The sequence below is a fragment of the Aporhodopirellula rubra genome, assembly GCF_014192335.1.
Taxonomy (GTDB): Bacteria; Planctomycetota; Planctomycetia; order Pirellulales; family Pirellulaceae; genus Rhodopirellula; species Rhodopirellula rubra.
This window is the reverse complement of the sequence record NZ_JACHXU010000017.1, coordinates 1-115,343: the sequence shown is the minus strand read 5'-3', so window position 1 is coordinate 115,343 and position 115,343 is coordinate 1. Positions and strand designations below refer to the sequence as shown.

The 115,343-nt window shown below is 56.1% G+C and carries 83 protein-coding genes (1 of these 83 running past the window's edge); 43 read left to right on the top strand and 40 right to left on the bottom strand.

From position 1 onward, the window contains the following. The 3 genes from FHS27_RS21205 to FHS27_RS21195 form a co-directional block, all read left to right on the top strand. A protein-coding gene (locus FHS27_RS21205; protein WP_221225274.1) for a sulfatase family protein crosses the window boundary here: on the top strand, positions 1–1,394 show its 3' portion. The gene continues 166 nt to the left of window position 1, outside the view; the window shows 1,394 of its 1,560 coding nt (coding positions 167–1,560); the start codon falls outside the window, past its left edge; its stop codon occupies positions 1,392–1,394. A 346-nt stretch (positions 1,395–1,740) separates the two neighbouring features. Next, positions 1,741–3,150: a sulfatase family protein gene (locus FHS27_RS21200; protein ID WP_184306833.1), complete on the top strand. Its 1,410-nt coding sequence runs from the start codon at positions 1,741–1,743 to the stop codon at positions 3,148–3,150. Positions 3,151–3,334: 184 nt separating this feature from the next. Next, complete coding sequence (locus FHS27_RS21195) at positions 3,335–5,713, top strand: glycoside hydrolase family 95 protein (RefSeq protein WP_184306832.1); 2,379 nt, start codon at positions 3,335–3,337, stop codon at positions 5,711–5,713. Positions 5,714–5,814: 101 nt separating this feature from the next. Here FHS27_RS21195 and FHS27_RS21190 read toward each other — a convergent pair whose 3' ends face one another. Both FHS27_RS21190 and FHS27_RS21185 read right to left on the bottom strand, forming a co-directional pair. Beyond that, positions 5,815–6,768, bottom strand: a complete 954-nt coding sequence (locus FHS27_RS21190) for an alpha/beta hydrolase (protein ID WP_184306831.1) — start codon at positions 6,766–6,768, stop codon at positions 5,815–5,817. Positions 6,769–6,853: 85 nt separating this feature from the next. Continuing rightward, entirely contained in the window at positions 6,854–7,705 is an 852-nt protein-coding gene (locus FHS27_RS21185; RefSeq protein WP_184306830.1) for a 3-keto-disaccharide hydrolase, read from the bottom strand. Between the two features lie 330 nt (positions 7,706–8,035). On the opposite strand from FHS27_RS21185, the gene FHS27_RS21180 reads away from it, so the two are divergent. Next, positions 8,036–9,433: an MFS transporter gene (locus FHS27_RS21180; RefSeq protein WP_246420469.1), complete on the top strand. Its 1,398-nt coding sequence runs from the start codon at positions 8,036–8,038 to the stop codon at positions 9,431–9,433. A 158-nt stretch (positions 9,434–9,591) separates the two neighbouring features. Here the strand turns inward: FHS27_RS21180 and FHS27_RS21175 are convergent, their stop codons facing one another. The 3 genes from FHS27_RS21175 to FHS27_RS21165 all read right to left on the bottom strand — a co-directional run bounded on the left by FHS27_RS21175 (position 9,592) and on the right by FHS27_RS21165 (position 12,173). Beyond that, positions 9,592–10,665 (bottom strand): Gfo/Idh/MocA family protein, encoded by a 1,074-nt coding sequence (locus tag FHS27_RS21175; protein WP_184306829.1) that lies wholly within the window; start codon positions 10,663–10,665, stop codon positions 9,592–9,594. Between the two features lie 75 nt (positions 10,666–10,740). Continuing rightward, on the bottom strand, positions 10,741–11,601 hold the full coding sequence (locus FHS27_RS21170) for a GNAT family N-acetyltransferase (protein ID WP_184306828.1): 861 nt from the start codon (positions 11,599–11,601) through the stop codon (positions 10,741–10,743). Continuing rightward, positions 11,598–12,173 (bottom strand): TetR/AcrR family transcriptional regulator, encoded by a 576-nt coding sequence (locus FHS27_RS21165; protein ID WP_246420468.1) that lies wholly within the window; start codon positions 12,171–12,173, stop codon positions 11,598–11,600. Before FHS27_RS21165 ends, FHS27_RS21170 begins: the two co-directional genes overlap by 4 nt. Before the next feature lie 249 nt (positions 12,174–12,422). On the opposite strand from FHS27_RS21165, the gene FHS27_RS21160 reads away from it, so the two are divergent. Continuing rightward, positions 12,423–14,429 carry a sulfatase-like hydrolase/transferase gene (locus tag FHS27_RS21160; RefSeq protein ID WP_184306827.1) on the top strand — a complete coding sequence of 669 codons (2,007 nt, stop codon included), beginning with the start codon at positions 12,423–12,425 and terminating at the stop codon, positions 14,427–14,429. Positions 14,430–14,599: 170 nt separating this feature from the next. On the opposite strand, the gene FHS27_RS21155 is transcribed toward FHS27_RS21160, so the two are convergent. The 6 genes from FHS27_RS21155 to FHS27_RS21130 form a co-directional block, all read right to left on the bottom strand. Beyond that, on the bottom strand, positions 14,600–18,841 hold the full coding sequence (locus FHS27_RS21155) for a dienelactone hydrolase family protein (RefSeq protein ID WP_246420466.1): 4,242 nt from the start codon (positions 18,839–18,841) through the stop codon (positions 14,600–14,602). 60 nt (positions 18,842–18,901) lie between these two features. Continuing rightward, positions 18,902–20,389 (bottom strand): alkaline phosphatase D family protein, encoded by a 1,488-nt coding sequence (locus FHS27_RS21150; RefSeq protein ID WP_184306826.1) that lies wholly within the window; start codon positions 20,387–20,389, stop codon positions 18,902–18,904. A gap of 159 nt (positions 20,390–20,548) precedes the next feature. Beyond that, the gene (locus FHS27_RS21145; protein ID WP_184306825.1) at positions 20,549–21,901 is read right to left on the bottom strand and encodes an alpha-L-fucosidase; all 1,353 of its coding nucleotides are present in this window, start codon (positions 21,899–21,901) and stop codon (positions 20,549–20,551) included. A gap of 401 nt (positions 21,902–22,302) precedes the next feature. Further along, entirely contained in the window at positions 22,303–24,606 is a 2,304-nt protein-coding gene (locus FHS27_RS21140; RefSeq protein WP_246420443.1) for a glycosyl hydrolase 115 family protein, read from the bottom strand. A 72-nt stretch (positions 24,607–24,678) separates the two neighbouring features. After that, complete coding sequence (locus tag FHS27_RS21135) at positions 24,679–24,849, bottom strand: hypothetical protein (RefSeq protein ID WP_184306824.1); 171 nt, start codon at positions 24,847–24,849, stop codon at positions 24,679–24,681. A 90-nt stretch (positions 24,850–24,939) separates the two neighbouring features. After that, entirely contained in the window at positions 24,940–26,178 is a 1,239-nt protein-coding gene (locus FHS27_RS21130) for a DUF1559 domain-containing protein (RefSeq protein WP_184306823.1), read from the bottom strand. A gap of 224 nt (positions 26,179–26,402) precedes the next feature. Here FHS27_RS21130 and FHS27_RS21125 point away from each other — a divergent pair, with 224 nt between their 5' ends. Together FHS27_RS21125 and FHS27_RS21120 are read left to right on the top strand one after the other, a co-directional pair. Then, positions 26,403–28,352 carry a sensor histidine kinase gene (locus FHS27_RS21125; RefSeq protein ID WP_246420440.1) on the top strand — a complete coding sequence of 650 codons (1,950 nt, stop codon included), beginning with the start codon at positions 26,403–26,405 and terminating at the stop codon, positions 28,350–28,352. Next, positions 28,349–29,029: a response regulator gene (locus FHS27_RS21120; protein WP_246420436.1), complete on the top strand. Its 681-nt coding sequence runs from the start codon at positions 28,349–28,351 to the stop codon at positions 29,027–29,029. The genes FHS27_RS21125 and FHS27_RS21120 overlap by 4 nt, the downstream gene beginning before the upstream one ends. A 57-nt stretch (positions 29,030–29,086) precedes the next feature. On the opposite strand, the gene FHS27_RS21115 is transcribed toward FHS27_RS21120, so the two are convergent. From FHS27_RS21115 to FHS27_RS21105, 3 genes are read right to left on the bottom strand one after another with little or no spacing between them, the layout of a single operon-like run. After that, a complete protein-coding gene (locus FHS27_RS21115) occupies positions 29,087–29,431 on the bottom strand; it encodes an SPW repeat domain-containing protein (protein WP_184306875.1) in 345 nt (114 codons plus the stop codon). Further along, complete coding sequence (locus FHS27_RS21110; RefSeq protein WP_184306820.1) at positions 29,431–30,063, bottom strand: vitamin K epoxide reductase family protein; 633 nt, start codon at positions 30,061–30,063, stop codon at positions 29,431–29,433. Before FHS27_RS21110 ends, FHS27_RS21115 begins: the two co-directional genes overlap by 1 nt. 3 nt (positions 30,064–30,066) lie before the next feature. Then, complete coding sequence (locus FHS27_RS21105; protein WP_184306819.1) at positions 30,067–31,122, bottom strand: NAD-dependent epimerase/dehydratase family protein; 1,056 nt, start codon at positions 31,120–31,122, stop codon at positions 30,067–30,069. 291 nt (positions 31,123–31,413) lie between these two features. Here FHS27_RS21105 and FHS27_RS21100 point away from each other — a divergent pair, with 291 nt between their 5' ends. Further along, complete coding sequence (locus FHS27_RS21100; protein WP_184306818.1) at positions 31,414–32,025, top strand: DedA family protein; 612 nt, start codon at positions 31,414–31,416, stop codon at positions 32,023–32,025. Here the strand turns inward: FHS27_RS21100 and FHS27_RS21095 are convergent. Continuing rightward, the gene (locus FHS27_RS21095; RefSeq protein ID WP_184306817.1) at positions 32,018–32,527 is read right to left on the bottom strand and encodes an MgtC/SapB family protein; all 510 of its coding nucleotides are present in this window, start codon (positions 32,525–32,527) and stop codon (positions 32,018–32,020) included. The two genes, FHS27_RS21100 and FHS27_RS21095, sit on opposite strands and share 8 nt — an antisense overlap. Before the next feature lie 302 nt (positions 32,528–32,829). Here FHS27_RS21095 and FHS27_RS21090 point away from each other — a divergent pair, with 302 nt between their 5' ends. Together FHS27_RS21090 and FHS27_RS21085 are read left to right on the top strand one after the other, a co-directional pair. After that, a complete protein-coding gene (locus FHS27_RS21090) occupies positions 32,830–33,285 on the top strand; it encodes a TIGR03067 domain-containing protein (RefSeq protein ID WP_184306816.1) in 456 nt (151 codons plus the stop codon). Positions 33,286–33,332: 47 nt separating this feature from the next. After that, complete coding sequence (locus tag FHS27_RS21085; RefSeq protein WP_246420432.1) at positions 33,333–33,824, top strand: DUF1269 domain-containing protein; 492 nt, start codon at positions 33,333–33,335, stop codon at positions 33,822–33,824. A gap of 3 nt (positions 33,825–33,827) precedes the next feature. Here FHS27_RS21085 and FHS27_RS21080 read toward each other — a convergent pair whose 3' ends face one another. Then, positions 33,828–34,325 (bottom strand): response regulator, encoded by a 498-nt coding sequence (locus FHS27_RS21080; protein WP_184306815.1) that lies wholly within the window; start codon positions 34,323–34,325, stop codon positions 33,828–33,830. A gap of 206 nt (positions 34,326–34,531) precedes the next feature. Between FHS27_RS21080 and FHS27_RS21075 the strand changes: the two genes are divergently transcribed. Next, a complete protein-coding gene (locus FHS27_RS21075; protein WP_184306814.1) occupies positions 34,532–34,783 on the top strand; it encodes a hypothetical protein in 252 nt (83 codons plus the stop codon). Positions 34,784–34,808: 25 nt separating this feature from the next. Here the strand turns inward: FHS27_RS21075 and FHS27_RS21070 are convergent, their stop codons facing one another. Both FHS27_RS21070 and FHS27_RS21065 read right to left on the bottom strand, forming a co-directional pair. Continuing rightward, positions 34,809–35,792 carry an ABC transporter permease subunit gene (locus tag FHS27_RS21070; RefSeq protein ID WP_184306873.1) on the bottom strand — a complete coding sequence of 328 codons (984 nt, stop codon included), beginning with the start codon at positions 35,790–35,792 and terminating at the stop codon, positions 34,809–34,811. Beyond that, positions 35,792–36,838, bottom strand: a complete 1,047-nt coding sequence (locus FHS27_RS21065; RefSeq protein ID WP_246420430.1) for an ABC transporter ATP-binding protein — start codon at positions 36,836–36,838, stop codon at positions 35,792–35,794. Before FHS27_RS21065 ends, FHS27_RS21070 begins: the two co-directional genes overlap by 1 nt. 166 nt (positions 36,839–37,004) lie before the next feature. Here FHS27_RS21065 and FHS27_RS21060 point away from each other — a divergent pair, with 166 nt between their 5' ends. Then, positions 37,005–39,341 (top strand): DUF1592 domain-containing protein, encoded by a 2,337-nt coding sequence (locus tag FHS27_RS21060; RefSeq protein ID WP_390854150.1) that lies wholly within the window; start codon positions 37,005–37,007, stop codon positions 39,339–39,341. A gap of 95 nt (positions 39,342–39,436) precedes the next feature. On the opposite strand, the gene FHS27_RS21055 is transcribed toward FHS27_RS21060, so the two are convergent. Next, a complete protein-coding gene (locus tag FHS27_RS21055) occupies positions 39,437–40,660 on the bottom strand; it encodes a M20 family metallopeptidase (RefSeq protein WP_184306813.1) in 1,224 nt (407 codons plus the stop codon). Between the two features lie 295 nt (positions 40,661–40,955). Then, positions 40,956–42,275 (bottom strand): DEAD/DEAH box helicase, encoded by a 1,320-nt coding sequence (locus tag FHS27_RS21050; protein WP_184306812.1) that lies wholly within the window; start codon positions 42,273–42,275, stop codon positions 40,956–40,958. A 1,034-nt stretch (positions 42,276–43,309) separates the two neighbouring features. Between FHS27_RS21050 and rny the strand changes: the two genes are divergently transcribed. From rny to FHS27_RS21025, 5 genes are all read left to right on the top strand, one after another. After that, the gene (rny, locus tag FHS27_RS21045) at positions 43,310–44,878 is read left to right on the top strand and encodes a ribonuclease Y (protein ID WP_184306811.1); all 1,569 of its coding nucleotides are present in this window, start codon (positions 43,310–43,312) and stop codon (positions 44,876–44,878) included. A 153-nt stretch (positions 44,879–45,031) separates the two neighbouring features. Then, positions 45,032–46,360, top strand: coding sequence for a leucine-rich repeat domain-containing protein (locus FHS27_RS21040; protein WP_184306810.1), 1,329 nt, complete (start codon positions 45,032–45,034; stop codon positions 46,358–46,360). 20 nt (positions 46,361–46,380) lie between these two features. Further along, a complete protein-coding gene (locus FHS27_RS21035; RefSeq protein WP_184306809.1) occupies positions 46,381–46,926 on the top strand; it encodes a DinB family protein in 546 nt (181 codons plus the stop codon). A 188-nt stretch (positions 46,927–47,114) separates the two neighbouring features. Then, positions 47,115–48,101, top strand: coding sequence for an ion transporter (locus FHS27_RS21030; RefSeq protein WP_009093681.1), 987 nt, complete (start codon positions 47,115–47,117; stop codon positions 48,099–48,101). 103 nt (positions 48,102–48,204) lie between these two features. Further along, on the top strand, positions 48,205–49,068 hold the full coding sequence (locus tag FHS27_RS21025; protein ID WP_184306808.1) for a hypothetical protein: 864 nt from the start codon (positions 48,205–48,207) through the stop codon (positions 49,066–49,068). 32 nt (positions 49,069–49,100) lie between these two features. On the opposite strand, the gene FHS27_RS21020 is transcribed toward FHS27_RS21025, so the two are convergent. Next, entirely contained in the window at positions 49,101–49,664 is a 564-nt protein-coding gene (locus FHS27_RS21020) for a hypothetical protein (RefSeq protein WP_184306807.1), read from the bottom strand. A 278-nt stretch (positions 49,665–49,942) separates the two neighbouring features. Between FHS27_RS21020 and FHS27_RS21015 the strand changes: the two genes are divergently transcribed. From FHS27_RS21015 to FHS27_RS20975, 9 genes are all read left to right on the top strand, one after another. Further along, on the top strand, positions 49,943–50,506 hold the full coding sequence (locus tag FHS27_RS21015) for a sigma-70 family RNA polymerase sigma factor (protein ID WP_184306806.1): 564 nt from the start codon (positions 49,943–49,945) through the stop codon (positions 50,504–50,506). A gap of 8 nt (positions 50,507–50,514) precedes the next feature. Next, positions 50,515–53,094 carry a protein kinase domain-containing protein gene (locus FHS27_RS21010; RefSeq protein WP_184306805.1) on the top strand — a complete coding sequence of 860 codons (2,580 nt, stop codon included), beginning with the start codon at positions 50,515–50,517 and terminating at the stop codon, positions 53,092–53,094. Between the two features lie 125 nt (positions 53,095–53,219). Further along, the gene (nusG, locus tag FHS27_RS21005) at positions 53,220–53,774 is read left to right on the top strand and encodes a transcription termination/antitermination protein NusG (RefSeq protein ID WP_184306804.1); all 555 of its coding nucleotides are present in this window, start codon (positions 53,220–53,222) and stop codon (positions 53,772–53,774) included. A gap of 359 nt (positions 53,775–54,133) precedes the next feature. Then, positions 54,134–54,796, top strand: coding sequence for an FKBP-type peptidyl-prolyl cis-trans isomerase (locus FHS27_RS21000; RefSeq protein ID WP_184306803.1), 663 nt, complete (start codon positions 54,134–54,136; stop codon positions 54,794–54,796). A 34-nt stretch (positions 54,797–54,830) separates the two neighbouring features. After that, complete coding sequence (locus tag FHS27_RS20995; protein WP_044250458.1) at positions 54,831–55,295, top strand: superoxide dismutase [Ni]; 465 nt, start codon at positions 54,831–54,833, stop codon at positions 55,293–55,295. A gap of 12 nt (positions 55,296–55,307) precedes the next feature. Continuing rightward, entirely contained in the window at positions 55,308–56,633 is a 1,326-nt protein-coding gene (locus FHS27_RS20990) for a hypothetical protein (RefSeq protein ID WP_184306802.1), read from the top strand. 323 nt (positions 56,634–56,956) lie between these two features. Continuing rightward, on the top strand, positions 56,957–58,291 hold the full coding sequence (locus FHS27_RS20985) for an HD-GYP domain-containing protein (RefSeq protein WP_184306801.1): 1,335 nt from the start codon (positions 56,957–56,959) through the stop codon (positions 58,289–58,291). A gap of 313 nt (positions 58,292–58,604) precedes the next feature. Further along, complete coding sequence (locus tag FHS27_RS20980; RefSeq protein WP_184306800.1) at positions 58,605–60,083, top strand: succinate CoA transferase; 1,479 nt, start codon at positions 58,605–58,607, stop codon at positions 60,081–60,083. A 38-nt stretch (positions 60,084–60,121) separates the two neighbouring features. Next, a complete protein-coding gene (locus FHS27_RS20975) occupies positions 60,122–61,156 on the top strand; it encodes a peptidase M42 (RefSeq protein WP_009093668.1) in 1,035 nt (344 codons plus the stop codon). Between the two features lie 111 nt (positions 61,157–61,267). Here the strand turns inward: FHS27_RS20975 and FHS27_RS20970 are convergent, their stop codons facing one another. Together FHS27_RS20970 and FHS27_RS20965 are read right to left on the bottom strand one after the other, a co-directional pair. Then, a complete protein-coding gene (locus FHS27_RS20970) occupies positions 61,268–62,278 on the bottom strand; it encodes an RluA family pseudouridine synthase (RefSeq protein ID WP_184306799.1) in 1,011 nt (336 codons plus the stop codon). 231 nt (positions 62,279–62,509) lie between these two features. Continuing rightward, a complete protein-coding gene (locus FHS27_RS20965; protein WP_184306798.1) occupies positions 62,510–64,963 on the bottom strand; it encodes a sodium-translocating pyrophosphatase in 2,454 nt (817 codons plus the stop codon). 406 nt (positions 64,964–65,369) lie between these two features. On the opposite strand from FHS27_RS20965, the gene FHS27_RS20960 reads away from it, so the two are divergent. Together FHS27_RS20960 and FHS27_RS20955 are read left to right on the top strand one after the other, a co-directional pair. Then, positions 65,370–67,598 (top strand): c-type cytochrome domain-containing protein, encoded by a 2,229-nt coding sequence (locus FHS27_RS20960; protein WP_184306797.1) that lies wholly within the window; start codon positions 65,370–65,372, stop codon positions 67,596–67,598. 64 nt (positions 67,599–67,662) lie between these two features. Continuing rightward, entirely contained in the window at positions 67,663–69,066 is a 1,404-nt protein-coding gene (locus FHS27_RS20955; RefSeq protein ID WP_246420428.1) for a hypothetical protein, read from the top strand. 134 nt (positions 69,067–69,200) lie between these two features. Here FHS27_RS20955 and FHS27_RS20950 read toward each other — a convergent pair whose 3' ends face one another. From FHS27_RS20950 to FHS27_RS20935, 4 genes are all read right to left on the bottom strand, one after another. After that, positions 69,201–72,140: a serine/threonine-protein kinase gene (locus tag FHS27_RS20950; RefSeq protein WP_184306795.1), complete on the bottom strand. Its 2,940-nt coding sequence runs from the start codon at positions 72,138–72,140 to the stop codon at positions 69,201–69,203. Further along, positions 72,127–72,771: an ECF-type sigma factor gene (locus tag FHS27_RS20945; RefSeq protein ID WP_009093659.1), complete on the bottom strand. Its 645-nt coding sequence runs from the start codon at positions 72,769–72,771 to the stop codon at positions 72,127–72,129. Before FHS27_RS20945 ends, FHS27_RS20950 begins: the two co-directional genes overlap by 14 nt. Positions 72,772–72,776: 5 nt before the next feature. Then, positions 72,777–73,799 (bottom strand): CAF17-like 4Fe-4S cluster assembly/insertion protein YgfZ, encoded by a 1,023-nt coding sequence (gene ygfZ, locus FHS27_RS20940; RefSeq protein ID WP_184306794.1) that lies wholly within the window; start codon positions 73,797–73,799, stop codon positions 72,777–72,779. 145 nt (positions 73,800–73,944) lie between these two features. Continuing rightward, the gene (locus FHS27_RS20935) at positions 73,945–75,009 is read right to left on the bottom strand and encodes an LOG family protein (protein WP_184306870.1); all 1,065 of its coding nucleotides are present in this window, start codon (positions 75,007–75,009) and stop codon (positions 73,945–73,947) included. Positions 75,010–75,520: 511 nt separating this feature from the next. Here FHS27_RS20935 and FHS27_RS20930 point away from each other — a divergent pair. Both FHS27_RS20930 and FHS27_RS20925 read left to right on the top strand, forming a co-directional pair. After that, a complete protein-coding gene (locus FHS27_RS20930) occupies positions 75,521–76,093 on the top strand; it encodes a hypothetical protein (RefSeq protein WP_184306793.1) in 573 nt (190 codons plus the stop codon). Beyond that, positions 76,094–78,178, top strand: coding sequence for a DEAD/DEAH box helicase (locus tag FHS27_RS20925; protein WP_184306792.1), 2,085 nt, complete (start codon positions 76,094–76,096; stop codon positions 78,176–78,178). Positions 78,179–78,283: 105 nt separating this feature from the next. Here FHS27_RS20925 and FHS27_RS20920 read toward each other — a convergent pair whose 3' ends face one another. From FHS27_RS20920 to FHS27_RS20900, 5 genes are all read right to left on the bottom strand, one after another. After that, positions 78,284–79,945, bottom strand: coding sequence for a DUF1598 domain-containing protein (locus FHS27_RS20920; protein ID WP_184306791.1), 1,662 nt, complete (start codon positions 79,943–79,945; stop codon positions 78,284–78,286). Positions 79,946–80,245: 300 nt separating this feature from the next. Further along, the gene (locus FHS27_RS20915) at positions 80,246–80,644 is read right to left on the bottom strand and encodes a Dabb family protein (RefSeq protein WP_390854137.1); all 399 of its coding nucleotides are present in this window, start codon (positions 80,642–80,644) and stop codon (positions 80,246–80,248) included. A gap of 256 nt (positions 80,645–80,900) precedes the next feature. Next, a complete protein-coding gene (rho, locus tag FHS27_RS20910; protein WP_184306790.1) occupies positions 80,901–82,253 on the bottom strand; it encodes a transcription termination factor Rho in 1,353 nt (450 codons plus the stop codon). Positions 82,254–82,882: 629 nt separating this feature from the next. Further along, positions 82,883–84,910, bottom strand: coding sequence for a sodium/solute symporter (locus FHS27_RS20905; protein ID WP_184306789.1), 2,028 nt, complete (start codon positions 84,908–84,910; stop codon positions 82,883–82,885). Beyond that, positions 84,907–85,215 (bottom strand): DUF485 domain-containing protein, encoded by a 309-nt coding sequence (locus FHS27_RS20900; RefSeq protein WP_184306788.1) that lies wholly within the window; start codon positions 85,213–85,215, stop codon positions 84,907–84,909. Before FHS27_RS20900 ends, FHS27_RS20905 begins: the two co-directional genes overlap by 4 nt. 277 nt (positions 85,216–85,492) lie before the next feature. Here FHS27_RS20900 and FHS27_RS20895 point away from each other — a divergent pair, with 277 nt between their 5' ends. The 8 genes from FHS27_RS20895 to FHS27_RS20860 all read left to right on the top strand — a co-directional run bounded on the left by FHS27_RS20895 (position 85,493) and on the right by FHS27_RS20860 (position 98,612). Then, complete coding sequence (locus tag FHS27_RS20895; RefSeq protein ID WP_315854644.1) at positions 85,493–87,079, top strand: anthranilate synthase component I family protein; 1,587 nt, start codon at positions 85,493–85,495, stop codon at positions 87,077–87,079. 126 nt (positions 87,080–87,205) lie between these two features. Next, complete coding sequence (locus FHS27_RS20890) at positions 87,206–87,811, top strand: DUF3467 domain-containing protein (protein ID WP_184306787.1); 606 nt, start codon at positions 87,206–87,208, stop codon at positions 87,809–87,811. 199 nt (positions 87,812–88,010) lie between these two features. Then, positions 88,011–91,547 carry a hypothetical protein gene (locus FHS27_RS20885; protein ID WP_184306786.1) on the top strand — a complete coding sequence of 1,179 codons (3,537 nt, stop codon included), beginning with the start codon at positions 88,011–88,013 and terminating at the stop codon, positions 91,545–91,547. A gap of 383 nt (positions 91,548–91,930) precedes the next feature. After that, complete coding sequence (gene purD, locus FHS27_RS20880) at positions 91,931–93,250, top strand: phosphoribosylamine--glycine ligase (RefSeq protein ID WP_184306785.1); 1,320 nt, start codon at positions 91,931–91,933, stop codon at positions 93,248–93,250. A 103-nt stretch (positions 93,251–93,353) separates the two neighbouring features. After that, positions 93,354–94,757: a UTP--glucose-1-phosphate uridylyltransferase gene (locus tag FHS27_RS20875; RefSeq protein WP_184306784.1), complete on the top strand. Its 1,404-nt coding sequence runs from the start codon at positions 93,354–93,356 to the stop codon at positions 94,755–94,757. Between the two features lie 140 nt (positions 94,758–94,897). Continuing rightward, the gene (locus tag FHS27_RS20870) at positions 94,898–96,514 is read left to right on the top strand and encodes an efflux RND transporter periplasmic adaptor subunit (RefSeq protein ID WP_184306783.1); all 1,617 of its coding nucleotides are present in this window, start codon (positions 94,898–94,900) and stop codon (positions 96,512–96,514) included. Beyond that, the gene (locus FHS27_RS20865; RefSeq protein ID WP_184306782.1) at positions 96,511–97,284 is read left to right on the top strand and encodes an ABC transporter ATP-binding protein; all 774 of its coding nucleotides are present in this window, start codon (positions 96,511–96,513) and stop codon (positions 97,282–97,284) included. The genes FHS27_RS20870 and FHS27_RS20865 overlap by 4 nt, the downstream gene beginning before the upstream one ends. After that, complete coding sequence (locus FHS27_RS20860; RefSeq protein WP_184306781.1) at positions 97,278–98,612, top strand: ABC transporter permease; 1,335 nt, start codon at positions 97,278–97,280, stop codon at positions 98,610–98,612. Before FHS27_RS20865 ends, FHS27_RS20860 begins: the two co-directional genes overlap by 7 nt. Positions 98,613–98,777: 165 nt before the next feature. Here the strand turns inward: FHS27_RS20860 and FHS27_RS20855 are convergent, their stop codons facing one another. From FHS27_RS20855 to FHS27_RS20835, 5 genes are all read right to left on the bottom strand, one after another. Then, entirely contained in the window at positions 98,778–99,893 is a 1,116-nt protein-coding gene (locus tag FHS27_RS20855; RefSeq protein WP_184306780.1) for an EAL domain-containing protein, read from the bottom strand. A 479-nt stretch (positions 99,894–100,372) separates the two neighbouring features. Next, positions 100,373–100,858: a hypothetical protein gene (locus tag FHS27_RS20850; protein WP_246420426.1), complete on the bottom strand. Its 486-nt coding sequence runs from the start codon at positions 100,856–100,858 to the stop codon at positions 100,373–100,375. A 227-nt stretch (positions 100,859–101,085) separates the two neighbouring features. Further along, entirely contained in the window at positions 101,086–102,519 is a 1,434-nt protein-coding gene (locus FHS27_RS20845) for a hypothetical protein (RefSeq protein ID WP_184306779.1), read from the bottom strand. A gap of 51 nt (positions 102,520–102,570) precedes the next feature. After that, positions 102,571–102,987, bottom strand: a complete 417-nt coding sequence (locus FHS27_RS20840) for a DUF6384 family protein (RefSeq protein WP_009093627.1) — start codon at positions 102,985–102,987, stop codon at positions 102,571–102,573. Between the two features lie 495 nt (positions 102,988–103,482). Then, entirely contained in the window at positions 103,483–105,207 is a 1,725-nt protein-coding gene (locus tag FHS27_RS20835) for a HEAT repeat domain-containing protein (RefSeq protein ID WP_246420424.1), read from the bottom strand. A 323-nt stretch (positions 105,208–105,530) separates the two neighbouring features. On the opposite strand from FHS27_RS20835, the gene FHS27_RS20830 reads away from it, so the two are divergent. Beyond that, the gene (locus FHS27_RS20830) at positions 105,531–106,322 is read left to right on the top strand and encodes a tRNA-binding protein (protein ID WP_184306778.1); all 792 of its coding nucleotides are present in this window, start codon (positions 105,531–105,533) and stop codon (positions 106,320–106,322) included. 372 nt (positions 106,323–106,694) lie between these two features. Here FHS27_RS20830 and ltrA read toward each other — a convergent pair whose 3' ends face one another. Both ltrA and FHS27_RS20820 read right to left on the bottom strand, forming a co-directional pair. Continuing rightward, entirely contained in the window at positions 106,695–108,074 is a 1,380-nt protein-coding gene (gene ltrA, locus FHS27_RS20825; RefSeq protein ID WP_184306777.1) for a group II intron reverse transcriptase/maturase, read from the bottom strand. A gap of 1,195 nt (positions 108,075–109,269) precedes the next feature. Continuing rightward, complete coding sequence (locus tag FHS27_RS20820; RefSeq protein WP_221225271.1) at positions 109,270–110,625, bottom strand: integron integrase; 1,356 nt, start codon at positions 110,623–110,625, stop codon at positions 109,270–109,272. Positions 110,626–111,243: 618 nt separating this feature from the next. Between FHS27_RS20820 and FHS27_RS20815 the strand changes: the two genes are divergently transcribed. From FHS27_RS20815 to FHS27_RS20805, 3 genes are all read left to right on the top strand, one after another. Beyond that, complete coding sequence (locus FHS27_RS20815) at positions 111,244–111,873, top strand: DUF6985 domain-containing protein (RefSeq protein WP_184306776.1); 630 nt, start codon at positions 111,244–111,246, stop codon at positions 111,871–111,873. 111 nt (positions 111,874–111,984) lie between these two features. Further along, on the top strand, positions 111,985–112,554 hold the full coding sequence (locus FHS27_RS20810; RefSeq protein WP_184306775.1) for a hypothetical protein: 570 nt from the start codon (positions 111,985–111,987) through the stop codon (positions 112,552–112,554). 145 nt (positions 112,555–112,699) lie between these two features. After that, on the top strand, positions 112,700–113,038 hold the full coding sequence (locus FHS27_RS20805; protein WP_184306774.1) for a hypothetical protein: 339 nt from the start codon (positions 112,700–112,702) through the stop codon (positions 113,036–113,038). Here the strand turns inward: FHS27_RS20805 and FHS27_RS20800 are convergent. Beyond that, the gene (locus FHS27_RS20800; protein ID WP_184306773.1) at positions 113,035–114,189 is read right to left on the bottom strand and encodes an ISAs1 family transposase; all 1,155 of its coding nucleotides are present in this window, start codon (positions 114,187–114,189) and stop codon (positions 113,035–113,037) included. The genes FHS27_RS20805 and FHS27_RS20800 overlap by 4 nt on opposite strands. Before the next feature lie 383 nt (positions 114,190–114,572). Between FHS27_RS20800 and FHS27_RS20795 the strand changes: the two genes are divergently transcribed. Then, positions 114,573–115,235: a DUF4145 domain-containing protein gene (locus FHS27_RS20795; protein WP_184306772.1), complete on the top strand. Its 663-nt coding sequence runs from the start codon at positions 114,573–114,575 to the stop codon at positions 115,233–115,235. Positions 115,236–115,343 lie beyond the last annotated feature (108 nt).

Here is a 115,343-nt window from a genome sequence, read left to right as displayed (position 1 = left end):
ATGCGGTCGCTGAATCAACGAAACCCAACTTTGTCGTCATCCTCACCGATGACCAGGGATACGCAGACCTCGGTTGTTTCGGCGGGCAACATGTTCACACACCGCGCATCGACCAGATGGCGACCGAAGGCATGAAGTTAACCAGTTTCTACGTTGCGGGGTCGGTTTGCACGCCCTCTCGCGCGGCGCTGATGACGGGTTGCTATCCAAAACGGGTTGGGCTGGCCAACGGTGTGTTCCTTGCCGCCGACAACCGTGGTTTAAATCCTAATGAAGTCACGATCGCTGAGACGCTTAAAGCGGTAGGCTACACGACTGGCATTTTTGGCAAGTGGCACCTCGGCGATCAGCCAGAGTTTTTGCCCACTCGTCAGGGATTTAACGAGTTCTTCGGACTTCCCTACAGCCACGACATCCATCCGTTCCACACCAACAAACGACACAATTTCCCGCCTTTACCATTAATGGAAATGGAGACGGTGATTGAACTCAATCCCAATGCGGATTACCTGACGAAACGGATCACCGAGCGCGCCGTTGACTTTATCGCCCGACATAAAAACGATCCGTTTTTCCTCTATGTGCCGCATCCGATACCCCATCGTCCGATTCATATGTCACCACGATTCATGGCGACGGTCCCAGATTCGATTCGCGAAAAACTGAAAGAAGAGAGCGGCGTCGATTACTTCACACGTGACAAGATCTACAACTACGCGATCAGTGAAATCGATTGGTCAGTCGGGGAAATTCTCGATGCACTCAAGACGAATGGCCTGGACGAAAACACCTTGGTCATTTTCACTTCGGACAACGGCCCATCGATCGGCAAGGCGACGCCACTGACGGGTGCAAAGGGAAGTTCCTATGAAGGCGGAATGCGAGTTCCAGCGGTGGTTCGCTGGCCAAAACAGATTCCCGCTGATACATCCAGCAACGAACTGTTGACCGCCATGGATCTGCTGCCGACGTTTGCAAAGCTTTCCGGAGCGAAACCCGCGACCGACCGAGTCATCGACGGCAAAAACATTTGGCCGGTCCTCGCGGGACAGGACGCCAGTCCACACGAAGCGTTCTTTTATTTTAAAGGCGATCGATTGGAGGCCGTGCGGTCGGGCAAGTGGAAACTGCACATCGGCAAATCGCAAAGCAACGGTCGCGAGCGAAAAGCGAAACGTGGCATGGGTTCGAGCTCTCCCGTCACCGCCCTCTACAACGTCGATACCGACATGGGCGAAAGCGACAACCGGCTAGATGAGTTTCCCGAAGTTGCAAACCGACTTCTCTCGTACGCGAACGAATTGAACGAACAACTCAAAACTAACACTCGCCCCGCGGGACGAGTGCAAAAGGCGACCGCACTCACGTTAGCGAAAGAGGATGACACGAAGTGAAAACAGCATCCCATCCAACTCCAACTCCAACCTCCAACCTCCAACCTCAAACCAACAACCAACAACCAACAACCAACAACCAACAACCAACACGAAAATTTCGTCACGACACCTTTTCCGGTAACGCAGTACTTTAAAGGCTTTGTTCGCAACGTTTCACAAGACTCTCAACCAGCACCTCGCAAGACCTTCGGCACTTCCATTTCTATAGCCAATCTTGTCAGAAGGTAGACCACGTTCTGGCGAACGCAGCAACCTTGAAACCTACGTCTTTTACAAAAACTGCTGACAGCGACCAGACGAACAGCCTGCATCTCCCATCAATCAATCGTCCCGAATAAGTACCATGAAATCGAAAGCGTTAACGATCGTCATCGGCCTGCTGGTAACCATCGCTGCCGTGAACCGGGCAGATGCGGACAATCTCCCCGGACATCCGAACATCATTCTGATTTTTGCTGATGATGTCGGGTATGGCGATTTAGGTTGCTATGGATCGCAAGTCAAAACCACGGAAATCGACCTACTCGCGCGTGATGGATTTCGCTCAACTGATTGTCAGGTGGCGGCGAACGTCTGTGGACCTTCCCGGGCGGCGTTAATGACCGGCCGCTACCCGATGCGATGCGGGCATCCGATTTCGCGACACAACACGCCCAAGTACGAGCGGTACGGGATCGCTCCTGATGAACTGACTATCGCTGAACTACTCAAAACCGCCGGTTACTACAACAAGATGGTGGGGAAGTGGCACCTCGGCTTTCACGTCGACGGCTCTCATCCTCTTGACGCCGGGTTCGACGAATACCTTGGGTTGCACAGCAATTATACAGACCGTCTCGAGGATGCGGACACGCTCTACCGGGATCACGATGTCCAGGAAACTGAAATCGAATTTGAAAAGGTAACCTCGCTCTACACCGACGAGGTCGTGGAGTTCATTCAGAAACCACAAGACAAACCTTTCTTCATCTATTTCGCACATCACATCGCACACGCTCCGATCCTACCGAGTCCCGCATTCCGAGGCGCGTCGGGTAAAGGCCGTGCATCGGCCTATCGGGATTTCATCTTGGAACTCGACCATAGTGTCGGCCGGGTTCGGGAGGCAGTCGAGAAAGCTGGACTCGCGAACAACACACTGATCGTGTTCATGTCAGACAACGGGCCCGCCGTTAACGGCTCGGCAAAGCCCTTGAGCGGAGGCAAGTACGTCACCATGGAAGGCGGACACCGAGTCCCCGGGATTTTCCATTGGCCCGGACGCATTCCCGCTGGCCGAGTGTCCGACGCAATGATCTCCAGCATGGATCTGCTGCCACTGTTTTGCGATCTCGCAAACGTCTCACCACCGAACGATCGAACCATCGACGGAAAAAACATCATTGATCTCCTGACCGGCCAATCCGACCAAAGCCCGCACGAAACGTTCTACTACTACAACGGCTTAAACCTGCAGGCGGTGCGCAAAGGAAAATGGAAGTTGCACCTGCCGCGTTCCCTCGAGGATCAACCGTACTGGGCCAGGAAGAGCGGCGGAAATCCGAAGAAGATCAATCTCTCATTCAAAAAACCAATGCTGTTCAATTTGGATGCTGACGTCGGTGAAAAAACGAATGTTTATTCACTGCATCCTGAAATCGCATCTGAACTCATCAAACAGGCCGCTCACGCTCGCAACGAACTCGGCGACGTGGACACAACCGGATCCGATCAACGCCCCCATGGCCTAATCAACCCTAGCGAAAAGGGGTGACCAGCGATGCTTTTCGCATCCGTCAATCACGTTGCTCCAAAGCCCGACGAGAGACCGTGCCACGACGCTCCATACCATTGAATCGTTCCACTCGTGCTCCTCGCACGTTGCCTCTGACAGACTCGTCGACTCATCAATCATCTCGTATTTCAATAGCTGAAACTCCCCACATTTAGACAATCGAATGTATAAAACCATCATTACCATTCTCATTCTCGGCTGGACCGTCACCGCGCCGCTCGCGTTTGCGGCTCGGCATACGATGGACGAGTCGAACAATCCAACCGCATCGTCTCAATTCACGAACGATGCCACCCCTCCCGCCGAACCGTTAACTCTTTGGTACCGAAAACCCGCCACCAAATGGGAAACCGAAGCCCTCCCCGTCGGCAACGGTCGTCTCGCAGCGATGGTCTTCGGTGGAGTGAATCGCGAACGGATTCAATTCAATGAAGAGACGGTTTGGGACGGCGAATACATCGACCGGCATAATCCCGAAGCACTTGATGCACTTCCTGTTGTTCAAAAACTGCTTTTTGGAAACAAGAACAGCGAGGCCACAAAATTGGCCGGCAAAACAATGCTGGGCATCCCTATGAAAGTTGATTCTTATCAAACACTAGGCGACCTCCTGCTCGACATGCCCGACGTCGAAACGGTCTCTGGGTATCGACGAGACCTCGACCTGACTACTGGTGTTACCCGCACCCGATACACGGTCGGCGAAGTGACCTACACGCGAGAAGTCTTTGTCAGCTTCCCTGACCAGGCGATCGTCATTCACATGAGTGCCGACCAACCCGGACAGATCAATTTCACGGCGCAATTCGATCGCCGCGATGCCACGACGGAGTCAGGACCGAACAACCGCCTGATCATGCGGGGCAAACTCGGTGTGAACTACGAGGCCCAACTGGAACCGATGGTCAGCGGCGGCACCGTCTCGAACGAGGACGCGAAACTCGTTGTCGAAAACGCCGACGAAGTCACCATGCTGCTAGTGGGAGCCACCAGTTACATCGACGCGAAGGACCTTTCCGGTAACGCGACGCAGCGTTGCGAGACCGCATTGAAGGCAGCCTCGACCAAGACCTATGCGCAATTGCGTTCCGACCACATCGCCGATCATCAACAACTATTCAACCGGGTTCAATTGGACCTCGGCACAACGGATGCCGTCAAATTGCCGACGGACGAGCGTTTACGTGCCGTCAAGAAAGGTGGCAACGATCCCCAACTCGAAGCACTCTATTTTCAATTCGGCCGCTATCTGCTGATCGGAAGTTCCCGAGACGGTTTTCTGCCTGCAAACTTGCAAGGCAAGTGGTGCCAAAACTACAAAGCCGCATGGAACAGCGACTACCATTTCAACATCAACTTTCAGATGAACTATTGGCCTGCGCAGGTCGCCAATCTCGCAGAATGCCATCTGCCGTATTTCGACTACTTAGAAAGCCTCGTCCCGTACGGAACCGAAACGGCGCAGAAGCATTATGGCGCCGAAGGATGGGTCGTCCATCACTTGTCCGATCTCTTTGGCGCAACGACACCTGCCGATGGAGTTTGGGGCGTCTGGCCGATGGGTGCCGCATGGGCGACTCGCGACCTGATGGAATACTACCGGTTCAGCGGAGACCGTGAGTTCCTCGAAACACGCGGCTATCCCCTGATGCGTGGAGCAGCGCAATTCATCTTGGACTTTCTCGTCGAGGCCCCCGCCGGAACGCCCGCGGCAGGCAATCTGGTCACCAACCCGTCACACTCTCCTGAAAACACTTTCATCAAAGCCGACGGCACCGCGTCCCAGTTCACCTACGCCGCTACGATGGATTTGCAGATCGTCCATGATCTGTTTTCGAACGTGCTCGAAGCCAACGCCGTGCTCGGACCCGACAGAGACTTTGACACCGAATTTCGAAACGAAGTCGAAGCGGCACTGAATCAACTTCAACCGTTGCAAATCAGTCCCAAAACGGGAAGGTTACAGGAATGGGTTGAAGACTATGGTGAAAAAGATCCCAAGCACCGACACGTGTCCCACCTCTACGGCGTGCACCCGGGACAACAAATCACCCGCTACAGCACACCGGATCTTTTCGCGGCTGCACGGAAGACTCTCGAAGCCAGAGGCGACAAGAGCACGGGGTGGAGCATGGCGTGGAAAGTGAATTTCTGGGCACGCTTCCACGACGGTGACCGCGCCCATCAATTGCTCGAAACACTGCTGCGCAACGGCACGCTACCAAACCTATTCGATACGCATCCACCGTTTCAAATTGATGGTAACTTCGGTGGAACAGCGGCGATCGCAGAGATGCTGCTGCAAAGCCACGCCGGTGAACTTCACCTCCTACCCGCTCTCCCCAATGCATGGCCGACGGGATTGGTAAAAGGATTGCGAGCACGTGGGGCCTTCGAAGTCGACGTTCATTGGCAAGACGGCAAATTAGCGGAAGCGACCATTCATTCCCTCAAAGGCAACCCGCTTGTCGTTCGGCATGGTTCTGAAACTCGTGAGGTCGATCTCGCTGCGGGAGAGACCTGGACTTGGAATGAGAATTAAAATTCGACTCCACGGGTTTGGCAATGTGAAGAGGTACGTCAGGCGGATGACGGGAGGTTTCCGTTATCTGCCACTATGGCTGTATTGAACTGCCCTTGCGCCTAAATATGCTTCTTCAAAAAGTTATCGATGGCATCGACCGTTGACATGAACCAACGGTGGTTGCCCCAAAACGGATGCGGCGCGTCCGGCATCATGACAAACTCATGAGGAATGTCATGACGGTCGAGTATCTTCCAGAATTCGATGTATCGGGCTCGCGGGTTATCAAACTCGCCATCGATAAACAACATCGGAGGAACGTGTGGACCGGCATGGGTGACCGGTGACGCCTGCCGATACAAGGACTTGTTGGACGATGGAGTCTCACCCTGCAGGAAATCGATAATGGCGTGTCCCGAAGGTTCCTTCGCCGCCTTCTCGACACGATCGACGGTGTCCGAATCTAAAAGATTCATCGGTCCACACATCACGACCGATGCCTGAACCTCCGACGACACTTCGCGATGGTCGCCGTCGCCTTCGTAGTCCTGCGAACCGTTCGTCGCGGCGACAAACCCCGACAGATGCCCACCGGCCGATCCACCGAGGCATGCGATACGCTGCGGATCGATATTGAACCTCTTGGCGAATTTGCGGGTCCACCGAACCGCCGCCTTCGCATCATGCACAGCAGCGGGAAAAGGGACCTCACCCGACAGGCGGTATTCAGGCACCACACATACGTATCCTCGCTGAGCGAGTGCCTGGGCCAGCGGCGCGAATAGGCCAGGTCGACCATTCTGCCATCCACCGCCGAAATACATCACGATGGCCGGTGACGGTTCACTCGCGACTTCGGGACGATAAAGATCGAGTGTCAAACGTCGTCGGTGTTTTTCATCAACATACGTGAAGATGATCGATCCTTCACTGATCACACCTTCCGTCATGTCAGGTCGCACCTTTCCGGTCGGTTTTGCAACCGCTCGCTCTTGGCCAATGCCATCGGCGGCCAAACCTAACACGTGCGTGGCGAGCATAAGCACAACAACAAAAGCGAATCGGACGTTCATGACGTCTCCCAAGGAACAAAGTTTTAAGCAGAACGTGTCACAGAATTCGACAGCTAAATACGGCGAAAGGATTCAGGCAAAAGGGTTACGACGCAATGTCTGAATCGCGAAGTCTCATTTGGGACTTGATGTCGGCCGGGAAGTCACTAATCGATCGGATTTTGATGTCTTTATACTCACACTCTGCTGCTTCGCTCTGAATTTGGATCTGGCCTCGTGACAAAGGTTTCTCTCGGATTTTCAAATTCTCGAGAACCATCAAAACAACACCGTTGGCAACGTGCACGGAGGTGGTTCCAACGGCATGGATTTCAAGATGATTCCATTCACCGTGAGGAGCATCGGGCTCGGCACAGGAGAGGGCGTTGCCCTTTTCTAGATACACGGCGCTCTTGGGATCGTATCTCCGACCGGAAACTCGAACGTGTGCCGAAGTACCGGCGAGAGCGAACAGGTCACCCAGGTCTGTTTCTTGGACTTGGTACTCAATGGAAGACATCCAAACTTTCCAGAACGATCCATGTTCTCCCGTGCAATGATAGAGAATGCCGCTGTCCCGCAAACCTTGCAGTCGAGGTTCCCACTTCTTCTCACCCCAACGGAATTGCGTGCTGAAGTGATAGTTTTCAAACTGTTCGAGCGTCGTCAGCCCACCATAGATCTCGCCCGTGATGTGGAGAACAGGTTCGCCATCAACCTCGGTAACCGAGAAAACGTTCTTGACATCGTTATTGAGTCCCATCGGCGTGCCACCGGTCGTCTTCTTAGACTGGTACGTCCCCTCCGGTAGCCCCGTCACACTTTCATGAGGAACACCCATCCAAATTTCAAAATTGGATAGTTCCTTATCGAGCAACGGTCGCCACGTTTCCGCAATTGCCGTCGGCCCCCACATCAAGAGAGTCGCGAGAATGACCTGATAACGGCGTGGGGACATTATATTAAGTTCCATAGAAGGTTGTTCGGCGAAATGAAAAGCTGATGGAAGAGCGACTCAATGCTCGGCAAGAGCACGCCGCGAGTCGTCAGCGTTGGCTTAAGGTGTCTCGTCAAAACACACTGATCAACAACATCTCGCCGGCAGTTCAGAAGGTAGTCCTTGGACACTCAATGAGCAAGATTTCGAATCCAAATCGAACGAAGTCTTTAAGACCGGATGCGTCGCTCACGACCTCGCGAGCATTCGATCAACCGATCGAAAGAGCCCCGATCGCCTGAGACCTGAGACCGAAGATCACTGCGATGGGCATTGATTGCGAATGCAGTTATGATTCCAACACTCATGGACATCTCCAATCCATCGCCGCCCTCTCGCCTTCGCTGGCTAACGCTCGCCACGCTGGTCTTGGCGGGCGAAGCGATCTTCTTTCTGCCGTTTGTCCTCCCGCGAGTATTTCGCCCGACGTTGCTGGAGGTGTTCGGCATCACCAACCTGCAACTGGGTTGGGCTTTTTCGGCATACGGCGTGGTCGCGATGCTGTCATATTTCCCAGGCGGACCGTTGGCGGATCGCTACGGCCCTCGCCGCCTGATGACGATCGCATTAGTTTCGACCGCGGTCGGTGGCGTGCTACTAGCGACCGTGCCGCTGCCCGGAACGCTGATGTATCTCTATGGCTTTTGGGGATTCACCACTGTCTTCCTGTTTTGGGCGGGGCTCATTCGTGCGACACGGCAATGGGGTGGAGCCAATCTGCAAGGCAGTGCGTTTGGGCTGCTCGACGGCGGCCGTGGGTTGGTCGCGGCCGTTATCGGGTCCGCTTCCGTCTACGGTTACTCGGCATTGCTGCCTGATGACATCGACACAACCACGTTTGAGCAACGAAGCGCTGCGTTCACCCAAGTCATTTGGATCTTCACAGGTGTGACTTCGCTGGCCGCTGCAATGACATGGTGGACACTGCCGGAAGTCGCCGCGACCCATCGACCTATTGGCCCGTCTCAACGCACTGGCTTCCAAGACGCGGGGTGCCGAGACGCGGGGTTCAAAGACACCGGGATCCAAGATGCCAAAAGGAGAACATCTCGATGGAACGGACTGCGTGAGGTCGCACGCATGCCAACGGTGTGGCTGCAGGCGGTCATCATCCTTTGTGCCTACGTCGCCTACAAAGGTCTCGACGATGTATCGCTGTATGCAAAAGAGGCGTTGGGGTTTGACGAGGTGTCCGCCGCTTACGCGAGTACGCTGTCCATGTGGATGCGACCGGTGGCGGCAATCCTTGCGGGATTTGTCGCGGACCGGCTTCGCGTCACGAACGTTACCGCATTGAGTTTTCTCGTCCTTACCATCGGCAGCCTCGTCATCGCCTTGAATCTTTTGCATCCAGGCATGCTCGCGAGCTTTTTTGTGCTGATCACGGCTACCAGTGCGGCCGTGTTTGCACTTCGCGGCCTCTATTTCGCGATCATGCGAGAAGGCAAGATTCCCCTTCGATACACCGGCACGGCAGTCGGAATTGTTTCGGCAATCGGATACACGCCGGACATCTTCATGGGTCCACTGATGGGCGTCTTGCTGGATCGAGGTTCCCAAACATCGAGCAATCCCACCATCGGCCATCAGCTCGTGTTCGCAGTCGTTGCCGGATTTTCGTGCTGCGGCATGATCGCAACCTTGTGCTATCGATATCTGGCGAACGGTGCAAAACAACCATCAGCCTGACAATCAGGTGACGCATCAGCTCGCAATGGGAACGGAGGCACTGCGCCGCTGCACAATGCGTTTGAAGTATGAATTTCCGCTTGTTCCAGAAAGTTCAATACGAATCAGGCGGAACTCTTGGCGATCCCTGCGATGCCCAATTCGGCCGTGATGAAGCTTCACTCAATCAGCGTTAGTGTCCGCTTGGCTTCGGCACTTTGAATGGCGGTCTCGATGATCTGCTGTCCGATTCTCGCGATTTCCGGCGAGAGCGGTCCTTCGATCGGTAAATCCTGCGACAGGCGTGTGATTGCGTATTCGATCCCGTTGCGTTCGCCTTCGGGAAGGGGGGCTGCCGGATGATCGTATCCCTCCGGTCGCTCAAGCGTTTGAACGCGAACCGTGCGTTCATAGTCATAACTCGAGATCGTCCCTTGCGTACCGCGGATAACGAATCCGCATTTCGGTTGCGGCTGGTTCGTCCATGGGTCGGTGAACGTTCCCCACCGCGTCTCGAACTTTGATAGCCCGTTCTCGTAACGAGCGATCGTGATACTATGTTCGTCGACCTCAATCCCAGGTGTTCCCGACATGACGGCCGTCACTTCGATCGGTTTTTGCCCACCGTTAAACCACGTGCCGATCGTGACTCCATACCCCAGGTAATCCCGCAAAGAACCTCCCCCGGCGTCAAGTTTGTACCACCAACTGTTTTGCTTGTCTTCTGCCGTGGGTGCGTGTTCAATTTTGTCCGCACCATGATAAAGCGGACCGCGATTTCCGCCGTAATAGTGAGTTTCGATGATGTCCCCGATCACACCTTCGTCGATCAATTGCCACGCGGTGTAACAGCACGGTTCCCATCGAATGGGCCAATTGATCATCATGCGTTGCCCCGGTTGCTTCACCGCAGCAATCATCCGATCGGCATCCGACAACGACGCGGCAAACGGTTTCTCAACGAACAGATGGGCGCCGTAGGACGCCACCCGCTCCACCCACAACGCATGCTCTCCCGTCGGTGGACACAAGATGACGAGGTCGGGTTTAGCCGTCTCCATGCATTTCTGGTAATCAGTGAAAACCACCGACTCATCGATTTCGAGCGTCTCGATCGCAGGCTGCATCGCGGCGCGATTCTCGTCACAAATACCGACCAATTCCGCATCCGGATGATCGACGACATTTCGCAATAAGTCTCCCATGTGCATGTGAGAAAAATTGATCCCGGCAATTCGCCATCGCTTCGTCATCGTCTCTCCAATCAAAATCTAAGAAGTACAATCATCAGGCTCTCTGTTCAACAATGACCGAGAACGGAACCGCAATCATAGACGTTCGGACATCGGATGCGAGACGGGAGCCGAACGCGGCGACGAAAACTCAACAATACGATGCCTCGACACAAATCCAGCTCTCGAAATCGCCCTTTGTGCCGCTCGATTTCCTTTCTCCGTCGAGCAGATTGACTGTCGGTCGCGAGATTCGTTGATCTCTACCAATCGCCGCAGCACCTGTGTCGCAATGCCCTGGCCGCGTTCATTCTTAGCAACAATCACTCCGACATCCGCATAGCCCGATTCGTACGCGTCACTAAGACGGCTTTCTCCGGTCGCGATGATTTCACCATCCCTGCGCACGACGTACAATTCGCCGCGACTGATCAAATTCTCGTAGTAACCACCGAGCCAATCCTTCGGCGCACCGATCTCCGAGGCCGCGAAATCGACAACCTGCGAAAGTTGTCCCGCGACCGCCTCCTTCAGAACAATCGCACTTTCGATCTTCTCCCGTGATTTTGAGACATCGAGTTCGTACATCAACGCATTAACGTCGAACGACGCGAAGGTATCCAAACACAATGACAGGTACGCGGGCTCCGCGGTGCTGACGAACGCTCCCGTGATGTGTTCCTCGATCACATCACCTGTCACGACCGACTCAAAATGCGACAGCGGGTCGATGCATTGCCGATCGTCGACATAGAATTGCAACAGACGCCCTTGTTCATTCACACAAAAGTATCCACAGAGCGAGTCGCGATCGTAGAAGCCATAGTGTTTCGACATCGGAACGAACCCGTACAGCCACATCCCGTCCAACGGCGCCGTTGCCTGGTCAAGATATCGGCTCCTCATGTCGACAACGGTTTCGATCGATGGCAGCGGGCGAACGTCTAATGTATTCATGCATTTGATTCAGATTGATTGCAGATGTCACAAACGGCTTGCATTAGCCGCGGCTTCATCGTACGAAGTGGGTACTGCTCGTAGATGCAGAGATAGTGCAACGCGACTCCATCGAGCATCGCCAAAAACAGACGGGCGTTCCCCTTGGGATGATCGACACGGGCCTCGCGCAGCCATCCGGTGATCGTCGATAGCAATAGCGTCGCTCGTGTTTCCTGTGCCTCGTGAACGACGTCCCGCAATTCCGGCATCAACATCAGCGATAGCTGTAGCTTGAGAAATCTGCGTTCGGACTGCAGAAAACTCAGATAGTTGTCTACGAATTTGGAAAGCGAATCTTCGATCGTTTCGCTCGGCGTCAGCGATTCCGCGACAGATTCCATGCGCGTGGTCGCCGATTCAATCAGCCCGACGAGCAGTTCCTCTTTGCTGGCGTAGTAGTTGTAGACAAGGCCCTTTGAGACGCCCGCTTGCTCGGTAATCTGTTCCACCGTCGTTGAGAAATATCCCCGAGACTCGAACAGATCCGTAGCCGCGTCTAACAGTTTTTGCTTGCCTCTCTGTGGCCTCATCGTCATCGCCGCCTGGTGAAACCCGCAATTCTTTCCTGACTCGTCGGTCAGTTAAAAACTAGAGTGAGATTAGACGCCCGTCAATAGCAGCCACCTCGGGCTCCGTCATCCCGCTTCACGCAAAGTCTATACGCGACACTTCTGACACATCTGACAGCGTGATGGTTGCTGATGCGTTACGATTTGCTTTTCAGAATCGCATCGCGTCCCCGCACCGTGGGCGCCCTTGAGCAACGAGGCTTTCATACGATGAGTTCACAATCCATCCCGCACGCTCTGAACCGTTATTCGCTAATCGGTTCGCTAACGATCGCATTCTTCGTTGGAATGGGTTGTCCAATCCAAGCCGATCAAACGATGCCTAACATCGTCCTGATCATGGCAGACGATCTCGGCGTCGAAGGAATCGGTTGCTATGGCGGTCAAAGCTATCAAACGCCAAACCTCGATCGACTCGCCGCGCAAGGCATGCGATTTGAACACGCTTACTCGCAACCTCTGTGCGCCAACACACGACTGCAATTGATGACGGGTTTGCACAATCATCGCAATTGGATCAGTTTCGGAATCCTCGACCCTACCGCTAAAACGATCGGTCACTACATGCACGATGCCGGCTACCAATGTTGTATCGCGGGCAAATGGCAACTGCAGAGCTACGATCCGCCCGACTACCCAGGATCTGAAAAGCGACGGGGACTCGGGATGCATCCCAAGGACGCCGGATTTGATCGATACAGCCTTTTTCATTCCGGCGAAACGGAAGAGAAAGGATCACGTTATGCGGATCCGACGTGGATGGAAGACGGAGAATTGAAAACTGCGAGCGGCAAGTATGGTCCCGACATGTGGGTCGATTACATCGGCGAATTCATGGAACAAGAACGAGACAAACCGTTCTTCGTGTACTATCCGATGGCGTTGCCGCATTGGCCGATGACTCCCACGCCGGGTTCGCCTCGTTGGAACGATCCCGAACTGCGCTCCCATCCCGACACCGCGAACTTTCCTGATATGGTCCGCTACATGGACGAGTGCGTCGGCAAAGTCCTCGCCAAGATCGAGGCACTCGGAATCGCTGATAATACGCTAGTCCTTTTTTACAGCGACAACGGAACCGACGTCCGAATTCGATCGCAAACGGTGCACGGCGAAATCGCCGGAGGAAAGGGATCGACAACCGATGCGGGAACGCACGTCCCGATGATCGCGAGTTGGCCCGGAAAGATCCACGCAGGCGTCAACGACACACTCGTCGACTCGACGGACTTCATCCCGACACTGCTCGAGGCCGCCGGCAAGCCTCTTCCCGCAACAAATGATCTCGACGGAGTCAGTTTCTATCAACAACTCATTGGCCAACCGAACCCGGAATCACGCAAGTGGATCTATTCGTTCTACGATCCACGTCCAGGTTGGGATAAGGACCGCTTCGGGTTTCAAGTTTCCGTTCGCGACCAACGCTGGAAACTCTACGACGATGGACGCTTGTTTGATATTGAAAACGACGTTTTGGAACAATCTCCATTCCTACCCCACACCGATGACGCGCAAACTGCGGCGGTGCGAAAACGACTCCTCGCGGTTCTCGAAACAGAGTCCGCTAAACGGGTTCCCACCATTCACGATGTCGAACACTCAACCGACCCACACAATTTCCTCGTCGTTGATCCTTACACCGCCCCCAATCTCAAAGGCCGCAAAGCGGTACGCGGTGACTGGAAAATCGATAACGGGATGGCCTCGGTAACACAAGACGCTGAACTCTACAAAAAGTACAACAACCATGGTCCGTTGATGCTCTATGAAGTTCCGCATTGCGATGCGAGAGTCGTCATTGATGTTCGGCCGTCAAGTTGTCGCACCGTCGTCTTCACCATGGATGCCGAGGAAGGCGGACACGCGTTCCGAATTCGACTACGAACGCAAACAGCGAACGAGTCAACGAAACCCTCGAGCCAAATCGTGACCTACGCCGCGAGCGAAGCGGGGCAAAAAGCGGAAATGATCGTCCTCAGCGGAGGCGACGATGTTCCCAAACTCGTCGACGGACACTGGAGTCGCATCGAAGCCTCAGTCGTCGGCGACACCGCCGTCGTGACGATCAACACAAAGACGATCCGTGTTCAACATCCTCGCATTGCACAGCCGAAGAAGTCCGCGAAAATCGGCTTCTCATTTGGCTCTCTCGACATTCGAGAGTTTCGACTCACGTCGCAGCCCTTCTTCGACTCGCTCGACAATTCTCAAAAATAGCCAATCGACCGAAGCAAACTGATCGGCCAACGCACCGGCGGCGCCCCCATTGCCGGAGTAACCACGGTCGCCGTCAATGTCCACAACACGGATGCATAATCGACGCCGACGACCAACTCGCCTCCTGCCTTCTGTCTCCTATTCGTTCCGCGTCCGAGTTTGAACGCAGATTACTTCTTGGAAGGACTTTTGGAATAGTGCCGATGACCGGGAAGCCGCTCGGTGTTTTCATTGAAGCCGAACAGGTTGCGGTTCTTTTCGCTGACGAATATCGGCGTAATTTTCATATCCGCATCTTTCAATGCCACGCGACTGAACGTCACGGCATCGCCCTTTTCGATCGCAACGTCGTAGAACCCTTGTTCGGTCAATCGGCAAACGCCCTCCGGTGCAGGACCTCCGTTTACGCTGATGATCGGATTCGGAATATCGATCTTCACGAGACACGGAGACCCCGCTTCGCTTTGCAACTTCACAAATTCGGTCACTCCGCCTTTTCGTTTTGCCGTTACGAGGAACGCTCCCTGTGTCCGTAATTGGGCGAACGCGACATCCGACCATCGCTCAGGCGTTCCTGGGAAGACGCGAATTTTACCGCCGGTGCTCTGCAGCAGCATGTCGTGGATGCACGTCGCGAACGACAACGGACTTTCGATAACCGGATTGCCTTCAGCGTACATCGTCGTTGGCGAAACTCGATCGTGTTGAATAAAGAAATCGAGATATTCGTACGCCTTCTCGGCATCACCCAGCATCGCGTACATCGATGCCGCCCCGGTTGCCGTGTATCCCGTCACCGGCATCGCCCCGACTTTGATGCCGCTGTTAAAAGTCACATCGAGCCAATGATCCAGTGTGGTACGCAATAGCTGTGCACCGTCGTCCGTGTCTGTCGTCAAAACCCCTAGCGGATAAAACGGCAGCAGGTGTGAATAGTGTCGATGGGGAGTGTCGAACGGAATGTCCTTGCCCACCCGCAGCCCATTTTCATCAATTTGAAAGTCGACGAGGTTGTCCAACATTTGCTGCCACTGCGGCGCCAACGGATCGTTCAATTCGTGCTCGGCATTGATGTCTAACAATGTCTGCAACGCCCAACGCATCAGCCCGATCGTGAAGTTGATGTCTTGCCCGCGTCCGCCCGGATACTCAGGCGACCAACTGTTCTTGATGTGGATCTTGCCGTCATCCGATTGAACGGGATTATCGCTCAGGTAGTTGCGATAGCTGTTGACCGTCCCGCGAATTTTTGGAAACAGCCCGTCTCGCATTCGCTTTCGATCGCCCGCGAATTCGCAGTGCAACCAATAGTCGTGAAGAATCCAGCACAACATGTCTGGCACCGTACCGCCCTGGCTCGCGACGAGGTCTTGAGGAAACAACGTCGCCAGCCCCGCGCTGTCTTCCCAGTGCTTCGGCACATTTTTGAACAATTGCGCCTCGTGCTTATCAAACCAATTCACCAAGGAGGCACCCGCGTCCAAACGATTCGCGGTGAGGTGCGTCCAATATTGAAGTTCGACGTTCAGATCCCCCCAAACCATCGGCCAAAACGTATTGTGATACCAAGGCCCCATGAGATCCATGACAGGTCCGTTGCCGCGCGTCGCGGAAGCAAACTTGTACATCTGAATCCAGTAAAACGCTTCCTTTTCGGGATCATTGATCGTCAAGAAACTGAGCGGATAGTATTCATGCCACCAATCTCGGTGAGTCGCAAACAACGAGTTATCAGACAGACGGGCGTCGGCTCGAGCGAGGTTCGCCTCAACCGTTTCTTGACTATCGTGCTCGGGGAAACTGTGGTGAATACTCGCAATCAGAACTTGGTTGCCGTCTTTGGCACCCGACACTTTCCATCCCGTTGTCGTTTCGCCTCGGTGATCATGCAATGGCTGCAGGCAGTAGTGCGTTCCGTTTGATTCGGTCAACGTGGGCGCCGGAGGCATCGGCAAAGGAGCTTTCCGCATTCGATCCCAGGTTCCGCCTTTGGGGCCACCGCCGGCATCGAGCGTTACTCGAACGGGAGGCATCGGCTCCTCAGGATGCCACGTGATTTCTACGGACTCACCACCGACGGCGTCGGTTTCGAAATAGATCACATCGTCGAGACTGTGGGAAAGTCCGCGAACAGTGTAGGCGCCCTGGTCTGTTTGAATCGTCCCGGTTAGCTCTGCATCCCAAAGACTCAATCGCAGATCGGCCGACACGATGTTACCTTTCGACTTCAATTGAAAACGGCCCAATGGGAGACGACTGCGATAGATCCACAGGTTCTCATTTCCGTCGTGCGGCAGTCGGTGATCGTAATAATCATGCCGACCGGCATGAATCGAGATTACATTCTTCGCATCCTTGTTGGATTGATAAAACAAAAATCCGACATTGCCGTTTCCCGTATACGGCGCGACTTCCCACCGATGGGGAACGCGGTCCCAAGTCATATCCATCTGGCCGAGAAACGACGGATAGTCGATCTGATCTCGAATCGATGAGGATGCGGAATCGCTGCTCTGTTCGGTATCCGCTTCCACACTGATCCACTGCAAATTCCGCAGTTTCGGCGTCGCACCGTTCCATCGTTTGCCAACGCTTCGCCTGACCTCTTTACCCTTCAGAGTTTCTTGGTCTCCGAGACGCAACTCTCGAATCCCTCGCCACTCTTCAAGCGACTTGCCTTCGGCGTCCATGAAGTCTGATTTCGAGAGAACGATCGTTTGCCAATCGACGCCGCCACGCAGTTCGACCTCGGCTGCAAACGCGTCGATGCCCACAACCATCGAATTCGCCGAATCGGTTTGCACTTCAATTGACAACTGCGAATCCGGGGGAGCCGCCCACTGCGGGTCGTACACCTTATGAGTTCGACGTGCCCAATCCTCGAGCTTGTAGCTAAACCATTCCTTTTGCCAATCACCTTCGAACGTCTCGATCATCGTGGACGGCTGCACGGTAGGCTTTACCTGAGCGGCCTGAAGTTCCGCGGCCGAGGCGATCGACATCAACGATGAGACATTGAACTGCTCAGCGGTGTAGGTGCCGTAATAGTACCCCGCTCCACTGAGTGGTTTATCGAGCGAATAGAGAACATTGGCATAAACCCATAACGGCCGTTCGTTTCCGAACAGGGGCAAATCCGCGACCCAGACGTCATCTCTCATCTCGGCTTTCGCATGATGCCAAAACTTCGCTTTGGTATTTTCGCGATCGTCCGGCTTTCCGTCCATCTGGCCCTGACGGGTGTAGAACACATCGACTGCCAACACAGGTTTCGACTGATCGGGAATCACGGAAAACGTGGGGACGGCCTTCAAACTCAATTCAGTTGCCGGAGTCTTCGGCCATTGAAATGAACCTTTCAGGTACTGATCGAACCACAGCAGGGCGGCGACTTCAAAGTTGCTCGTATCCTGATGATTGTGATGAGGCGAACAAGTTGCCCGCCATGCCTCCGTTTTGATTTCCGTCAGTGCGATTTGCAGATCGTTGATGCGTCCGTGGAAATCGTTGGCCGGACTTTGAAACAGAATCGGGCACCGGATGTTTTTCAAATAGGCGTCATCGCCAAGGGTCGCACGAAACAACGGATCGTCGTTGTACCGATCGCTGATCCCACCACAGGAAGGCACGGCCGCTTTCACGCGGTCGTCGGAACCAGCCGTCAGCACGGTCAGCTTGCCGCCCATCGAATGCCCGTAAACGCCCACACGATCGGCGTCGACCTGCGGTTGTTCTTCGAGAAATGTAATCGCTCGGCGTGCGGCGAGGGTGCACAGAAACCAACTGTTGTTCCGTGGCGATTTGACATCATCCAGCGTCCAGGTTGCCGGATCAGGAATCTTGGGAAACACGTTCGCCGCGTTCCGCGACGACGCATGATAACCATCGACTGCGCCCCAGTCGGTCGTCAACCGGTACTTTGGATGGTCCGTTTTGTCTTCCCAAAACAGCTTCACCTCGGCGGGCGTTACCTTGTGGTCCGGTGCGTTGATTCTGCCCGCCCAAGAGATCGAAATGGTGGCATAGCCGCGTTTCGCGTTCGCCAACGGTGCCCTGTAATCCGCGTATTGACCACCGCCATGAATTTGCAGTAGCCCCGGCAAGTTGGTTGCCCCCTTAGGAAAACCAAACACTCCCGCCAACATCGCCTTCTGGCCTTTGAACGTTCCGATACGGAACCTCACCACCCTCAGGACAACCCCTTCCTGCTCCCACTCTTTCAGGATTTCCACGTCCAGAGGTTCGGATCGAGGATCAAAACCGTCCCACAACGCCTCGACCGATCTCGGCACGCCACGATTAGCGAGCGGGTTCAGTGTCTCACGCAGAGCCATTGCGTCATCGGCCGCGAGCAAGGAAGCCCATCCCCCCGCGATAATGACGAACAAACAGGCGATTATTCGATTCTTCATATTTTTATTACTGGAGCATGCTCGTCTTATTTTCAAAATCGATAGCCGAGTCAGGTACGGCTAATCCAGTTCGATCGTTTCCAACTCTTCCCCACGCTCATTCACCAAGCGGAAGGTCGCCTGCGGGACTCCAGCAACCGAGCGGAAAGAGAATTCACTAAACGCCCATGAGTTGCTCGGAAGGCCGAACAATTGTGCCGATCTGTCTTGCCCGAATGCCCCCGGCCCCGGAACACCTCCCAAGGTTGCGACCTCAAACTCATAGATCTTTTTGCGGCCAGGACGTGGAATGGCAAAACCGCGTGCGCCGTGACGGTCCCCGGACAGCAGGATGACCTGCGATCCCTGTTTGCCGTCGATCACCTGAAAGATTTCTTCGCGGCCTTCCGTGTCCCATGTGCCCCAACTGTCTTTCCCGTTGGAAATGTAGTCACTCCACATCGTTCCACTGCTGAGCAAAATGTAGGGCGACGTTGATTCATTAAGTTGTTTCTTCACCCAAGCCATCTGCTCTTCGCCTAAAAATGAATTCAACTGCCCACGCTGCTCATTCACCCGGCACGAGCGTGTATCGAGCGAAATGAACTGCACCGGCCCGATTTGCGTCTGGAAGTAGACTCCGTTGCGATCCACACTCCGATCCGGATTGTTCCATTGGGTAATCCAATTTCGGCGCAGTCCATCAACATCAATCGCCTGACCTCTGGTGCGCGTACCGCCTGCATCATCATGCCAATAGTCATGGTCATCCCATGATGTGAACACGGGGACATTTGCCGTGAGTTGCTGCCAGGGCGGTGAGAGGTTGCGAAGCATGTAGTCGGTGTTGATCAATCCATAATCACACTTCCGGTCGTCCACGGCAGAATCGCCGAGCACCAGCATCGCGCGACTGCCACGTTCCTGCACCAGTTTCATCAACTCCGGTCGATACAAACCGACTTTGTGAAAACACGTCCCGAAGGCAATTTGGAATGGATTTTCAGACAGCTCATCCGGGGCCGTTGCAAAGCCGCCGCTTCCGAGTTTTCGCCCCTTGGAATCCCTCACCACGTAGGTATAGCGTGTGTCGGGCAAAAGCCCCTCGCACCGCACTACCTGAATCCGTTCGGCTGCTCGCGAAGCAAACGCCTTCGGTGATCCGCCGGCATCGAGGCTCACGACGACATCAACGCGGTCGGGTTCCGGTAAGTGCATCCACACGGCCACACTTGTCGAAGCCAGATCGCCCAACATCGGACCGCCGAGCGTCGAACGATTAAAATTTCGACACTGCTGTGCCAGTGACTCTTCGGGATTCGGCCCCGTCAACGCCGCGCGACAGGCCGTATAAAACTCCTGCACCTCCGGCGGTTGCACGTCGTACTGATTCATGATCCGCAGGTCGATCTCGAGCGTGCCCTGATGCGCCTCCTTCAACGTGACAATCCGCGAGACCTCGCCTGCACTCGCACGCGTTGTTAGCCCAACCCCAACGCTCGAGGCAGCCAACGCAAGGAATTCTCTTCTTTGAAGATCGCTGCGGTCACGAATCGTATGATTTTTCATTGCACTTTTCATCTGAGTTATGAATCTTCTATTTTCGATACGCCGGAACATTCAGTTGATGCGGCATCGACGTGGACAGGAAAACGAGCCTATCCATTCCGTTATGGAAGGCCTCGTCGCGTCGCCCACGGCCGCCCGCCCTTCGATAGGCCGAGCTCCCTATTGGTCAATCGCAAACTTCACGTTCTCAAGCCGCAATACGACCGCATTCGGCCAACGTCGGTTGTTGTAAAGTCGCTGTGCACGCACTGCGGAAATCTTCAATCCATCTTCGGTTTGCTCATGCCGCGTACCGATGTCGTGCCGTGACGTGAACTTTTCCACGCGATCCTCTTGTCCCAAGACAGTAATTTTGGTTTTAGGGGTCGCGGTCAATTCTTTCAGCACGACTTCTTTTCGAACCGAACGCCCCCACTGGGTACCGCCTTTGGGATCATCGTCCGTCAACCCCGTGAGCAACGCGTACACGGTCTTGCCATCCTTCGACTGAGTGTAGTAAACGTCTTTGCTTCCAGCGGTGACGCACGGACGAATGTCGTGAATCGCTTCGTCATTGACAAACATCCAAAGTGCCAATTCACGAAACCGCTCCTCCTGTTCGAGCGGAACGATTCCTGATGGCATCGGGCCCATGTTGATCAACAGGTTCCCACCCTTGGCACGCGTTTCGATCAACATGTTGATCAAGCGTGTGCCAGACTTATAGTCTTCATTGGTCGGTTTGTATTGCCACTGGTTCCCGAGGGTGAAGCAAGTTTCCCACGGACCAGGAATCGGTTCGGCTGGAAGCTTCTGCTCCGGAGTCACCATTTCTCCACGGGTCACGAGACAATGCGGGGCAATCTTGTGCACGTGCTGAGCCAACTCGCCCTTGTGTCCTCCATCTAAGAAGATCACATCGATCTCTCCATAGTTGGCGAAAAGCTCATCGAGATGCGTCTTGGTATAGGCGACCAACTCATCGTGATACTTCCCACTGTCTTTTGCACCACGCGCGGGGATATCACGTTCATAGTGAAAAGCAAAATCCTCAGGAGAATAGTAATACCCAACCTTCATCCCGTGTCGTCGGCATGCATCGACGTAAGCGCCGACAATATCTTTGCCATACGGCGTGTTCATGATGTTGAAGTCCGTGGTCTTCGTGTCCCACATGCAAAACCCGTTGTGGTGCTTGGTCGTGAAAACCATGTATTTGGCACCAGCCAGCTTGGCGATCTCCATCCACTTGTCTGGATCGTACTGTGTCGGGTTAAACGTCTTAGGCAGCTCATTGACATAGCGATCGAGGTAATCGCGTGAGGCATAGTCCATCGAGTGGCTAATCACGCTGCCGAGTTGCGAATCGAATGACCAATGCACGAACATGCCTAATCCCCAATCCATGAACTCTTGTTCTCGGGCGGGATCGTTTTTCAGTTTGCCTGCTGGTTCGGGCTTGGTGAATCTCTGAGCGTGAATGGGGGCAGCGACCCATAGAGTCAGCAACAGACTCGATACGATATTCTTCATTTCACTCGCCTAGGTATTCATCGTTGACTGGTCATGCATTTGCGATCAAAAATGTTACTTCGCCTCATCGTCGTGAACACTTCGATTTTGCCCGCATCGTGTTCGATCTATCCAACATTTTGAATCGCAATTTTCACTTAAACATAGATGGTAGCGGCATCGTCCCGTGTCGCATGTTTAGAGGACACGAACAGACCCGTTTGATAATTGACCACCTATCGTTCGATTCCGCCGCACCATGTTTACGGGAAGGCGACTAGCTCGCGTGCCCGCGAAAGCCGCCCAATACGTGTCTTCCTTGAACACTCTGACAGCGTTCAACGACGACGTGGTCGCCGTGACACTTCCGTGCTTTCTGCGACAAGCCACGTTACCCGTCGCAGCATCAACACGGCGCCGTATCAACGCTGCTCATTTGCGACCACCGGAATTGAATTGCGATTCTCAAGAACCTCCAGCCCCCGTCCGGAATGCCTGTAAAAATACGGAAAGACGCCATCGCCGTGATCCATGTAAGCTTGAGCTGATCCCCAAAACGACCCGTTCATGATTCCGCGATAGCCGGACGTGCATGGCTCGCCCTGGATCATTGCAATCGATTCCTTCAGCAGCAGCCGGGTGCGCCACATGTCCATCAGCCGAACGTGCATGAACATCGTGTCCCAATTACCGTACTCAGCCCGGTGAGCCTCCTCCAGTAGCTTCTCAAGTTCCTCAAGCGCGAGTTCCATTTCATCGGCGAACGCCAGAGCATCGCGATTTTGCCCGTAATGATCGAAGGCATTGTTCACCATCGACAGCATTCGGCACGAGTACATGTGGACTGCGACTTGATAGGTGAAGTGTGCTTGGTAGTAATCTTTCCGATCCGCAGGAATTTTCGATTCGAGCTGCTTCGTTTGCTCCCAGAGTGAAGGAAAAAAACCGGCCGTTTCAGCGAGCGGTTCTTTTGCCTGCTGAAACTGAGTTTCGAAACCTCTGATCGCCCGAAGATCTTCACCGTTTTGAATCGCCTTGCCGTACTTTTTGAGCAGCTCTTGGGTGAGGTACTGGATCAGATGCTCCCCGCGTGCTCCTCGCCAACGCCCTTGGATCGGCATCTGTTCACGCATGTACGGAATGTCGTAGTAGTGTAGACGCAGGGCGGTCAACTCCGGCGCCAACACAGGTCCGAACTCCTTTGCGTACCAATCATTCAAGTATTCCTTCATCGCCTCTTGCGGTGAACTTCTCAGGCCAGGATTCGCGTCCCAGAGAAAGTCCGTAATCGCTTCAACCGACATTGCGGCGGGCCGAATGCCACTAACGTTAATGATCGCGTACTTGGTCGCCCCCTTTTCCACATATCGTTTCAGCTCACTGTAGAAACGAGCGGGCGGCACGCCTTCGGTGGTCCGGTTTTGCGTATTCATCATCATCATGACGTGATAATAGAGGCCATCACCAGGATCCAAATCAGAACCATCTCCCTTGTCACGCATGAAGCCTCTCCCATCATCGGCGAACATTTTGCAAACGCCGTCGGGCACCTTCAGCAAGCCATCGTTGTAGAACCGCCCCTGCTCGTTCCAGAGTGCGGCGATAATTGTTGCATCGGGATCGATCTTTCGAATTATATCGGTCTGCGTCTGCATCGCTTCGGCGATCACCGCAGCGCGCCCGGCATCGTCCTTGGGTGCGGAAGGATCGCTATTCCAGAACGCTCCGTCACTTTCACCACGGAACCCAATCGTCCAAGCAACCTTTTTGTCGGCGAGCACCTTCGCCGATTTGGTCCACGCGTCAACGAGAATGTCTTTGTGATCGACAAAGGAGAACGGCACCTTTTTCGGCCAATCCATCATGTTCAATCCTACCGGAAGAATATGATGAAAGGTGATAACCACGTCTCTGCGTTTGCAGAGCTCGTACACCGACGCGTCGGAAAAAGGAGCTGATTCCGGCGCGATCATGTTGCCTTTGCAGCGAAGCAAGGTTTCCAGGATTTTGTCCATCCACTCCATCGAGATCACGTTCCCGCCGAGAGGATCGCGGTGCATCCCGTCGTGCAGTTCTTCATCGTTAATGAACCAACCACGGTATTCGAACGTGGGTTTCGACGAAACGATGTCAAAGTCGGCAGCCAGCGAGATGGCGCCGCATTTCGCTGGCTGGTTGTCGGTGAAGAGATACATGGGATCCACACCCAACACTTCCTCGCAGAACGTGTAGATTGCGAAAATCGTCCCCCGAGTGTCACTACCGACCACCGTGATTGCAGGATTTTGCTTCACCTCACTGGTCGTTAAGCGAAACTGTTCTTTACCCTCGGGAACATTCGACTCAAACAGATGCTTGGTATTAGCGGCCGATCCGAACGCAATCACGGGACCGGACCAGGCGCGTCGCGTGACGTCGCGAAAAATGACCGGCGGATAGCCAAACACCTTGTACCAATCTCGCTCTGCGTTGCGGATCGCAGCCTGGATCGCCGGGTTTTCGTAGTCTGCTGTCATCACAAGCCACGGAGTATCGCCATCGACGAGGATTGGCTGCAACGCTGCGTCTTTGGGAACGTGTTTCGCGACGTTGAACCGCGATTCGCTCCACGCGCAACTCGCAAAACCAATCATCATCACCAAGGCGATACTGAGGGCCTCGATGAGTCCACCATGCAAGATCCGCCGCATGAAAAACAAACCGCTTCGCTTTTGAAAACCAAACATATCAACTGCCTTCGAATAATCAAACAGAGCAACTGCGATCCTTCTACACTCAAAAATCAAAACGGACGTGGTTCATTCGTCCTCGCCGGCTTCCATCTCTGACGTGACTGCATTCAGATAGGCGGCACGTTCCTTGGCCACATAGTCTTCATCTGCTTCCACAACGGTGGGCTCACCACCGCCGCCACAGCCCACCAAAGAAACACAGACGATCAAAAAGAGAGCATTCAAAAAAGACTTCATTCAACTACCTTCGAGTAAGAGATGGCGCCGCCGAATCGAATGACTCGACGGCACCTGCGGATGGTGTCTGCTCACAAAGAGGACACGCTTCTAAAATTCAGAATCAATCGTTTCTTTACTTGCTCGCGTCCCCAGAGCTCCCCACAGTCCATATGGACTCATCGATCCGGGGGCACGCTTGCCGGTTTGGCCGAGCTGCACGGAACCATGGTTCGGGTCGCCGGCCTCAATGGAATCGGTGACGAATCGAACCGCACCGTCGCCCATCAAGACATGGCAACCGCCCTGGTGTCGACTCGACGGTGGACAGACGCCGTCGTACTCATAGTTTGTCGTGACACAGAGCGGCTTATTCGGTCCGTGGATCGTATTGAAAGCACAGAGGACCATTTGAGAGGCAGCCCAGAGCGAGCCGCGCGCGGTATTGGACGAATCACTCAGGCTTGCGTCGAGCCAGAACTGCGGACGCTCGGGATCAATCATCCCCGCGTTGTTCAAACACAGGCCCGGATTCGCTAGCACGTTGCCCGACGTCGGTCGCGTGGTCCCCGCGTCGTTCTGAATAGTACGAGTATCGTTGTCACCCAGGTCGGTTGCGATCTCTCCCATCGCGATGGTATTGGATAGGCCATCAAGAACGTCACGAAATCGAAATTTCTGATACTTCGCGAACATACCACGATGAGCGGCTCGAGCGATTTCGGCGCTTCCACTGTCGATGACGTTAATGTCGCCCGTTGTGCGGTTCCCATATTTGTAATTGTGAGGCGAGTCACCAATACACGCGACGTAATTAGTTCGCCCGAGTGCAGGCAACCCAACGCCCGGATCACTCGGGCAACGCAACGTCGGCACTTCCGTCGACCACGGGTCGTAATCACGATAGAAGTAGTGCGTGCCTGGCCCCATCGCGTGATAGTCTCCGACGGAGTTCCGCGCCGTCGTTGCAAAGACCAGCGTTCCGTTCCCGTCAGTGTCGTACGGATTCGAAATTTGCTCCCACAACGCCTGTTGCTCAATGAACGGCGTCAGCGGAACCAAGGCGGAGGTCTTCATTCCGTTTGCACCGCCGGAAACCTGCCAATAGACCGGAAGATCGTAATTTGCCGTTCCGTCACCTTGTTGGGGCAACTGGCCATAGGCAGCGTGATAGTTGTGCATGCCCAAGCCGATCTGTTTAAAATTATTGCCACAGCTCATCCGGCGTGCCGCTTCGCGGGCGGCCTGCACTGCGGGTAACAACAACCCCACCAAAACACCAATGATCGCAATCACGACGAGCAATTCCACCAACGTGAAACCACCTCGCCTTTGAGAAGAACTTCTCATCATCAACACCTTTCACAAAATTGAAAAAACCGAAGAGTCCCACAATCCGGCTGAGGCGAATCTCCTCGCCCCCACCGGGCTTTTGTGGTTGGCTTTAACTCTATACGTTGATATGGAGGCACTAAATCGTGTAATCGTACGATGCTTAGTGCTTATTTTCGGATCACAATAGAGGGATGGAAGGCACGCTGAGAACCATAATTTCGCTCATTCTCTGCACCGGGATGCTGGCATTCACGGTCACCGAGCAGCCGACTCCGGCTGCAGGCTGGCGACGACTCTCGTTGTCTTTACTCGAGCAGCGTCTCGTCGACGTCAACGAAACACTGCTGGAACTCCCCTCGCTAAGCTTGCGAGGCGGTGCCGGTGCGATCGGATTTCGATCCGCTTCCCACGACGAGCCCGACAACCGTGTCTGGATCGAAGTCCAACTCGAATCGACCGAACTGATCGATCAAATTGTTCTCGTCCCCACGATTTGGCGAGATGCGAAGAACGGGTTCGTTGCTGACGGTTTCCCACGGCAATTCGATATCTTGGTTGGCACCAACGATGACACCTCAGGCACGGTGGTCGCCCGAGTCAAGAAGGAGGACGTGATTCTGCCACGAGTCGCTCCGCTGGTCATCGATCTACCGAATCCCGTCGCCGGATCTTGGATACGCGTCGACGCAAGTGTGTTATCTCCGCGTGTTTGGGACGATCGCTTCGATTTGCAATTGGCCGAGATCATCGTATTCAGTGGCGAAGAAAACGTAGCGTTGCACCAACAGGTGTCCGTTTCCGAAGATGCCTACACGACAGTAAGATCCTTACAGAAACAGTATCTCGTTGACGGTTTTCTGCCCTACCTAATGGACGCCTCCGAGGGGACGCAGAGCATCGCGTATCTGTGCTCAATCGAAAGTGGACACAAATGCGAAATCACGTTTGACTTAAAGAGCTCTTTCGCGATTGATCGAATTCATCTCCATGGGCCCGATACCAGCGACACCGTCCCTCAGTCGCAACCGGCTGAATACGGCATTCCACGGAATGTTAGAGCGTATGGCTCCGATTCGCGAGATTTTGATAACGCCAAATTTCTCTGCGAGTTCGACCTCGCTTCCGTTTACGACCTCGCTCCCATTATGGTCCAGCGTTTCCCGGCGTCGGAGTGTCGGTACGTCCGTGTCGTGGCATCGGACTCAGCCCGAAACGCCATCGAACAGGAAGGCCTCTCGCATATCGGCTTTGCGGAGATTGAACTGTTCGCCAATGGAACGAACGTTGCTAAAAATGCCGATTTGGAGGTGAGTGGCATCAACCGGATGTTGGGTCGCAAATTATCAGCAGTCACTGATGGGAGCAACTTTTACGGCAATATCCTGCCAACTCGCGAGTGGCTGGAGGGACTGGCGAAACGTCATGATCTTGAAACGCTCCGCCCCCAAATCATGAACGAATTGCAACAACGTTACGCACAGCAAACCGCCAACCTGCGACGCATGACTTGGCTCGCCTTGTTCCTGGTCGTCGCGATCGGATTCATCGTGTTGATGACGCGGATGATCCAAATGCGTCAATTGGCTGAGATTAAGGAACGCTTCGCCGCGGATCTGCATGACGAACTCGGTGCCAATCTTCACACGATCGGATTGCTCAGCGATCTTGCCGATGACGCCAAGGAGTCCCCTGACGATCTCTCTACCTTTCTGCAACGCATTCGCAGTGTCACCGAACGCACCGGCGTTGCGATGCGGCACTGCACCGACATGCAAGATGCGAGCGAGTTGTACGCGGGATTTCGCACGGACATGCAGCGCACGGCTGAGAGAATTGCCGTTCATCTCGATCACGACTTGGTCGTTTCCGGCGAGACTCATCTGAATCGCCTAAAACCACGAATCCGGTTCGACCTATTCCTTTTTTACAAAGAATGCCTGGTCAATATTTGCCGGCATTCGGGCGCGACTCAATTAGCCACCCACCTCGTTGCCGACGCCAGCGAAGTCAAACTAAGCATCAGCGACAACGGACGGGGCCTCTCGGGGTCTAGCGTCAATGCGGTTCCGCCTTCACTCCATCGACGCGCCAAATTGCTTGGTGCCGACATCAAAGTGGACTGCCCGCCGACGGGCGGAACCTGCGTCCAACTCACACTCCGGCCCAACCGATGGAGATTCCGCCGATGAATATCCCTACCGCTCGTTCGCACGCGATCCGCGTCATGATCATCGAAGATCATCCGGACTACCGCGAAGTCGTTGAGATTGCACTAAAGCGAGAAAATGACTTTGAATTGATCGGCACTTATGGGGCCGTCGAGGTCGCACAACGAAGTTTGCAGAACCGAGACGATCGAAACATGCCTGACGTGATTCTATTGGACTTAAACCTGCCAGGCATTAACGGACTGGAAGCCATTCCGTCTTTTGAAAAGCAGTATCCCAACGCGAAGATCATTGCATTGACTCAGTCCGAGCAGGAGGCCGACGTGATTCGCGCGATTTCTCTCGGCGCCTCAGGCTACCTCGTAAAATCGGCAACGGTGTCTGACATCAAGACAGCAATCCGTGGCGTGATGAAGGGTGAAGCAACACTGGATTCGCGAGTCGCAAAGTATGTGCTCGGCGCTCTCCGGGGATCGCAAGCGACCGAAACGATCGACGGGCACCTGACCCCGCGCGAGTTGGAAGTACTGGAATTGTTGGCCGATGGACTAACGAAGAAAGAAATCGCTCGCACGCTACGTCTCAGCACCAGCACGGTGAGCACTCATGTTGTCCACGTCTTTGAAAAGCTGAAGGTCCCCAACGCTCCCGCTGCGATCGCCAAGGCGTTTCGAAGTGGACTATTCCGTGCTCGATGAACGATGGACTCGTTCGATACGATAGAGGAGCGTTGATCGGCATGGTGGTAGCGCGTCTTACTTTGGCGGAGGCACCTGCCACACACGTGGAGGCATCGACGCGTCATTGGGAATGATTGCGATCATCATTAAAAAGAGCCCGATGACGATATGATTCTGATGTGCGGGAGGTGCTGGCGTGTTCGCAAAACGGCCCCACAGCACGAGTCCCACCGCAACGAGCAACGTGAGAAGATGGGCGTGCCGTGTCGGTCGCCAATAAGAAAGCCCCGCTAGTGCGGCAATGGACAGAGCGATTGAAAAATCGCCCCACAGGATCGTCACGTCCGACTGCACGCCAAAGATAAACGGACTCGCACCGAGCCAAACAGCGGTCATGATTTCGACGACTCTCCCCCACATCATGACACCTCACGCGACAAGAGTTGTTCGCCGGCACGGTCTAATTCTTCGCACCGGATTCCCCAGAAGGCATCCCACATCAATCGAACACTGCGATGCTGCGTCCACACGATTTTTAGGTATGCGAGCGACACACGAACTTCGTCCCACGCCCAATAAACCAGGACCAACGAAATCGCTGCGGTGACGAGACACAGGAAACACCAATCGCCCACAATGAATGCTTGGCAAAGCACTAAGACGACACTGACAATTCCCAACGGAATCACGTCGACCCCGAAAAGGATCACCAACCAAGGACGATACTGCCATCGCCGTGTCGAGCCTGCAAACCCAAGAATGGCGTCGCCGAGGTAGGCGAGCACGCCGAGCGCGGCATCGTGAATCCCCAAGAGACCGTACATCGATTTTGCCGTGTCAGACTTAAGAACTCGGTTGCTGCCTCCGGCGAACACAGGATCCCACGCGTTCTCGATGAAGCCCCATTGATAGAGCGACAAATGCGAGGAGATCAACGCGGCCACAAACGCCAATAGACAAATCGGTACCCGTTGACTCCACGCCGACGGGTTATGGTGGTACGGCGGAACGGCGCGATCGAGTTCCTGAGCAGCGATGCGGTTGCGTGACATCGATCAAGACACTCCGTTAAGACGATACCAACCTTCCGGATCACTCTTTAACGATTCGATAATCTTAGGGAGCGTTGTCGCCAATGCGTGAGTCGGATGCCAATCGAGCAATCGCTTGGCTCGCGAGATGTCGAGTGCGTAGTGATCGTCAGCCATATCAACCATGAACGACTTGATAAACGCATCACCGCCTTGAACGCAGTCCACAACGGCCGCCCCCACTTTCGCGAGCGATTTTGGAACATACATCGTCGACCACTTTGAACCGTGCAACTGCTTGCCGATCATGTTCTGCAGCGTCTCGTACGAGACGGGATCTGGTTCTCCGATCAGGATTGCAGTTTTGGGATCGATCGACGCACGTCGTTCAACTGTGCGTACAATCGCGTCGGCAACATCGTCGAGGTGCACCGCCGACTGCCCCGCCTCGGTATCGCCGGGAAAGAAATGTCCCTGGAAATCGTTTTCGTAGATCCGTTTGATTTGATGCACGAGCGTGGGTTGTCTACCGAAATCGGTATACACGCCCGCGATTCGCAAGAAGACGGAATTGACACCCGGATGCCCATCACGGATCAGACGTTCGGTTTCCACCTTGCTGGCTGGATACGGCCATTTTGCTTTGATCGGGCTGTCCTCGCAGATACGCTCCCCAACATCACATGGAGCATGCACCAACATAGTACTCGTGAATACAAACTGCTCGTATTCGAAACCTTCGAGTTCATTGAGCAGGCGATCGGTGCCATTGATCGTGACCTTTTCATAGAGGTCGCTATCGTCACCAGAGAAGTCGTAGTAGGCGGCCATGTGAACGACACTCGCGAGTTTACCACCGGTAAGCGAGCGGACTTTCTGCATCGCGGCTCGCACGGACACGGAATCTGAAAGATCACATTCAACGTCGAGTACGTTCCGATGTGATTTCGGAGGTTCCGGTAACCCCACACGGTCGAATCCGATAACTTCATAACCGGCATCAGCGAGGCGGAGGCAAACGGGATTACCGAGCAACCCTGCACTGCCGGTGACAATCACTGCGGGACGTTGGGTAGGCATGAACTTCTCTGCACCGATAGAAGATATGATTCAGCAGACGGGGAACGTATCGATCCCCGACAAACGCAACTCCGGCGGAAACGCAACTCGCATGCCAACGACGTGACGTCGCGATTACCGATCGCAAGGCGCTTTCGCCCTCGGATTAAGCGGAACGTTCTTTGCGGGCATCTTCTTCGAGAGCATTCCGGACCGCTTTGGCGATGCGTGACGTGCGCGGCGGAAGTGAACCTCGTTGGCGTGCTCACGTTTTCGGAATGTCAGTTCCACAACAATGACTAGGCAAGATCGATGACTGAGTGGATCAAAGGCTTCCTCGAACAGTTCGGCTCCGTTGGAGTTGGAGTTTTGATGTTGGTCGAAAACATTTTCCCACCGATTCCCTCAGAGGTGGTGATGCCATGGGCGGGCTATGCCGTCAGCCAGGGTGAGACCTCTTTCGTTGCCGTTGTTTTGGCGGGCAGCATCGGATCGTTCATCGGGGCGATGGCTTGGTATTACGTGGCACGATGGATCGGAAAACCGAGACTGCAGCGATGGATTGAAGGCCACGGTGCTTGGTTAACAATCACTCCTCGTGATCTCGACCGAGTCGACGAATCGTTTGAGTCCTGGGGAGCGACTGCTGTACTCATTTGCCGAATGATCCCAGGCGTCCGCACACTGATCAGCGTGCCGGCAGGTTTTGCTGACATGCCCGTTGGACGATTCTCCCTGTTCACAGCAATCGGCACGGTGCTCTGGACGGCATTGCTAGCTGGACTCGGTTGGTGGCTCGGCGATCAATACAGCAATCTCGCTAAACCACTGGGTTGGGTTAGCACCGGCGTGATCGTGCTCATGTTCGGTTGGTGGATCTGGCGACTGATCGCTCAACGTTTAACGTCGCAGCAGGCTACCTAATCTCCCAGTTGTCCTCATCAGATTTTTCACGACTTCTGCGGCGACGCCGTGCCTTGGCAACTTGGTCTTCAACCCAACCGAGCACGAACAGCACGAAGATAGCGGCGACCGTGACCATGATAGCGAGCGACACACGCTGCACGGCAGTCGCAACGCCAATACCGGCGGTGAGATAAATCGTCGCTGCAGTCGTTAGACCTTCAACGCCGCGGTGCTCCTCATGCACAATCGTCCCGGCACCGAGAAAGCTGATACCAACGACGATGGCTTGAAGAATCCGAATCGGATCCGCTTTCAATAAGCTGTCCTGCTGCTGGTTTTCGAACTGCCCTAAAATCTCTTGGCCGAGAATCATCATCAACGCGGAGCCTGCACTGACGAAAATGTGCGTACGAATCCCTGCAGGCTTTCCCGCGAACTCGCGTTCGAAACCAATCGCGGCTCCACAAGCGCCGGCGATTGCAATGATTTGAAGATTGGCGAGGTCTGCTAGATCCAACATTTGCGATGTGTTTTGTTAGGCGTTCGATTCGGATTGATCACGACTAAATTCCGTTGACCACGTGCACACTGTCCGCGTGCAAACTCGATACCTTTTTCATGCGTCGTGTGGTCGAGCGAAACGCATTGGTCGCTCGGCCCGATAAATACGAAACATGGATATCGGCGGCTTGATTACGAGCGTTCTCCTGAACTGCCAGCGAATCCAAATCGGCACAAGGTTTGCGATCTTCAGCGATTGAAAGGTGGCGCCGCGTCGTAGCGTTTCCCTAGGCACTTTGCTCTATCAATGAGGACGACTCAATGAACCGACCGCTTCTACTCGCACTTACCGTGACTACTTTTCTATTGCCACACTTGATCGTGAACGGCGACGAAAGCGTGAACCCGATCACACGGAATCTTCAAGGTGTATGGAACATTACCGACGGAGTTAACCGAGGCGAAGACGTGCCAGAAAAGGAACTCGATGGCACGAAGATGAAAATCGACAACGACGTGATGGTGACCTACGACGCCGATGAGAATGAAAAGTACCGAGCCAAGTTCACCCTCGATGCAACCACCAAACCGTTCCATATCGACATGACAACCGAGACCGAAGGAATGCCGCCCATGAAAGCGTTGGGCATCCTCAGGTTCACCGACGAGGACAAAATGCAATTGTGCTATTCGCTGCCGGGCGTCCCACGCCCAACAGAATTCCAATCAACCAAAGGCAGCAAGACGATGCTGTTTACATCTAAGAAAGAAAATTAGTTGTCACGCGTTTTACGAATCAACCTCCTTCATACTGAGATCAACCGATGTCTAAAGACTGCCTAATCGCTGAATTTGCTGGAAAGAAAGCACTCCACACCGCTCTGGAGGTCCTCGAAAAGGCGGGGTACGGCCCCGAGGAAGTGTCGGTGATTTCGACACCCGACGAGATCGAGCGGCATGTGCCGCGGGACCGCACCCAGGATATGGAAGATTCGCCACCGGCTGAAAAGACGACGGGCGCCGCAACACTCGCGGGAGGCGCGGTTGGTGCCGTCCTCGGGGCAGGCACAATGATCGGACCTTTGCTGGTGGCGGGGCCAATCGTTGGGATGGCGGTTGGTGCGGCCAGCGGAGGACTGTTCGCGGCAGTCAAATCGCTTCAGATTAGCGAGGACGTTGCGTTACGTTACGAAGAGCACGTCATCGCCGGCGGCACGCTTGTGATGGTGATCGGAGAGTCAATCAAATTGAATGACGCCGAACGCGGACTGAAAACATGCAACCCGGAAACTCTTAAACGATTTGAAATCTCATAGATGTCATCTCGTATCGCTCGCTCGTGCCCGATCAACGAGATAGCGCAGCGAGGGCGAGATGCCGCTCGCCTCTTGGTCCGATTGAAAACTGGTGTACACCGGTTCGACGGGTAGATCGCCGAGCACGCAACCGACGACTTCGTACAAGACACTTTTACTCAGCGGCTTCAACACTAACGTCGTGCCACCGAAGTCCTGCACGACGCTGGCGACCTGTTCATCCAGCAGGCTGGTGATCACGATCGCCGGCAAGTCCTGCACTCGTGAGTTCGAATCCGAACGCATGTTGCGCAGCAGTTCCAAGCCGCTCATCCCTGGCATCTCGATATCCGTGATCACCAGATCACACTCGTCCTGCTGAATACTTTCCCAGGCAGATTCTCCATCGGACTCGCAAGAAGTAATCAAACCAAATTCCTGTAGCCATCGGCCGAGGACTTCACGAGAACTACGAACGTCGTCAGCAATCACGCATCGACGTCCTTCAAGAACTGATTGCATACAGAGATCTATCTTGGCTTTGGATTGGGGAAATGGGTGCCGAAGACGTGCATCTATCGTACCGACAGCGGCTTGAGATTTTACCCGCCATTGGCATGTTTTCTAGGGAACCCAACGCGACTTTGGGATCAAATCCCATCAACGGATTTCCAAAATTTCGCGACTCGACCGGACACTTTTTCCGTTACCGCTTGGATGCAGAACAAATGGCCGATTCCGAACCAATGCGGCGCCAAACCGATCACAGAAAAAAGCAAAACGTTACTGAGAAAATCAGCAGCCCGATCACATGGAACTCGAACCCGTCACGCGTTTCTGACGTCGCGAACGATAACGTCATTGATTCGCAACGAGCACTCGACGATCAAGTTAACATCCGTCAACGTCGTTACAACGAACGCGAGATTTTTCCCGAAATTAGCTCGGGAACGGACGACGACTTGGGTGAGCGTGACTAGAACATTCGCCCGTTCACGTGGATCGCTATAGAGGTGCGGGCAGATCACGTTGCTGGAACCGAACGATTGCAATGATGTACAGCACGACGCCGAAGAACAGAAGCAATCCTGGGTAGTAGAGCGGCGGATACATCCCCTCGGTAATCGGTGTCGACAAACTCCAAGGCGACCAAAGGTCTCCGTCACGAACCAGCCCCGTCATCTTTTGAGGTCGGTAACAATTGAAGAACGACAGAGATTGCAACCAAGCCAACGACTCGGCCGCTTTACCCAGCCCAAACATCACGAGCTGGATCACGTAAACAGTCATCACGGCCCCGATCGTTCGCCACCGGTAGCGATCGAAACTGCTGAAACACGTACTGATTCCGAGTAGGAAGAAACCGAACGCGAACAGATGGAACACCGATGCGGTGTACGTCTCGGTATCGACACGCTCGCGCATTGGAAATGAGATTTCGACAGGCTCGTCGTTGGTCAGCGGGAGCTCGAATCCCAGGAAAGGAACTCGCATCGAAGGGGGCGGAACGGTTTCCGTCAACGTCGTCGTTTCGATGCCGACCGTCATCCCCGCCCACAACAACAGACACAACAGCAGCAACCCCACGCTGCTCACTAAAGCGTGCGACAACAGGAACCGCGCCCGACTGATCGGTTGGCTTAGCAACATCTCCATCGTGCCACGTCCCAACTCGCCACTGACGACGTCACTGCCTCGAGCGACACACCAAATCACCGTGCATAAGATCACCATCGGTTCGTCGAACGTCATCCCCACGCGTCCGGTGTAGGTGAACAATGCATCGAAGGAGACAGGTGCGAATTTCTCGTAATCGCGGAACTGCTCGATGATCGTTTGAAACTGCCCCATGTCGAGCAACTTCACCACCCAGACGCGAACCCATCCGAACGCGAATAACGCGATCGCCAGAAAGACAAACAAGAGCGATGATTGACCGATGTTCTTTCGAACCATCATCCGATCGATGCCGATTTCCCGCCAATGAATCATGATGAGACTCCTGGAGTTGCGGGCATTGATCCGGGTGCGTGAGCCCAATCAGGATCCTGATCACCACGGCCCAGGTGCACCGACTCGTAAACGGAATGCAAACCGAGCGGTTCGATGCGCACATGTTCCAAATTCAATGACGCGATCCAGCCGAGCGTCGGTGCGAGATCGCCTGCGGTGTCGATGCAGACGTTCCGGCCATGCGGCCCGGAAGGACCAACTTGATAACGTTCGATGCGAGAACTTAACTCCTCGGGGACTTCGTTTCGCAGGTCATCGGTATCGTTGGTGGGAGCCCCCGTGTCGGGCAACCAAGCGGTCAAACGGTGACGTTGGAAGAGATCTTCCATCACCAATTTCCGAGCCAGTTCGCCTTTGCGTAGGAACGCGACCCGGTCACACGTTTGTTCGATCTCTGACAGCACGTGCGATGAAAACATCACCGTGCGACCGGCCTCACGTTCGGCCAAGACCAACTTCAAGACTTCTCCGCGGACAGTCGGATCGAGATTGGCGGTCGGCTCATCGAGAATCAACAACGGGGTTCGCGGCCCAAAGACCACCGCGAGCGCGAGCTTTTGACGCATCCCGGTCGACATGAACGCGACCCGGCGTGAGAGATCCAATTCCAATCGCTCGGCAACTTCCAACGCACGCGACAGATTCCCTTGCGGATGCATTTGCGAGAAGAACTCGAGCACGCCCCGGCCACGCATGTGTCGCGGCAACCGGGCGTCGCCGGGCAAGTACGCCACTCGCGCGCGGACGGCAACCGAATCCTCTTCCGGATCAAACCCCGCGACGCGGCACGATCCCGACGTCACATGGAGATAGCCGAGCAGCAAACGAATCAGCGTTGTCTTTCCCGCTCCATTGGGACCGAGCAAGCCGAAAATCTCTCCTTCGCTTACGTCAAGCGTGCATTGCTTGAGCGCCTCAAAATCTCCGTAGCATTTGGTCAACTGACTCGTCGCGACGATGCTCGCCGGCAAAGGGAGATCAGCGGAGGACGCCACTGTTCGCGATTGAGATGAAAGAGGCATGAAAACGAGAGAGGAGAGGAACAAACGAAAACGAGTAGTGATTCAGTCGGATGTGACGCACGAATCCGTCTGCGAATCGTCCCACGGAGTGAAACATACCTGCAACCCCGGTTGGGCTGCTACAATACGTAGCGAATTCTGTTCGTCTCTTTATCGAAGCGTGTCAATGCCGCCAACCTTTCCCCCGCAACGATCGACTCGATTCAACGCTCGGCTTTTGGTGGTAACGCTGACGATTTGGATGCTGTGCAATTGCGTTTCGACAACGATCAACGCGGCCGATGCAGAGAATGAAACGAAATACCGCAAAGATCTCGCCCCCCTATTGAGGACATACTGTTTCGACTGCCACGGCGAGAGTGATGGCGAGGGCGGTCTGTCATTGGCGGCGGACGATTCTGCGGAAAAGCTGATTCAGGGGCGATCACACTGGATGCGATGCGTCACGCAATTGCGGCTCGGCACGATGCCTCCCGCCGATGCCGACCCGATGCCGCCTTCGACACGAACGCAAATGGCGGACTTGATCGAGCAGCTCGCCACGGCGGTCAACTGCGTCCGGAATCCGAACGCGGGCAAGGTCGCACTGCGACGACTGAACCGCGCCGAATACCGCAACACGATCCGTGACCTGACCGGCGTTGACTATTCGCCGGCGGAGGATTTTCCGGGCGACGACGTCGGGTACGGATTCGACACCATCGGCGATGTCTTGTCACTGCCGCCGCTATTGATGGAGAAGTACCTCGACGCGGCGGAGGCGATCATGGGAGAAGCGATCTACACCCCACCACCGCCGTTAATCTTTCAGGCTCAGAAAGATCCGCATTCGTTGATCGGAGCCGACAAATATGGCGGCAAAGAGAGCCTGACGATCTTTTCCAACGGAGCGGTCGGTTTTGAATTGGATGCACCGTTTGCGGGAAAGTACACCGTGAACGTCGTGGTCAGCGGCACGCAGGGTGGAGACGAACCGGTACGAATGGAACTACGCGGCGGAAAGCAATCGCAAACACTGGATGTACCTGAAACCGATCCCGTCGAAAAGGAAGCCAGCTTTGACCTCAAACGCGGCAAACAAACGATTGACCTCGCGTTCATCAACGACGCTTATGCCCGCAACCAATACGACCGCAACCTGGTACTACATCACGTCGAAGTACGCGGGACGGAAACTTCTCGATTGACGACGACATTGCCAAAGCGTCCCGCATCGCACCAAGTGTTGTTGTTCCAAACGCCCAACAACCTGCGATCCTTCGACGATGCCGCGACAGCCGTGTTAACCCGATTCGCGAGTCGTGCGTACCGACGGCCGGCCAGCGCGAGCGAGGTCGGTCGTCTCGTAGCACTCGCTGAATCCGTTCGGTCGGGCGGTGCCAGTTACGAAGAGAGTATGCAGGTTGCGATGCAGGCAGTGTTGGTATCGCCGTACTTCTTGTTTCGGATCGAACGTCCTCGCGAACCGGGCCCCGACGGCGCGATGCCGATGATCAGCGAATTTGAATTGGCGACTCGTATCTCTTACTTCCTCTGGAGCAGCATGCCAGACGACGAATTGCTGCGATTAGCCCACCGCGGCGAACTGCGTGATCGCGGACGACTGCTTGAGAAAGTTGCCCGGATGATTCGCGACGCACGTGCGAGTCGATTCGTTGAAAACTTTGCCGCCCAATGGCTGCAAATTCGCAACCTCGACAACGTCGCGCCCGACACACGGATCTATCGCGGCTTCGACGACGAAATTCGCGATGCGATGAGAACCGAAACATTGATGTTCTTTTCCGAAGTCATGAAGAACAACCTGCCGATCACCACGCTGATCGACGCCGACTTCAGCTACATGAACCAACCGCTCGCGGAGTTCTATGGCATCGACGGGGTCCGGGGCAATCAATTTCGCCGCGTCTCACTCGCAGGAACCCCACGAGGTGGATTACTCACGCATGCGAGCATCCTCACCGTCACCAGCAATCCGACTCGGACCAGTCCGGTGAAACGCGGCAAATGGATTCTCGATAATTTGCTCAACATGCCTCCCCCGCCGGCGCCGCCGAATATTCCCGAGCTCGAAAAAGGAGCGCTCGTTGGATCGCTGCGTGAGCGGATGGAACAGCACCGGTCCAACCCCGCGTGCGCGGCCTGCCACAACATGATGGATCCACTCGGGTTTGCTCTCGAGAATTTCGACGCGGTCGGACGTTACCGCACTCGCGATGGCAAGGACGAGATCAACGCGTCCGGGGAAATGCCCGATGGTACATCGTTTCGGGGCGCGGAAGGATTACGTGAACTATTGGCCGTCGAGCGTCGAGAACAATTCATCCGCTGCCTCGCCGAAAAGATGATGATCTACGCGCTCGGGCGAGGCACCGAATACTACGACAAGTGTGCCATCGACGAAATCATGGCTCGCGTCGAATCCAAGAATTACCGTTTTGCGTACCTGATCGCGGGAATCATCGAGAGTGATCCGTTTCAAAAACAAGGCTTCCGCGAATAACGCAACACTCAATCGCGTTTGATCGATCGGAGTGTCTGAGCGCGTGATTGCCTGACTCGCGTTCGCCAAAGCACGTGATTGCCGGAGTAAAACCTCTAACAGCACCAATGCCGGATCGCATCCGCGTAAAACCGCGTGCCCTGTTCGAGCTGATCGATTTCAATGAACTCATCGGCCGTATGAGCCTGCTCAATGCTCCCGGGACCGCAAACGACACGGCGGTTCAATTTGCCGAGTGCACAGGCGTCCGTTGCATAACAAACCGCTTCGGGCGTGTTCGGTCCAATATACGCCTCGGCAATGCCACACAGTTGTTTTACAAACGGAGCGTCCGCATCGGTGTGCATGGGATCGCCGCCGGAATACAGATCGAAGGCCAACCCTAACTCCTCTGCTCGACGCTGCACCAATTCGACGAACTCTCGCCCGTCAACACCGGGCATCGTTCGCATACTCGCCCACGCGACACTGTGATCGGGCACGATGTTGACCGTTTTCATGTCATCGCTGACACCGAAATTCCATGTTAACGTTGGCGGATCAAACGCATCGTTTCGCAACGTCTGGTCAGAGCAACATCGCTCATGAATATCCAAAAGCGTTTGCAACATCGGAACCATCGCCACGTTCGCGTTGACTCCCATCTCCGTGCTGCTGTGCGCGGCCTTCCCCTGCGAACGAATCCGCATACCGACAATCCCTTTGTGAGCATGAATCACATGCAGACGCGTGGGCTCGCCAATAATGCTGACCGGATCCGCGGCGGCAAGTTGGGCAAACGCACTCGAATGATCGGCCAGATGTTGGGCGCCTTCGAACCCGACTTCTTCGTCGGCCGTGCAAACAATCCAAAGGGGATGCGTTTGCGACTCCGCGGTGATTGACTGGGTCGCGTCGAGAAACGCCGACAACGATCCTTTCATGTCGCAGGAACCGCGACCGTAGACACGTCCGTTTTCAACAACGGCCTGGAACGGGTCGTTGCCGGGCCCGGTCCATCGATCCGCAGTCACGGTGTCGGTGTGACAGAAGTACGCGAGACCACCGGGCTCACCTAACCCACTCGGGGCGACCTGCGATCCGGCGGCAGATTGGTCGCCGTTGGTGGGGTGATTTCCGTTGTGGGGAAACTGCGGATCGCGACGAGCCACCAGGTTGCACTTGCGCACACCGCGAGCGTCCACGTACGTTGTGTGCTCGACGTCGAAACCCAACTCTTCTAACCAGGCAGCGACGCAGCCCGAAATCGGCTCGTTGCTATTTCGGCTGACCGAGTCGAATGAAATCAGCCGCGTTAAAAAGTCTAAGGCGATTGGCATAGTCTCTGTTTAACATTTTGACCGCGTGCCGAACAGATCGAAGCCGAACGATCGGCGATCACCGATCGACGAAAAGCCGCAATCCCGTAAGATGTCCGATCACCAAAAGGCGCCAGGAATTCAAAAGGGACTCGCTCAAAGTTCGCAAACCAGTGACGACGGGCAGCTTCCAAATCGAACGTCCCCAAAAAAACCTCGCACGTGCAAGGCACGGGCGAGGTTGAGTAGCAAATACGTGAGACCACGTATTGCGGGCAGACCGCCTGCAATGAGTCAATGATTTCCAGGTTGCTTCTTAACGCGCCGAAGCAGGTCGGCCCGGTTTCTTTTTGCGACCGAAACTATGGTTGCTGTTCGAATTGCTCGAACGCGGGTTACCCGAACGACTACGAGACTGGCCGCCTCCGGAACGACCGCCGCCTCCGCCGGAACGGCCTCGACCACCACCGCCGCCACGCTGCTTTGGCGCGCCGCTCGGTGCTTCGAAACGTTCTTCCGGATTTTCGATCTTCAGTTTTTGTCCGATCAAGCTCTCGATCGCACGGAGTTCGTCACGCTCGTCACCGGTGCAGAAGGAGATGGCGATACCGTCTTGGCCCGCACGACCGGTTCGTCCGATTCGGTGAACGTAGCTTTCCGGCTCAACCGGCATGTCATAATTGATCACGTGGCTGACGCCATCGATGTCGATCCCGCGAGCGGCAACATCGGTCGCCACGAGCACCTTGATCTGGTCATTGCGGAATGCGTGAAGCGCCTTCTGCCGCGCGTTCTGGGTTTTGTTCCCGTGGATCGCAACCGCTTGAATGCCGCTCTTGTCAAGTTTCCTCACCAATGCGTTGGCACCATGTTTGGTTCGGGTGAACACGATCGATCGGGTCACGTTCTTCGTTAACAACAGTTCCGTCAACGACGAGACTTTGTTGTCACGGCGAACGATGCGAAGCCGTTGTTCGATCAGATCAACGCTGGTCTTTTTCGGCGTCACGTTGATCGAGACCGGGTTGAACAAGAGTGTTCCGGCGAGTTCGCGAATCTTGGGCGCCAACGTTGCGGAGAAGAACATCGACTGCCGTTGTTGCGGCAACGCGGCAATGATCTTCTTCAGTGCCGGCAGGAATCCCATGTCGAGCATCCGGTCGGCTTCGTCGAGGACGAAGATCTGCACGTCGCGCAGATCAATATGCCCTTGATCCATTAGGTCGATCAAACGGCCCGGGGTCGCGATCAAAACGTCAACGCCACGGCGAAGCGAATTGACCTGGCCGGCCTGTCCGACGCCTCCGTAGACGAGCGCGGAATGGAATTTCATGTGCTGGCCGTAGCGGCGAAAGCTATCACCGATCTGAATCGCAAGTTCGCGAGTCGGGGCCAAAACCAACGTGGTCGGTCGATTCGGCGCGGCACGAGGTTTCTCGTGACCGAGGAAGTCGAGGATCGGCAAAGCGAATGCCGCGGTTTTACCGGTGCCCGTTTGGGCACATCCGAGGACATCTTGGCCCGCAACGGCGGGTGGGATTGCTTGCGCTTGGATCGGCGTCGGTGTGGTGTAGTCTTGGTCGGCGAGGGCACGTTTCAGTGGAGCGTACAGGTCGATTGATTCAAAGTTCTTCAAGTGTTTTCTTTTCAAATGATTTGGGTAAACGCTCGCAGAATCAGTGCACAGAAACAACAGACCGGTGACGCATTCCTGAATGAGAACGATCGCCTTCTGAGGCCTGTGCCAATTTCCAACTGCGAGAGTAAACGGTCGAGTCGCTCGTCGACTGAAGCCGTTTACGGGAGGGAGCTGTTTCGAAAAAACGCCGATGCGAATCTTCGAGGACGCCGGACTAACAAGAAGAGTCACGATGTCGTTTGCATTCGCAATGGCGAACACGAGTGGAGCAGCTTTCCAGAGTTGGTCGACGGGACCGTACAGGTTGGCAGCGGTGGATGACGCGGACGTGCACCCGGAGGGACGAGAGGCTGAAACCCTAGCTCAGCGACGGAATCTCGTCGGTCGATCAAACGCTCGCTTTCGCAGCCACGTTTCTTGTTGCCGATCGACCTAAAACTTCATCTCGCCAATCCGTTTGGCAAGTTTTCTTTTGAATGACTCTACACTGCAGGGGGGAAATAGCCAAGCCCAAAGGGGCAATTTTGTCGTCAACGGTTATCTCACCGGTACCCGTCATGCGGAGCGATCGGGTCATGCGGTGCGCTCGTTCCCCTGCCGGGGCGGGTGCATTACACTGACGGAACAGACGAAGAAGACGTGTTCATTTCACGTTTTTTTCTTTAACACTTTCCCAACTAACCATCCAACGCTTCTTTCGAATCCAACGACTCGATTCATCTGCCCCGGCACCGGTGCTCCCATCGACGCTTATTCGGTCAGATCGGAACAGACGTCGTATTCGAAAAATGCCCCGGTTTGTCTGCAGAAGATCTCACTGGCAATGTGGCCTATCCTCTGGACCGCTGTTTTGACGTTCAACGTGCTCGGAATTCGGCGCCGCGTCGCAACAACTGCGCGTTCCCGGCGTCACCGAACCGTTGTGCGCGTTGCCAACTTGGGCACGACTCGTTTCATTCGATCCACCCCACATGACGAGCACCACTGCGTAGATCAAACCGCGGGCTTTTGGAAGCGGATCCAAAGTCACCATGAATCCAGAAATCGCGACGACGATTCTCTATTGTATTTTCTTCTTCTTCCTTGGCGTTGCTGCCGTCCTTGGAATCGCTCAACGGCACGCGGCACGCCGAGCGGCCCGTTTGGAAAGCGAAGCCGAATCGATCCTTTCGGTTGCCCGACGTGAAGCAGAAAACCAATCCGCCCAAATTGTCCTGGACGCTCGCGAGAAAGCTCTCGCAATCAAAGCGGACAATGAACGCGAACTCGCGGAGCTAAAAGAGAAGGAACTCCAACGCGATCGAAAACTCGACGCGAGGGAAGACCAACTCACCGCGAACCAGGAAGCGTTACGTAAAGCACAACGTGGTCTCGAGAGCAGCCAAAATCGGCTCGCGGCGCAAATGCGAACGCTGACCGAGCAACGCGCCGAACTCGATCGATTGGTTCAAGAGAATCAGCGCGCGCTCGAACAGGTCAGCGGCATGACGCGTGAAGATGCATCCGCGAAACTGATCGAATCCGTGCACGGGGATCTCGAACACGAAATCGGTACCGCCGTTTTGAAACATCACCGGGAACTGTCGCGGCGTGTTGATGACCAGGCACGTGAGATGTTACTGACCGCGATGCAGCGTTACTCGTCGGCACATACCGCGGACACGACCACCAGCACCGTCGGCGTTCCGACGGACGATATGAAAGGACGCATCATCGGTCGCGAAGGCCGTAACATTCGCGCGTTCGAAAAGGCGACCGGCGTCGATCTGATCATCGATGACACACCAGGCGTGGTTGTCGTCAGCGGATTCGATCCGGTTCGCCGCGAAGTCGCCCGCATGGCACTCGAAAAACTGATCGCCGACGGACGCATTCACCCGTCGAAGATCGAAGAACTCGTCGAACAGACGAACCTGGAAATCCAACAGTTCATCGTGAAAAAGGGCGTCGAAGCCGCGAACGAAGTCAACGTCTCGGGACTTCATGACCGCGTGATCGAAATGCTCGGGCGGCTGCACTTCCGAACCTCGTATAGCCAGAACGTGCTACGGCACAGCGTCGAGGTCGCGTTCCTGGCGGGCATGATGGCCGAGATGATCGGTTTGGATGGCGACATCGCCCGTCGCGCCGGACTGCTGCACGATATCGGGAAAGCCGCCGACCACGAACTTGAAGGGGGGCACCCCAAAATCGGTGGCGATCTGTTGCAACGTCACAAAGAAGGCGAAGAGATCGTCCACGCAGCTCGAGGACACCACGATGACATCGTGACCGAGCGACCGTACACGATGCTGGTCGCAACCGCGGACGCGTGCAGCGCCAGCCGACCGGGGGCACGACGCGAATCGCTCGAACGCTACGTCAAACGCATGGAGGAACTCGAAACCATTGCCCATCGATTTGAGGGGGTCCAACAGGCGTACGCGATCTCAGCCGGTCGCGAACTCCGAGTAATCGTTGGCAGCGGACAGATCAGCGACGAACGAGCCGCGGCCATCTGCCGTGACATCGCACAATGTTTCGAAAAAGAGTTAACGTATCCCGGCGAAATCAAAGTCACCGTGGTGCGTGAGGCGAGATTCACGAGTACGGCGAAGTAAACCGCCCCACGCCCTGCTGTCCACCGCCACGCGGATGTCTATAGTTGCGTTTTTCTGTTGACTCCTTAAGTTGATGCCACCATCCGACTCGATGGAATTGGCACTCCACCCGCCCGAACGCCCCGCCTCCCACCTACACCAAGGCAACCCGCCATGACACGGCCCTGCTTAACTGTTCTTTTGATTGCTCTGTGTTTGAACCTCGGATGTCGGCGGGAAACCGCTTCAACGCCATCTGACAGCGAAACCAAGCAAACCGAGAGCAAAATACCGGCCGCACCAGCCCCCAAACCACGACCGGCCGATTCCCCCGACGCAGTTGCGGCGATCGAAGCAACGGGATTTTCGGTCACCAAAGACAGCGACGGGTTTGTCGTCGAAGTCAGTGGCGGAAACGACCAAGTCGAGGCCGTCCTGGAACAACTCAGCGGAGTCCCCAACGTTGAAGTCCTCGCGTTGATCGGACCAACCGTCAGTGACAACGGAATCGAGAACCTTGCAAAACTGACCAAACTCAAACGCCTCGATCTCACCGGATCGGCCATTACCGACGCCGCACTCGAGACCGTTGGAACACTCAGTAATCTCGAATTCCTCGGACTGCGCCGGACGGGCGTCACCGACGAAGGACTCGCTCAACTGGCAAACCTCGACCGGCTTCGGGCGATCGATTTGCGGAACACCAACATCAGCGACGCGGGGATGAAACCGATCACCGAACTCGATTCGCTCGTCGACCTGCAACTCGAGAAATCGAAAGTCACCGACAGCGGTTTGGTCCAGCTCGCGCCTTTGAAGCTGAAATCGCTGAACTTCAATTACTGCACCACCGTCAGCAACAAAACCATGGCGGTGCTCGGCAAGATGCCCACCCTCGAATCGCTGCAAGGGGATTATTCCAAAGTCAATGACGCGGGACTGGAAGAGCTAAAGTCATTAACCAACCTGAAGCGACTTCGTTTGCGTGGTTGCGATGTGACAGGAGATGGAATCGAACACATCAAAGGCAACGCCAAACTCGCCCGTGTTGAACTTCGAGACTCATCACTCGACCGCAAAGGTCTCGAGATTTTGGCCGCGATGCCGTCGATCACATTTCTCGACATGAGCGAATGTCGGCTAGCGAAACCGGAAGACATCGCGTTGCTGGGGCAATTGACGAACCTGACCTATCTCGGCCTGTGGGAAACGGCAACCAACGACGAAACCATTTCGGCATTCTCCGGCTTAACGAAACTGAAGGAACTGAACCTGAAGTCCGCATCCGTGAGCGATGACTCATTGCCCACGTTACTAGAATTGAAGAGTCTCCAACGACTCAACGTCGCGGGGACGCAGTTTACCGACGACGGATTCACGAAGCTCGGTTCGTTGCCCAATTTGCAATACCTCAACGTTGCCAACACGAGCATCGGATTCGATGTGATTGATGAACTCGTCGAGTCCCATGAAGGACTCGAAGTCGTCGATTTTGAAAACTAAGTGTTGGAACCCGAAAAAACATGCAAATGAAATCTCGACGGCCCTCGGAGACGGATCTTTCGCTGGACGCGCACTGGGATTATGTCAACCGAATCGAAGGCGAATGCGTCCTCAAACTGCTCTCCGATCAACTCTACTGGTTCTGCGAATTGGGCAGTTGCCTTTCGTCAGAATTAGTCGACCGGGTTCACGCACCTTACACGTGGACGGTCCGCCAAGCGGTCGAACACTGCGTCGATGCCGAACGAATCTTTGGCGATCGGATGCTGCGAATCGCCGCCGGTGACACCACGAACCTGCCCGCGTGGGATGAAAACGCGTATGCGAACGCTCGCTTCGGGTTGGGGAACATCGGGCACCTGATCAGTGAACTGGGATTTCTACGTCAAGCAAATTTGGTCCTACTCGGCAGGCTGATCCCGTCGGCGTGGGACAACGTTGGGCGAGTCGACTCGCATCCGATCACGACGCGGGGGATTGCTTGGTTGGCCGCCGCCCACGTGCAGCATCACTTCGAAATTATCGAACAACGATGCGAGATCGCTCCGCAACGCGCGCCGATGTAGAAGACCGCCGACACGCGGACCTGGGTCGATCGTGACTCCTCACGCCCAACCCCGTGTGGCCCCAACCCGTGTGGCCCGACCCGTGTAGGCCGGGGAGAGGTAGGGTATGCTGTGTGGCCTAATCTCGACCTCGCGCCGGCGAGCGAAAGCCGACGTTTCCGGGCCACCACTCCTGCGCCGCCACTGCGATGAACAACGAACGACGCCCCAAAACCGCCGAGGCATCCGCCGCTGTCCTTCGCCGACGACAGGTGCAACGTCCCGAACAGCCCGGGATTCGGCAGCGGATGTACGACATCATTTTCGAAGCCGATTGCGCCGCGGGGCGGGCTTTCGATGTCGGACTGTTGATTGCGATCATCGCCAGCATCGTGTTTGTGTCGCTGGAGACGCTGCCTGGATACCGGGTGATCGAGACCGTGATGGTGGAAGGAGAAATGGTCACCCAAACGGGCACCTCCATGGAGGAGTCCAACATTCCATATTGGTTGATCGCGTGCGAATGGTTCCTAACGATTCTTTTCACGATCGAGTATGTCGCGCGACTTTCGTGTGTTCGCAACCCAATGCGTTACGCGACGAGTTTCTGGGGAGTGGTCGATTTGCTCAGCATATTGCCCAGCTACCTCGTGTTTTTCTTCGCATCGGCGCGTTCCTTTGCGATCCTGCGTAGCATCCGTTTGCTCCGCGTGTTCCGGGTTTTGAAGCTATGGCGAATGATGAGCCAGGCCGACGAACTGGCGGACGCGGTTTGGCACAGCCGCGACAAAATCGTCGTCTTTCTCTCGGTCGTCCTGGTCGCCGTGACGATCAGTGGCACGTTAATGTTCCACATCGAAACAGTACTGATCGACGACGCCGCGGACAGTGACTTTACGTCCATCCCGCAGGCGATGTATTGGGCGATCGTCACGATGACGACGGTCGGGTACGGTGATATTGTGCCGCACACGACAATCGGCAAAATCATTTCGGCGATTTTGATTCTGCTCGGATACAGCCTTATCATCGTTCCGACGGGCTTTGTCAGTGCCGAACTCTCCAGCCGTAAACCCACCACCGAACACGATCACCACCCGTGCCCGAATTGCTCGCTGTCGCGTCATCGCAGCGACGCGGACTATTGTTATCGGTGTGGTGCCCATTTAGAAAACCATTCGCCGGAGACGACGTAGCAACGTTTTCGATTAGCATGTTATCGCCGACATCGATCAGTCCGCTTATCGATTCACCGATCCTCGCTCCTCCTTTCACCTCGCCCCTTTTGCTCTTCAATTTATGCCCATTGCAGTGAAATGCGGCTGTGGTAAACAGCTCAACGTCAAAGACGAGTTGGCCGGCAAGGCCATCAAATGCCCCGGTTGTGGCAACGTGATCAAAGTCGGTGCCGCGGGTGCCTCGGCCACGCGATCGGCAGCACGTCCGGCAGCGGCACCGCGTCCGGGCGCAGCCCCTCCTGGAAACCGACCCGCCACCCCCAAACCCGCAGCACCCCGCCCCGCCGTCGCCAGCCCCGTGCAGACGGCATCTTCCTCGTCGATGGATGACCTGTTTGCCGAAGAAGGCATGGACCGCGAAGTCCACGCGATCTGCCCGGCGTGCAGCAAAGAACTGGCTCCCGGCGCGGTGTTGTGCACGAAGTGCGGATTCAACATGACCACGGGCGAAGTCCTCGACGGTCACAAAGTTCTCGGCGTCGACATCGACAAGGGAACGATGGCGTTGAACAAGGCCGAACAGGACATGGCCGCGGCCAAAAAGGCGCAGCAGGATCTGCTGAACAAGGCGGGCATGCCCCCGTGGATGCTCGCTCTGGTGCTGTTCATTTTGGGCAGCGCCGTCGCGATCGCGGTGCTCGCGGTCAACGCGTCTCGACGCGAAGAAGCGATCACCTTCAAACCGATGCAGATGTTCATGAATCTCGGCGGATCGGCTTTCTTGCTGGTTTCGATCGGGGCTCTCTTCAGCTTGATCGCGCTCGCGTTTCGAACCAGCCTCAAACAGGGTTTCCTGTCGCTAACGATCCTGTATCTGTTCGTCTTCCCGTTCAAACACGGCAAAGGCAGTTGGAAGATTCTCGCCGTTGCGATCGTGTGCGGCGGCATCGCCGGTGCGTTCTTCGCCGGTGCCTCCTCGATGTGACCAACGATTCGAGGCGTGCCAGGCTCACGACGTCAGGGGCTGACGTCCAACCATACCCTTCGCACTGAATCCGACGGAAGTTCGTGTCGGGCACCGGAGGCCGCTTTGGTGGTTTCGTAGCCGATGGGACGAAACCCGCCATGGTCAATGACGCGTCCTTCGGGCGGCGCCTGACCGGGAAGCTGGACGACGCAAAAATCATCGCTCCACGCGGCGCCCAATTCTCCCGGCTCGTCGACCGCCCCGTCACCGTTGTCGTCCCAGGTCGCCCACCCCGGTTGTCCGTCTTTACCTGGCGTGATCCAAACCGGCAATTCGTCATCCCACACGTCTGTGCCAGATTGCCGCAGAGCGAAGGGCATCGCGACGCCGCCCTGAGCCGCCGCGAATGAGATCCGCCAACCGACCGATGACGGACGCGGCGACTTCTCAGGTGCGGCATCCGCCTTTGAGCTGGCCCCGACACCGAGCATCCGACGAGCCTCGGCGGCCGCGAAATCCGCCGTGGGACAGGTATTTTCCACGCCCGAGACCAACCAAACTCCTCGCCAAATCGCGAGACACAAAACGACAACGATTGTCAGCAAGCGGGACATAGCAGTAAGAGTGTTTTCATCAGCGTAATTCGGGATTCACGAGCTTTTCTCGTGACATTCAGGGACAGACCGTCGGCCGGTCGTAGTCAAACTCCAACACCCGCAGGTGTGGTTTTGACAAGATCGTGTAGAATGGGACGGCGCCACTCGAAACGAGTGTTCTATCGGCATAAGAAATTGCTTGAGACCAGACGGTTCGAGCAACTTGAAATTTCAAGTTTGATAAAGCACTCGCCTACTCTCATGACCTTTTCTACCGCGACCGCGTCTTAAATCACATGGCCTCCGTCACCGAAATTTTACAGTCTTCCCAAAAAGGTGATGTGAAGAAGACGGACCAATTGTTCACGGTACTCTACGACGACCTGCACAAAATGGCGGGTCGGTTTCTGCGGTCCGAGCCCCAACGTCAAAAGCTGAGCAGCTCCTCGCTCGTTCACCAAGCCTACGTGCGGATGGTCGATCAGAACGAGGTCGACTGGCAAGGCAAAACGCACTTTTTCGCAATCGGTGCGACGGTGATGCGGCGAATTTTGGTCGATCACGCTCGACACACCCGGGCCCAAAAACGCGGTGGCGGGTGGCTACGCCGACAACTCGACGAGGAAGTCACGTTTGTACTCGACCGGGACGAGGACGTGGTGGCACTGGATGAACTGCTGACCATGCTCGCGGAACTCAGTCCGCGTCAGGCGAAGATCGTGGAGTTTCGTTTCTTTGGCGGGTTGGCGATGAAAGAGATCGCCAATGAACTCAACCTCGGTCTGCGTACCGTCGAGAAGGACTGGGCGATGGCCCGTGCCTGGATGCGGCGGGAACTCCGAGATCCCGATCAAGAATAAGGTGCGTCGTGGACGCGAAACGCTATCAGCAAATCCAGGATCTTTTTTGGGCGGTGGAAGAATTACCCCGTCAGGATCAGGAATCATTTCTTCGCCGAACAGCCGGCGATGACCAAGAACTGATTGACGAAGTCCAATCGCTGCTGCGCGAGCACGACGCCGATGCGGCTTTGATCGAGGGACGATCCGCCAAACCGGTGCGGCTGCCGGGATCGACAAAGTTCGGGACGGCTTCGCAGGATGCTCCCGCCGAGTCGAGTTCGCCCGACTCTGCCAATCCAGACGCCGAGCAGCCCGAACGTGCCGACCTGAGAAAAACCATTCCGATGGATCGTCCCGATCAAAAAAAACCTGACGACGCGGGGAAGACACCGAAACCCGGCTCCGGTTCCCAATCAGGCAAAGCATCGACGACCAAGAAAGGTCCCAAGAAAGATCTCAAACGAACCGACGGCCAGCGAACCGTAAGCGGTGCCCAACGCACCCACGCGGCACCACGACAACCACGATCGGCCCGACACAAACGGGGGCGACGATCAGCGGGCGATGCACAATCGTCCAAGAGTCTCCCGACGTCCGTCGGTCCGACACGGCGTCGTTTCGCATGGGTGCCGCTGTGGATCACGCTCGCCTTATCCGGAATCGTCCCGATCTGGTTCACCGCATGGTCCATTGGCGGGCGACAAATTGAATCCGAACAGAAGGTAAACCAACGCTTTCTCGCCTCGGTGCTCGAGCAAACCCGTCTTCGATTCGAAACGCTACTCTCCGATGACCGCGGGCGCAGCGAACGAATCGCCCGCGAAGCCAGCCGGGATACGATCGTGATCGATGAGATCGATCCGTTCGGCGATTCATCCAACGCACAGACCGCCTTGGACGCTTTTATGGCGAAACAACCCGCGAGTGTTCGCGACGAATCGACGTTTGTCGTCTGGGATCGAAAATTTCGCGTCGTCGCCAAAGCATCCCATTGCAAGATATCCGGCGAGGCGTTGACGGCACGCTACGCAGGTCTCGTGGCACGGTGTCTGGAAGAGCATCCGGTCTTCATCGGTCCAGCGAGCCGACCGAGCTCCGAAGACGATTCACAGCGAGACTCCATCGAAGACCACGGTGATGGTTGGATGTTTCCGGTAATGGCCACTACGGATCCCGACCGTGTCGTCGGCGCTGTTTTGACAACCAAAACAACGTTATGGCCTGCCGTGAACAAGACACTCGCAGAGATCGCCAACGACACGGACGTCGACGTCTATCTGATCGACCGCCAAGGCATCATGCAAACCGACAGCCGCGTCGCGAGGGCATTCGTCGGCAAAAACGGCGGACAAACATCTCCGCCGCGACCGTTCCGCGTTGCAGAGTACGCTCCTTCCGGCAACGACGAATCCAACGGCAATCGGATCTTGCCCCTCACCGTCGCCGCGGCCTCTGTCAGCACGAACCGAGGCAACGTCGTCTACCCGTCGCTATATCCGAGTTACCACGGCGGCTACTCCTCCGGTGCATGGTCTTGGTTACCGTCCTACAGCCTCGGACTGATCGCTGAAATTCCGGTCCAGCGTTATCGTACCGCGTTGTCGCCGACATGGCCGTGGGCGTTGTTTGCCAGCCTTTTCGTTTGCGGGATCGCCTCCGCGGTGACGTGGTGGCACCAGAATAAGATCTCGTCCATCAATGACGCCCGGCAACCACTCGGTCGTTATGAGATCAGTCGTGAACTCGGGTCCGGCGGGATGGGCGTCGTCTACTTAGCCAGGCACAAAGAACTCGGCCGCGACATCGCCTTGAAAGTCCTGCGTGGCGACCGACAAGACGAAGACGACCGGCAACGTTTCGATCGCGAAGCCCGTTTGGCCGCCTCGCTGTCGTGCCCCCACAGCGTCACTGTGTTTGATTTCGGATACACCGAAGACGATGCGGCATTTTGTGTGATGGAATTGCTGCACGGACTGACACTCGCGGAGATCGTCGCTCGCGGTGGATCCCAACCACCGGGACGCGTCATTTGGATCATGCAACAGATCTGTCAATCGATGTTGGAGGCACACGGCAAAGGGTTGATGCACCGTGACCTCAAACCGCAAAACGTGATGCTGAAATTTGACAGCGTTGTCGGTGATTGGGCGACCGTTTTTGATTTCGGTTTGGCCAAACCCATCGAACCGGACCAGGACGTGTTTCAAACGTCGGAAACCATTTGGGCAGGAACGCCGATGTACATGGCTCCCGAACGCTTCCGCGACCCATCTTCCATGGATCCACGTAGCGACGTTTACTCGATCGGTTGCATCGCGTACTACTTACTCGCCGGGAATCCGCCGTTCGCCGAATGCGATCCCGAATCGATGTTTGCACTGATTATGAGTGAGCATCCGATCAGCATTTCGACGCACCGCAACGAAACGATCGATGACCGACTCAATCGTTGGGTCGAAGACTGCATGCGCAAAGACAAAAATTCGCGAGCCAGCAGCATCCCGGATCTGATCCGTTCTCTCCAGGCAATGTCCGATGATATGCCGTGGACGCGCAGCGATGCCGACGAATGGTGGATGACTCACGCCCGTGAATTGCATGACTGATCGATTGCCCAGCGGCTTGATTGCCCAGTCGCACCAGTGCTCGACGGTGAGCTCTGGTCATCGACGGGCGAGATATGCTATTCCACATTTTCCTTACTCCATTTCGATTTGTAGTTTGCTTCCCAATGCCGATCCTTCCGCCCGAACCGGATTGTTATCCCGACGACTTGCTCGACCAAGCGGAATCCGCTGACTCGCCGTGGTGGTTGCTGTACACCCGCACGCGTCAAGAAAAAAAAGTGCTGCGTCAATTGCGTGAAGCGCAGATCGGGCATTACGGACCGATGATCCCGCAAAAAACTCGATCGCCGGCTGGCCGGATGCGTGTTTCCTACATCCCACTGTTTTCCGCCTACGTCTTTCTCCGCGGCGGCGATGAAGCCCGCCACCAAGCGATATGCACGGGCAGCGTGCTGAAGGCGGTCGAAATCCTCGAAGTCGAGCAACTTCTCGAAGATTTAACCCAAATCCGCAACCTCATCGCCCTGGGTGTGCCGCTGACGATCGAAAGCCGCTTGCAACCAGGGACGCTCGTTCGCGTGCGAAACGGTGCGTTCAGGGGTTACGAGGGGACCGTCATCCGTCGCGAGAACGAATCCCGTCTGCTGGTCGCCGTTCGTTTCATGGAACAGGGCGTCAGCGTCAAACTCGAGGATTGTCAGCTTGAGACGATTGGCTAGGCAACTCGAGCCCATCAGCTAGGTAATTGAGGCGATCCTGGCAGACCGATGGTCATCACCGCCTGGACAATCCGGCGATTGAAAAGGGGGCAGGTCGTATCTGTCCGACCGTCGAATCGTGCCAGTGGACGGCGTTTCCGCGGACTTCTAACTAAGTCAGGGGAGTGCAGAGGCTGTCCGACTTGGTATTCTGGGCATGGAGCAACGAGGCAATTTTGCCGGTTTTGTCTGGCAGCGCGCGATTTGCTTCCCACCTGGGACTCATTCGATTCCCGAATTTCCCACCCACTCCATACTCGGACGACACCAAACTCATGCGATTCACGCTACTTTCACTTTCCCTACTTACAATGCTGGCTATGACTACGTCGACAAGCGGACAGGATACCGATACGAAAGTCGACGATACCGTCGGCTATTTCCTCGGCTTCTCCGTCGGACAATCCTTCTCGCAACAAGGCTTCCAAGCGGAAGACTTCACCATGGCGGGAATGCAACAAGGACTCTCCGACGCACTCGCAGGCGACGCCCCGTCACTGTCGGATGAAGAACTCGCCGAAGTTCAAGGCAAGATCCAAGCGATCATTCAAAAACGCCAGTCCGCTCGCGCCGAAGAAATGCGTAAGCAAGCCGTACTGAACCTTGAAAAGAGCAAGGTTTGGATGGACCAAAACAGCAAAGCCGATGGCGTCAAGGATCTCGCCGAAGGCATCCAATTCAAGGTCATCAGTGAAGGCGAAGGCGGATCGCCATCGCCTCAGGACACCGTCCGCGTGCACTACACCGGCAAACTGACCAACGGTGAAGTCTTCGACAGCAGCGTCGCCCGCGGTGAACCCGCCGAATTCCCCGTCAACGGAGTCATCCAAGGATGGCAACTGGCCCTTCAAAAGATGAAGGTCGGTTCGAAGTGGATGCTCTTCATCCCGCCAAACATGGCCTACGGTGAGCGTGGTTCGATGCCGAAGATCGGCCCGAACGAAGTCCTGATCTTCGAAGTAGAATTGCTCGAGATTCTCTAGTTCACTCCACCCACGACTTTAAGAGGAATTGAATATGTTGCGTTGCATTACAATGACCGCTCTCCTGCTCGGTTCGGTGATGTTTGCCTCCGTTGCTGAGGCACACTGCCAAGTCCCATGTGGAATCTACGGGGATCAACTGCGTTTCGAGATGATGCTCGAAGACGAGCACACGATTTCTAAAGCACAGCTCGAGCTGAATACGCTCAAGCCGACCGACCCACAATCGATCAATCAATTGACGCGTTGGGTCACAACGAAAGAAGATCACGCCTCGAAGATTCAAGAAACGATCGCGAGCTATTTCATGGCTCAGCGGATCAAGACGGATGATCCAGCGTACCTGAAGAAGCTCGCCGCTGCCCACGCTGTCATGGTCAACGCCATGAAGGCGAAACAGTCTGCCGACCCGGCGACTGCCAAGGCGTTGGAAAAATCGATCTTCGATTTCTATCGTGCTTACGAAGGCAAAGAACCAACGTTCGAGCACAGCCACTAATCGCGTCGTGACGTGAATTCAACACCACCGGCACCTGATCAACGTCGAACGCGTCTCTATTGGCTTTCCAAGTCACGCGGCGCGGCGAGTTTCGGTCGTGGCGTCCGGTGGTGGTTCTGTGCGATCGGCCGTGTGCAATGGTCGATCGCCATTTCGTTGCCCTTGGCCGCCATCGCGATCATCCTGATTGCCATGGCGCCAGCCATGCTCGGTGGCGACCACAATGACTCTGGCGCCTGGGCGTTGAGCCTCGCGACGGTCTGGTGCGTGGGATTGTTGATCCAAGCGATCATCACCCAGACCCTCTTCTCCGTCAGACGTCCTCTTACCGCGTTTGGCGAGAACCTACGCTCCTTCGTGACGTCGGATTCGATCTTGGGTCACAGCGTCACGCTGACGATTGGCGGCGTGTGGATCGCGATTCCTGATCTACTCGAGTCGTTCAATGACGATCCGATCATGGATCTCCATGACGATCCGTATTACGACGGCGGATCCGGCGGATTCGCTTCGCCAACGTATCGCCCCACAATCCTCGAATCGTTTGGTGGCGCGAGCCGTGTCCTGGCCCTCTGGTCGGCATTGCTGATGGCACTCGGGGTGGCTGCACTCGTGTGTTTAGTTTGCGATCGTTTTTGGTTCGGCGCAGCGACTGGTAACGACGATGTTTCAGCCGCATCGATTGCATTGATGGATCATCCGTGGATCGCCTCGGCTTGGATTCTTTGTCTCCAAGTTTTTTGGCAATTGCTGCCGGTACCTCAATCGCTCGGACGCGTCGGATGGTCGGCCGTGATTGGGCTGTTTTCGACCGTCGAAGATGAGACCGCGAGTGACCTCGCTAAGGCCAATCATGCGGTGCGGTCGGTGAGGTGGTGGATCGTGGGCGCCGCGCTCGTAACGCTGATTTGCGGCGTACTCGCGATCCGATCCAGCGGCATCAGCACGCAGGCGGGAGGGCGAGCATTTCCCGCATTCGCAGGCGTAACACTGCTCGCCCTTTGGTTGCTGGCATCGACGCGGAACGAAGACCTCTTCGCATCACAACTCACCCTGGCCGGAAACCACGAGACCGGCGTCATGAAATCCCGCTTCGGCGTCCGCGCCACGTTGAAACGCCGAAAACTAAAACGACTCGAACAGGAACGAGTTCAAAAACTGCGTGAGACCGTCGAACGAGAACGGTCCGAAGCCAGCGACGCCGCGCGAGCGGACGAGATCCTGCAGCGACTGCACGCCAACGGTCCGTCATCGCTCAGCAAAGAAGAACGCGACATCCTGAGCCGTGTCAGCGAAGCGATCCGTCGTGAACGCGAGCGAGACAACGACGGAGCCTAACAGACCGGCCGAACACCTGCCGCCAAGGTGACCGCAAACAGGCAGACGCACCGCCCACACTGGGGGCAAACGCAGCCAATAATCCTCATCCGAGGGGAGAATCGACGGTTTCCTGCTGTCCGCAAGAGCTCGTATTCACACATGGTCCAACCGTCATGACCGGCAGCCCATGCGGAAATTGCCCAAGAGGATGTTCAATTTAGCCGCTCAAACACCGCGTAGTCGATTTGACATGGCATATGGTTTTGCGGGGCACAAGCGATTCTCCCACTCCCGATCATTTTTCGCAGTAATCCAGTACACTCTTGCCTAACGCCCGATTCATGTCTTCACGTCTCAACATGACCGCGTCTCTCGGTGACGTTCCTCACCACAGCGACTCTGCCGTTCCGTGTTCCGTGCATGACGATAGCACCGGCGACATCGAGAGCGAACTGTCGCTGTTGTCCGATATCGAATCGCTCTCCGCGTCACTCGGAGAAAAGTTCGAAGAGATTCGAATGATCCACGATCTGACGGCACGGCTCGAACTGCAGGACGACCCCAGCGAAACATGCCAAGAACTGCTGGAACAATTGATCGTTTGCGTCACATGCGAAACCTTAATCATCCAACTCGATCCGGATGACGATGACGTGCTCGGCGGTGGCATCCAGGGTATTGGCAAACCGATCGAACTCTCCACTCTCGACAACATCGTGCTCGCCGCGATGGACGAAAATGGATTCGGCTCCGGCATCGGTGAACAATCCAGTGCCCTCGAAGACACCCCTGACACTAACGCCGTTTCCAAACGCCGTGTCGGGGATCGACCAGACTGGCAAAAAGAAACCGTCATTGTTAACCACTCGTCGCATCCTGACTTGGCCAACCGGCGAGTCGTGTTAATGCCGATCGCGCGGGGGTCCGTCCGACTGGGACGCCTCATCGCAATTCGCAACTCGTCGTCAAATGAATTCGGAACGATTGAAGTCGACCTGATGCGATCCGTGCTGATGGTTTTGGCACTGCACTTGATGAACAAGCGGCAGTTCAACGAGATGCAATCGATGCTCGAGGGAACCGTTCGCTCACTCGCCTCGGCTTTGGACGCGAAAGACGCCTACACACACGGTCACAGTTCTCGTGTGGCCGACCTCGCGGTGCAGTTGGCGTTGCGACTCGGGCTCGGCGATCGCTCGGCCGAATCGCTGCAACTCGCGGGCATTCTACACGACATCGGTAAGATCGGCATCGACGATTCCGTGTTGAAGAAACCCGGTTCGTTGACGGCGGAAGAATTCGACCAGATCAAACGTCATCCAGTCTTGGGTTACGAAATTTTGAAAGACATTCGACCATTCCGCCACATCCTTCCGGCGGTGCGGCACCACCATGAATCGTGGGACGGTGGCGGGTATCCCGACGGACTCGCGGGCGACGAGATCCCACGCGATGCACAGATCCTCGCCGTGGCTGACGCGTTTGACGCGATGATCAGTGATCGCCCCTACCGCCGTGGAATGCCGTTGGAAAAAGTTCGTGAGATCTTCCAAAAGGGTCGCGGACAACAATGGGCGGCCGATGTGGTCGACGCACTTCTGCAAAGCCACGACTTGATGCTCGCCTACGCCGAGCAACGCCCCTTCGCAAGACCCGACCTCCAACCGCAAGCCTAGCGGAACGACGCAGCTCAATTACCAGCCGCGCGGTCCTCTAGAACCGACGTGGCAACTCGTGGCGAAGGCCGGTGTCGTCAAAAACACTCTCGTCGACCAGACGCGATCGCTTGGTGAGAGTCATGCTCGCGTGTTAAGTTGGCAGGGTCCGGTCTCGGCTGCCGGCCGTGTGTCCGCATTTCTTTAACAGCCGGACCTTTTTGTCGCAGGGGCTTACTGAAGTCTCGTGCTCGCTTGAAACTATGGATCGTCTTGTGCGATAACCATCGCTTTCAAACCGTTAAGAAACGCGACTCATAAAAGGACCTTCCCCATGTCTTTACCGTTCCCAACAATGACGGCCCCGCAAGCCGCTGAATTGATAGAGCACGGTATGATGGTCGCCATGAGCGGATTTACTCCTGCGGGAGCTGTCAAAGCCGTACCACGTGCGATCGCTGACCGTGCCAACGAAATCCACGAAGCCGGCGAACCGTTCCAAATCCGACTGCTCACCGGAGCATCCACCGGTGACAGCGTCGATGAGCGACTCGCCGAAGCACAGGCCGTCAGTTGGCGAGCCCCCTATCAGTCCTCGCGTGCCATGCGAAAACGCATCAACGCGGGCGAAGTCGACTTTGTCGACATGCACCTCTCGCACCTCCCTCAATCGGTGATGTTTGGTCACTTCGGTGAAATCGACGTCGCGATCATCGAGGCCACCGAAGTCACCGCCGACGGCAAAGTTTATTTGAGCACTTCGGTCGGAGCGTCCCCGACGTTTTTGAAGAAAGCGAAAAAGGTCATCATCGAACTGAACCGGGCTCAATCCCGCGACATCAGCGACATGGCTGACATCGTCATTCCGAATCGGCCACCAAACCGATTGTCACTTTCGCTGGACCATCCACTCGAACGGATCGGTAAGAAATACGCGGAAGTGGATCCATCGAAAATCGTCGCGATCGTGGAAACGGACCAACCCGATGAGCTCGGCGGCTTCACCGCATCGGACGAACTGAGCGAAAAGATCGCCGGCTTCGTCGTCGAGTTCCTCAGCAACGAACTCGCATCGGGACGGATCCCTTCGAGTTTCCTACCGCTGCAAAGTGGCGTCGGGAATGTTGCCAATGCGGTCACCGCAGGCGTGGGCAAAAGCCCTGACATCCCCGACTTTTTCATGTACACCGAAGTGCTGCAACCGGCACCGTTCGCACTCATGCGAAGTGGACGACTGCGTGGAGCCAGCTCGTGTGGCCTGACGCTCTTGCCGGAACAGATGCAAGAGATTGCCGACGACATCGAATTCTTCCGTGACCGGATCGTGCTCCGGCCTCAAGAAATTTCCAACAACCCCGCCGCGGTGCGACAACTCGGCGTGATCGCGATGAACACCGCGTTGGAAGTCGACCTCTACGGTCACGTGAACTCGACGCACGTGTGCGGTCAAAACATCATGAACGGGATCGGCGGCAGCGGTGACTTTGCCCGCAACAGCTATCTATCGATGTTCGTTTGCCCGTCGGTTGCCAAGGGCGGTAAAATCTCAGCCATCGTTCCTCTGTGTTCACACACCGATCACAACGAACACTCGGTGCACGTGATCGTGACCGAACAAGGGCTTGCGGACTTACGTGGACTTGCCCCCGCCGAACGGGCACGCACGATTATCGACAACTGTGCCCACCCGATGTATCGCGATTACCTGCACAAGTATCTCGACAACTCGTCCGCTGCCCATATTCGTCACGATCTGCAACACTGCTTTGATCTACATCGTAAATTGATGGAATCTGGCAGCATGCTTGGCTAGGTTCCCCCCTCGCCAACAATTGCACCCCGACGACGACAATGAAAGAGTTTCTCAACCTTCTTCGCGCACTCGTGCGTGAGCCATCAGTGGTTGGAATGGAGGACGCGTTTTTTCGTGTCCTTCGACGGGAACTCGAAGAATATCCCGTTCGAGTAACCCGGTACCACGGATTGCTCGTCGCGGAAGGCGAAGATCCTGAGAGTCATTTTGTTTCGGCGCACGTCGACCGACACGGTTTGATGTGTACCGGACCGAATGAATTTCAATACGCGGCGTTCATCGCTGGCAACCGCGGCGAACTCAACGGCGATTCGATCTCTGAACAGTTCATGGAAACCATCGCCGGTCGTTTCCACGGCCAGCGGGTCCAAGCCCACACGCCGTACGCGGGCTCGTACCTCGGCCAGGGCAAGATCATTGAGTCCTATATTTGCCCTCGTCGCAAAAACCTGATCTTCGAACTCGACGGGCTCGACTTCCTTCAACCCGGAACCCCGGTCGCATTTTTGGACCGACTGAAGGAAGCCGACGGGCTGATCTCAGCACAACTCGACAATGTCGTTTCGGTCGCCATGTTGATCGAACTGATTCGATCCGGATTCCAAGGCACAGCGTTGTTTACCGCCGGAGAAGAAGCCGGACGAAGTTGGCGGTTCGCGGCGGAATGGTTTCAACGCCATAACATCACCACCGATCGTCTGATCGTTCTCGACACCAGCCCATTCCCGACGGTCGACGATCTCGAGAAGCAAGACGTTGTTCTGAGACATCGCGATTCAAACGCCGAGTTTGACAAAAAGCTCACCGCGCAACTGCAACGAGAATGCGTGAACCTCGGCGTTACCTACCGATACAAAGACCTCTACATTGAGGAACTCAACCGTACCCGCGAAAAACCGATGTCGATCGGACGAACCGAGTTGGGGCGTTTGATCTGCGCCACCGGAGGCGACATTCGCGGCACGACACTGCAGTTGCCGACGTCTTCGTATCACACGCAACTCGAGACGGCGAGGTTATCGAGCATCGACGCGACGATGCGGTTGCTGTGCCGCATCACAGACGTCCGCTGAAACGATCGCACTTCAAACGAAGAGGCACCCGTTCACGGCGATTGGGTTCGCCAAAGATCAGGCCCCCGAAATTTGACGCCATCGTTTTAGAAAATGCGCTGTCGACGATCCTTATGAATCACGAGTTGGTTCAACCTTGCCTGAGAAGGCACCGGGCATTACCGCCCAATCCGGCGGTGGACTTTCATAGCGAACCTCGGTTTCGGTATCCGGATGAGTCAGCGTTAATCGCCAGGCATGCAAACACATCGGCGGCTGATCCACTCTCAGGGTCTGCGTGATCGTCTCGGACGACGACGCGGCATCGGCCGGCCGCGGATAAAACGGGTCACCCAGCACCGGATGATCCAGCGCCGCGGCGTGAACGCGAATCTGGTTGGTACGCCCCGTGATCGGTGATGCCATCAACAACGACGTCTCGTCGTCGAACCGTTCGATACAGCGAAAGAGGGTTTCGGCAGGTAAGCCGGAATCGTGAGTAATCCGAGCGCCGCCGGTGCCGTTCTCGGCGGACTGATCCACCCATCGAGCGTGACCGATTCTCAACTCGCACCGATGGTCCTCCCACCGAACGTGGCCACGCACCCGCACGAGATACTCTTTCTTGACGAGACGTTTTTCGAACTGCGGCTGGACAATCCCGGCCGCACGCGACGTTCGCGAGAACACAACAACGCCCGTCGTATTCGCGTCGAGCCGATGGGCGATCCGCAACTTTTCATCGGGATAAACACTCTCCAACAGCTTCGACAACGTGTTGAGGTTGAATCGGCCGCTCGGGTGCACCGGCAGGGGTGCCGGTTTGTCGATCACGAGCAGCGATTCATCCTCTGAGATAACACCGATGTTCGCGTTGACCTCTGGTTCGACAAATCCGTGCATGGCATGCACATACCGCCCGCCCACGCGAACGCGATGATCCGCCGTCAACGGGACCGCGTCCAACATGATCTCGCCCGCGTCGATCCACGCAAGCCACTGTTCTTTTCTCGTCGGTGGATGGTACTCGCATAGAAAATCGATCAACCGCATGCCCGACTGCGACTCACGAACACGCATCGTTCGTTCATTAACGTAAGGCTGACAACCGGGCAGCGTGTCGAATCGGATCGTTTTCATCATTCTTCTATCGAGCGTTGGACGATCCAATAACTTAATCCGTTCTGTCTCGATCGTTCCAGCACACTTGAAAAAATGCGAATCGAAAAAAGGTGAGTCTCAACACCGATCCGAATCGCGACGATTTCCACCGGTCACTGACGTTTTCAGCGGGCAACGTTTTGAGGTTGCAATGCGATCCATGCTGGGCAACACCATGCTTCCCGAGATACGGGCCGCGAGCAACAACGCGTGTTAGAAAATCTCCAACGCGACCAGCGAGTATCGAACGATCAATCCCGCGACCACAACGCTGACCATGCTCATCAGTTTGATCAAAATGTTGAGACTCGGTCCGCTCGTGTCTTTGAAGGGATCTCCCACGGTATCGCCGACGACGGCGGCCTTGTGCGCGAGGCTGCCCTTGCCGCCGTGATGTCCCGCTTCGATGTACTTCTTCGCGTTGTCCCACATCCCGCCGCTGTTGGCCATGAATACGGCCAAACAAAATCCGCTCGTCAGACAACCGGTGAGCAGCCCAAGCACGCCGCCGACGCCTAACAGCAATCCGACAACGATCGGCAGAAGCAGCCCCAGCAGACTCGGAAGAATCATCTCACGCTGTGCCGCTTTCGTGCTGATTTCGATCGGACGCTGATAATCCGGCGTGACCGTTCCTTCCAAAATACCAGGGTTATCGACGAATTGTCTTCGCACCTCGACCACCATTCCCTGCGCCGCTCGACCAACCGATTTCATCGTCATCGCGCAAAACAGGAACGTACTCATCGCACCTAAAAAGATGCCCACGAGAACCCGCGGGTTCATCAGCGTCGTGTCGTAGTAGTGAAGAAAATCCTGTAACGTCGCTTTGGTGACTTCCACTCGGTCGCCTTCGATCGCCGTGATGACGACGTTTTCATCGATCCCTTCCCCGCCTGCGATGGCATGCCACGTCGCTCTCTGCTGTGGCGTTTCCGACCGGGTTGGCATGATTAAAAACGTCTGTGTCCCTTCCGGCGTTTTCTCAATCATCAAATTGTTGTTGAGCTTAAAGTGACCTTCGCCGGAAACCTCCGAGGCGACATCCATTCCCCATCGATCGAATCCATCGCGAACGCCTTCGACGTACGCGGCCAATAACGCAAGCGCCGTCAACGCCGCCGATCCGATTGCGAAACCTTTCCCCGTCGCGGCGGTCGTGTTCCCGAGGCTGTCCAACGCATCGGTGCGTTCTCGCACGACAGGTTCGAGTCCCGCCATTTCTGCGTTGCCGCCCGCGTTGTCCGCGATCGGACCGTACGCGTCGGTCGCCAAGGTGATTCCGAGCGTGCTGAGCATTCCCACGGCGGCTAGGCCAACGCCGTAGAGCCCGAGCGAAAATCGATTCAAATCATTGAACTCGCCGCCGTTGGCAAACCCGAACGCCAAGAACATCGCCGCCGAGACGACCAAGACCGGAAACCACACGCTCAGCATCCCGTCGGCCACGCCACCGATGATGATGGTCGCCGATCCCGTTTCCGCCTCACCGGCCAAATGTTGTGTCGTCGCGTATTCGTCGCTGGTCACACGTTCGGTCCACCACCCGATCGCCCAACCCGCCATCAACCCCACAATCACGCTGATGGCGATTCCGGGAACCAAGCCGAAGAACAACGTGCCGGGGACCTTCGGCATCAGCCAAATCGACAACGCAATTGCCCCCACGACAACGAACAGAGACGACCGATTGATTCCCCGCGCGAGCGCGTGCAGAAGTGCCTTCTGCGATAACGAGTCGCCGGTCTTCACCGCATAGATTCCCGCGATCGAACAGAGAATTCCCATCGCCGCGATCGCCAACGGCAACAACATCGCATGCAATTGAGCCGAAGCGACGTCGCCTCCCTCGGGCAACATCCCGTCCTGGGACATCGCCGCAACGCCCAACGCCGCGGCGGCTAATACGGATCCCGTGTATGACTCATAGAGGTCGGCCCCCATCCCCGCCACGTCTCCAACGTTATCTCCCACGTTGTCAGCGATCGTCGCCGGATTCCTCGGCGAATCTTCCGCGAGGCTTTGCTCGACTTTGCCCACCAAATCAGCACCGACGTCGGCCGCTTTGGTGAAGATGCCGCCTCCCACGCGAGCAAACAAGGCCTGGGCACTCGCCCCCATCCCGAACGTCAACATCGTTACGGAGATCTGATGCAAACTCAGTTCCGCGTCCGCGCCTCCAACCATCGGCACAAGCCAATACAACACCGCGAACCAGATGCAAAGATAAAGCAGCCCCATCCCAACGACGGTTAGTCCCATAACCGCACCGCTGCGAAACGCGACTTGCAAACCATCGTTGAGCGACACGCGTGCCCCCGCCGCGGTCCGACTGCTGGCCTGAGTGGCCGTTCGCATCCCGATCCATCCGCACAGACCGCTGAACAATCCTCCCGTCAAAAACGCGATCGGCGTGAAGACCGACAGAACTTTCAGTCCCACCGCCGCGACCGCGAGCAACGCCGTCACCACCAAAAACACGATCGCGACCACCTTGTTCTGCTGGTGCAGATACGCCGCCGCCCCCGTCCGGACGCTCTCGGCAATGGCCCGCATCTCGTCGGTCCCCTCGTCCGCTTTCATCATCTGCAAGTGGAAGCGTCTCGCCCACGTCAACGCCAAAACAGAAGCCCCCGTTGCAACCAACCAAACCAGAATAGCGTCCATTCGGAAGTCCTCCCCAAAGTTGCTCGCAAAGTTCTATAGGCACGTTAACGTCAGCTTAACAGGTACACGGCGGGGGGTGTGCTAACCTGAAAAGCTTTGTCGTTTGCACCATTTTGTTGTCCGCTGACGATCGTGAAATCGCATCTTTCCTTTAGACGATTTCCCCAAAAAGCATCCCGTTGCCGGGAAAGACGCGGTCGTTGTTTTCCCCGTCATGTGGCCGACGCAATGGAATCACGCCGTTTCCATAAAAACCGTGACTGCGCCAAATTCAACATGGGCGGTTGCAAATCAGCCTACTCGGCGGGTTAAACTAAACCGCCTACTCAACCATCGATCGAGGGTTCCGTTTGAAACCCTCTGCCGTTGAATTATCGCATCTTGTCCCGATTTGAGCAGCTAAATCATGTTCCGTTTTCATTGGCTCCACCGTGCGTCCGTACTCGCTATCATCGCGGGATCGATCGCGACGCTCTCGCCCACTTCGGTCTCCCATGCGTCGGAGAGCGAGCAAACGGACGCCGAAAAATCGTCGCGATTAGCGGCCGACGTCAAGGAATTGCTCCGGTCACGCTGCTCCCAATGTCATGGGAACGACCAACAAATCGCCGACCTGAACGTCCTCTCACTCGAGTCGCTGCTCGCGGACGATCAGGTCGTTCCCGGAGACGCGAGCAATTCTCGACTGTACGAAATCCTGATCGAAGAAGACGAGGACACGCGGATGCCCAAGGGTGCCCCACCGTTGTCTGAAAAGGAACTCGCCTTGGTGCGTCACTGGATCGAAGCCGATGCTCCGGCTTTCCCTGCCGACATCGAACAACCGGTCGAGGAAGACCGCGACGATTCACTCAACGGACTCGTCGGAGTTGACTACGTCCTCAAACAAATCCTCGCCCACCAACGCACGCTCCCGGTCGAAAAACGCGTCCGGATGCGGTACTTCAGTTGCAACCATTTGATCGCCGGCGGAGCGACACGGGAACAAATCGATCTGCAACGCAAAGCACTCGCCAAAGCGGCCAACCATCTATCCTATCAACCTCGCATCGCTCCTTTGACCGTCGTCGATGGCGAAACCGCGACCGTCTTCGCGTACGACCTGCGTGACCTTGGATGGCATGTTCAACCCTATCGCAACGCGACGAAGTCTGCGAACCGGGCCGAATACAACCTGTTCGACCTCGTGTTGCTCGAATACCCGTATTCGATCGCCTACGAAGCTTCTGAAACGTACGACCGGCTCGCGATGGAATACATGCATCCCGCGGGGATGGTGCGACCGATTCCGTATGTACGTGTCGACTGGTTCTGCAGCACCGCGTTGCAACCGGCTCTGTACAACGATCTGATGCGATTGCCCCTGCATCTCAACGAGCTCGAAAAGCAAATCGGTGTCGATTCACAGGCCAACGTTCGCGACGGAATCGCTCAACGTGGCGCAGTCGCGGTCTCGGGTGTTTCGCACAACAACCGCGCAATGGAACGTCATCCCTCGAATCACGGTTCCTACTGGAAGAGCATCGACTACGCCTCGAGTAAAGGACGTGACAATCTGTTCGCCGACCCGATCAACCTGCACGGTGCCGGTGGCGAGATGATCTTTTCGTTACCTAACGGTTTGCAAGCGTACTATCTCGCGACGGGTGACGGATTGCGACTCGACTCCGCCCCGACCACGATTGTCACCGACAAATTTTCGGAGGACAAAAATGTCCGCAACGGGCTGTCTTGTATCCGTTGTCACGATCGCGGAATGAAACCGTTTCGTGATGACGTGCGAGCCTCCGTCATCGATCTGCCTGGCAGCTACGGATTCGACAAACGGAAAGTCGCTGAGCTCTACCCGACCAAAGAAACCATGGACGAGTTGATCGAAGAAGACCGCATTCGGTTCCTAACCGCGATGAAAAAGGTCAACGACGACGATTCCGATAACGAAACTCTGGCACCGGTCTCTCGTCGATTCCTCGACGCCCCGATCGCTTACCACACCGCGGTCGGCGAACTCGGACTGCAAAGTGAAAACTCATTCGAAGGCATGTTCCGCTCGCCGCAGTTCGCCGGTGCCGGACTCGTGCCACTGAGTAATAACGGCGTCATCCGCCGTGACATGTGGGAAGATTACTTTCCATCGATTGTCGAGTTCCTCGGCTTGGGCGTGCCCGTGATCCCGGTCGACGCGGTCACCCGCCCCGACTTTCGCGTCGATGGTTCGAACATCTCTGTCGCACTCTCAACCTCTCACACGAACAATCTTTATAGCCCCGGTGACGATCTCGTGATCTTCGCCAAAAACGAAGGGCAAACGACCGTTTACGTGGAAATGATCGGAACCGGTGTCGGCGGCGAGAAGGTCGTGTTGGTGCCAGCGGGCAAGACACTCTCCCCCGGTGAAACGCTACGCTTTCCCGAAACCGGTTCTCTCAAAGTGCAATCGACTCTCGGCAACGAACGCATCACTCTCTTCGCCAGCCTCGACGAATTCGAGGGCGGGCAGGTATTGAGTGCGAAAAACATGGCCGACCGCTTTGTTCACCCGTTCTACAAACTCAACGTTCACGGCGCCGTCGCACAACTCGACCACAAAGCGAACCGAATCGAGAAGCAAACGCTCACGATCGAAACTCGTTAACGCACCTGAACACTCACACTCGCTCTCAAAACACCCCGAACCGATCCCGATGAAAGTCATGACGATGAAAACCCAATTTTATCGGCTCACCTTTGCCACCCTTCTTGGCCTCCTTGCTTCCGTACTCGCGCCGCCCGCAGACGCGGCCGACGAATTGGAAAAGGAATTAATCCGCGTCTCCAAATCGATCCTCGATCACGCACGCGATGCAGGCTACAGGAATATCGGCGTCCTCAAATTTGCCGTCGACAACAAAAAAGACGCCATGGGCGGACACGACTCGGCACTCGGACGTCGTTTAGCCAATAAACTCGAGATGGCGCTGATCCTAAACGTCGACATCAGCCAACCGATTGGCATTGCGAAGAACGCCAGCGACACGGCGGCAACCATCGCGGGAGCCAGTCATGTGTCGAGCTCACGCAACGCACGCGAGCGACTGTTTCTAAAATCCTACCCGATGTCATGGGGATCAAAGAATCTTCCCATCGACGCGTTCTACACCGGCTCGGCCGTTTTGACGTCCGATCTATCCAAAATGCTGGTCGGGATCCGAGTGCTCGATGGCACAACCGGATCGCTGGAGTGGGTGCCCGGATTGCAGTTCGAGACGAAACCGGGGTTCGATGAATTGATGGACGCCGGACAAAGCTTCACCACCCGCGGAATCTTCGACTCGGCCAACATCAAATTGACCAAATCGGAGCGTCAAGAAAAGGCAACCGAAGCGGCGACCCTCACGTCGCTCGACGTGTCTGACGCATCGGACAAACAGCAAACCAGTAGCAAACATCCGCTCTCGGCCGACAATCCCGATTCACCGATCACTTTCGAAGTTCACTACGACAACCAACCTCAGCCTATTCGGATCGAAGGAGGGTTGGCCTTTGTCGCCGAACCGAACGAAGACCAAACGGTGATGTTTGTCGTCCGACGCAAAGGAACCGCGCGACCGCGACTCGCCGTCGTCGTGAAGGTCAACGGCGAAAACACGCTCAAGAAAGAAACGCTCCCCGACGCCAAATGCGGTGCATGGATTTTCGAACCACACATGGACGTGTTCGGAATCAAGGGTTACCAAATCAACCAAGATGAACGCGAACCGTTTCGCGTCTTGTCTGACCGCGAATCGATCGAGAAGGAAATCGACTACGGTTCTCATTCCGGAACAATTTCCATCTCGGTCTTTCCGGAGTTGAAGTCGACACCTAAATCCGATCCGGTAACTCCCGCGAGCGACCTGCTCGCCCTGCTGGAAGATGCAGAACATCCCGAACAAAAACCGAGCACGTTGGCAGCCTTACGCTCCACGCTCGACCCATCGTTCAATCACCTCGCAACCCGTGGCCTCATCGGCGGGAAGTCGAAGATCAAAGCATCCGTCGAGAAGACGACCATGGAACGCGACGACGTTCCTTTGATGAGTGCGACGCTGCGATATTACAGCCCCAGCGACCTGCCCGAATAACGGACGAGTGCGTTGCCGCGGGATGACGGGCCCAGCCAACGGTCAGCGGTCAACTGCCAGCGCATATACCGATTCGAATCACCGTCGCGCGACGATGCCGATAACAACCCGCTACTCTCGATCGCGGAAACTCGTTACGCGAAACGCAGAACGCTGTATGTCTCGACCGCTTGCTCGAGCAAAGTCATCGAGATCATCGCCGGATGTTTGCACAGCACGAGTGGTAACATCGGCAATTGAGCCGCGATCAGTCGAGCCAAAAGCCGATCCGGTGGTTCGCGGTTCGCCAAGTCGCCGCGTCTGACCTGCAAGATCGCCGCATTGAGAGTTGGACCGAAGGGACCGTAAGGTAATTCAGCCACACGTTTCTCGCGTGCCGCGAAATACCCCGCACCGCTGGCCGCGGGTGTCCACTCCAGTTCCGGATCTAATTTCGCCGCTTCGACAAAATTGCTCGACTGTTCGTATATGTCGATCAACAATCCACGCGGGAAGAAATCTTCTTCGGTCAGTTTCTCGCTGTCGACGATCAATCCGAGTGCCGACTGGATCGCGCGATCCGCGTTCCCGCGAAACCACTCCGCTCGAGCTAACTCGGTTTTCAAAAACCGCGACGCCGGATGCAGTCCCGTCGCTCGCCGCATGAACTGCATGCCCTGCGAATCTTCAAAACGGATAATCTTCACCCATCCGGCCTGATGGTGAACCTGCCAATGATTGGGGCTCGTTCGCGTGAGATCTCGCAGCACCTCATCGGCGGCATCGAAATCAGCGAGCACCTGATAGTTCACCATCGCGCGGGCCAACAAGGCCTCCCGGTTGCCCGGCGACAACGAGAGTGCTCGCGCCGCGGACTCTTGGCTGAGTGAAATCAGTTCGCTCGCACGTTCGTCGTTCTCACGCGCCGCCAAACTGATCGCGGTCAGCGCGATCCCCGCGTGCGCCTGAGCGTAGTTGGAATCAACCGTCGCGGCATGTTGAAAACAACTCAGGGCCGTTCGCATCGCCGCCGCTGTTCCGGGGTCCGACAACGTGCGTCCCTTAATCAAGCACGTAAAGGCTTCGGGGTTTTCGATCGTGTCACGTTCTTCGCCCTGCGTCAGTTCGCGTCCGATCGCTTCGGCGAGTTCTTGTGCGAGTGCCGACTGTTCGATCAGGTTGTCACCCGCCGCGGTCGGAATCACTAAACCTTCGATGAGTTTGCCCGTCTTTCCCGAAACGATGTCGACATTGACTGTCATGATCGGGCTCGATTCGGGTCCCGCCTGCGCGACCGAGAACGTTCCCGCCACCAACGCATCGACCTGCAACAGTTTCGCCGCTTCCTGAAAATCCGATGGTAACGTCGCGGTGATCGGCACGTACTTCGGCACCGTGATGCCGTCGATTCGCGACAATTCGTTAACCAACAATCCGGACAACAACTCGCCTTGATCGAGCCTTCGATCCGGCGCGGGAGAATCATTTCGCAAATCCGACGCATCGCCCGCGTTTTGAAAACGCAAAACACCGATCGACCGAATCGCACGCATCTGACCGCTAGTGCTGGCCGGCAATAAAGTGGCACCGATCACTCCACCGGCGACAGCACCACCTAACATTTCGATCAACCGACGACGGCTGATTACGACGCCGCCTCCATCAACCACGCTGCCACTCCCCGCCATGCCAGCGCCGTTTCGCAGAGTCACCTGACTCGCGGGAGCCGTCGCCTGCAACGTACTGAGCACGTCAGCGGCAGACGGTCGCGATGCCGGGGCCTTCGATAACATCGAGAGAATTAAATCGGACAACGCCACGTCGTCGCGCCGGCGGGCAGGATCCGCGAGCGGTTGCTTTTCGAGGACCGCGGCAAACCGTTTCGTTGCTGTCTCGCCGGAAAATGCAGGACGTCCAAACATTGCTTCGAACAAGACACAACCGAGCGAAAAGATATCCGCCGCAGGCGTGACCACGCCCCCTCGCGCCTGCTCGGGCGCCATGTAACCGGGCGTCCCCAAGATCATTCCTACACGCGTGGCGGAATCGGTGTCCGAGATTTTCCGAGCCGCCTCAGGCGTTAACGCCTCGGACAGCCCGGAATCGTTTTGCCAGTTCGTCGACCCAACTCGCGAGAGGCCAAAGTCGAATAACTTCAAACTCGATTCGTTGGCGCCACTCTTGGAATCTCCGCTATTGCTGCCGCCGCTCGAGGTGGACGGGCGTTTGCGGTTCATCACCATCACGTTTTCAGGTTTGATGTCGCGGTGAATGACACCGCTCGCGTGAGCAACCGCTAACGCATCAGCCAACTGCACGCCCCAATTGCGAACCTGTTGCGTTGTGATCGGTTCACTCTCGACACGATCACGCTGCATACGATGCAACAACGTTTCGCCTCGCAAATGTTCCATCACAACATAGGGCATCCCTTCGTAGACACCGATGTCAAACAGTTCAACGATATGCGGATGCGTCAGCGCCGCTACCGCTTTAGCTTCGCGTTGAAAACGCTCGACCAGCACGTGTGATTGCCGATCGTGCAACGACAACATTTTGATCGCAACGCTACGATCCAAACGTGTATCGGTAGCCCGGTAAACGATCCCCATCCCACCGCGACCGAGAATACTGGTCAACAAATAGGGGCCAATCGTGTCACCGAGATTGGGCAGATCACCAGGAGTCTCGTCCAATTCATTCAAACGTGGCGTTGGACTCGGGATCACTTCGGTCGGAGCCCCGTGCACATCGGCAGGTGTCGGATGGTTGGGCAGTCCGTTGTCCGCTGTTGCTGACTTCGCATGCGTGGTCGAGTCGGCTTGATCGTTGGATGCCGTCGACGATTTCGACGAAGACTGGGCTCCCGAGGGATCGACTATCTCGCGTTCGAGCTCAGCCAAAATCGCCCGCAACTCCGCACGCAACAAAGGCGTGTGTTCTCCGCCGTATCGCTTCACGAGCGGATCAATTTCTTCACTCAGCAAATTGAGATCGCCGCCCGCCCGCAATGCCTCTCGCGCACGCGATTCATACTCGAGACAAATCGCATCGAGTCTCGCTAATTCTCGAGCGGGCAGATCACTGAGTTTCATCTTGCTCCTCCTCCAATTCGCGCTGCTCGGACCACGTCTTGCGGATCAGTTGCAAGCGACGCTCGACAGCGCGTTTGCTGATTTCCAGACGTCCGGCGATTTCGTCGACTAAATATCCGTCCATTCTCAATACCGCGATTTCTCTTAGTTGTTCGTCGGGCAACGCGTCGAGCAATTGCTCACACGCTTCAGCCAACTCGGCTCGAACGTCAGGTCGGGCCGCGTCGTCCCCGCCACCCATCTGTTCCAATCCAGCCGGACCAGAATCTCCGCGAGCATCTAGGAAAACGGATTCTCCTCGAACGTTGCCGCCGCCTCTCTTTTGACGTGTCTGCCGCCGCAAATGTGCATTCACTTTGCGACTCGTCAACGTGATCAGCAATCCCCATAAATTATCAGGGCCGGCGAGGTCAGGAAACTGATCACGTCGGATCCCCGCGATGAAACTGTGAAACGCCGACAGCGCGATGTCCTCCTCGTCCCCCGTGCGGCGAAGATTCTTGGGCAACCGAGTTCCCGCCAACCGAACGAGCGGTTGAAAGTAGCGTTCCCATAGAATGGTCGTCGCCTGTTCATCCCCGTCACGAACTTGGTCGAGTAACTCGGCAAACTGTTCAAACGTGAAATCCATCGCAGCTATTCCCCCACCACTTTGGCGACAAACTCACGCTCACCCGACGTGCCGTTCGCTTCGGCCCCCGTTTCAAAATGGCTGCGCCGGGCAAAACCGATCGCATAGATTCCCGGCTCACCCCCTGGTTGGGATTCGATCACCACGACGCTCGTCAGTCGCCCGACGGCTTTTTCGCCGCCCGCAAAGAGTTTCGTATCAACGTCCGGTGGAGAATGCTCACCGATTCCCTCGACCGACCATCTGACTAACTTCTTTTGAACCTGACCCAATGCATCCAATCTCGCGATCGTTTCCTGGCCGAGGTAACAGCCCTTCGTGAACGAAATCGTCTGCGGTTCCCGGCTGATTTCCTGAGGAAGATGCGAATCGTTAAAATCAGTTCCGTACCAGGGGAATCCCGCCGACACTCGCAGTTGATGAAAACGTTGGTTCGCCGGCTCACCCTCCATCATCGCGTCGCCGACATTTTGAGTCCCGACCAAATCCCCGATGGCTCGGCTCATCGACTGGCTCGAAACCTCCTGCGACTTCGAGGTCAAAATCAGCACCCCCGGCAAACCGTCTTTCGATCCGACCCAAGGCACGGCGTAGGCGGCAAAGGATTGAACCTCACTTGATCCCGTCTTGCTGTCATCACGATCGATCGACAGCGATACTTCGATCCGTTGGAGAGCCCCGGCTTCCGCCGTTTCATCGAATCCACTGACACGCGTGTTTTCGTCTTGAACAATCAACCATCCTTGGAACCCGTCATCGAGAACACGCGGCACCGCATCTTCGCGAATGGTGTACTTGTCCATCTGCGCGGCGATCGCATCCGCTTGCCCGGACGCACCGATCAATCGATATCCGTCTTGCGTTCGATACGCCAACACATGGCCAAGACATTTGCCTTTCACGTTTGTGATAAACGTCTCGGCGCCGGGGCCGTCTGGTTCGAGCGATTTGACCTCGTTGGTCGTCAAGTTATGCAAAATCGCTGCGGCATCTTTGCCAACGAGATCGAGCACACTGAGCGGAGGCATTCGTAGAATCAAAACTGCGTCTCATACGATGGGTGTGGACGGTTCTGGAATGCCCCCTGACGTCGACGATGTCCTGCCGAACAGTTCGTCAACGAGAACCAGAATACCGAAGTGAAGTTGTTGCGGGCTGTGAGGTGTTGTTTCACTACCGCGACGAAATAACGGACGATTCCGCCAATGCCTGACCGTTGATGAAATTGATCAACATCCTTAAACGCCCGAGCGATCGACGATTGAAATTGAATACCAAACGTGGGTACGCGGCGAGTTCCTTTTCACCGGATTCCTCAGGCAATGCATGACGCTGTTCGTAGGTGCCCTTCTTCACGATATCCGCGAAATCCGTTCGGATCGCTTCGAGTTGTTCGTCCGTCAAAGGAGCACGTAACCGCAAAACCAATTGATCACGGACGTAGCGCATCGAGTGGTAAACTTTGTAAAACGTCAACAACTCATCGACGGCTTCGTCAACCGAATTGGTGATCTTGTAAAGAGCACTATCCTCCGGACTGATCATGCCATCGTTTAGCAATTGTTTGTCGAAGAACTTTCCGAGATCCTTCCAGTAACTCCCCTCGGGATGATCCAGCAAGACGAGCGGGATCATGGTTTGTTTTCCCGTTTGCAGCAGAGTCAATGTTTCGCACGCTTCGTCGAGCGTTCCAAAACCTCCAGGCAAACAAACCACTCCACTGCACTCTTTGACAAACATCAGTTTGCGGGTGAAGAAATATTTCATCGTAACGAGTTTCGGATCGTTGTCGATGTATTCGTTGGCTCCCTGCTCAAAAGGCAGCATGATGTTCAGGCCCATCGACGCATCACGTCCAGCGCCTTTATGGCCCGCTTCCATGATGCCGCCGCCGGCCCCGGTAATCACCATCCAACCGTGAGCTGCCATCCGTCGACCGAGATCCACGGCGGACATGTAATCGGGCTGGTCCGGTGCCGTTCGCGCCGAACCGAATATCGTGACCTTACGTCGTCGACGAAACGGCCGAAAAACCTGAAACGCGTATCGAAGTTCACGCAACGTCCGTGACAGTATCTTCACATCGCCGCGTGCCGTTTCATCCCGTTCGAGCCGGCCGATCGTGTGTCGCATCACCTGATAAAGATCTTGTGAGTTGACGCGTGATATCGGTTCGTCTGCGGGTTGAGGCCGGTGCAATTCGTCCTCCCCGATCGCCTCGCTGGGCAACTGCTTCATTTGGGCGCCGTTGTCGTTTTCGGGCTTCCGACCTCGTCGACGACCACGCGGGCGAGATTTCTTGCTCGACGCCGCGTCCGAACTAGTCGCCTCGGACGACTGCGTTCCGTTTTCCTCCGCGGGATCTGGCGAGGGGTTCTGCTTGGTCGGTTTAGGGGGCTGTGTGGGGCTCATCATTGATCCTTTCTTATGAATTCAAGCCAATCCTGTATTCATGACGCTCGAATTTGGCGTCCTTTTCTAAACATTTCTCTTTTGGCCAAGATTCTACAGGTATCACCCGGTCGACTACAGACGCGTAACTCTATCGCCTGCGTGGTCTGGGCAAAACAGTGGTTTTAGCGACGCCCGGGGCCGGCAAAATCCCTGCAATCCGAGGCATTCGATTGACCCGAAGAAAAGGACGCCGGTGACTCAAGTTGCAACGAAATCGGTGCCGATGGTGGAGAGAGTGACGACGAGGAAGGACCCTCGTCGGTTACTTTCACCGAATGGGGGAAGACAACAAGGTATGGGATCAAGCAAGGACGCTGCCGCGGCCACGACAATCGGTTATTTCACAACGGTGGAATCCGAACGCACCGGATGGACCGGTGGTTTGTTAGTTCTCAACGGGGCAGGACGCCCGCTCGAGTTTCAATGCACGTTGCCAATCCGGCCATCCCGCGCTCACGAAATCCTGTTCGGCACGACGCTTCGACAGCATTTGATTAGCGAAGTGATCGGGCCAACGCTGCTGCAAAAATGCCGCACACCGATCTCGCTGCTATGCTGCGGACAACCCGAGGCGATCTCGCTGCAGGAAAACCTGCCCTCGTCAGCGGCATCCCTGCCGGCCAGTTCAGCAGTCCGATCCACCGTCGTCGCCGTCGTCCAACGAGAAGACGAAAAACGGATTCGCGAACTCGAAGGCCACTGCCGCGTCACGCTCGGTAACGCCACCCTGCACGTCGCGATGGAACGGATCGACGATGCCGAAACCGCGATCGCCGGACTCAGCGACATTGTCGACACGCACGAACCGTTCGAACGGATCACCGAAGCGATTCGCGAAGCCCAGAGCCAGATGGCGAGGGCAGCCTGAATGTGGTTTCGCGCCAAACAACCCAACGCCGACACGTCATCCGATTCGAGCGCATCACCGACCGATGCGATCGATGCAGCGCGGACCGGCGGTAAACTGCCAAACACCGGTTTGCCCACCGACGGCTTTCGGCAAAATGGGATATCGTCGCGCCCCGCAGACTCGGTCCCAACCGCGCCCAACCAATCGATCCAGCCACAACCCAACGTGGTCCCATCATCGTTGCCGACCCATGCAACGCCTCGCCCCGACCTCACGTGTGACATTGACGAGAGCCTGAGTTGGTCGACGCATCCTGCCGATGACATTCAGCACGAAACGGACTGCGAATCCCGCGACACGTTTCACAACGGTGGATTCGAAGTCGTCACCCGGACCCTGGCGTGGTCCCCGCTGCAGACGACTCGGGTACCGATCAAACTACCTGCCTTGCGTGTGAAGACGAACGGATTCCTTTTTCCCGAAGCCGCCTCTTGGATTCCCAAAACGCAAGCGCCCGCCAACGCGTCTGTCGCCGGCCGAATCGGCGGTGACGAATCGGAATCCAAATCACCCGCCAAGCGTCCCCAACGCAAGATCGGCAAGCACGCGCGGATCAAGCCGCCTAACGATATCGTTAAACTGCAAGACCGACTCTATTACCTTCTGCAACCGCCGCTCGATCTGCTCGTCGGTAGCGGCCAGTTGAACTTTCCGTTCGAACCGTTCCCCTATCAACTCGACGGCATCGCATTCCTCTTCCCGCGTTATGCATGCGTGCTGGCCGACGAAATGGGGCTCGGCAAAACGATGCAAGCGATCAGTACGATGCGAATGCTGTTGTGTAGTGGCGAGCTGCGCAACATTTTGCTCGTCTGCCCGAAACCCTTGGTCAGCAACTGGTTGCGCGAGTTCAGCGTTTGGGCACCCGAGATTCCTGTGATGGCAATCGAAGGCAACGCCGCGAAACGGGAGTTCCAGTGGCGAGCGACGAACGCACCGGTCAAAATCGCCAACTACGAATTGTTGATGCGTGACAAAGAGATCGTCCTCGAAAGTGGATTGCACTTCGATCTTGTCGCTCTCGACGAAGCCCAACGGATCAAAAACAGCAACAACACGACGAGTGAAATCGTACGTGCGATCCCACGAACCCGTTCCTGGGCGCTGACGGGAACTCCCGTTGAAAATTCACCGGACGATCTCGTCGGCATCTTCGACTTCCTATCTCCGGGATACCTCACCGCGGGAATGCCGTTGCCTCAGATGGCCAAGGCCGCCGGCGACTATATCCTCCGTCGGACCAAAGACATGGTTCTCGACGACATGCCACCGAAACTGTTCCGTGATGCAGACATTGACCTCACCCCCGAACAATGGGCGCGGTACGAGGCGGCGGAATCCGATGGCATCATTCATCTCGAAGAACTCGAGGAATCACTCACGATTCAACACGTCTTTGAGCTTGTTTTGCGGCTCAAACAGATCTGCAATTTCGATCCCGTCACCGGCGCGAGCGCGAAACTACAACGACTCGAAGCCGACATGGAGGAGGTCGCCGCGAGCGGCCAGAAAGCGATCCTGTTCAGCCAATGGACGAAGACGATTGACAAGATGCGGCCGGCGATCGAAAAATTCGGTGTGCTGGAATACCACGGAAAGATCCCGCATAAAAAACGCGAAACCGTGATCGACCAATTCAAAAACGATCCCGAAAAACGCATCATCCTGATGAGCTACGGTGCCGGCAGTGTGGGACTCAACCTACAATTCTGTCGCTACGTTTTCTTGTTCGACCGATGGTGGAACCCGGCGATCGAGGATCAAGCGATCAATCGCGCTCACCGCATTGGTGCCGCAGGCAGCGTCACGGTCACGCGAATGATGGCGGCCGGTACGATCGAACAACGCATCGCCTCGGTGTTGGACCAAAAGCGAGAAATGTTTGACACCCTTTTCGCCGCTCAGAACGAACCATCGAGCACTCACGACCGCGCGCCCAAGCCGGCTTCCAACAGCCCGCTGTCTCGTACGGGCGGTTTAAATCGTGACGAGATCTTTGGCCTGTTCGACCTCAGAGCCCCCGGCGGTAAGAAGGTCGCATAACTTCGAGGCCTGCATCCAGGCGACTCGAATACAGCGAACGGCCGCATTATCGTTTGATGATGCTCCATTGCAACCGTGCGGCCTCACCCCAAACGCTTTCGCGACTTAATTTCCGATCCGCCCGTTCCACCACCATCGATTCGTGGGTCGTTCGTCGCGGAACTTCACGTACGGTTTGAGGCCCGGATAGTCCACCGTCTTGATCGGCAGTAACTCTTTCGGTGCGATCTTCACTCCACCGCTCGCCATCAAAACCTGGTGCTGTTTTCGACCTTTGCGATATCGGTGAAACACGGCAATCGAATCGACTTGAGTCGGAGGCTCTAATTTCTCGGCTTGGTCGGCGGCGAAGTACATCACTGCGCGTTGCAACGTTTCGTGATCGGACGTCGGAGTCATCCGCTTCCATAACTCCGCGATCGCAGTGGCCATGTACACGGACTCGAGTGCCCCATAGACCGGATACTTTGATCGAATGCCAACCCAATTTTGGTTGAAGTGTTCGACAAACGCGAGCGAGGCATCGTCAACGACTCGATTCCCGCGCGCACCGTCGAGTTGCGCGCGTTCATTCTCACCACTGAGCCGGATCGGACTGCCCGCGATTTGGACAATCTTGTCCCCGTCCACTTCGGTGGCCCGTACATCGACCGCGTCGGACGTGAACCATAACCGCAACAGCAAATCCGTGGGCGGCGTCCCGTCACCCGTTGACGACAACATTTGCAGATAGTTGCGGACACGTTCTGGCATCGGTTCACTGCCCAATGCGAGCCGTTTCATGTGACGGTCGGCTTCCACCATCAAATAGGCCACCTCATGCGACGCAGTCGTTCCAAAAACGATGATATCCTGTCGCCCTAACGCTTCGGCGAGCTCATCGGCGGCCCGCGCCATCGGAACGTCACCGCCGACAATTCGTTGTCCCAACGCTGCGGCCGATCGCAGCCCATCGGGCGTCGGATCAATCGTGCATCCAAACGGCACACCGCTTCGAGCTGACTTCAGCCCGACCGCCATCGACACCAAACTCATCGGCGGCATCCCGGTTCGGCGATCCAGCTCCCAGCCATCGACTTCGTCGAACCCGGCCACGGGCCCCGCCAGGATCAAATCGTCGCTGGTGACCAAGACCAGCGTGACTCGAGACAATCCCGCCATTGCACGAAATGCCTCGAGTTCATCATCCACGACAACGGTTTCAGCAATCGACGCGCCGTCGCTGTCGCGTTTGCCCGATTGCATCCGCAACGACCGCGTCGCGAGAGCCTGCATCATGCGTCGCATCGATACGCAGCGTGCCTGCGCGGGAGATCGCCAATCGTCCTCGCTGCCCGCTTCGTGGTCGCGGCTGCTCTCCTTGGGCGCCAGCATTTTAGAGATCGCGGACGCGTTATCTGATTTCGTAACAATTTTGCGTTCGTAATCGCGGAGCAAACCTCGCGGATCAACCATGACACCTTGTGGATACGGCGCCATGGTCCCAACACCGCCGAGAGCCTCCCACGAATCAGGTTCGACCGTCTGCTGGATCAACGTCATCAGCGAATCGAAGTCCGCCATCGAACCTCCTCCCTGAGCGTTGTTCGCCCCCGCCTGCTCTCCGCCGCCGATTCCCGGATTCTGACCACCGAACAGGCCACCCCCCTGCGGTTCCCCGAACTGACCGGAGAAACCGGCCTGCTGGGCGTTTGCGTGTGGGCTCAATTGCAATACCGCAACCACACCGGAAATGACGAACACCACCCTGGCCAAACACATTCGCATCGCAGCTTCCTCGAATAGCTAAAGAAAAGACGCGAGCCCTCGAGACAAAGGGCCCGCGTCTATGCAATGTACCAATCCGACGAGAGACCGCAAAATTTTTCGGCGCTGAAACCAACCGACCTAAGACCGACCAGTCAAATCAACAAAAAACCGCGACTCATTTGCGACATTCATGCGGATTAGCCTGCCATTTCCCCATCCCGACGGGCCACATTCGCAGCCCGCAGCAAAGATCGACAAGTGCATTCGATCCGAATCCACAGACTTCCTTTCACGGATTTCTGTCACCGTCCTCAGAACTTACTGTGCCCAGTAATCAACAACGACTGCTTTGGCCATGTGAGGTTTCAGAACTTCCACAAACGCCTTATGCGCAGGGTGCGGAAGGTATTCTTCGCGGCCCGCTTCGTCCGCAAACGTGACGAGGAAGCAATGCGTCAAGCCATCGTTAAGCCCCTCGGGACTGTTGTTGACGCCATACTCGAAGTCCACGATCGAATCGATCTTGCCTGGCAACTTCGCGAACTCGTCGACCACGTTCTGAATGTCTGCTTCGCTGCTTGATTCGTTAAAACCAAACATCACCACGTGACGCAACTTTTTCGATTCAGATTTTGCTTCTGAACCAACCGCGGCAACTTGCATGGACGTGATCGCGAGGAGGCAAAGAACGACGAAAAGGGACAAGGTAGTTTTCACGACAGTGGTTCTCACGTAACGAAGGAGGGAGAGTCTTAAATCTCCCCACATGTTACCCCGTCGACTACCTGAGCACATCGGAAACACCGAAAGAATCCATGAAGGCTGGAGCATCGTTCACCGATTGTCGCAGCCTACCACCCCCATCGGCACGAATGCATTATCGAAAGCGATGCAGCCGATGGCGTCCCGACTTCGCGAGGTTGAACCCTGGCGAATCCAGCTACCACGTAGGCCGGGTAACACTTCCAACGCTCTAGGCGAGCTTCGCACCCGAGATGAGTTTGAGGAAACCCTCGTTATCGTCAAAGCGACCGAGCTGTTTCGTCAACTGTTCCATCGCATCGACCGGGTGCATTTCACTCAGCGTGCGACGCAACATTGAAACGGTTTCATACGTTTCTTCATCGAGCAACAGTTCTTCACGACGCGTTCCCGATTGCGATATATCGATCGCGGGATAGACGCGGCGATCGGCGAGTCGGCGATCGAGTACGACTTCCATGTTCCCGGTTCCCTTGAACTCTTGGAAGATCGCTTCATCCATTCGGCTGTTGGTATCAACCAAACAGGTACCGACGATCGTAAGCGAACCGCCTTCTTGAAACGCTCGCGCGGTGGCGAACAATTTCTTAGGAACGTCCATCGCGCGGATATCCAGACCGCCAGTGCCCGTTGCACCACCGCGACCGGACTTACCGACCCATTTGTTAAACGCACGAGCCAGACGAGTGATCGAGTCGAGCATCAAGAACACGTCTTGCCCCGATTCCGCCAATCGCTTCGCACGGTCAATTGCCAGCTGGCTCAAACGGACATGGCTTTCAACGTCCATATCCAGACTGCTCGCGATGACTTCACCGTTAGTGATGCTGCGACGCATGTCGGTGACCTCTTCGGGCCGCTCGTCAATGAGCAAGACCATCAATTTGAGATCAGGGTGGTTTTGCGAAATGCCTTCCGCAATGTGTTGCAACATGATTGTTTTACCACTGCGTGGTGGTGCCACAATCAACGCACGTTGCCCGCGTCCGAGTGGAGCAAGCAGATCGATGACGCGATTGGTCAACGGCATCTTCCCCTTCTCGAGTTTCAAGAACTCTTCGGGGTTGATCGCGGTCAAATCGTCAAACAACGGCATTTCCGGATACTTCTCCGGTGGCTGACCGTCGATGTCGAGAATCTCTCGAACACGTGGTCCTTGCTGCCGTTTGGCCTGCTGCACCATGGTGTGCAACATCACGCCTTGGCGGAGCCCAAACTTCTCAACCATTGTGCCGGGCACAAAGGGGTCAGTCCGTTCGCGGGTGTAGTTATTGGATGCGCTACGCAGGAAACCGTAACCATTGGGATGCATCTCTAAGATGCCGGCCCACTCTTCGAGTGGCGCGTCGCTAACGAAGTCCGCCGGTTCGCCATTGGAACCTCCGCCTTGTCCGCCTCCTCCGCCACCACCACCGCCGCCGCCTCCGCGGCGACGTCGACGAGTGCGGGGCTTACTGCCACCGCCACTGCCGTTGTTGTTGCTGGAGCCTGCCCCATTATTCCCGGAGCCATTCTGAGAGCCGAAACCACCTCGGCCGCGTGATGAACGCTTCTTTTTTGCCATCTTTTAATCCAGGTAAACCTGTCTCGGTGTCTTCACGAAAAGACATTTGTGGTGAATCCGAAAGAGCGACCACTCGAGAGTGCCATGGTTTCCGATTGAAAACCAACGCATTCGAGGCGCACCGAAAGCACCGAGCCGATAAAGGCAACCAACAAGAGGAACCGCGTTTGAAAAACGAATGTGAGGTCGAGTGCACTGAAGGTGGCGGTAACACCATCAGGGCGACCAATGTGTTCGTGCGATCTAATGCTCACACAAACGGCAAATCCTTGCCAAAAAGATTCCCATCCAACGAGTCAGGGACACACACCTGTTACATTGTCAAATCGAACGTTGCACACGCGATGTGAAGCAACCGGAGATCAGCTCCAGCTCGATTATCGTGCCAATGATTCGAAAATTTCGCGATCGACGCCCAATCGGATCCACTGTCAATGGAAAGATTGGGTGAGGCCTCACGCTGAAAACAATCTCTAGTCTTCGAGTTTTCGGGGGCCATGGAAAGATCGGTGCGGTCGGTGGGTTTAGAAAAACCCCGAAACCGAACCAATGCCATTTACACGAAATATAGGCGACTCCAGGGGGATGTCAAGCCGGATTCGGCCTCAATCCCTTCCGGTGTCAACTTTTTAATTGGACGCGGGCTCGCTTTTTCCAGTCATCAACGAGACCACGACCAAAGTCAGCAGGGCCAGGGGAATCGTCACAATCCCGGGTTGGCTGAACGGAATCGGGCTGGTCGCCGGATCGATCCCGTATACCTTCCCGAAAGTTTCGGCGGACAACAAAATCCACCCCAGCGAACTGAACATGCCGACGACGACACTCGCGATGATGCCCGCCGCCGTCGTGCGCTTCCAAAACAACAGCATTACCAACGCAGGCAGGTTGGCACTCGCGGCGATACTAAACGCCCAACCCACCAGATAACTGACGTTTAGGTTCTGGAACAGAATTCCTAGCAAGATCGAAATCGCACCGACGATCACGGCGGCAATCTTCGCCACCCGAACTTGATTGCCCTCCGAGAAATTGACTCCCATCACGCCACCGAGCAAATCGTGAGCGACGGCGCCACTACTGGCGAGAATCAACCCGCTGACCGTCCCGAGCACCGTGGTGAACGCGATCGCGGAGATGATGGCGAACAACAGATCGCTGATCCCGCGTGCTAACAGCGGTGCCGCCATGTTGCTGTTGGTGACATCAAGCGTGCCGCTGACCATCGCACCGAGTCCGAGATATAGCGTCAACACGTAGAAGAACCCGATGCTGGCGATCCCCACGATCGTGCTCTTCCGAGCCGCCGCCGCGTCCTTCACCGTGTAGTAACGAATCAGAATGTGTGGCAGCGATGCGGTCCCACAAAACAAAGCCAGCATCAACGACAAAAAGTTAACTCGGTCGGTCCAACGCCCACTACGAATCCCCGCAAACGTCGGATGCTCACCCGGACGCAGAACCCGCGAACCGTCCGTCGGCTTTTGGTAGTAAACCATCGACACGGTGCCGTCGGAATGAGCGATCCGGTCACTGCCCCACAACGTCACTTCGCTCCGCCGGAGCACGTCAAAAAACTCAATCGGCCCCAGAGCCCCCGTTTGCTCCGACACGCCTTCACCGTTCCCGGCCGAGGTTCCATCATCGGTGTCCGCTACGGCGAACTCTTCGGGCAAACGGGTTAATTGACCAACCGGTTGCAACGTTCGCTCGTTCTCGCCGGATCCCTTGGGTAATCCGCCGATCAACGTGACGCCGTCGCCCGTCACCGTTTTCGCTTGCGCCTCCATCAAATACAAACCGTCTTCACGCACATCGGCTTTGTAAACATCAAACCCAGTGTCCTCCGCAGAGGCAAAACGGATGTAGTTGCCCACCTCTTTCCATCCATCGCCGTCTTTGCCGGCATCATCACCAGTCGCCTCAAACAGCGACCGGCCGGCCTCCTCCGCGACCGCGGACGCATCGGAAAGATTGCCCTCACCATCGGCGAGCCCGACCGAAAGCGGCCCGATCGTTTCAAACGCGTCGCGATCCGTCCGAAACCCTTGCTGCAGAACCAACACGACCAAAACCGTGCTGAAGACGACCAACAACGATCCTTTGAGAAACTGAACCCACGTGGTCGAAACCATCCCCGCAGTCACCACGATCGTGATCACCACACAACCAACTAAAACGACGCCGACCCAGTGCGGAAAACCGAGCAGAGGCTGAATCAGAACTCCGGCGCCGACCATCTGAGGAATCAGATAAAAGACACTGACGATCAACGTGCTGATCCCGGCAGCGGCTTTGATACCACGCGAATTGAACTTAGCATCGAGCGCGTCGGCGAACGTAAATTTGCCCAACCGTTTCATCGGCTCCGCAATCACGAACAACGCCACGATCCATCCGGCGAGATATCCAATCGAATACAAAAACCCGTCGTACCCATACGCGGCAATCATGCCGCAGATACCTAAAAACGAGGCCGCCGAAAGATAATCGCCGGCGAACGCCACGCCGTTGATGAACCAGGGAATCTGACCATGAGCGGCGAAATAACCCGCGGACGATTTCGCTTTGCTGCCGAGATAAAAACTCAGCCCGACCGTAAAACCGACGAACAGAAAGAACACGACCACGGCGGTCATCGAAGGATCATAAATCATGCCACGTCTCCCTCTGCATCGTTGGTTCGCTCGCTACTCGCCGACGCGTCGTTAACGTCACCGCGTAAAGCAAACCCATAGATGAACGCCATGACGATCGCGACGATGATCAACCCGAATCCATAAACGATCGCGAGATTCAATCCGGCAACGACGACAATCTCCATCGTGTCGGCTGCAAACGCGTTGAGTAAAACGAAGCCGAGGTAAACAAGCGTGTAGACGGTAAACAGCGACAAGCCCAAGCGAGATGCGGCGGGCAATCCGCCAGAACCGCTGGGCGAATCGGTTGGGTGATCAGACAAAATGGATCATTCTCGTGTTAGATACTGCAGAAGGCGAAAAACTCGGCCAAAGGATAACGGATCGCGACGCCAGTGTGTTCCCTCTTCTATACATCATTTTTCCCGACGCGATTCATACGCATGCCTCACGCCGATTCGCGGCTTTGTCGACAAACCGCATGCGAATGACTTAGGATCTCCGGCTCATCTCTCGTGAACTCGACGGAGCGATGGCGCACAAACTGATACCTTCTTTCAGAGGCAGGCAGGTCACAGACAGGCAGGTCACCGGGTTGGTGTGCTGGCGATTGCTCTCGACGTTGAATACCGGACGACTCAGCACCCGACAACTCATTTCTCTCTCACATCAAAACGGGGCACTATCATCACACCGCGAAATGGAGGATCGATCCACGTCGCCCGAGAACTCGACTTTGGCGGCGATCCGGACCTCGCATGGGTCTTCGACAAACTGCATCAACTGCCGAACTGCATCTGGCTGGACTCGGCGTCGGACAACCAGTTCGACCGCGGACGGTATTCGTTTTTGTCTGCCGACCCCGTCGCTTGGTGCAGCGCCGACATGGACTCGCCCGACCCGTGGCCGGTACTGTACGAGTGGTGCCGGAAACTGCAACACTTAGTTCCCCGGCATGACGAGGCCACGTCCGACCTGCCTCCGTTTTGGGGAGGCATCGCGGGATTGCTCGCGTACGAATCGGCGTGGTGGCTCGAACCGTCCCTGCGTCCGACGAACTCCCCTCGAACCGATCCGATTCCCGGCCTCGCCATCGGACTGTACGACTGGACATTCGCGGTCGACCACCAAACCCAAAAGACTTGGCTGCTGAGCACGGGAATCAGCGAAACGTTCGACCTCGATCGAGACCGGGCAATCGAACGTGCCGACCAGGTCATGAGTTGGCTCGGCGGCGATGGCTCATATCCTTCGGCAAGCAACCACGCAGACGCCCCCCAACAATACGCCACCTCTCAACCGCCAACTAAAACACGGCGTGATCCGCGATACGAAGGCGTCACGAGCAACTTCACCGACGATTCCTACGCCGCCGCGGTACAAGACATTGTCGACCGGATTTGCAGCGGCGATTCGTTCCAAGTGAACTTGGCACAAACACTCACGCACGAGGCGACGTGCAAACCCGAGGAACTCTATACACGACTGCGAGCGATTAACCCCGCTCCTTACGCCGCGTATTTCGATGCCGGTGACTATCACGTCCTCAGCTCATCGCCGGAAGGCTTCTTGCAAGTCCGCAGCGATGAGGCCGGCGATCGCTCGGTGGTTACTCGTCCGATCAAAGGCACCGTCGCAAAAACAGAGGACGACCAAGAAAACGAACGCCTCGGCGCCGTATTGTTGGCCAGCGAAAAGGATCGCGCCGAAAACATCATGATCGTCGACCTGATGCGGAACGACCTCTCCCGCGTTTGCACCGACGAGAGCGTGCAGGTAACAAAACTCTGCGAACTCGAACGCTATCAAAGTGTTCAGCACTTGGTATCGACCGTTCGCGGGACGCTCGACTCCGACGCCACCGTCGCAGATCTCTTGGCGGCCTGCTTTCCCGGCGGCAGCATCACGGGGGCGCCTAAAGTGGAAGCGATGCGAACGATCGCGCACCTCGAACGCCGACCGCGAGGGCCGTACTGCGGCTCGCTCGGATACATCAGCCTCAGCGGGGCGGGTGATTTCAATATATTGATTCGCACCGTGACGCAGCGAACCGTCTCGACCGGGGAATCGATTTGGGAATTTCCCGTGGGCGGCGGCATCACAGCCCGCAGCAATCCGGAACGCGAAACGGAAGAAACCTGGGTCAAGGCGGCAAGCCTCCTCGAAGCGATCACCTCGGCAGGCTAAGTTCAACGCATCCCCGACCTCAATCCATCGCAACCCGTTCCTCGCGCGGCGGTGCGGTGCGCCCGACTCCGCACCTGTGCGTCCGGCTCTGCACCAAATTGCCCCCGCACCAGATTGGCTCCGTTCATGACTGCTGAAAACCAACACCCCGATCAACCTGCCCCGGACGCCAACCCAGCTCTCCGAGCACGCGTCCCCGATCATGTTGCCGGAGGCTGCTTCAGCACCGGAGCGATCGTGATGACGGGCCCGAGCGAATTCATCATCGACTTTCTGCAAACCATCGGGCGCCCCCACCGTGTGGCAACCCGGGTGGTGATTCCTCATCCGGTGATGCCACAGTTTGTCGATGCATTGCAGAAGAACCTCGATATTTATCGCAGCCGATTCGGTGATCCGCCGGCGCCACCGGCGAACCCAAACCCGGATCAAAAACGCCCCAGCCCGCAGGAGATCTACGACGATCTAAAACTTCCCGATGAAGTTTTGTCGGGCGTGTATGCCAACGGGGTCATGATCGGTCACGGCGCGACGGAGTTTGGCCTGGATTTTTTGACTAGTTTTTTCCCTCAGTCGGCCGTCAGCGCGCGGGTGTTTTTGGCCTCCGGGCAGGTTCCACGATTGCTCGATTCACTCAAGGGCGCCGTCCGTCAACTTCACGAACGGCAAAATCCGCCCCCGCCATCACAAGAGCCGGGTGGACCAACCGACACACCCGATACCGAGGTTTAAATTTGCGCATAGGTTACCAACGGGACCGATCGCCCAATGGTTACAACGCGCCAAGCGGCGATTGAACTCATCGTCTGTTGCAACTGTCGCACCCCCGCCCGCTTTGTCTTTCGTCGCAATTTGCTAAGCTGAGCGGCACGAAAAAATCGCCTCGGGCGAACTTTCGCTTACTACCGTGTCCGTGTTTGGGAGACCCCCCGTGTCATTGCTTCGTGACTCCGCTGATCTGCAACGAGCCGTGGGTTGGGACGCCCGATTGGCTTCATCGCCTGCCGAGCGTCAACGCCGTCAAAGTTACCTGACCTTCCAACTCGCCATGGCCGGATTAACGCCGCCACATGAGTCCGGACAAGCCCAGCCGGAATCGGCTCTTCCTCGCGAACTGCTCGAAAGCTTTCGCGAGCGAAACGCGATCCTCAGCCAACACCAACCCCCCATCGATGGACGCATCGAAGCGTTCTTGTCGCGGTACTTCGCCGACTGTGCGGACGCCAAAGCGTTGAAGCTGCCTTCGCGATCGCTAACACTCGACCGTCACGGTCTGGCCCGAGAACTCAGCCTGCCGTTGGGCAAGAACAGTTTTGAAAACGATCAAGTCAAATCGTATCGTTGCTTCAACGGTGTTCTGAACAACCCGAAATCGGACCGTCGTACGACCGCCGGCACATTCCACGTCGTCGAAGGCGGATTGCCGATCCCCGGCGACAAACGCGCCGTGCCGAAAGAAGTCTTCATCAAACTGTTCGCCGCCGCGATGAATCCTCCGGCCCGCGACATGGAACTGCCGTACACAGCCGGTTCACCGGATCCGGCGCGGACATGGGTGTCGCTGATGCTCCGTCCACTTGTCGCTCCCGCCGTTGCCGGTGTGACCGAATACAAGTCGATGGAAACTCGGTTCTTCACTCCAGGCATCTATTGCAGCAACCTGGACTTCGTCGAATCGATCTTCGGGAACGCAGGCGACCCACTCGTTGCCGGCGGTGACGCGGGACTCGATGCGATTCACTGGAGTGGCCACACCGGATGCGTGATTCTGGCAACCCACCTCGTCACGCTCACGAAGAAAGCAGTCGGACTGCCGCACTACGACGACGCGACCGAACGTCAACGTCGCGACCGCATGTGCTGGAAATCGGAATCCGAACTGTACAACGACGGCTCCGCGTTCAAGCTGACTTGTCGTGACGAGTCCGGCGTGATCGTGACCCTGATCGCAGATAACTATTACGGCTACTGCAAGAAGGAAGTCAAAACGCAACTCAGCTACGCGGCGAACCTGATGGGCGGTGCGGAAGAAGAGCACGCCGGTGGCGCACTGGCGTTTGCGTCGTATTCCCTCGGCGATCACTTCCAAGTCAAGAGTCGTCTTTACAACGGACAGACGTTTGCCGAAGTCGCCGAGAAATACAGCGACTTCATCGATATCCGGCCGGAAGGTTACGGGATCGACAAAGTCTATCCGCAAGTGATCTACATTCCTGAGAGCGCGTTCGCATCGCTGCACCATCGGCACATCCGTTGGAAAGATGCCGCGGGCGTTACGCAGTCGATTCCGTTGTCTCCGGATGAAGTCTACATCGCGCCGAGCGGTTACAAACTGCAACTCGCCAAGCACGCCAACGCACCAAGCTGGCGTTTGATCGGCACCGCCGGCGAAGGCGTTTTCTGCCACAAACCGTGCACCGTTTCCGGTGGCGGTAAGAGCGAAATCAGCAAGAGCCTTCGTGACTACATGCTCTATGGCCCGATCTTCGTCAAAGACCACGACAAGGATTTTGCCCTCGTCGACGAGATCTTTGCCAAAGACTACAGCACCCGCTGGGCCCCCGGCGCCGAAGGTGCCAAGGTCTACGCCGAACGGCCGACCCGAAAGGTGCTCGACTCCAAACGGTCGCTGGGCAGCGTCATCAAATTGCTGACCCCGTCGCCTGATTACAACGATGAATACAACGCGTGGCTGGAGAGCATTCCGGAACACGTTTACGCGATCGCGTTGATCGTCAAACGTTTCATCGGCACCAGCCCCGAGACCAATTGGCGAGATCAATTCCGCGTCGATATCGTCAACGGTTCCCCTGGTCACGAACTAAAGATCGGCGACCGCACGCTGGTGGGCACCTACCTCCGCGTCGGCTTGGAAGATTCCCGCTGGCGAACGTTCAAACTCCGGCAAGACTTCATCGCCGCGGCCAAAGTGCAACGCGAAGATGACATCTCGGCGAGCGTCGTGATTCCAGCGGGCAGCGTCGAGCACCTCGGATCAATGATCGCTCCGGCGGGCAGTTACAAGTTCGTCGAGAACTGCGAATACCGATTGTTCCAACGTCCCGATGACGCCGTCCACCGCGGCTTGGACAAACAAACGGAACTGGATCTCTCCGGTCCCGGTAACTTCATCAGTAACTTCGAACCGCTGACGAGCGCGCAGGCTCGCGACATCATTCGCGATGCAATCGAGTTCGATAAATTCACCGGACCGATGGAAGAACTGCTCGAAGAGGCCGCTGCGTCGAAAGACGGTTACGTCGTCAGTACCGCTGACCCACGGATCGTCAACGGTTCGCCAACGAAGAACCCACGGTACCTCCAAGACCGTCCGGACATGGTTCGGCACCTGGACACGTATGTCGCCATGCGTGGGCTGCAACTCCATCGCAAACTCCCGCCGGGTGCTCCCGTGCTGACTCCCGTCGGCGCCGTGCTCTCGGGACGCCGCAACAACCCGCCGGACCGCGACGCAGGCATCCGTTCGCTCGCCGTCTACTCGCCGCTGCACTACCAAGAGCTGCCCGAGTTGATCATGGACTACGTCTGTTCGCTAACGGGCAAGAGCCCGAGCACGACGGGTGCGGGCAGCGAAGGGGCGTTGACCAAGGGACCGTTCAACGCGTTGCATCCCGCGATCGATCTGAACTCTTCGATCGTTTCGATGATCCTGACACAGTTGGGCGGCTTCAGCACGCCTGCCGGTCACATCGGGCCGCACTTCGAAGTCGGCCACGACATCTCGCTTTTGATTCCGGAAGTTTGGTGCCGCATGGGTGCCGAGGAACGCATTCCGGAGAACTTGATCGCCGAAGGCATGCTCGAGAAAATCCAGGACTTCACGTACAAGGGAACACCAATTCCAGGCAGCCGTCTGGGCTACCGGATTACGGAGAAATTCGTGCGGACCTACTTGGCTCGCGTATTCGATAACCCCGCGAAGGTCTTCACGGAATCAATCCTTCGACCTGAAACGCAAGACGAAGATGCGTTCGCAGACGGCATTTTGCAAATCGCCGAAGCACAAGCTCGCGTTTCGAAGAACTACTTTGACGACTTCGGTTACGAACTCGCGTGCCCACCGCTGCGTGCCGTCCTCGACATCATGGTCAAGGGCGAACACAACGGTCACACGATCGATTCTCCTGAAGTCCGCAAACTGTTCGACCGGGACGCGTTGATCTCGAGCGATTGGTACCTGCGTCGTTTGAAGACCAAACAAACCCACGATATCGCTCACTGGAAGGCATTCGAAGAACGCCTGAAGGAATACATCAGTTGCCCTGAAAACGAAGAGGCAGTCGAGCGACTCGGGTTGGCGGCGCGATTGAAGTACGCCTCCGAACAACGTGCAATTGCGGAATCGGACGACTACGTCAAATCGCTCGTCGGAACCATCGGTCTCGACCCGATGTCACCGACGCCGACCGATCCCGTGATGCTCGAGCGCTTGGCATCGGCCACCTAGCGAGAGAACAGCTACCGATTACGAACATCGTGAAGTTTGCTAATCTGGTGCAGCGTTACAGCTAAAGACTTGGGCTCGGACCGTCGCGAATGCCCCCAGGCATTCGGCGGGGAACGAGTCCTGGCGAAACTTTCGACGAGTTTCGCCACTTTGAACTGATGCTGTGATAAAACACCGGATCCATCGGGGACCTAGCGAATGATCTTCGCCTATCGTCCCACCTGACGACTCCATCATGCTCAATTCGGCATCACGTCGAAACACGACGCCGGCGCGAGATCCAAACCAAAACGGATTCGAACTCGCCGGCGTTTTATTTTTTAACTCCCCCCCACCAAAGTCTGGCGACTTCGGGTACCCCTATCCCCACTTGCTCGTCCTCCATGAATTTAATGAACGTCTTGATCGTCGGCAGCGGCGGTCGCGAACACGCTCTGGCGTGGAAGATCAAACAGAGCCCTCGAGTGGACAAAGTCTTTGTCGCTCCCGGAAACGCTGGAACGGCTGTCGATGCGATCAATGTGGATCTCCCGCAAACCGATCACGAAGCACTGATCGACTTTGCCAAAATCAACGAGGTCGGCCTCGTCGTTGTCGGCCCGGAGGCCCCCTTGGTCGCTGGCCTCGTTGACGACATGCAGGCCGCGGGGCTGAAGGTGTTCGGCCCCTCAAGCGCCGCCGCGGAACTCGAAGGCAGCAAAGTGTTCTGCAAGAACCTTTTGCGTTCGGCGGACATCCCGACCGCTGATTATCGGGCCTTTCGAACCGCCGATGACGCGATGCGATACATCAAGGACCGATACAGCGAACCGACCGATCCGGTCAACGTCGTCGTCAAAGCGGACGGATTGGCAGCCGGTAAGGGCGTCGTCGTTTGCGAAACACGCAGTGAGGCCCTCGAAGCGATTGACCGCATCGCCGCTCGCAAGGAGTTTGGCGCCGCCGGCAAAGAACTGATCATCGAAGAACGGTTGACCGGCCCCGAAGTCAGCGTTCTGGCGATCACCGATGGCGAGACGATCCTCACCCTGCCAACCGCTCAAGATCACAAACCGGCAAACGACGGCGACACCGGGCCGAACACCGGCGGAATGGGTGCTTATTGCCCCGCCCCCGTGCTCGACGAACAAACCCTCGCCGAAGTCGAATCGGGAATTCTCGTTCCGATCGTCCATGCGATGAAGCGGGCACGGCGACCTTTCAAGGGCGTCCTGTATGCCGGATTGATGCTAACGCCGGCCGGCCCCAAAGTGCTCGAATTCAATGTCCGGTTCGGTGACCCGGAATGCCAACCGCTGTTGATGCGATTGCAATCGGATCTCGTAGACGTGATGGAAGCCGTCGTCGACGGACGCCTCGGTGAACTCGACGGGCTGACCTTCGACCCGCGTCCTGCGATCTGCGTCGTGATGGCCAGCGAAGGCTACCCCAGCAGTTATGAAAAGGGACACACCATCACCGGCATCGAAGCCGCCGACGCGATGGAAAACGTCAAAGTCTTCCACGCCGGCACGAGCCTCGTCGACGGTAACGTCGTCAACTCCGGTGGCCGCGTCCTCGGTGTGACCGCCATGGGCGACACGATCAGCGCTGCAAAACTGCAAGCCTACAAGGCGGTCGCCAAAATCCGCTGGCAAGGCGCATGGTGCCGCAAAGACATCAGTGACAAGGCACTCGCCGTTGCCCACTTTGACCGGACCTAAACTGTCACCGATTCCTCCACCAGTCGCCCCTTGAAACCGGCGTCAGCGTCTCACCCGGAATCTTGTCTACGTCTCGTTCCCCGATATATCACCTACACGTCTCATGTCGACTACATTCGAAGAACTCACCGCGATTCTGGCCCCGTTCGATCAGACCCACGTGCTTCGATACTGGGATGAGCTCGACGCGAAGGCGCAAGAGTCATTAGCCGACCAAGTCAAAGCAATCGACTTTAACGAACTGGCTCGACTCATCAAGGGCGAAGACGAACAAGTCGACTTTGCCGCAATGGCCAAAGATGCAACCCTGCCGATGGCCGTCTCCGCCGACGGCAGCGGTGTCGAATGGTCCCCCGAAGACGCTCGCGAAAAGGGCGAACAGGCTCTCCGCGATGGCCAGATCGCCGTCGTTCTCGTCGCCGGTGGTCAAGGCACACGGTTGGGCTTCGACTCTCCCAAAGGGATGTTTCCCGCCGGGCCGATCAGCAGTCGAACTCTGTTTCAAATCTTTGCCGATCGGCTGTTGGCGACTGAACGTCGTTACGGCGTCGCAATCCCCTGGTATCTGATGACCAGCGAGGCAACCGATACGGACACCCGCGCCTACTTTGCCGAAAACAACAATCTCGGTTTGGCCGACGATCAGGTCATCATTTTTAAACAAGGGACGATGCCCGCCGTGGACGCGAAGTCCGGCAAACTGCTCCTCGCCGCCAAAGACTCACTCGCCCTCAGCCCTGATGGACACGGCGGCACCCTCCGTGCCCTCGACCGCACGGGTTGTTTGCAGCGAATGAAAGAAAACGGGCACCAACACCTGTTCTACTTCCAAGTCGACAACCCGCTGGTCACGCTTTGCGACCCTGAGTTCATCGGACACCACTTGCTCTCGGGCAGCGAAATGACGTCGCAAGTCATTCGCAAACGCTACCCCACAGAGAAAGTCGGAAACGTCGTCCAAGTCGACGGCCGAACGCACGTGATCGAATACAGCGACTTGCCCGACGAAGCGGCCGAAATGACCGACGCGAGCGGTGGTCTCAAATTGTGGGCCGGCAGCATCGCCGTCCACATTTTTGACGTCGCTTTCCTGGAACGCGAGAAAAACAGCGACACTTCGCTGCCATTTCACCGGGCCAGCAAAAAGGTGCCGTACCTGTCGGATTCCGGAGAAGAGATCAAACCGGAAACGCCCAACGCAACCAAATTCGAAACGTTCATCTTCGATTTGCTCCCGTCCGCTGAACAAACCATCATCTACGAAGTCGATCCCGCCAAGGCGTTTGCACCAATCAAAAACGCCGACGGGGCCGAAACCGACACGCCGCTCCTCGCTCGCCAGGCAATCGTGAATTTGCACCGCGGATGGATCGAAGAGGCCGGCGGCAGTGTCGCGGCGGACGTCAAAGTCGAAATCAACGCAAAGTACGCTCTCGACGCGGCCGAACTGAAAACGAAGTTACCAGAAAATTTTCGCGTTGATTCCGACCGATATTTTGACGCCTAACTAAGCTATTGGGGACGACCTCTTTGAGCTGAAATTCGTAGGATCGACAGACCATTTGCGAATTAAACCGATCGCTTTGACTTCGGGCGGGGTTTCATCCCCGTCGAATAGCGTCCCGCCCACCAGCCCCACCGCTCCTCATGCTTCCCCAAATCCCCACCAATCGCCAGCGTGCCATGCGTCACGGCGGAGCGAAGATCGCTTTGCTCGTCTTTACCGCCCTCATCGCGGGTTCCGGATGGTACGGGTACGACCTGTACAAAGCACGCCAAAAACAGGTGTCACCGGATTCGCTGATCGTCAGCGAGGTGACCGAAGCCCCGTTTGACCATACCATCATCGAACAGGGCGAAATCGAAAGCAGCAGCAACACGGAAGTCGTCTGCGAAATCCGATCGCGTGGGAACACCGGCACACCAATCCTGTGGGTGATCGATGAAGGAGCACGCGTGAAGAAGGGCGACAAACTCGTCGAGCTCGATTCCTCGAATCTGGAAATGGAACTCAAAGAGGACCGAATTGAGGTCATCACCGCCGAGGCCAACCTCGCCACCGCGGACGCACTGCTCGAACAAGCCACGATTTCTCGCCAAGAGTACCTCGAAGGCATCTACCTGACCGAAGAGAAAGCGATCCTCAGCGAGATCGCCGTCGCCGAGCAAGAACTCCGCAAAGCGCAGCTTGCTCTACAAAGTAGCGAGCGACTCGTCGCCAAAGGACTCGTCAACGCGTTGCAACTCGACGCCGACAAATTTGCGCTCGCGAACACGCGAAATCAACTCGAGGCCGCTCAAGGGCGTCTGCGTGTTCTGCAGGAACTCACCAAACGCAAAATGCTCGTGCAGTACGACAGCGATATCGATGCAGCCAAAGCGAATCTTTCTGCGGCCGAAGAAAAACTGCTCGAAGAACGCACCGAACTGCAAGAGATCCAAGACCAAATCAAAATGTGCGTGATGACGGCTCCGACCGATGGCGTCGTCGTTCACGCTAACAAGTACAGCAGTCGTGGCGGTAACGCCGAATTCGTCGTGGAGGCCGGCGCGGTCATCCGCGAACGTCAAGCGATCATTCGGTTGCCCGACCCGACACGCATGCAGGTTCGCTGTAAAGTCAACGAGTCACGCATCACTCTGTTGCGAAAAGGCATGGCTGCGAAAATCCGCATCGACGCGCTGCCGGACATGGTTCTCAAAGGCCACGTCGCGAAGGTTAACCGCTATGCCGAACCGGGCAGTTGGTTCAGCTCGTCGATCAAAGAATACGGTGTTGTGATCGAAATCGTGGACCCGCCAGAGGTCATCCGCACCGGTATGACGGCGGCAGTCGAAATTTTCGTCGAGCAATTGCCTCAGGCCATCCAAGTTCCGATTCAGGCCATCTACGAACACGACAAGAAGATGTTTGCGTTGGTCCAAACCGGCAAACAGAGTTTCGAAACCCGCCAGGTGCAGATCGCCGCCACCAATGACACCATGGCTAGTATTACCTCTGGCCTCGAGGTCGGTGACCAAGCGGTGCTGAATCTTCGTGAACACTTATCGTTAATGGACCTGCCTGAGATCGTTGTCGAAGACAACAGTGACATGGTCGCTCTGGCCCCCAAACCTCCCGTCACCATTACCGCCGATGCCGAACCGGAAACCGACGTGAACCGAGACGCCGTTTCGGAACCCACCTCAACGCGGACTCGCCGTGGCGAAGGAAAACCGGGCCCGGGCGCCGGTAAAAACCAACCGGAAAATCCGGCTGCATGAGTGGACAATCACTCGCAACGCGAATCGACGGATTGACGAAAGAGTACGTCCTCAAGAGCGAAACCGTGCGGGCGCTCCGTGGTGTCTCGTTCGATGTTCCTGAGGGCGATTACGTCGCGATCATGGGCCCTTCGGGCAGCGGCAAAAGCACGCTGTTGAACATGCTCGGCTGCCTCGATCAACCGACCGCCGGGAGTCTGTTCCTAGGTGACGACAACATCAGCCTGATGACCGACGACCAACTCGCCGAAATTCGCAGTCGTCGCATCGGGTTCGTGTTTCAGTCGTACAATTTAATCCAGCAGTTGACCGTCGTCGAAAACATTCAGGTCCCTCTTTACTACCAGGGGCTTCTCGGTGCCAAAGAACGCGCCCGAGCGGTCAAGTTAGCCGATCAGGTCGGGCTCTCCGACCGGCTCGACCACCGTCCCAACCAACTGTCTGGTGGACAACAACAACGCGTCGCCATCGCCCGCAGTCTCGTTAACGATCCCTACTTCATCCTCGCCGACGAACCAACCGGTAACCTCGACAGTGTGACCACCGACGAAATTCTGGCATTGTTCGATCAACTCAACGGCGAAGGCAGAACTATCATTCTCGTCACACACGAAGACGACGTTGCCGAACGCGCCCGCCGAATCGTTCGCCTAAAAGACGGCATGTTGCACAGCGACGAACCCGTCAGTGACGAGCGACGCAAGACCGCACGAGAAATGCAAGCCGCCGCTGCCCTCGCGGTCAAGAACAAACAGGGTCTGACATGCTAGTTTGGCTTCGGACGATACGAATGGGCATCAAGAGCCTCACGCTCCACCCGCTCCGCACCGGCCTAACGATGCTCGGCATCCTCATCGGCGTTTGGTCGGTGATCGTGCTGACCGCGATCAGCCAGGGCGCCAGTGAACAGGTTCAGAAACAAATTGAATCTCTCGGTGCCACGACCATTATCGTTCGCACGATCAAGCCACCAGACGAAAAACTCACCGGCATGGCGGCAACGAAGTACGGGCTGTTGCGTAGTGAACTCGATCAAATCATCGCGACCTTACCCACGCTCGAAACCGCCGTCCCGATCCGAGAAATCAAACGCCAATTCACCCGTGGTGACAAACTCATTTCCGGACGCCTCGTTGGCTGCACACCGGGATACAAAGACGTTAACCGATTGCAACTTCGCAAACGCGGTGGGCGATTCCTGACCGATGCCGATGGGGCACGTAACGAAAACGTTTGCGTGGTCGCCGCTGACGTCGCCCAGGAGTTGTTTCCGTACGAGGACCCACTCGGCAAACGCCTGTACGTTCCTGAGCACACAGATTACTACCGCATCGTCGGTGTTCTCGAACCACGCAACGCCTCGGCCGCCATCGGCGGATCGCTGGATTCGCAGGAATTCAATCGCGACGTTTACATCCCTCTCGAAACGATGCAGAAACGCATCGGCGACACGATCGTCACCCGGCGCAGCGGCCAGTTTCAAATCGAAATCATGGAACTGAACCAAATCACCATGCAGGTGCAACGCGTCTCACAGGTCCGTCCGACCGCCAAGGTGATCGAGAGCATCCTGGGTGCTAAACATGCCGACACTGAAGATATCGCCGTTGTGGTGCCGCTCGAATTGCTCGAGCAAGCCCGCAACCTGCGACTCATGTTCCTCGGAATCGGGGTGTTGATCGCCTGCATCTCACTGCTCGTCGGTGGTATCGGGATCATGAACATCATGTTAGCCAGCGTCACAGAGCGGACGCGCGAAATCGGTATCCGCCGTGCCCTCGGCGCCAAACGACGCGACATTGTCCGGCAATTCCTCGTCGAAACGATCCTGCTGTCGTTCGCCGGTGCTGCACTCGGCATCGTGCTCGGATTCTTGGGGCCCCCGATGTACCGCGGCGCGATCCTGCTCATCTCGACCAGCTTCCCAGATCAATTCGCGGCATTGCCCAGTGCGATTCGCGATTCCCATCCGTCGATCGTTTTAGAAACGATTCCGCTCGCGGTCGTCATTGCCGTGACGGTGGGTTTGATCAGCGGACTCTATCCGGCTATTCGCGCCGCTCGCATGAATCCGATCGACGCACTCCGCCACGAGTAAGGTTTTCGCGTTCAACGTGTTTTCGGATACTGGAGCATTTGCTAATTCAATGCATCCAGCGTCGCCTGAGTTCGGAGGACTCAATGCCGGCGAATCCGGGAACCGTAAACAGGTATGCCATCACCTGAGATGCTCAGGCTTGGCAACAGATCATTGCCACTCCCACTACGCGGGAGCAGGGCGACCGTAGTAGAAACCTTGGGCGAGATCAAAACCGAGTTCTAGACAGGCGTCCGCCTCTTCAACCGTTTCGATGCCTTCGGCAAGAGCCGCGATGTCGAGATCCTGCACCATCTTCACGAGCGATTGCAGCATTCGCATGCGATTGACATCGTTGATATCGATGCCCCGAATCAGTCCAATGTCAAACTTCACGAAATCCGGACGAGCCTCAATCAACTCTGCCAAACGAGCCTGCCCGGCACCAAAGTCATCGTAGGCCAACTGAATGTCGAGGTCGTTCATCGACGCGTGCAATCGACGCATGAACGCCGGGTCCGTTACCGCCGCTTCATGGATTTCCAACACGATCTTTGTGTTCGAGGCCATCGTGCGAACCTTCGATAACGAATCAATCAACGATTGACCGTCTTCCATTTCCTTCGGATGCGTGTTGACAAACAATGTCGGTTGATCGGGAATCTCGCGGCCGACGCGTAAACCTTCCCAACGAAGCAAACGGCTCAGTTCAACCTCGAGGTTCAATTGTTCGGCGGCTTGGAACATTGCACCGACGGATTCCAAACCGAAGACGCTTCCTCGGCCGAGAATCTCAAACCCGATCGAGCGGGCGCCTTGCAACGTCACAATCGGTTGGAAGTGAGGACGAACGAGTCGTTGACTCATCAACCGGTCGAATTGAACCAGAGCGAGCGCCTGGTCACATACGTTTTCTGAGATCGTTCCTGCCGTCATGCCCGTCGGTGATTGCCGACGGATGCGGAACGGAGCTTCGGCAAAGTGAATGAGGTCTTCGTCACTGACGATGGTTGGTTCGGAAATTCGACTCCCGTTAACGTACGTTCCGTTGGTGCTATCAAGATCGCGGATCACCAAACGACCGTCGATCAATCGCAACTCAGCGTGGTTGCCGCTGACGGTGCGAAACTGCAGCTTCATCGATGTGCCCGACTGACGCCCGACCGTGAACGGCTGGCGGTCGACCGGCGTATGTTGCAACGAATCACTCGGCCCTGTCGGTCCAGACAGGAACCACACGTCCTCATGCGGGGAGACGCTGCGGCGAATGGAGTCGAACGAAGCGCTGTCGACAGCAGTCATGACAACATATTCAGCAGTTGAAGGAAGTTCATACAGTAAGGGTTCCGAACCTCTACCGCGTTAGGACCCGATTTGACGGGAGCGGTCGCACCAACCGTTGATACTAGTGGCTCTTCAATCCTGTTGAAAAACTAGGTTACAAAAATGAGCTACTACCGATTCGCGGGCACGAATCTAGATAAGATTTGCCTCTTGTTATCAATCTGATCGCAAATTCCCGGTCACCCGAACTCTCTGTAACGATCCTGCGGATTGTGCCATCCAGCGACATCCGCCAATGAACGACCCAGATACCGGTTCTCGGTGGAAACGGCATCCGAACGATGTCAGCTAACGCGAGCACCAGCCCCGCAACGAACGTCACGTTGAATTGCCCGTTGGTACTGAGCGCGCACGAAAAAACCCGACGTGCTGACGAGAAAGAGGGTTAGTCTCTCGCCGAACCCGTCGGGTGCAGTGTATTCGTAATGTCGCGGCGACTACTTAGGCCGTTCCTGACCGAGCCAGTCGTTGACCGTCGCGACGCGTTCTTCGGGCTCCGGTGCAGCAGGTGACAATAGCGAGCTGAAGAATCCTGGTTTCTTCTCCGTGGCGGGCTCGGTAGCTGAACTGGCAAAGAGATTCATGGGGTTCAAACGAGCCGGGTTGAAGGTCTCTTTCGTCTTTTGCCACGAACGTGATGCCGTTGTTTTCACGTCCGTCACCAACCCGTTTTTGCGTTCAACGATGCGATCTTGATCGTCGTGACCGACCAGGAAATTCGGCAAACGGAAAGAAGGAACTTTCCAGTTCATCGGATTCAGCTTTTGAAACGCAGACGGTTCCGAACCCTGAGCCGCGACGGAGCCCACGTTGGTGAGCGAAAAACCGACTGTCACGAAGAGAACGACGCAGATGCGAGAGAGCATCGTTGCGTGGCGTCCACGTGACGGAGTTGGGTTGGCGAATGGGCGATGGGTATTCAATGAATGCTCCCTGTGCGGGTTCAAAATTGAGGCTGATTTACGAAACGGCATGATCGCACTCCACGCTCATACGTAATTTCTTGGCGGACGTTGGTTTGATGTCTCCGCATATCGCTACTGGAGCGAAGTGACCGCAAGAGCAGTTTTCGGAAAATTTCGCCAACCCACGTCTTTTCAGCCCGCATCCCCCCGTAGCGTCGCATCCCTGTGTCGTTTACCCGACTTCGTTACCAACCGCGTTGTCCCGGACGCCGGCCCGTGCGGCGACCGGCACGTCGTGCGTGTTCGCTCATCGCTCCCGCGGCCGCGTGAGCCATGGCGTTGATCATCACCTGCGTCATCGGGTGGGTGGCCACCGACGTGATTTTATCCATCGTCGTTGGCCCCCAACTTTGATTGCGTCGAATGGCCCCCCATAACTCGTCCACATCGCGAACGCTGCGCACCCGGTCGAGCGATGCCCCAATGTCCAACGCATCCGAAAATTGACAACGACTGCGGTCAAACCCCGACGCCCGAAACCGCTGCGTCAGACGCCCGACCGCTTGGTGCACTTCCTGCCCCTGTCGCAATTCGTCATGGTGCCGAGAAGTGGTCAAATCGTTCCGATCGAGCTGCGATTCGATACCGCGCAGCGACGCCACAATCTGATCGTCCGTCAATTCCGGAGTGCGGCGTGCAGCCTGACGCAGTTCACTCGACTGGGTGTCGGCCAACATCCGCCGAAACAAATCGATCGCTTCCCGATAGTATTGACAACGGGGGTCTTCGAGTTCATTGAGTTCCACCATCGTTGATTCGCACTCCGTCGCCGCCGCGTCCAACGCCGCCAATGCGGACTCACGTTCCTTCGTCAGCGATTCGACGGCTTGGATCTGAGCCATCAAACCGAACTGTTTCGCCGCCCGGTCTCGGCTGTCCTGCAATTCGGTCAACACGGTCCCCAACGCCAAACGATCTTCCGCGATAATCTTTCTCATCGCAGCGGGGGTGTTGGTTAAGTAATCAAAGTTTCGCTTCGCTTCGTTGTAGCCAACGTACTTCGCGACCATACGATCCATCCGACGGGTGAACCCGCGATGAGCGTACTCCGGCGTGCCAAAGTCGCGATCTTTCAAATACGAAAACAGTTTGCATTCGTTGTAGGCTGGCAATTTGCGAGCGGCGTCCTGGCTGATTTCGTCGAGATTGGATTCCGCTCGCTGCAACGCGAGTTCCGCTTGTCCGGCACGGTTGGACAGATCAACGAATTCAGGTTGCTCGGCTAAATACTCTTCGACCTGCGTCGCGATTTCGGATTGCTTTTGCTCCGCCTCGTCGAGCCGTTGGTTAACGCGTTGGAGATCTTCTTCCAAACGATTGCGGAGGTGGTCCTCGTCGCTCAGTTCTTCGCGTAATTCGCGGACACGATTTTCCTTTCGCAAAAGGATTTCACGCATCGTCGGACGCACCGACACCCATGTTTGCTGAACGGATTCAGGCGACAGGTCAGGCAGGTAGTGCTCGGCGAGTTTCGACAGCGTTTGATCGCGGTCATCCTCGAGCTTGTCACGCTCCTGTTCGATTTGCCCCATCTGACCACGCAACCGCTCGATGCGAGCGGCGGTTTCGTCGTACGCGGAAATGAGTTGGCGATAAACAAGTGGTCCAGGGATCGGCATGAAAGATCGGCGGCGAAAGGAGTCGTTTGGAAACAGGCGGCAAGTTGGGAATCAAAAGAAAAACCACGCCCCAGCGGCACCCGCGGCAATCGCGGCCGCGGAAATTCGATACCGCCAGATCCAGCAATAGGCCAGAAATTTCTTAAATCCGGGCTTGGGAGATTCGTAAGTATGCAAATTTGCCAAATATTGATCGATCGCCGCGTCAATTTCCGCCTCCGTGACGCGATCTCCCGACAAGGCCGCCGTTCGCATCAGCTTTTCGCGGAGCCGAACGCGGACCTCGTCGTGGCGAAACATCTCTTCCGCCGTTTCCCGCTGCTCACGCATTTCGCGGGCCACGTCCATCACGCGCAGCGTCTCCGCGATCGTCATGTCCTCGCCGGGCAACTTCGTCTGCGCCCGCATGCGATTGAGTTCACTGGTCGACAGCGGTGGCGGCGCTTGAGCCTGAGCACTCTTGTTCATCGTCTACAACCCAACAACGTATTGCCCGCCGATGCGGACGTCCGGACGCGTCGACAGGACCAACGCATCAACGCACGCCGCTCCCGTCCTGAGGACGCATTCTATCCTCTGCCACAGGATACGTGCGAGTACAGGGACGCCCGGGCATTAGCATCAACGACGAACGCAGTGGAGGGATTAGCCTGCAATTCCGCTTGAAATGCACCGCAATGAACCTCGCGAGCACCTTTACGGTAGGCCTCCGCCGTCATCGCGATTCCCGATCGATCAGACGAAACACTTGCGCGGCCCCCGATGAACGGGAACGCCATCCACACTGGTGATTCAGCAACGACAGGCCGGAAGCCCATCCCGCCTATTATATGAACGTGGTTGAGAAGGAAACGCCCGCAGGGATGGTGGCGGCTGAAAGATTCAACATCAATCAGACCACATGGCGACATCGCAATCACAGCTCGGATACCCGCTCAAAACCAGGCGACCTCTCGACGAAGACTAGAGTGCCTTCACGTCGTCCTCATCCGATTCATCTTCTTCGCCGGATCCATCTTCGTCGCGATAGTACTTGCGGCGAGACTTCGGCAACGGATCAAACGCGAGCTGATCGACCAGGACGCCTTGCTCCTTGGCCATCCTCAGGGTCGCGACAGCATCGCCATAGCCACCACCGACTTCGGCAATCCCACGGACCAAACCCGCGAGAGTCGCATCCACTTCCGCAAACGCGTCCGGACGACCGGGACGGAACCGACTAATTCGCAACCGTGCCGCACCACCACCGGGAATCGACTCCGCGCTCTCACCGGGCTTCAACCGACGTACAACCAATCCCGCAGGACCGATAAAGAACGATGACAATTCCAACGGCGAAACCTCGCCCATCAACACCACTTCTGGTTTGCGGGTCAACGAGACGATCACCGCAGGCGGACCGTTTGATTTGATTTGATACAGACGGAACTGGCCCTTCAGGTTTTCACCACCCAACGAAGCACGAGCGTCTTTACGGTCACGCAAGACTGTCATCGCACCGTAGCGAGTTTCGAGGCTGTCTTCGTCTAGCAATTGCTGGAGCGCCGATACCGCGGACGCATGTTGCAAACCGAGCAACGCGGACAGCGATGGAGACCGAAAGGCTGGCTCGGCGCGAATTCCCGCGAGTAACGGTTCGATCGCTTCGTTTCGATCCAAATACGCAAGCGCTTCGGCGGCATAAAACCGCAATTCAGGATTCGGCATCGACGTCGCTTCGACCAACGTCGGAATGGCCCCCTCGCCGATCGCCTCGAGTTGTAACGCCGCATCGGCCGCATTTTCAGGAACACGCAACTTCGCCGCCAATTCAACCAAACGTGCTTGTGTGTTACTCGATTCCGGTGCCACCGTGATCGCTCGCACCACCTCCATCAACCGCTCTTCGTGCTGACGATAGCGAGGATGAACGTCGATCTCGATGAAGTCGTCCTCCACGGCATTGGCGATTCCACGCCGTGTCGTGCCGTCAAAGAAGTAAAAGCGGCGGTTGATCGCTTCGGCAATCGCCTTCGCCATTTTGACGTGCTGAAACTTTGGACGCAAAACCAAACCGAGCTTGCGGTCCGATTGAACCAAGCCGCCCGATAAGATACGTCCGGAAACTTGCAACGTAACATCATCGGTGCCGTCGAAATCCCCACGCGTCAGCACCGGACCGGTTCCGATCGCGAGCACATCACTGCTGCGAACGGAGTTGTTGAGCACCTGTTGGTGCCGCAGTCGCGTGTCCAACAACCAACCACCATGAAGGTTCGTTGCTTCCGTTTTGGGAGGTGTCAGGATTTGCAGATCGATCGAATCACCACGGCGTGCCCCCGGGCGGATCAAACCGCGAACTTGCACCAACGCATTGTCGTCGCGTTCGAGATATTCATTAGGTTCGGAGACTTCATTACGCTTCATTTCCTCGAGCAATCGGTCGCGGAAACTCGACGGCAAGGCAGGGCCACCCGTTCCGGCCAACTGGTTCACCACCGCAACGCCATCGACGCGAATCTCTTGAAGCCCGTGTGGAATCGCGGCTTCGCGGATCAAATCCGGTGGATCAGGCACCTTCAACAGCTTCTCAAAACGCTGGCTCTCGTCTTGGTCGCCTCGATTGAGCCACGATGCACAACCGCCGGAAAGCAACATCCCAAAACACAATACCGCTCTGCAGACAAGGAGAGTTGGGAATCGAGACATGACGCAGTTCATTGGGGCGGGAGGGATAATTCTCGGTCGTTATCATCAAAGATTTGCTAGAGCTAGCCAAATCGCAGGCTTCAACACAAGATCATCTGCCCTTGAGCCCATATCTGGTCCGGCGTCATCATGCGGTTCGCCGCCACGATGCAACCCGCTCACCACTCACCCCACCGCGACGAGGCAAACTGCGGAACCTGCGGGGAGTTTGGACACACGAATCGATTTACTAGGTCCCCCATGACGCAGTTGCCATCGAAGGCAAGGCGTCCCACGCATCCGCCCAATCAATCGCAGCCTTCGCCCCAACGAGTCATTTCACCATGAGCGACTACCCGTTTCACTTCAACGCCGAAATCGAGGAAAACCTGGTTCGCGTCCCACCCCAAATCATTGCCAAGATTGATTTCACGAAGTCGAAACGTCTCCGCATCGAGGGCGAGGTCAACGGCATACGAATCGAGTGCGCGCTGATGCCAATCAAAGGCAAATGGTATTTCATGGTGTCAAAGAAACTGCAGAAACTCTGCGGTGCGTCGCCTGGAGATACCGTCAGCGTCAGCTTCGATATCGCGGATCAGGATTTCGTCGACGTCCCTAAAGAACTGCAGTTCGCACTCGAGGCAAACGAGGCGGCGATGGATGCGTGGCAACAATGGACAACCGGCAAACGCCGCAGCGTCGTGCACCGCATTGCGACCGCGAAAATGGCCGAGACGCGAGAACGCCGTGTCGATGAAGTGATCGGCATGTTGCTAGGCAGCCGCGTGACCGAATCCGGCATCATCAGCTTTGACGACTTTGAAAACGTCGACCTCCGCGCCGGAACGATCACGGCAGTCGACGCGTTCCCCGAAGCGAGAAAACCAGCCTACAAAGTCACCGTGGATTTCGGATCGAAGATCGGAACCAAACGAACGAGCGCGCAAGTCACGACCAACTACACGCCGGAAGAACTAGTCGGTCGCCAAGTGATTGGCGTCGTCAATTTCGCCGCCAAACAAATCGGCCCGTTCATGTCCGAGTTCCTGATCGTGGGTTTCTATCTCACCGACGGCAGCGTCATCCTGGCGGTTCCCGACCGAACCGTTCCCAACGGCGCGAAACTGGCATAGCCATCGATCAGCGATCGCGAACCGACATCACATCAAAAAGTTGCGAGCGTTTTTCTATCGCAAATCTCGCGAACCTTCGTTTCTTCAGCACGTCTCTTTTTCAGAACACGCGAGTCACACGCGTTGACAAAAGGCAACAAGCTCGCCAACGCCCCGTAGTGCAGGCTGCCAGCCTGCAACCACAACCAACGCAACCACAACCAACGCAACCACCCACAATACCCATCGCAGGCTAGCAGCCTGCAATACGTCACGCAGGCTAGCAGCGTGCAATACGGTGCAGTCCGTCCGATAGGGGTAGGGAAGTCCGGTTGAGCCGGACTCCCCTCCCTCCGAACCGTGCGTGCGGTTCTCCCGCACACGGCTCTCCAGTCAGTGGGTCCCCTCGAGGGATTGAACGTAAGCTGAGTGGGCTAAACGCAGACTTCGATAGCCTCGCTCGCTGAAGTAGGCATTGGGCCAACGATGCGTGCGACACAGCCGCTCAGGATTGCGTCGATGACGCTTCAAGAGCTGACGCCGCAGTCGTTTGCGAACCATCCCGTCGTACTTGTCAAAGATGTTCCACGTACAGTGACGAAAGTAACTGAACCAACCCACCGTCACGCGATTGATCTGGACGATCGTCGCTTCTAGCGATTGGCCGCTCTTCCGGGACGTTAACCGTCGAATCGTGTCAACCATCTTTCGGTGACTCTTCGCTCGCGGAAAGCGAAGCTTCCCGCGGAACGAATAACCAAGAAAGTCAAAACTCTTGGCCCGACTGTCAACGATGTGCGTCTTCTCGGGGTGCAGCGTCAAACCGGCTTCACAGACGAAGCGTTTGACTTCCTCAAGGGCCAACTCCGCTTGCTCCTGACTACGACACAGGATCACAAAGTCGTCGGCGTAGCGAACCATTTCGTAGCCCAGATCGGCCATCCGGTGGTCCAGCTCGTTGAGGTACAGATTGGACAACAGCGGGGAAAGTACAGCCCCTTGCGGTACGCCACTCTCAGGCGTCCACTCGCGAAGTTCCTCCAGGACCGATTGGTCCAAGAATCGCTTCACCAGATCCAATACCCGGCGATCCGAAATCTTCTCGCTGACCAACGCCAGCAAGCGGTCTTTCGGAATCGTGTCGAAGTAACTTTGCAGGTCAGCATCGACCACAAAGACATGACCGGTCTCCAATAACTCTTCGACCACTCGCAGTGCATCATGACAGCTGCGGCCATGGCGGAAGCCGAAGCTTCGTTCATGGAACTCGTTGTCGAAGATTGGTTCAATGACGTTGACCAACGCCGTTTGCACGACGCGGTCTCGAACCGTTGGAATTCCCAAAGGCCGCGTTTGTTTGCTGCCCGGTTTAAGAATTTGCACCCGACGTACCGCCTGTGGGCGATAGGTGCCGGTTCGCAGCTGTTCATACAGTTGCTTGATCTCAGCGATTTCCTGTTCGCTGAAATCCTCGGTGCTTTGCCGATCCACTCCCGCTGCTCCCTTCTTGCCGACAACCTTGCGGGCCGACACGAACAGGTTCAGCTCACGGTACACCTTGTCAATAAAGGCATGCCATTTACCTCCTCGCACTCCTACGGACAGTGCGTTCAACATACGATCAGTCCATGCGACGCGATTCGCCCAATCAGAAATCTCAATTGTTGATTTCTCATCAAGGTCTCCAGCACGGCTAGCCTTGGCCGACGGAGATTCCGCCGAAAACGGCACTGTCACCGGGATGTAGTCTTTCGATTTACGTTTCGCTGGCATGGTCTTCTCGTATCCACTTCCCTGCCTCCCTTCGCTCGCACCGGGTTTGGTTCCCGGTGGTCGACACTACTATGGAGGCTCTGACTTCTCGGCTGAGCTTCAGCGGTCTGCTGCTCGCCGAGATCTCCCTGCTTCTCTCGATTGAACTTCCGAACATTCCGTCTCCAACCACCGCATCGCCATTTCACCACGCTCGATTTCTCACGTTACCGAGTTCATTCATCGTCGTGGCTGCTGCACCGACCGCCCGCACAGTCGTCGGGCTGACCTGGATCGGTCATCGCTGGGCCGATTGCGTGCAGTCAAGGGTTCGCTCATTGCTAGGAGGCTCCCCGACAGGCTTGGCCGAATCGAGTTCACAATACAGTTACGGACTGCTCATTCGCTTTTGGTTGCTCTCCACCCTTTCTGTTGAAAACGCAGTTACCATCAGCTACGAGGCGGTAACGATCTCCCCGATCAGGACTTGCACCTGACTATTCAATCGCCTTTGCAGGCGCACTAGCTGACCGAGGACCTCGGTCAGCCACCCACAGCCATCAAGCCACCGGCAGGCTCAGCCCAGCGCAACCTAACTTCTGCCCACCCCACAAAACAAACCAGCACCTCACCCCCAACCACACACCACCCCAAAACCAAAGATCAAGATTAAGAGAAAGATTAAGACCAAGAATCAAACTCCAACCAACCGCCCCCAATACCAGCCCCCCCAGGCCCAACGGGCCGACACAACCATTGCCGGTGGCGTCAGCCACCGGATACTCCCAACAGAAAAACCCCCAGGCCCAGCGGGCCGACACAACTCCAAGCACCCCAAGCCTCAAACCCTCGATCAGCCGCAAGTCGATGGACCGCACTGAACTGCTTGAACCAAATCCACGCCCACTTCAATTTCTGTTCGACACTCGCAGCTTTTGAAAACGACGTGAGAAAAAGGTGTGCGGTACCGAAAAGCCGCAGCGGTACCGGCCACCTTTTCGTCGGCACCTTATCTCTTCGGACAAAGAATCTCTTCGGACAAAGAAATCGCCCTAGCAACCTCGCCCCCGGCCGGCCGCGTTTGGTTGGCGGCATCTTTTGACAGTACTGTTTGGCGATTCGGTGTCCAGCATCGCCGGGCATTCACTCCGGATCACACAAAGATGACGTGCGACCCTGCCAGCTCACCTATCGGTCGAAACCAAACACGGTGCCGTCACGAAGCCGAAGCCCGCCTAACTGCTTCCTCTTCCCGCTCACGAACCAACCGATCCAGCGGACTAACCACCTTCGTCTCGTTCGGATTCCGCACATGCGTGTAAATCTCCGTCGTCTTCACATCACTGTGACCGAGCAACTGTTGAATCTGCCGAATGTCCGTCCCGTTCCATAACAGATGCGTCGCATAGCAATGACGAAACGTGTGGCTCGTCACATGCTTCAACACCCCCGCCGACTCCACCGCCCGGCGCAGATGCTTCGGAAACGTATCCATGTGCAAATGATGACGATGCCGCCTCCCCGTCTTCGGGTCACGCGACAACCGGTGCGACGCAAACAAATACTGCCACTTCAGCTCCCGGTGAGCTTTCGGGTACTTCCGATCCAACGCATACGGCAACCACACCGACGCCGTCCCGTCCGCCAAATCCTGGTCATGCTGCGCCGCACGGCTATTCACAAAACGTCGCAGCGGCTCGGTCAAATCATCCGGCATGGGTACCAAGCGACTCTTGCCGCCCTTGGATTGCCGGATCTCAATCTGCTTGTTCGCGAAATCGATATCCTTCACCCGCAAACGGATCGCCTCACTGATCCGCATCCCGCATCCATACAACAACTTCGCGATCGTCAGATGCACCCCACTGAGCCCCTCGAAAACGCCCGCGATCTCCTTCGGCCCCAACACCGTCGGCGTCATCGGTTTCTTCGTCGCACGGATCGCCTCGATCTTCCCCATCTCACGCTTGAGCACCAACGTGAAGAACTTCAGCAGCGAATGAAACGAAACGTTCTGCGTCGACGGCGCCACGTTGCCATCGACCGCCAGGTCCGTCAGGTGAGCCTCTACGTCGGCCGCCCCGATTCGCTCGAAATCCGCCAAGCAAGTCAATCCGCGATCGGCCATGAAGTTCTTCAACTTGCCCACATAAGTTCGCTCCGTCCTCAACGCCATTCCGCCCCGACGCAGCGCACGCCGAAACTCCTGAATCGCATCCGGTTCCTTCGGGTCAATCTTGCCGACCACATCATCAATCGTGTCATAGCCCTCCGACTTCGCGCGTTCGATCGAAACGATTCCTCGCATCGTCTCACGCAGCGGCAACAGGTCCGCCGGATCACGATGCTGGACCGATTCGCGAAATACGATCAGCCCCTCGATAACCTTCATCCGCTTCCATGCCGGCACGCCCGCATCCCGCTTCGAACGCAAGAAAGCGATCACCTCCTCGGCAGTAAACTCTTTCGCGGGGTCGACCGGCCGACGGTGAAACAGACAAAACTGCTTGAACCAAATTCGGGCCCACTTCAGTCCCTGTTCGCCGCTTGAAGATTTGCAATAGTTGGCCATCGTAAAAGTCCCTCGACACCAGACTCACGGTTCGCCAGCAGAACGAAATCGAAAATCGCCAAATGACATCGCTGGGAAAAGCCACCTGCGAAATACCGTGACCGCTAAATGCGAACCATCACGCGGCAGCAACCATCGCTTGGCAGGCACAATCGCTAAGTGAGAACGATCACGGAGAGCACTTCCATACTCAAACACTGCTGCCGATACGCGGGGCCATTCCGACCCACCTTCGCCAGCCCGGACAGTCTACCCATCTGCCCTCAAAAGAGCGGACAAGTTTTCACCGCACGCCTGTCCACTGACGCTAAAAATGCTTGCCAACCGCCCACCGGTCAGCCAAAATCCCTCATAATGCGGGGAGGACACTTAGGGGGCAACACGAAGCTGAAAAGCATGTCACCCATGCGGACGAAGTCCGCACATGAGGAGGTGAGAATAAGCCTGTGGAAGTGAGAACAAGTAAGATCCTTCCCAAGGGAAACTTCCCAAACCCGTGAGAACAGGTCACCCGCCTCCGACTTATTCTCACCACCGAACCTAGTAAACCACCCCCAAATCACTTATTCTCACCCGGTCCGACCGGTAAGAAACAAGTTACCCGAATGAGAGATTGCGTTGACCTCCTTCTTTGACAACTTCAAAGCTGATGGCTGGGATGATCGCATCGTCTGGGAGACGAAAGCACCCCTGTTTGTCGATGCTCAGCTGATCTACGAATTTGACTCGCTACGAGGAGTTGTGACTAAGAACTCGAGGTCGCGCCGCGTTAATCGCGTCGAAGTTTACGCACACAACCAGATGGAGAACGGGTACCAACGGCATCAGGAACTCGCTTGGAAATACCTAACCTCACGAGTGAACTCAATTGAGCGGGCCGTAACGAACAAACTCTGGCCGACTTGCCACGAGAACTTCAACAGTTTCTTGCAGTACATGTCAGATGCGAACACGACCTGGGAATTGATACGCAATCGAGAGAACTGGGATGACATATCGGTGCTGCAGAAACAGATAGCACTGACTGATATTTCGCTCTTCGATACTGAACTCGACGGGCATGGGCTTTTCACGCTCGACTTCGCGGTTGGTTGGGACGAAGAGCACGGCGTCAGCGTACTGATGTGCCGAAACAAAGTAATTGCGACCAGTAGTTGCGCTGACTTTACGTGTCGCGGAGACTCGCTCCTCGGTCACGCGAAATGCATCCAAGACTATAGCTACACTGAAGGCGATTTGCGTCTTTGAACTCACAGCAGCGGGTAACCATGCCGTGCACCGGAGCGGCGTCAGCGAGTTTTCTGATGGTTAGTTTTACTCTCGCCGCCCGGTGACGGCGGACGTTCTGCTGCAAGATGAATGATTACGCTCGCTGAGATCAGATCAAACGCAACTGTTGTCGAAGACCTTGATTGGCCGTTCGACTTTTCGCTTGACCGGGCGGACGATGACACCGACTGGATTCAACTAAAGCAGGCCCAGCCATTCACCGTCATTGCTGGTGAGGGAACTGGCGGTGTATTTCTGTCATGCGGATTAAGTTCTGCGGCGGAATCTCTCCCGATACTTCACGGCACATCTGAAGGACAAGCCGGAAGGGTTGCGTCCAATCTAACGGAATGGCTTGCGATCTTGATGGCCGTTCCTTACTGGCGTGACCTGCTCAAGTTTTCTGCGGGCGGCCAACTGGATGAGATGCGAAAAACGGCAACATTTATGGACAAAGAATACGCCGAAGACTTCGCCGATTTGCCAGACGCTCGCGAACGAATATTGGCATTGTTGCCGATTCCAACACTTGATGATCCAATTAAGGTTCTCCACGACAATGTCCACGCAACGGACTGCGTGCTGGTAGCCGAAGACGGTTACGAATACGAATCGTTATTCAACAAATTTAGGCCATCGGACAACCGAAACTGGTGCTGAAAGCAGCAGAACAAAAAAATGCACCCGAGTCGCGAAGTCGGGCGTTTTGACAATTGGTAATCTCTCGTCGCGACCGGGTGATTTTGGACGTTCTGACTTGCAGATAGACCTTAACTCTTGCTTTACACGATTGGAAGGATTCACGATGTTTCGATTTATCACGTTTTCATTTGCGCTTGCTTGCTCTACGTCGCTATTGGCAACGGAACGTCCGAATGACGCTCTGGCCGAACTTGCGGAAGTTAAGCGAGCAATAGCGAAGTTGAAATGCCGCATCGAACAACTTGAAGACGCGGTTGCTCGAACAACCGATTGTGCGTCAGAGATTGAATTTCAGCAACTGCGCATTGTGGTTGCCGACTATGCATCACGTGCGCAGGCTCGTGAGGCGATCGCAAGAATGGGGCGCGCGGCGTACTTTAGCGGATCGCTCTCTCCCGATACAGGCTGGGAGCGGATTACAGCCACGGCAAACGCACACTAAGCTCTTGGTATGCCAAGGACTTGCGCTAAGTAGTCGAGGTTCCAACCGGCAACTCGGCGACGCATCGCAATGCTGTGCTTGTCATCTTGCTGCTTGAGAAGACTCAATCCGAAGCGTTTTAACCAGGCGAGGTTGTTCGCTGTGGTGCGATCACGGACGCGAGATTCGTCTTCTCGGAACGTCATGTCCAGGCACCAGTGAAGCGTACTTTCGATTGCCCAGTGACCTCGGACGAAACGAGCGAAGCGCTTGACTCCCATGGCAATGGAGGTGATGTAGTATCGAGCCTCAGTCGACCATGTGCCGCCACTCTTACTATACCTGACTGCAACGCCAATCGTCTTGAGTCCCGCCCACTTTTCACGGTTTGCCAGATCCATGGGAACCGGCATTTGATAGTACGTGATTTCATCCTTGCGGCCATGTCCCTTCAACGTTTCAGTGAAACGCTGTACTTTGACGCTGGCGAAATCATTTTCCATTTGTTCTTCAACGTACGTTGCCACCGCGCAGTGGATCGTGCCTTGGTTGCCTTTGAGCGAAAGCACGTAGTCGCCTTTGCCGTCGACAATCGTCTTTGCAATCTTACGTTGGCAGCCAGCAGCATCGATCGTGATCACAGCATCCTTGATTTCAATGTTCGCCAAAAGCTCGGGAATCGCAGTGATTTCGTTTGATTTCTCGTCCGTCGCGAGTTGGCCCAGGCTGATACCGCGATCCACTGACCACGCACTCACCAGCCACAGCGGCCCGAGTCCTTTACGCCGATCATGGCTCCGCCTGAGCACCTTGCCGTCGATCGCGATTTGATTGAGGTCTTCGACATCTTCAGCAATCGTCACGCTTGCGATCCAAGATTCAAAACAAGACTGAAACGCCGCTGGGCTCAATGCAGCGAGGAGTCGACCGATCGTATCATGAGAAGGAATGCCATTTGGTAGTTCCAAACGCTCTTTGAGCCACTCCTCGTTGTTCTCAGCCCACGTTCCGATCGCCAGAGGGCCATCAGCCCCAGCGATCACAGCCATGATAGAAATGACAATCAAGTCACCGAGTAAATGGTGGCGATTGATGGTCGATCTTGGATCATCAAGATCACCAAATTCTTGTAAGATAGAATCAACATCATCGAATGCTTTTGTCACAGCCATAACTTGATATGAGGGATCGCGTCGCTCAGTACATGAGCGACTGATCATCCTCGAAATCAAACAGCGGCGCAAGTCAGCCTAGCTCCCGCATTGTGCCTAAAGTGCGCGTTGGCCGTGGGGTTACAGCACAGTCGCAATCTGACATTGAATGCCTACCGTTGCGCCGGGCACTTTACCGACTTCCACAGAACGGGTTGAGCGAAATCCTGGAGGACCGAGACGCGTTTTATATTATTCGCGTTCTAAATGCGCCGAAATGACAGCAGTCAGAACCATGTGTTGAACCGGAGGTCGCATAGGGCCGTTTCACATGGTGACCACGTTGGGCGACCCCGGTTAACACTAACGTTCTGCCCCTCAAACAACTTCAACGCGATAATTGAATGTCAGCTAGAGAACGGATTCACGACCTAGTTAGAAACTTGATCGACGAGGGTGACCGCGTACTTGGCACCGAGTGGAAACAAAGTGGCAACTGGGTTGGTGGTGCGCCACGATTTGTGGATTTGGCCCAATTCAAGAAATGGCGTGCTTCGTGTGCACTCCTCGTTGAGCTGATGGGTGACCTCGCCGATCCATGGCGCGAAGTTCTTGCTCGCGACTCGCCCAACAATATCGAGACCGCCATTGGAATGCAGGGGACGCTCAAAGCGATTGACGAAGCGCTCGACAATGACTTGTTGGTACGCTTCGAAGATTTGGTTTTCGCTGAAGCGTTTTCCGATTTGGTCGAACAGGCGGAGTATCTCTTCGGCCAAGGATATGTCCTCGCTTCCGGCGTTATCCTACGCGCCGTACTGGAAGAACGCCTGCTTCAAATGTGTGATCGTGGAGGTTGCCTTCCCACCAAGAAACGTCCGACAATCGCAGACTACAACACAGAACTATACAAAGCTAAAGTCTACGATAAAATCACGATGAAGCACGTCGACTCAATGGCGGCAATTGGCAACGACGCAGCCCACAACAACCCGGACTTACAAAAGGACGATGTTGGACGCTTTCGCCATGATCTTATATCATTCCTTCAGAAGTTTGCCGCGTAAGCAAACGCAAAGGCGTGAACTCAAACCCGAAACGCAATTTATAGATGGCGTCAAAAAATCATTTTTGACGCTCATTGCCAGAAGCTAACTGGGCTGGCAAGGTTGTTT

Coding starts and splice junctions, on each gene's coding strand:
- FHS27_RS21200 (WP_184306833.1), top strand. CDS start 1,741: ATGAAATCGAAAGCGTTAACGATCGTCATCGGCCTGCTGGTAACCATC.
- FHS27_RS21195 (WP_184306832.1), top strand. CDS start 3,335: ATGTATAAAACCATCATTACCATTCTCATTCTCGGCTGGACCGTCACC.
- FHS27_RS21190 (WP_184306831.1), bottom strand. CDS start 6,768: ATGAACGTCCGATTCGCTTTTGTTGTTGTGCTTATGCTCGCCACGCAC.
- FHS27_RS21185 (WP_184306830.1), bottom strand. CDS start 7,705: ATGTCCCCACGCCGTTATCAGGTCATTCTCGCGACTCTCTTGATGTGG.
- FHS27_RS21180 (WP_246420469.1), top strand. CDS start 8,036: ATGATTCCAACACTCATGGACATCTCCAATCCATCGCCGCCCTCTCGC.
- FHS27_RS21175 (WP_184306829.1), bottom strand. CDS start 10,665: ATGACGAAGCGATGGCGAATTGCCGGGATCAATTTTTCTCACATGCAC.
- FHS27_RS21170 (WP_184306828.1), bottom strand. CDS start 11,601: ATGAATACATTAGACGTTCGCCCGCTGCCATCGATCGAAACCGTTGTC.
- FHS27_RS21165 (WP_246420468.1), bottom strand. CDS start 12,173: ATGAGGCCACAGAGAGGCAAGCAAAAACTGTTAGACGCGGCTACGGAT.
- FHS27_RS21160 (WP_184306827.1), top strand. CDS start 12,423: ATGAGTTCACAATCCATCCCGCACGCTCTGAACCGTTATTCGCTAATC.
- FHS27_RS21155 (WP_246420466.1), bottom strand. CDS start 18,841: ATGAAGAATCGAATAATCGCCTGTTTGTTCGTCATTATCGCGGGGGGA.
- FHS27_RS21150 (WP_184306826.1), bottom strand. CDS start 20,389: ATGAAAAATCATACGATTCGTGACCGCAGCGATCTTCAAAGAAGAGAA.
- FHS27_RS21145 (WP_184306825.1), bottom strand. CDS start 21,901: ATGAAGAATATCGTATCGAGTCTGTTGCTGACTCTATGGGTCGCTGCC.
- FHS27_RS21140 (WP_246420443.1), bottom strand. CDS start 24,606: ATGTTTGGTTTTCAAAAGCGAAGCGGTTTGTTTTTCATGCGGCGGATC.
- FHS27_RS21135 (WP_184306824.1), bottom strand. CDS start 24,849: ATGAAGTCTTTTTTGAATGCTCTCTTTTTGATCGTCTGTGTTTCTTTG.
- FHS27_RS21130 (WP_184306823.1), bottom strand. CDS start 26,178: ATGAGAAGTTCTTCTCAAAGGCGAGGTGGTTTCACGTTGGTGGAATTG.
- FHS27_RS21125 (WP_246420440.1), top strand. CDS start 26,403: ATGCTGGCATTCACGGTCACCGAGCAGCCGACTCCGGCTGCAGGCTGG.
- FHS27_RS21120 (WP_246420436.1), top strand. CDS start 28,349: ATGAATATCCCTACCGCTCGTTCGCACGCGATCCGCGTCATGATCATC.
- FHS27_RS21115 (WP_184306875.1), bottom strand. CDS start 29,431: ATGTGGGGGAGAGTCGTCGAAATCATGACCGCTGTTTGGCTCGGTGCG.
- FHS27_RS21110 (WP_184306820.1), bottom strand. CDS start 30,063: ATGTCACGCAACCGCATCGCTGCTCAGGAACTCGATCGCGCCGTTCCG.
- FHS27_RS21105 (WP_184306819.1), bottom strand. CDS start 31,122: ATGCCTACCCAACGTCCCGCAGTGATTGTCACCGGCAGTGCAGGGTTG.
- FHS27_RS21100 (WP_184306818.1), top strand. CDS start 31,414: ATGACTGAGTGGATCAAAGGCTTCCTCGAACAGTTCGGCTCCGTTGGA.
- FHS27_RS21095 (WP_184306817.1), bottom strand. CDS start 32,527: ATGTTGGATCTAGCAGACCTCGCCAATCTTCAAATCATTGCAATCGCC.
- FHS27_RS21090 (WP_184306816.1), top strand. CDS start 32,830: ATGAACCGACCGCTTCTACTCGCACTTACCGTGACTACTTTTCTATTG.
- FHS27_RS21085 (WP_246420432.1), top strand. CDS start 33,333: ATGTCTAAAGACTGCCTAATCGCTGAATTTGCTGGAAAGAAAGCACTC.
- FHS27_RS21080 (WP_184306815.1), bottom strand. CDS start 34,325: ATGCAATCAGTTCTTGAAGGACGTCGATGCGTGATTGCTGACGACGTT.
- FHS27_RS21075 (WP_184306814.1), top strand. CDS start 34,532: ATGGCCGATTCCGAACCAATGCGGCGCCAAACCGATCACAGAAAAAAG.
- FHS27_RS21065 (WP_246420430.1), bottom strand. CDS start 36,838: ATGCCTCTTTCATCTCAATCGCGAACAGTGGCGTCCTCCGCTGATCTC.
- FHS27_RS21060 (WP_390854150.1), top strand. CDS start 37,005: ATGCCGCCAACCTTTCCCCCGCAACGATCGACTCGATTCAACGCTCGG.
- FHS27_RS21055 (WP_184306813.1), bottom strand. CDS start 40,660: ATGCCAATCGCCTTAGACTTTTTAACGCGGCTGATTTCATTCGACTCG.
- rny (WP_184306811.1), top strand. CDS start 43,310: ATGAATCCAGAAATCGCGACGACGATTCTCTATTGTATTTTCTTCTTC.
- FHS27_RS21040 (WP_184306810.1), top strand. CDS start 45,032: ATGACACGGCCCTGCTTAACTGTTCTTTTGATTGCTCTGTGTTTGAAC.
- FHS27_RS21035 (WP_184306809.1), top strand. CDS start 46,381: ATGCAAATGAAATCTCGACGGCCCTCGGAGACGGATCTTTCGCTGGAC.
- FHS27_RS21030 (WP_009093681.1), top strand. CDS start 47,115: ATGAACAACGAACGACGCCCCAAAACCGCCGAGGCATCCGCCGCTGTC.
- FHS27_RS21025 (WP_184306808.1), top strand. CDS start 48,205: ATGCCCATTGCAGTGAAATGCGGCTGTGGTAAACAGCTCAACGTCAAA.
- FHS27_RS21020 (WP_184306807.1), bottom strand. CDS start 49,664: ATGTCCCGCTTGCTGACAATCGTTGTCGTTTTGTGTCTCGCGATTTGG.
- FHS27_RS21015 (WP_184306806.1), top strand. CDS start 49,943: ATGGCCTCCGTCACCGAAATTTTACAGTCTTCCCAAAAAGGTGATGTG.
- nusG (WP_184306804.1), top strand. CDS start 53,220: ATGCCGATCCTTCCGCCCGAACCGGATTGTTATCCCGACGACTTGCTC.
- FHS27_RS21000 (WP_184306803.1), top strand. CDS start 54,134: ATGACTACGTCGACAAGCGGACAGGATACCGATACGAAAGTCGACGAT.
- FHS27_RS20995 (WP_044250458.1), top strand. CDS start 54,831: ATGTTGCGTTGCATTACAATGACCGCTCTCCTGCTCGGTTCGGTGATG.
- FHS27_RS20985 (WP_184306801.1), top strand. CDS start 56,957: ATGTCTTCACGTCTCAACATGACCGCGTCTCTCGGTGACGTTCCTCAC.
- FHS27_RS20980 (WP_184306800.1), top strand. CDS start 58,605: ATGTCTTTACCGTTCCCAACAATGACGGCCCCGCAAGCCGCTGAATTG.
- FHS27_RS20975 (WP_009093668.1), top strand. CDS start 60,122: ATGAAAGAGTTTCTCAACCTTCTTCGCGCACTCGTGCGTGAGCCATCA.
- FHS27_RS20970 (WP_184306799.1), bottom strand. CDS start 62,278: ATGATGAAAACGATCCGATTCGACACGCTGCCCGGTTGTCAGCCTTAC.
- FHS27_RS20965 (WP_184306798.1), bottom strand. CDS start 64,963: ATGGACGCTATTCTGGTTTGGTTGGTTGCAACGGGGGCTTCTGTTTTG.
- FHS27_RS20960 (WP_184306797.1), top strand. CDS start 65,370: ATGTTCCGTTTTCATTGGCTCCACCGTGCGTCCGTACTCGCTATCATC.
- FHS27_RS20955 (WP_246420428.1), top strand. CDS start 67,663: ATGAAAACCCAATTTTATCGGCTCACCTTTGCCACCCTTCTTGGCCTC.
- FHS27_RS20950 (WP_184306795.1), bottom strand. CDS start 72,140: ATGAAACTCAGTGATCTGCCCGCTCGAGAATTAGCGAGACTCGATGCG.
- FHS27_RS20945 (WP_009093659.1), bottom strand. CDS start 72,771: ATGGATTTCACGTTTGAACAGTTTGCCGAGTTACTCGACCAAGTTCGT.
- ygfZ (WP_184306794.1), bottom strand. CDS start 73,799: ATGCCTCCGCTCAGTGTGCTCGATCTCGTTGGCAAAGATGCCGCAGCG.
- FHS27_RS20935 (WP_184306870.1), bottom strand. CDS start 75,009: ATGAAGCAGTTGCCCAGCGAGGCGATCGGGGAGGACGAATTGCACCGG.
- FHS27_RS20930 (WP_184306793.1), top strand. CDS start 75,521: ATGGGATCAAGCAAGGACGCTGCCGCGGCCACGACAATCGGTTATTTC.
- FHS27_RS20925 (WP_184306792.1), top strand. CDS start 76,094: ATGTGGTTTCGCGCCAAACAACCCAACGCCGACACGTCATCCGATTCG.
- FHS27_RS20920 (WP_184306791.1), bottom strand. CDS start 79,945: ATGCGAATGTGTTTGGCCAGGGTGGTGTTCGTCATTTCCGGTGTGGTT.
- rho (WP_184306790.1), bottom strand. CDS start 82,253: ATGGCAAAAAAGAAGCGTTCATCACGCGGCCGAGGTGGTTTCGGCTCT.
- FHS27_RS20905 (WP_184306789.1), bottom strand. CDS start 84,910: ATGATTTATGATCCTTCGATGACCGCCGTGGTCGTGTTCTTTCTGTTC.
- FHS27_RS20890 (WP_184306787.1), top strand. CDS start 87,206: ATGACTGCTGAAAACCAACACCCCGATCAACCTGCCCCGGACGCCAAC.
- purD (WP_184306785.1), top strand. CDS start 91,931: ATGAATTTAATGAACGTCTTGATCGTCGGCAGCGGCGGTCGCGAACAC.
- FHS27_RS20875 (WP_184306784.1), top strand. CDS start 93,354: ATGTCGACTACATTCGAAGAACTCACCGCGATTCTGGCCCCGTTCGAT.
- FHS27_RS20870 (WP_184306783.1), top strand. CDS start 94,898: ATGCTTCCCCAAATCCCCACCAATCGCCAGCGTGCCATGCGTCACGGC.
- FHS27_RS20865 (WP_184306782.1), top strand. CDS start 96,511: ATGAGTGGACAATCACTCGCAACGCGAATCGACGGATTGACGAAAGAG.
- FHS27_RS20860 (WP_184306781.1), top strand. CDS start 97,278: ATGCTAGTTTGGCTTCGGACGATACGAATGGGCATCAAGAGCCTCACG.
- FHS27_RS20855 (WP_184306780.1), bottom strand. CDS start 99,893: ATGACTGCTGTCGACAGCGCTTCGTTCGACTCCATTCGCCGCAGCGTC.
- FHS27_RS20845 (WP_184306779.1), bottom strand. CDS start 102,519: ATGCCGATCCCTGGACCACTTGTTTATCGCCAACTCATTTCCGCGTAC.
- FHS27_RS20840 (WP_009093627.1), bottom strand. CDS start 102,987: ATGAACAAGAGTGCTCAGGCTCAAGCGCCGCCACCGCTGTCGACCAGT.
- FHS27_RS20835 (WP_246420424.1), bottom strand. CDS start 105,207: ATGTCTCGATTCCCAACTCTCCTTGTCTGCAGAGCGGTATTGTGTTTT.
- FHS27_RS20830 (WP_184306778.1), top strand. CDS start 105,531: ATGAGCGACTACCCGTTTCACTTCAACGCCGAAATCGAGGAAAACCTG.
- ltrA (WP_184306777.1), bottom strand. CDS start 108,074: ATGCCAGCGAAACGTAAATCGAAAGACTACATCCCGGTGACAGTGCCG.
- FHS27_RS20820 (WP_221225271.1), bottom strand. CDS start 110,625: ATGGCCAACTATTGCAAATCTTCAAGCGGCGAACAGGGACTGAAGTGG.
- FHS27_RS20810 (WP_184306775.1), top strand. CDS start 111,985: ATGATTACGCTCGCTGAGATCAGATCAAACGCAACTGTTGTCGAAGAC.
- FHS27_RS20805 (WP_184306774.1), top strand. CDS start 112,700: ATGTTTCGATTTATCACGTTTTCATTTGCGCTTGCTTGCTCTACGTCG.
- FHS27_RS20800 (WP_184306773.1), bottom strand. CDS start 114,189: ATGGCTGTGACAAAAGCATTCGATGATGTTGATTCTATCTTACAAGAA.
- FHS27_RS20795 (WP_184306772.1), top strand. CDS start 114,573: ATGTCAGCTAGAGAACGGATTCACGACCTAGTTAGAAACTTGATCGAC.